This is a genomic window from Micromonospora chaiyaphumensis (assembly GCF_900091435.1).
GTDB lineage: Bacteria > Actinomycetota > Actinomycetes > Mycobacteriales > Micromonosporaceae > Micromonospora > Micromonospora chaiyaphumensis.
Window position 1 is genome coordinate 55,016 of sequence record NZ_FMCS01000011.1, and the last position, 108,932, is coordinate 163,947.

General features: G+C 74.2%; 115 protein-coding genes, 1 tRNA gene and 1 riboswitch (2 of these 117 running past the window's edge). Of the genes, 62 read left to right on the forward strand and 54 right to left on the reverse strand.

Going from position 1 to position 108,932, the window contains the following annotated elements; all coding sequences use genetic code 11:
- Positions 1–72, reverse strand: the start of a protein-coding gene (locus GA0070214_RS25855) for a DinB family protein (protein WP_091269110.1). The gene continues 450 nt to the left of window position 1, outside the view; the window shows 72 of its 522 coding nt (coding positions 1–72); its start codon is at positions 70–72; its stop codon lies off the left edge, out of view.
- Between the two features lie 85 nt (positions 73–157).
- On the opposite strand from GA0070214_RS25855, the gene GA0070214_RS25860 reads away from it, so the two are divergent.
- Positions 158–364, forward strand: a complete 207-nt coding sequence (locus GA0070214_RS25860) for a hypothetical protein (protein ID WP_091269111.1) — start codon at positions 158–160, stop codon at positions 362–364.
- A 7-nt stretch (positions 365–371) separates the two neighbouring features.
- Here the strand turns inward: GA0070214_RS25860 and GA0070214_RS25865 are convergent, their stop codons facing one another.
- Positions 372–1,520, reverse strand: a complete 1,149-nt coding sequence (locus GA0070214_RS25865; protein ID WP_091269112.1) for a polysaccharide pyruvyl transferase family protein — start codon at positions 1,518–1,520, stop codon at positions 372–374.
- Positions 1,521–1,674: 154 nt separating this feature from the next.
- Between GA0070214_RS25865 and GA0070214_RS25870 the strand changes: the two genes are divergently transcribed.
- Complete coding sequence (locus GA0070214_RS25870) at positions 1,675–2,997, forward strand: hypothetical protein (RefSeq protein ID WP_139141906.1); 1,323 nt, start codon at positions 1,675–1,677, stop codon at positions 2,995–2,997.
- On the opposite strand, the gene GA0070214_RS25875 is transcribed toward GA0070214_RS25870, so the two are convergent.
- Positions 2,946–3,524: a TetR/AcrR family transcriptional regulator gene (locus tag GA0070214_RS25875; protein ID WP_091269114.1), complete on the reverse strand. Its 579-nt coding sequence runs from the start codon at positions 3,522–3,524 to the stop codon at positions 2,946–2,948. The genes GA0070214_RS25870 and GA0070214_RS25875 overlap by 52 nt on opposite strands.
- Before the next feature lie 91 nt (positions 3,525–3,615).
- Here GA0070214_RS25875 and GA0070214_RS25880 point away from each other — a divergent pair, with 91 nt between their 5' ends.
- Together GA0070214_RS25880 and GA0070214_RS25885 are read left to right on the forward strand one after the other, a co-directional pair.
- Positions 3,616–4,194 carry a dihydrofolate reductase family protein gene (locus tag GA0070214_RS25880; RefSeq protein WP_091269115.1) on the forward strand — a complete coding sequence of 193 codons (579 nt, stop codon included), beginning with the start codon at positions 3,616–3,618 and terminating at the stop codon, positions 4,192–4,194.
- Between the two features lie 41 nt (positions 4,195–4,235).
- A complete protein-coding gene (locus GA0070214_RS25885) occupies positions 4,236–5,171 on the forward strand; it encodes a phosphotransferase family protein (protein WP_208602904.1) in 936 nt (311 codons plus the stop codon).
- Between the two features lie 11 nt (positions 5,172–5,182).
- On the opposite strand, the gene GA0070214_RS25890 is transcribed toward GA0070214_RS25885, so the two are convergent.
- Positions 5,183–5,365: a DUF397 domain-containing protein gene (locus GA0070214_RS25890; protein WP_091269116.1), complete on the reverse strand. Its 183-nt coding sequence runs from the start codon at positions 5,363–5,365 to the stop codon at positions 5,183–5,185.
- A complete protein-coding gene (locus GA0070214_RS25895) occupies positions 5,356–6,159 on the reverse strand; it encodes a helix-turn-helix domain-containing protein (RefSeq protein ID WP_091269117.1) in 804 nt (267 codons plus the stop codon). The genes GA0070214_RS25890 and GA0070214_RS25895 overlap by 10 nt, the downstream gene beginning before the upstream one ends.
- A 224-nt stretch (positions 6,160–6,383) precedes the next feature.
- On the opposite strand from GA0070214_RS25895, the gene GA0070214_RS25900 reads away from it, so the two are divergent.
- Genes GA0070214_RS25900 through GA0070214_RS25910 form a run of 3 tightly spaced genes read left to right on the forward strand, consistent with a single transcriptional unit; the run spans position 6,384 to position 8,644 of the window.
- Complete coding sequence (locus tag GA0070214_RS25900) at positions 6,384–6,713, forward strand: hypothetical protein (protein WP_091269118.1); 330 nt, start codon at positions 6,384–6,386, stop codon at positions 6,711–6,713.
- A 54-nt stretch (positions 6,714–6,767) separates the two neighbouring features.
- Positions 6,768–7,271: a SigE family RNA polymerase sigma factor gene (locus GA0070214_RS25905; protein ID WP_091269119.1), complete on the forward strand. Its 504-nt coding sequence runs from the start codon at positions 6,768–6,770 to the stop codon at positions 7,269–7,271.
- Positions 7,268–8,644 (forward strand): TolB-like translocation protein, encoded by a 1,377-nt coding sequence (locus GA0070214_RS25910; protein WP_091269120.1) that lies wholly within the window; start codon positions 7,268–7,270, stop codon positions 8,642–8,644. The genes GA0070214_RS25905 and GA0070214_RS25910 overlap by 4 nt, the downstream gene beginning before the upstream one ends.
- On the opposite strand, the gene GA0070214_RS25915 is transcribed toward GA0070214_RS25910, so the two are convergent.
- The 4 genes from GA0070214_RS25915 to GA0070214_RS25930 all read right to left on the reverse strand — a co-directional run bounded on the left by GA0070214_RS25915 (position 8,616) and on the right by GA0070214_RS25930 (position 12,590).
- A complete protein-coding gene (locus GA0070214_RS25915) occupies positions 8,616–9,413 on the reverse strand; it encodes an alpha/beta fold hydrolase (RefSeq protein ID WP_091269121.1) in 798 nt (265 codons plus the stop codon). The genes GA0070214_RS25910 and GA0070214_RS25915 overlap by 29 nt on opposite strands.
- 63 nt (positions 9,414–9,476) lie before the next feature.
- Positions 9,477–9,959 (reverse strand): GNAT family N-acetyltransferase, encoded by a 483-nt coding sequence (locus tag GA0070214_RS25920; protein WP_208602905.1) that lies wholly within the window; start codon positions 9,957–9,959, stop codon positions 9,477–9,479.
- Positions 9,960–10,187: 228 nt separating this feature from the next.
- Positions 10,188–11,669 (reverse strand): NCS2 family permease, encoded by a 1,482-nt coding sequence (locus GA0070214_RS25925; RefSeq protein ID WP_091269122.1) that lies wholly within the window; start codon positions 11,667–11,669, stop codon positions 10,188–10,190.
- Positions 11,670–12,002: 333 nt separating this feature from the next.
- Positions 12,003–12,590 carry a helix-turn-helix domain-containing protein gene (locus tag GA0070214_RS25930; protein ID WP_091269123.1) on the reverse strand — a complete coding sequence of 196 codons (588 nt, stop codon included), beginning with the start codon at positions 12,588–12,590 and terminating at the stop codon, positions 12,003–12,005.
- A gap of 81 nt (positions 12,591–12,671) precedes the next feature.
- Between GA0070214_RS25930 and GA0070214_RS25935 the strand changes: the two genes are divergently transcribed.
- The 9 genes from GA0070214_RS25935 to GA0070214_RS25975 all read left to right on the forward strand — a co-directional run bounded on the left by GA0070214_RS25935 (position 12,672) and on the right by GA0070214_RS25975 (position 21,226).
- A complete protein-coding gene (locus GA0070214_RS25935) occupies positions 12,672–13,682 on the forward strand; it encodes an NAD(P)/FAD-dependent oxidoreductase (protein ID WP_091269124.1) in 1,011 nt (336 codons plus the stop codon).
- Positions 13,683–13,696: 14 nt separating this feature from the next.
- Positions 13,697–14,314 (forward strand): class I SAM-dependent methyltransferase, encoded by a 618-nt coding sequence (locus GA0070214_RS25940; RefSeq protein WP_091269268.1) that lies wholly within the window; start codon positions 13,697–13,699, stop codon positions 14,312–14,314.
- A 95-nt stretch (positions 14,315–14,409) separates the two neighbouring features.
- Positions 14,410–16,257 carry a glycoside hydrolase family 15 protein gene (locus tag GA0070214_RS25945; protein WP_091269125.1) on the forward strand — a complete coding sequence of 616 codons (1,848 nt, stop codon included), beginning with the start codon at positions 14,410–14,412 and terminating at the stop codon, positions 16,255–16,257.
- Positions 16,258–16,364: 107 nt separating this feature from the next.
- Positions 16,365–16,835 (forward strand): peptide-methionine (R)-S-oxide reductase MsrB, encoded by a 471-nt coding sequence (gene msrB, locus GA0070214_RS25950; protein WP_091269126.1) that lies wholly within the window; start codon positions 16,365–16,367, stop codon positions 16,833–16,835.
- Positions 16,828–17,346, forward strand: a complete 519-nt coding sequence (msrA, locus tag GA0070214_RS25955) for a peptide-methionine (S)-S-oxide reductase MsrA (protein ID WP_091269127.1) — start codon at positions 16,828–16,830, stop codon at positions 17,344–17,346. The genes msrB and msrA overlap by 8 nt, the downstream gene beginning before the upstream one ends.
- A 38-nt stretch (positions 17,347–17,384) precedes the next feature.
- Positions 17,385–18,611 (forward strand): epoxide hydrolase family protein, encoded by a 1,227-nt coding sequence (locus GA0070214_RS25960; RefSeq protein ID WP_091269128.1) that lies wholly within the window; start codon positions 17,385–17,387, stop codon positions 18,609–18,611.
- Positions 18,612–19,565, forward strand: a complete 954-nt coding sequence (locus tag GA0070214_RS25965) for a redoxin domain-containing protein (protein ID WP_091269129.1) — start codon at positions 18,612–18,614, stop codon at positions 19,563–19,565.
- A 54-nt stretch (positions 19,566–19,619) separates the two neighbouring features.
- Positions 19,620–20,507, forward strand: coding sequence for a hypothetical protein (locus GA0070214_RS32630; RefSeq protein WP_244167855.1), 888 nt, complete (start codon positions 19,620–19,622; stop codon positions 20,505–20,507).
- Between the two features lie 50 nt (positions 20,508–20,557).
- Complete coding sequence (locus tag GA0070214_RS25975; RefSeq protein ID WP_091269130.1) at positions 20,558–21,226, forward strand: DNA alkylation repair protein; 669 nt, start codon at positions 20,558–20,560, stop codon at positions 21,224–21,226.
- Between the two features lie 35 nt (positions 21,227–21,261).
- Here the strand turns inward: GA0070214_RS25975 and GA0070214_RS25980 are convergent, their stop codons facing one another.
- Positions 21,262–22,131: an AraC family transcriptional regulator gene (locus tag GA0070214_RS25980; RefSeq protein WP_091269131.1), complete on the reverse strand. Its 870-nt coding sequence runs from the start codon at positions 22,129–22,131 to the stop codon at positions 21,262–21,264.
- Positions 22,132–22,216: 85 nt separating this feature from the next.
- On the reverse strand, positions 22,217–22,645 hold the full coding sequence (locus tag GA0070214_RS25985) for a hypothetical protein (protein ID WP_091269132.1): 429 nt from the start codon (positions 22,643–22,645) through the stop codon (positions 22,217–22,219).
- A 94-nt stretch (positions 22,646–22,739) separates the two neighbouring features.
- Here GA0070214_RS25985 and GA0070214_RS25990 point away from each other — a divergent pair, with 94 nt between their 5' ends.
- The 5 genes from GA0070214_RS25990 (at position 22,740) to GA0070214_RS26010 (ending at position 26,273) form a co-directional block, all read left to right on the forward strand.
- Complete coding sequence (locus GA0070214_RS25990) at positions 22,740–23,138, forward strand: hypothetical protein (RefSeq protein WP_091269133.1); 399 nt, start codon at positions 22,740–22,742, stop codon at positions 23,136–23,138.
- 73 nt (positions 23,139–23,211) lie between these two features.
- Entirely contained in the window at positions 23,212–23,595 is a 384-nt protein-coding gene (locus tag GA0070214_RS25995) for a hypothetical protein (RefSeq protein ID WP_091269134.1), read from the forward strand.
- Positions 23,596–23,718: 123 nt separating this feature from the next.
- On the forward strand, positions 23,719–24,207 hold the full coding sequence (locus tag GA0070214_RS26000; protein ID WP_244167856.1) for a hypothetical protein: 489 nt from the start codon (positions 23,719–23,721) through the stop codon (positions 24,205–24,207).
- 81 nt (positions 24,208–24,288) lie between these two features.
- The gene (locus GA0070214_RS26005; protein WP_091269135.1) at positions 24,289–24,963 is read left to right on the forward strand and encodes a nucleoside/nucleotide kinase family protein; all 675 of its coding nucleotides are present in this window, start codon (positions 24,289–24,291) and stop codon (positions 24,961–24,963) included.
- Between the two features lie 416 nt (positions 24,964–25,379).
- Positions 25,380–26,273 (forward strand): hypothetical protein, encoded by an 894-nt coding sequence (locus GA0070214_RS26010; protein WP_139141907.1) that lies wholly within the window; start codon positions 25,380–25,382, stop codon positions 26,271–26,273.
- A 47-nt stretch (positions 26,274–26,320) separates the two neighbouring features.
- Here GA0070214_RS26010 and GA0070214_RS26015 read toward each other — a convergent pair.
- The 6 genes from GA0070214_RS26015 to GA0070214_RS26040 all read right to left on the reverse strand — a co-directional run bounded on the left by GA0070214_RS26015 (position 26,321) and on the right by GA0070214_RS26040 (position 32,244).
- A tRNA-Val gene (locus GA0070214_RS26015) sits at positions 26,321–26,395 on the reverse strand.
- 79 nt (positions 26,396–26,474) lie between these two features.
- Positions 26,475–26,942, reverse strand: coding sequence for a peroxiredoxin (locus tag GA0070214_RS26020; RefSeq protein WP_091269137.1), 468 nt, complete (start codon positions 26,940–26,942; stop codon positions 26,475–26,477).
- Between the two features lie 79 nt (positions 26,943–27,021).
- Positions 27,022–27,459 (reverse strand): DUF3052 domain-containing protein, encoded by a 438-nt coding sequence (locus GA0070214_RS26025; protein WP_091269138.1) that lies wholly within the window; start codon positions 27,457–27,459, stop codon positions 27,022–27,024.
- Between the two features lie 111 nt (positions 27,460–27,570).
- Complete coding sequence (locus GA0070214_RS26030; RefSeq protein ID WP_091269139.1) at positions 27,571–30,297, reverse strand: thiamine pyrophosphate-dependent enzyme; 2,727 nt, start codon at positions 30,295–30,297, stop codon at positions 27,571–27,573.
- A 51-nt stretch (positions 30,298–30,348) separates the two neighbouring features.
- The gene (locus tag GA0070214_RS26035; protein ID WP_091269140.1) at positions 30,349–30,819 is read right to left on the reverse strand and encodes a MarR family winged helix-turn-helix transcriptional regulator; all 471 of its coding nucleotides are present in this window, start codon (positions 30,817–30,819) and stop codon (positions 30,349–30,351) included.
- A gap of 3 nt (positions 30,820–30,822) precedes the next feature.
- Positions 30,823–32,244, reverse strand: coding sequence for an MFS transporter (locus GA0070214_RS26040; RefSeq protein ID WP_167364336.1), 1,422 nt, complete (start codon positions 32,242–32,244; stop codon positions 30,823–30,825).
- Between the two features lie 88 nt (positions 32,245–32,332).
- On the opposite strand from GA0070214_RS26040, the gene GA0070214_RS26045 reads away from it, so the two are divergent.
- A complete protein-coding gene (locus GA0070214_RS26045) occupies positions 32,333–33,103 on the forward strand; it encodes an AraC family transcriptional regulator (protein WP_091269142.1) in 771 nt (256 codons plus the stop codon).
- A 63-nt stretch (positions 33,104–33,166) separates the two neighbouring features.
- Here the strand turns inward: GA0070214_RS26045 and GA0070214_RS26050 are convergent, their stop codons facing one another.
- Positions 33,167–33,571, reverse strand: a complete 405-nt coding sequence (locus tag GA0070214_RS26050) for a YjbQ family protein (RefSeq protein WP_091269143.1) — start codon at positions 33,569–33,571, stop codon at positions 33,167–33,169.
- A gap of 198 nt (positions 33,572–33,769) precedes the next feature.
- On the opposite strand from GA0070214_RS26050, the gene aceE reads away from it, so the two are divergent.
- Entirely contained in the window at positions 33,770–36,514 is a 2,745-nt protein-coding gene (gene aceE, locus GA0070214_RS26055; protein WP_091269144.1) for a pyruvate dehydrogenase (acetyl-transferring), homodimeric type, read from the forward strand.
- 67 nt (positions 36,515–36,581) lie between these two features.
- Here aceE and GA0070214_RS26060 read toward each other — a convergent pair whose 3' ends face one another.
- Positions 36,582–37,391 carry an alpha/beta fold hydrolase gene (locus tag GA0070214_RS26060; RefSeq protein WP_091269145.1) on the reverse strand — a complete coding sequence of 270 codons (810 nt, stop codon included), beginning with the start codon at positions 37,389–37,391 and terminating at the stop codon, positions 36,582–36,584.
- Positions 37,392–37,465: 74 nt separating this feature from the next.
- Here GA0070214_RS26060 and GA0070214_RS26065 point away from each other — a divergent pair, with 74 nt between their 5' ends.
- Positions 37,466–37,993 (forward strand): PadR family transcriptional regulator, encoded by a 528-nt coding sequence (locus GA0070214_RS26065; protein WP_091269146.1) that lies wholly within the window; start codon positions 37,466–37,468, stop codon positions 37,991–37,993.
- Between the two features lie 84 nt (positions 37,994–38,077).
- Here GA0070214_RS26065 and GA0070214_RS26070 read toward each other — a convergent pair whose 3' ends face one another.
- Positions 38,078–38,524, reverse strand: coding sequence for an SRPBCC family protein (locus tag GA0070214_RS26070; RefSeq protein WP_091269147.1), 447 nt, complete (start codon positions 38,522–38,524; stop codon positions 38,078–38,080).
- Positions 38,525–38,710: 186 nt separating this feature from the next.
- Here GA0070214_RS26070 and GA0070214_RS26075 point away from each other — a divergent pair, with 186 nt between their 5' ends.
- From GA0070214_RS26075 to gltX, 3 genes are read left to right on the forward strand one after another with little or no spacing between them, the layout of a single operon-like run.
- Positions 38,711–40,042, forward strand: a complete 1,332-nt coding sequence (locus GA0070214_RS26075; RefSeq protein WP_091269148.1) for a GH1 family beta-glucosidase — start codon at positions 38,711–38,713, stop codon at positions 40,040–40,042.
- Positions 40,039–41,316 carry an MFS transporter gene (locus GA0070214_RS26080; protein ID WP_091269149.1) on the forward strand — a complete coding sequence of 426 codons (1,278 nt, stop codon included), beginning with the start codon at positions 40,039–40,041 and terminating at the stop codon, positions 41,314–41,316. The genes GA0070214_RS26075 and GA0070214_RS26080 overlap by 4 nt, the downstream gene beginning before the upstream one ends.
- A gap of 49 nt (positions 41,317–41,365) precedes the next feature.
- The gene (gene gltX, locus GA0070214_RS26085) at positions 41,366–42,775 is read left to right on the forward strand and encodes a glutamate--tRNA ligase (RefSeq protein WP_091269150.1); all 1,410 of its coding nucleotides are present in this window, start codon (positions 41,366–41,368) and stop codon (positions 42,773–42,775) included.
- Between the two features lie 57 nt (positions 42,776–42,832).
- Here the strand turns inward: gltX and GA0070214_RS26090 are convergent, their stop codons facing one another.
- Positions 42,833–43,438, reverse strand: a complete 606-nt coding sequence (locus GA0070214_RS26090; RefSeq protein ID WP_091269271.1) for a copper resistance CopC family protein — start codon at positions 43,436–43,438, stop codon at positions 42,833–42,835.
- Positions 43,439–43,650: 212 nt separating this feature from the next.
- Here GA0070214_RS26090 and GA0070214_RS26095 point away from each other — a divergent pair, with 212 nt between their 5' ends.
- Complete coding sequence (locus tag GA0070214_RS26095) at positions 43,651–44,313, forward strand: hypothetical protein (protein ID WP_091269151.1); 663 nt, start codon at positions 43,651–43,653, stop codon at positions 44,311–44,313.
- 8 nt (positions 44,314–44,321) lie between these two features.
- Here the strand turns inward: GA0070214_RS26095 and GA0070214_RS26100 are convergent, their stop codons facing one another.
- The 3 genes from GA0070214_RS26100 to GA0070214_RS26110 form a co-directional block, all read right to left on the reverse strand.
- A complete protein-coding gene (locus GA0070214_RS26100) occupies positions 44,322–45,248 on the reverse strand; it encodes an NADP-dependent oxidoreductase (RefSeq protein ID WP_091269272.1) in 927 nt (308 codons plus the stop codon).
- Positions 45,249–45,284: 36 nt separating this feature from the next.
- Positions 45,285–45,617: a hypothetical protein gene (locus GA0070214_RS26105; protein ID WP_091269152.1), complete on the reverse strand. Its 333-nt coding sequence runs from the start codon at positions 45,615–45,617 to the stop codon at positions 45,285–45,287.
- A 129-nt stretch (positions 45,618–45,746) separates the two neighbouring features.
- The gene (locus GA0070214_RS26110; RefSeq protein WP_091269153.1) at positions 45,747–46,292 is read right to left on the reverse strand and encodes an orotate phosphoribosyltransferase; all 546 of its coding nucleotides are present in this window, start codon (positions 46,290–46,292) and stop codon (positions 45,747–45,749) included.
- 150 nt (positions 46,293–46,442) lie between these two features.
- Between GA0070214_RS26110 and GA0070214_RS26115 the strand changes: the two genes are divergently transcribed.
- The 5 genes from GA0070214_RS26115 (at position 46,443) to fabF (ending at position 51,264) form a co-directional block, all read left to right on the forward strand.
- Complete coding sequence (locus GA0070214_RS26115) at positions 46,443–47,708, forward strand: PucR family transcriptional regulator (RefSeq protein ID WP_091269154.1); 1,266 nt, start codon at positions 46,443–46,445, stop codon at positions 47,706–47,708.
- A gap of 78 nt (positions 47,709–47,786) precedes the next feature.
- A complete protein-coding gene (locus tag GA0070214_RS26120) occupies positions 47,787–48,707 on the forward strand; it encodes an ACP S-malonyltransferase (RefSeq protein WP_091269155.1) in 921 nt (306 codons plus the stop codon).
- A 58-nt stretch (positions 48,708–48,765) separates the two neighbouring features.
- Complete coding sequence (locus GA0070214_RS26125) at positions 48,766–49,710, forward strand: beta-ketoacyl-ACP synthase III (protein WP_091269156.1); 945 nt, start codon at positions 48,766–48,768, stop codon at positions 49,708–49,710.
- An 85-nt stretch (positions 49,711–49,795) separates the two neighbouring features.
- Positions 49,796–50,035: an acyl carrier protein gene (locus tag GA0070214_RS26130; RefSeq protein WP_007072348.1), complete on the forward strand. Its 240-nt coding sequence runs from the start codon at positions 49,796–49,798 to the stop codon at positions 50,033–50,035.
- 2 nt (positions 50,036–50,037) lie between these two features.
- Positions 50,038–51,264 carry a beta-ketoacyl-ACP synthase II gene (gene fabF / locus GA0070214_RS26135; RefSeq protein ID WP_091269157.1) on the forward strand — a complete coding sequence of 409 codons (1,227 nt, stop codon included), beginning with the start codon at positions 50,038–50,040 and terminating at the stop codon, positions 51,262–51,264.
- Positions 51,265–51,324: 60 nt separating this feature from the next.
- Here the strand turns inward: fabF and GA0070214_RS26140 are convergent, their stop codons facing one another.
- Entirely contained in the window at positions 51,325–51,546 is a 222-nt protein-coding gene (locus tag GA0070214_RS26140) for a hypothetical protein (RefSeq protein ID WP_091269158.1), read from the reverse strand.
- Positions 51,547–51,664: 118 nt separating this feature from the next.
- Between GA0070214_RS26140 and GA0070214_RS26145 the strand changes: the two genes are divergently transcribed.
- A complete protein-coding gene (locus GA0070214_RS26145) occupies positions 51,665–52,381 on the forward strand; it encodes a class I SAM-dependent methyltransferase (RefSeq protein ID WP_091269159.1) in 717 nt (238 codons plus the stop codon).
- Between the two features lie 178 nt (positions 52,382–52,559).
- Here GA0070214_RS26145 and GA0070214_RS26150 read toward each other — a convergent pair whose 3' ends face one another.
- The 4 genes from GA0070214_RS26150 to GA0070214_RS26165 all read right to left on the reverse strand — a co-directional run bounded on the left by GA0070214_RS26150 (position 52,560) and on the right by GA0070214_RS26165 (position 58,152).
- Complete coding sequence (locus tag GA0070214_RS26150) at positions 52,560–54,836, reverse strand: DUF2298 domain-containing protein (protein ID WP_091269160.1); 2,277 nt, start codon at positions 54,834–54,836, stop codon at positions 52,560–52,562.
- The gene (locus GA0070214_RS26155; protein WP_279615672.1) at positions 54,833–55,810 is read right to left on the reverse strand and encodes a glycosyltransferase family 2 protein; all 978 of its coding nucleotides are present in this window, start codon (positions 55,808–55,810) and stop codon (positions 54,833–54,835) included. The genes GA0070214_RS26150 and GA0070214_RS26155 overlap by 4 nt, the downstream gene beginning before the upstream one ends.
- Positions 55,811–55,904: 94 nt before the next feature.
- Complete coding sequence (locus GA0070214_RS26160) at positions 55,905–57,635, reverse strand: glycoside hydrolase family 3 protein (protein WP_091269161.1); 1,731 nt, start codon at positions 57,633–57,635, stop codon at positions 55,905–55,907.
- A gap of 25 nt (positions 57,636–57,660) precedes the next feature.
- Positions 57,661–58,152, reverse strand: a complete 492-nt coding sequence (locus GA0070214_RS26165; RefSeq protein WP_091269162.1) for a DUF3145 domain-containing protein — start codon at positions 58,150–58,152, stop codon at positions 57,661–57,663.
- A gap of 330 nt (positions 58,153–58,482) precedes the next feature.
- On the opposite strand from GA0070214_RS26165, the gene GA0070214_RS26170 reads away from it, so the two are divergent.
- Positions 58,483–58,812: a hypothetical protein gene (locus tag GA0070214_RS26170; RefSeq protein WP_091269163.1), complete on the forward strand. Its 330-nt coding sequence runs from the start codon at positions 58,483–58,485 to the stop codon at positions 58,810–58,812.
- Positions 58,813–58,876: 64 nt separating this feature from the next.
- Here GA0070214_RS26170 and GA0070214_RS26175 read toward each other — a convergent pair whose 3' ends face one another.
- Entirely contained in the window at positions 58,877–59,488 is a 612-nt protein-coding gene (locus GA0070214_RS26175; protein ID WP_091269164.1) for a carbonic anhydrase, read from the reverse strand.
- A 151-nt stretch (positions 59,489–59,639) separates the two neighbouring features.
- Here GA0070214_RS26175 and GA0070214_RS26180 point away from each other — a divergent pair, with 151 nt between their 5' ends.
- The 5 genes from GA0070214_RS26180 to GA0070214_RS26200 all read left to right on the forward strand — a co-directional run bounded on the left by GA0070214_RS26180 (position 59,640) and on the right by GA0070214_RS26200 (position 65,764).
- Entirely contained in the window at positions 59,640–60,581 is a 942-nt protein-coding gene (locus tag GA0070214_RS26180) for an alpha/beta fold hydrolase (protein ID WP_091269165.1), read from the forward strand.
- A gap of 109 nt (positions 60,582–60,690) precedes the next feature.
- Positions 60,691–62,805, forward strand: coding sequence for a HelD family protein (locus GA0070214_RS26185; RefSeq protein WP_091269166.1), 2,115 nt, complete (start codon positions 60,691–60,693; stop codon positions 62,803–62,805).
- A 91-nt stretch (positions 62,806–62,896) separates the two neighbouring features.
- Complete coding sequence (locus tag GA0070214_RS26190) at positions 62,897–63,811, forward strand: cation diffusion facilitator family transporter (protein ID WP_091269274.1); 915 nt, start codon at positions 62,897–62,899, stop codon at positions 63,809–63,811.
- A 143-nt stretch (positions 63,812–63,954) separates the two neighbouring features.
- A riboswitch (cyclic di-AMP (ydaO/yuaA leader) is annotated at positions 63,955–64,085 on the forward strand.
- Between the two features lie 5 nt (positions 64,086–64,090).
- On the forward strand, positions 64,091–65,158 hold the full coding sequence (locus GA0070214_RS26195) for a coiled-coil domain-containing protein (RefSeq protein ID WP_091269167.1): 1,068 nt from the start codon (positions 64,091–64,093) through the stop codon (positions 65,156–65,158).
- 96 nt (positions 65,159–65,254) lie between these two features.
- On the forward strand, positions 65,255–65,764 hold the full coding sequence (locus GA0070214_RS26200; RefSeq protein ID WP_091269168.1) for a hypothetical protein: 510 nt from the start codon (positions 65,255–65,257) through the stop codon (positions 65,762–65,764).
- A 1-nt stretch (position 65,765) separates the two neighbouring features.
- Here GA0070214_RS26200 and GA0070214_RS26205 read toward each other — a convergent pair whose 3' ends face one another.
- Together GA0070214_RS26205 and GA0070214_RS26210 are read right to left on the reverse strand one after the other, a co-directional pair.
- Positions 65,766–66,218 (reverse strand): SRPBCC family protein, encoded by a 453-nt coding sequence (locus GA0070214_RS26205; protein WP_091269169.1) that lies wholly within the window; start codon positions 66,216–66,218, stop codon positions 65,766–65,768.
- Positions 66,219–66,335: 117 nt separating this feature from the next.
- Positions 66,336–66,695 (reverse strand): STAS domain-containing protein, encoded by a 360-nt coding sequence (locus tag GA0070214_RS26210; RefSeq protein ID WP_091269170.1) that lies wholly within the window; start codon positions 66,693–66,695, stop codon positions 66,336–66,338.
- A gap of 424 nt (positions 66,696–67,119) precedes the next feature.
- Between GA0070214_RS26210 and GA0070214_RS26215 the strand changes: the two genes are divergently transcribed.
- Positions 67,120–67,524: a hypothetical protein gene (locus GA0070214_RS26215; protein ID WP_091269171.1), complete on the forward strand. Its 405-nt coding sequence runs from the start codon at positions 67,120–67,122 to the stop codon at positions 67,522–67,524.
- 54 nt (positions 67,525–67,578) lie between these two features.
- Here GA0070214_RS26215 and GA0070214_RS26220 read toward each other — a convergent pair whose 3' ends face one another.
- Complete coding sequence (locus GA0070214_RS26220) at positions 67,579–68,217, reverse strand: maleylpyruvate isomerase N-terminal domain-containing protein (protein WP_091269172.1); 639 nt, start codon at positions 68,215–68,217, stop codon at positions 67,579–67,581.
- Positions 68,218–68,400: 183 nt separating this feature from the next.
- Here GA0070214_RS26220 and GA0070214_RS26225 point away from each other — a divergent pair, with 183 nt between their 5' ends.
- Both GA0070214_RS26225 and GA0070214_RS26230 read left to right on the forward strand, forming a co-directional pair.
- Entirely contained in the window at positions 68,401–69,078 is a 678-nt protein-coding gene (locus tag GA0070214_RS26225; RefSeq protein ID WP_091269173.1) for a BON domain-containing protein, read from the forward strand.
- A gap of 103 nt (positions 69,079–69,181) precedes the next feature.
- Positions 69,182–69,733 carry a DsbA family protein gene (locus tag GA0070214_RS26230; protein ID WP_091269174.1) on the forward strand — a complete coding sequence of 184 codons (552 nt, stop codon included), beginning with the start codon at positions 69,182–69,184 and terminating at the stop codon, positions 69,731–69,733.
- A gap of 5 nt (positions 69,734–69,738) precedes the next feature.
- On the opposite strand, the gene GA0070214_RS26235 is transcribed toward GA0070214_RS26230, so the two are convergent.
- A complete protein-coding gene (locus GA0070214_RS26235; RefSeq protein ID WP_091269175.1) occupies positions 69,739–72,660 on the reverse strand; it encodes a winged helix-turn-helix domain-containing protein in 2,922 nt (973 codons plus the stop codon).
- A 172-nt stretch (positions 72,661–72,832) separates the two neighbouring features.
- Here GA0070214_RS26235 and GA0070214_RS26240 point away from each other — a divergent pair, with 172 nt between their 5' ends.
- The 4 genes from GA0070214_RS26240 to serS all read left to right on the forward strand — a co-directional run bounded on the left by GA0070214_RS26240 (position 72,833) and on the right by serS (position 77,338).
- On the forward strand, positions 72,833–73,237 hold the full coding sequence (locus GA0070214_RS26240; RefSeq protein WP_377463642.1) for a hypothetical protein: 405 nt from the start codon (positions 72,833–72,835) through the stop codon (positions 73,235–73,237).
- Between the two features lie 53 nt (positions 73,238–73,290).
- On the forward strand, positions 73,291–74,466 hold the full coding sequence (locus GA0070214_RS26245; RefSeq protein ID WP_091269177.1) for a saccharopine dehydrogenase family protein: 1,176 nt from the start codon (positions 73,291–73,293) through the stop codon (positions 74,464–74,466).
- A gap of 47 nt (positions 74,467–74,513) precedes the next feature.
- Positions 74,514–75,587 (forward strand): DNA polymerase III subunit beta family protein, encoded by a 1,074-nt coding sequence (locus GA0070214_RS26250; protein WP_091269275.1) that lies wholly within the window; start codon positions 74,514–74,516, stop codon positions 75,585–75,587.
- A 464-nt stretch (positions 75,588–76,051) separates the two neighbouring features.
- Positions 76,052–77,338 (forward strand): serine--tRNA ligase, encoded by a 1,287-nt coding sequence (gene serS / locus GA0070214_RS26255; protein ID WP_091269178.1) that lies wholly within the window; start codon positions 76,052–76,054, stop codon positions 77,336–77,338.
- On the opposite strand, the gene GA0070214_RS26260 is transcribed toward serS, so the two are convergent.
- From GA0070214_RS26260 to GA0070214_RS26275, 4 genes are read right to left on the reverse strand one after another with little or no spacing between them, the layout of a single operon-like run.
- Positions 77,322–78,200 (reverse strand): cytochrome c biogenesis CcdA family protein, encoded by an 879-nt coding sequence (locus GA0070214_RS26260; RefSeq protein WP_091269179.1) that lies wholly within the window; start codon positions 78,198–78,200, stop codon positions 77,322–77,324. The two genes, serS and GA0070214_RS26260, sit on opposite strands and share 17 nt — an antisense overlap.
- Positions 78,197–78,772 (reverse strand): redoxin domain-containing protein, encoded by a 576-nt coding sequence (locus tag GA0070214_RS26265; protein ID WP_091269180.1) that lies wholly within the window; start codon positions 78,770–78,772, stop codon positions 78,197–78,199. Before GA0070214_RS26265 ends, GA0070214_RS26260 begins: the two co-directional genes overlap by 4 nt.
- Positions 78,773–78,793: 21 nt before the next feature.
- A complete protein-coding gene (locus tag GA0070214_RS26270) occupies positions 78,794–80,260 on the reverse strand; it encodes an NADH-quinone oxidoreductase subunit NuoF family protein (protein ID WP_091269181.1) in 1,467 nt (488 codons plus the stop codon).
- Positions 80,257–81,861: a hypothetical protein gene (locus GA0070214_RS26275; protein WP_244167857.1), complete on the reverse strand. Its 1,605-nt coding sequence runs from the start codon at positions 81,859–81,861 to the stop codon at positions 80,257–80,259. The genes GA0070214_RS26270 and GA0070214_RS26275 overlap by 4 nt, the downstream gene beginning before the upstream one ends.
- Before the next feature lie 252 nt (positions 81,862–82,113).
- Here GA0070214_RS26275 and GA0070214_RS26280 point away from each other — a divergent pair, with 252 nt between their 5' ends.
- Entirely contained in the window at positions 82,114–83,559 is a 1,446-nt protein-coding gene (locus GA0070214_RS26280; RefSeq protein WP_091269182.1) for an alpha-amylase, read from the forward strand.
- Positions 83,560–83,632: 73 nt separating this feature from the next.
- Positions 83,633–84,547: a L,D-transpeptidase gene (locus GA0070214_RS26285; RefSeq protein ID WP_091269183.1), complete on the forward strand. Its 915-nt coding sequence runs from the start codon at positions 83,633–83,635 to the stop codon at positions 84,545–84,547.
- Between the two features lie 6 nt (positions 84,548–84,553).
- Here GA0070214_RS26285 and GA0070214_RS26290 read toward each other — a convergent pair whose 3' ends face one another.
- The 5 genes from GA0070214_RS26290 to GA0070214_RS26310 all read right to left on the reverse strand — a co-directional run bounded on the left by GA0070214_RS26290 (position 84,554) and on the right by GA0070214_RS26310 (position 89,613).
- On the reverse strand, positions 84,554–85,177 hold the full coding sequence (locus GA0070214_RS26290) for a response regulator transcription factor (protein WP_091269184.1): 624 nt from the start codon (positions 85,175–85,177) through the stop codon (positions 84,554–84,556).
- On the reverse strand, positions 85,174–86,328 hold the full coding sequence (locus tag GA0070214_RS26295) for a sensor histidine kinase (protein ID WP_091269185.1): 1,155 nt from the start codon (positions 86,326–86,328) through the stop codon (positions 85,174–85,176). The genes GA0070214_RS26290 and GA0070214_RS26295 overlap by 4 nt, the downstream gene beginning before the upstream one ends.
- Before the next feature lie 21 nt (positions 86,329–86,349).
- On the reverse strand, positions 86,350–87,156 hold the full coding sequence (locus GA0070214_RS26300) for an ABC transporter permease (RefSeq protein ID WP_091269186.1): 807 nt from the start codon (positions 87,154–87,156) through the stop codon (positions 86,350–86,352).
- Positions 87,157–87,186: 30 nt separating this feature from the next.
- Positions 87,187–88,080, reverse strand: a complete 894-nt coding sequence (locus tag GA0070214_RS26305) for an ABC transporter ATP-binding protein (protein WP_091269187.1) — start codon at positions 88,078–88,080, stop codon at positions 87,187–87,189.
- Between the two features lie 84 nt (positions 88,081–88,164).
- Positions 88,165–89,613 carry an MFS transporter gene (locus GA0070214_RS26310; protein WP_091269188.1) on the reverse strand — a complete coding sequence of 483 codons (1,449 nt, stop codon included), beginning with the start codon at positions 89,611–89,613 and terminating at the stop codon, positions 88,165–88,167.
- 113 nt (positions 89,614–89,726) lie between these two features.
- On the opposite strand from GA0070214_RS26310, the gene GA0070214_RS26315 reads away from it, so the two are divergent.
- The 3 genes from GA0070214_RS26315 to GA0070214_RS26325 are packed head-to-tail and all read left to right on the forward strand — an operon-like array spanning position 89,727 to position 92,557.
- Positions 89,727–90,467, forward strand: coding sequence for a TetR/AcrR family transcriptional regulator C-terminal domain-containing protein (locus GA0070214_RS26315; protein ID WP_244167858.1), 741 nt, complete (start codon positions 89,727–89,729; stop codon positions 90,465–90,467).
- A 41-nt stretch (positions 90,468–90,508) separates the two neighbouring features.
- Positions 90,509–91,360 carry an alpha/beta hydrolase gene (locus GA0070214_RS26320; RefSeq protein ID WP_091269190.1) on the forward strand — a complete coding sequence of 284 codons (852 nt, stop codon included), beginning with the start codon at positions 90,509–90,511 and terminating at the stop codon, positions 91,358–91,360.
- 54 nt (positions 91,361–91,414) lie between these two features.
- Positions 91,415–92,557 carry a site-2 protease family protein gene (locus tag GA0070214_RS26325; RefSeq protein WP_091269191.1) on the forward strand — a complete coding sequence of 381 codons (1,143 nt, stop codon included), beginning with the start codon at positions 91,415–91,417 and terminating at the stop codon, positions 92,555–92,557.
- 12 nt (positions 92,558–92,569) lie between these two features.
- Here GA0070214_RS26325 and GA0070214_RS26330 read toward each other — a convergent pair whose 3' ends face one another.
- Both GA0070214_RS26330 and GA0070214_RS26335 read right to left on the reverse strand, forming a co-directional pair.
- Entirely contained in the window at positions 92,570–93,796 is a 1,227-nt protein-coding gene (locus GA0070214_RS26330; RefSeq protein ID WP_091269192.1) for an FAD-binding protein, read from the reverse strand.
- Positions 93,793–94,296 (reverse strand): PH domain-containing protein, encoded by a 504-nt coding sequence (locus GA0070214_RS26335; RefSeq protein WP_091269193.1) that lies wholly within the window; start codon positions 94,294–94,296, stop codon positions 93,793–93,795. Before GA0070214_RS26335 ends, GA0070214_RS26330 begins: the two co-directional genes overlap by 4 nt.
- Positions 94,297–94,395: 99 nt before the next feature.
- On the opposite strand from GA0070214_RS26335, the gene GA0070214_RS26340 reads away from it, so the two are divergent.
- Complete coding sequence (locus tag GA0070214_RS26340) at positions 94,396–94,575, forward strand: hypothetical protein (protein ID WP_244167859.1); 180 nt, start codon at positions 94,396–94,398, stop codon at positions 94,573–94,575.
- 10 nt (positions 94,576–94,585) lie between these two features.
- On the opposite strand, the gene GA0070214_RS26345 is transcribed toward GA0070214_RS26340, so the two are convergent.
- Positions 94,586–95,515, reverse strand: a complete 930-nt coding sequence (locus tag GA0070214_RS26345; RefSeq protein ID WP_091269194.1) for an LLM class F420-dependent oxidoreductase — start codon at positions 95,513–95,515, stop codon at positions 94,586–94,588.
- 87 nt (positions 95,516–95,602) lie between these two features.
- Between GA0070214_RS26345 and GA0070214_RS26350 the strand changes: the two genes are divergently transcribed.
- A complete protein-coding gene (locus tag GA0070214_RS26350; protein WP_091269195.1) occupies positions 95,603–95,911 on the forward strand; it encodes an ArsR/SmtB family transcription factor in 309 nt (102 codons plus the stop codon).
- A 2-nt stretch (positions 95,912–95,913) separates the two neighbouring features.
- On the forward strand, positions 95,914–96,441 hold the full coding sequence (locus GA0070214_RS26355; protein WP_091269196.1) for an SRPBCC family protein: 528 nt from the start codon (positions 95,914–95,916) through the stop codon (positions 96,439–96,441).
- A 1-nt stretch (position 96,442) separates the two neighbouring features.
- On the opposite strand, the gene GA0070214_RS26360 is transcribed toward GA0070214_RS26355, so the two are convergent.
- Positions 96,443–97,648: an FAD-dependent monooxygenase gene (locus GA0070214_RS26360; protein WP_091269197.1), complete on the reverse strand. Its 1,206-nt coding sequence runs from the start codon at positions 97,646–97,648 to the stop codon at positions 96,443–96,445.
- A 70-nt stretch (positions 97,649–97,718) separates the two neighbouring features.
- On the opposite strand from GA0070214_RS26360, the gene GA0070214_RS26365 reads away from it, so the two are divergent.
- Positions 97,719–98,300, forward strand: coding sequence for a TetR/AcrR family transcriptional regulator (locus GA0070214_RS26365; protein ID WP_091269198.1), 582 nt, complete (start codon positions 97,719–97,721; stop codon positions 98,298–98,300).
- Here GA0070214_RS26365 and GA0070214_RS26370 read toward each other — a convergent pair.
- Genes GA0070214_RS26370 through GA0070214_RS26380 form a run of 3 tightly spaced genes read right to left on the reverse strand, consistent with a single transcriptional unit; the run spans position 98,291 to position 101,749 of the window.
- On the reverse strand, positions 98,291–98,944 hold the full coding sequence (locus tag GA0070214_RS26370; RefSeq protein ID WP_244167860.1) for a response regulator: 654 nt from the start codon (positions 98,942–98,944) through the stop codon (positions 98,291–98,293). The genes GA0070214_RS26365 and GA0070214_RS26370 overlap by 10 nt on opposite strands.
- Positions 98,941–101,037 carry a sensor histidine kinase gene (locus GA0070214_RS26375; protein WP_091269199.1) on the reverse strand — a complete coding sequence of 699 codons (2,097 nt, stop codon included), beginning with the start codon at positions 101,035–101,037 and terminating at the stop codon, positions 98,941–98,943. Before GA0070214_RS26375 ends, GA0070214_RS26370 begins: the two co-directional genes overlap by 4 nt.
- A gap of 25 nt (positions 101,038–101,062) precedes the next feature.
- A complete protein-coding gene (locus GA0070214_RS26380) occupies positions 101,063–101,749 on the reverse strand; it encodes a hypothetical protein (RefSeq protein WP_091269200.1) in 687 nt (228 codons plus the stop codon).
- A 225-nt stretch (positions 101,750–101,974) separates the two neighbouring features.
- On the opposite strand from GA0070214_RS26380, the gene GA0070214_RS26385 reads away from it, so the two are divergent.
- The gene (locus tag GA0070214_RS26385; protein WP_091269201.1) at positions 101,975–103,132 is read left to right on the forward strand and encodes an acyl-CoA dehydrogenase family protein; all 1,158 of its coding nucleotides are present in this window, start codon (positions 101,975–101,977) and stop codon (positions 103,130–103,132) included.
- A 135-nt stretch (positions 103,133–103,267) separates the two neighbouring features.
- Here GA0070214_RS26385 and GA0070214_RS26390 read toward each other — a convergent pair whose 3' ends face one another.
- The 3 genes from GA0070214_RS26390 to GA0070214_RS26400 all read right to left on the reverse strand — a co-directional run bounded on the left by GA0070214_RS26390 (position 103,268) and on the right by GA0070214_RS26400 (position 104,900).
- Positions 103,268–103,657 (reverse strand): hypothetical protein, encoded by a 390-nt coding sequence (locus tag GA0070214_RS26390; RefSeq protein ID WP_091269202.1) that lies wholly within the window; start codon positions 103,655–103,657, stop codon positions 103,268–103,270.
- Positions 103,658–103,718: 61 nt separating this feature from the next.
- Complete coding sequence (locus GA0070214_RS26395; protein ID WP_091269203.1) at positions 103,719–104,417, reverse strand: class I SAM-dependent methyltransferase; 699 nt, start codon at positions 104,415–104,417, stop codon at positions 103,719–103,721.
- A 39-nt stretch (positions 104,418–104,456) separates the two neighbouring features.
- A complete protein-coding gene (locus GA0070214_RS26400) occupies positions 104,457–104,900 on the reverse strand; it encodes a DUF5990 family protein (RefSeq protein ID WP_091269204.1) in 444 nt (147 codons plus the stop codon).
- 535 nt (positions 104,901–105,435) lie between these two features.
- Between GA0070214_RS26400 and GA0070214_RS26405 the strand changes: the two genes are divergently transcribed.
- Entirely contained in the window at positions 105,436–105,969 is a 534-nt protein-coding gene (locus GA0070214_RS26405; RefSeq protein ID WP_091269205.1) for a PadR family transcriptional regulator, read from the forward strand.
- On the forward strand, positions 105,953–106,639 hold the full coding sequence (locus GA0070214_RS26410; protein ID WP_091269206.1) for a GyrI-like domain-containing protein: 687 nt from the start codon (positions 105,953–105,955) through the stop codon (positions 106,637–106,639). Before GA0070214_RS26405 ends, GA0070214_RS26410 begins: the two co-directional genes overlap by 17 nt.
- Here the strand turns inward: GA0070214_RS26410 and GA0070214_RS26415 are convergent.
- A complete protein-coding gene (locus GA0070214_RS26415) occupies positions 106,563–107,345 on the reverse strand; it encodes a tetratricopeptide repeat protein (protein WP_091269207.1) in 783 nt (260 codons plus the stop codon). The two genes, GA0070214_RS26410 and GA0070214_RS26415, sit on opposite strands and share 77 nt — an antisense overlap.
- Positions 107,346–107,659: 314 nt before the next feature.
- On the opposite strand from GA0070214_RS26415, the gene GA0070214_RS26420 reads away from it, so the two are divergent.
- The 3 genes from GA0070214_RS26420 to GA0070214_RS26430 form a co-directional block, all read left to right on the forward strand.
- Positions 107,660–108,160, forward strand: coding sequence for a hypothetical protein (locus tag GA0070214_RS26420; RefSeq protein ID WP_091269208.1), 501 nt, complete (start codon positions 107,660–107,662; stop codon positions 108,158–108,160).
- Between the two features lie 88 nt (positions 108,161–108,248).
- Complete coding sequence (locus GA0070214_RS26425) at positions 108,249–108,704, forward strand: hypothetical protein (RefSeq protein WP_091269209.1); 456 nt, start codon at positions 108,249–108,251, stop codon at positions 108,702–108,704.
- A 32-nt stretch (positions 108,705–108,736) separates the two neighbouring features.
- Positions 108,737–108,932, forward strand: partial view of a hypothetical protein gene (locus GA0070214_RS26430; RefSeq protein WP_091269210.1) — the beginning only. Its footprint extends 383 nt past the window's final position; 196 of the gene's 579 nt are visible here — the first part of the coding sequence; its start codon is at positions 108,737–108,739; its stop codon lies off the right edge, out of view.

The window sequence follows — 108,932 nt, forward strand, 5'->3', positions numbered from 1 at the left end:
GAGGATGGCCCGTTCGTCGCCCGTGCGGGCGAGGATCGGACCGATGGTGGGGTCGATCGCCGGTTCCGCCATCCCCGGACCCTAGTCGCCGGGACCGCCGGCCCGCTGCCCCCGCATCCCGCTGCGCGGCGGCGATCCCCGGGGCAGGATGGGGCGCATGGCATCCACGGTGCAGATCCCTCTGGTGGGCGGCACGGCCGACGGCGAGACCGTCACCGTCGAGCTGGACAGCAACAACCGCCCTCCGCTGACCCACCACCACCTCGGGCCCGAGGGACTCGCGCACGCCCAGATCTACGAGCTGCAGACGGACGACCAGCGCGAGGGCACCTGGGTCTACACCTGGCGGGGTCCGGCGGCCTGACCGCCGGTCAGGCGGTGGCCCGGGTCAGCGTCCGCGTCCGCAGGCTCTCCAGCACACCGCGGGTGACCTGGGAGGTGCCGTGGGCCTGCTCGCACACGGCGGCCACCCGCCGGGCGGTCTCGTCGGCCCGCGCGTCGCGCTCGTCCCACAACCGGTCCACCTCGGCCAGCAGCGGGCCCTCCACCTCGCGCTCCACGCCGCGCAGCGCCGGCACCCCGAGCCGCTGAGCCAGGTCGAAGACCTTTCCCGCGTACGGCAGGGGCAGGAACGGGGTGCCCATCATGGCCGCGAAGATCAGGAAGTGCAGCCGCATGCCGACCGCGAGGTCGAAGTGCTTCATGAGGCCGAGCACCTGCCGGGGCGAGTAGTCGTTGTGCAGGATCCGGCCCCGCTCGGCGGCGACCATGTGCGACATCACGCCGTGCGAGTGCCGGATGTCGTCGCGCTCCATGGGCACGAAGAGCACGTACGCGTCGATCCGGTGCACCAGGAAGTCGCTGATCTGGGCGAGCAGCCGGTGGTAGCCGTCGACGTCGAGGCGTTCGGCGGCCCGGCCCGGCTCGCGGACGCTCAGCCCGACCAGCTGCTTGCCGGCCGGCACGCCCTCCTCGCGCAGCCAGCTCTCCGGGAAGTCCTCCGGCGTGAGCAGGAACGCCGGGTCGGCGGTGACGGTGATCGGGTTCAGCAGCCCGGCCTCCTCCAGCACCATCCGGGACTCCTGGTCCCGCACGGTCACCTCGGTGGCCTTGCCCAGGGTCTCCCGCACCATCCCGGTGTCCACCCCCTCGCTGAGCGGGCCGACCCCGACCGCGTACGTGAGCAGCGGCAGGCCGCGTTCCTGGGCGACCCGGACCACCCGCAGGTAGCGCCGGGCCTCCTTGTCGTAGAGGATCCCGCCGCCGCCGAGGACGAGCAGGTCGAGCTGGGCCAGGACCGCCGCCGAGTCGACCCGGCTGACGCCCTCCCAGGGCACGGCCTCCACGTCCGGGTGCTCCAGCGCGGTGTGCGCGGGGTTCCGGGAGAAGACGATGATCCGGGCGTTCGGCTCCTGCTCACGCAGGTCGGCCAGGAGGCCCGTGAGGATCGCCTCGTCACCGAGGTTGCGACCGCCGTACGAGCCGAGCACACCGATGGTCAGTCCGGCGCCATCCGTCATCGTCGCTCCTCCCCAGGTGCGTCCCGGTCGGCGTTCCCCGTGGCCGGGGGTACATGCCTGGGGCGGCTCCTGCCGAAACCGGACAGCCGGTGCGGAAGTTCTCCGCTAGCGTGTGCGCCCGCGGTGGGTTCGTGGTGGGGAACAGGAGTGCGAGATGGGGAGGCTGTCAGGCCCCGGGCTGCGCCAGGAGCGCCTCTGGTTGCTGCTGGTGGGGGTCCGCAGTCGGTGGCAGCTGCGGCTCGCGCTGGCCCGGCACCGGTGGACCTGGTACGCGGCCGTGGTCAGCTTCCTCCTCGGCCTGCTGGGCCTGGTGTCGACCCCGCTCGGATCGGTGCCGGCGTTGCTGGCCGGGCTGGCCGGTGTGCTGCTGTCCGTGATCCTGCTGGCACCGGAATGGGTGGCCCTCCGCCGGGGCGGCGTGGCACTCGTGCGGAGCCGGACGACGGCCACACCGCCGGTGGTCGCCCCCGCCGGCCTGGTCCGGCTTCCCACCGACCCGAGCGAGCTGGCGTGGTGCCGGCCCGATGTGGACGAGGCCCTGCGCGACGCGGACGCGGGCTATCTCTGGTCGGCCGACCGCCACGCGCTGCCGAAGCGGGTGGCCGCCCACACCGGAGCGATCCTGGCGGCCCGGGTCCGCCGCGGGACGACGTTCAACGGGCGACTGGTCCGCCAGGACGACGAGTTGACGCCGGAGCTGCTGCGGCGCGGCGAGGTCCGGTTGAGCGGCACCGACTACTACTCCCTGATGTGCTCCAACTACCTCTCCGGGTGGCGGGTGGTGGACCGCCGGACCGGGGCGGTCCACGTGGACGGCAACCGACTGCCCTACGCGGAGGACGGGCGGCTGTTGACGCTCTCCGAGAGCAGGCTGGCGAACGTCATCGGGGTTTCCACGCTCGCGCTGACCACCGACCGGAAGCTCGTGCTGGGCTGGCAACAGCCCGCAGCCACGGTGAGCGGCGGGGGGCTCGCCGCGCCGGCGGGTTCGGGCTCGGTGGACCTGACCGATGTGCACGACCGGCCTTCGGGGGAGACCTTCGTCGAGTTCCTGGCCGCCGCCATGCGCCGGGAGCTGATGGAGGAGAGCCATCTCGCCCCGCACCAGCTCGGGCGGACCTGGGTGCTGGGTTACTTCCGGTGGCTCAACCGGGGGGCCAAGCCGGAGTACGTGGGCCTGACGATGCTCGACGTCTCCTCGGACGATCTCCACGGCACCGACGTGCGGCTGGTGGAGACGCCGTACGTCCAGCGCCTGACCGTCGACTGCGCGTTCGACCTCGAACGGCTCCGCCGTGACCCGGACTCGCTGGACTGCCTTCCCGAGGACGTGGCGGCCGCCGCTTCCATGCCGCTCTACATGGGTCTGCGGGCCCTCGGCGCGGCGCTCCGCGGGGGCCTGGCCCTCGGGGAGGCGGGATCAGGTCAGGCGACCGGCTCGGCGACCAGACGGGAGACCAGGGCGGACACCACCTGATCGACGTCGAACCCGGCGTCGATCGAGGTGGCGAGCAGGTCGAGCAGGAGACCGTCGACCGCGTAGTGCAGCAGGGCGATCTCGAAGGCGCCGCCGGGCAGCCCGGCGGCGACGTGGAAGGCGACGTCGTCGGCGTACCCCCGGCGCAGCACGTCGCCGAGCGCGGCCCGCAGCTCGGGGCGGCGCGAGGCCTCCAGGCGCAGCTCGAACAGGGCCCGGGTGAGATCGGGTTCGCGGGTGGTGCGCTCGACGATGTAGCGCAGGTAGTCGGTGACCAGCGCGAGCGAGGGCTCGCGCCGGCCGAGGTCGGCCAGCACCGCGGGGTCGGGCGCCATCCGGTCGAAGATCCGTTCACCGAGCGCGGCGAGCAGCGCGGCCCGGGACGGGAAGTAGTTGGAGGCGGTGCCGGTGGGCACGCCCGCCTCGGCGTCGACCGCGCGGTGGGTCAGGCCGCGCGCGCCGGCGGCGGCGAGCACCCGCAGCCCGGCGTCGGCGAGCAGCGTGCGGCGTTCCGGGTTCCTGGCCATGAAGACACCCTAGCAATAACCACGACAGGTGTTGTACATTCTCCCTCGACCACGACAGCCGTCGTGGTTGATCCCGGACATCGGAGTCGGTTTGCGCAAGCTCGTGTACTACGTCGCCAGCACCCTCGACGGCTTCATCGCCGCCCCCGACGGGTCCTACGACTTCCTCCCGCTGGAGCCGGAGGTGGCGGCCTACCTGGCCGCTGAGTGGCCCCAGACCTTCCCCACGTTCACCCACGCCCAGTTCGGCATCGCCTCGCCGCCGGCCGGCCGCTTCGACGCCCTGCTCATGGGCCGGGCCACCTACGACCCGGCGCTGAAGATCGGCGTGACCAGCCCCTACGCGCACCTCAAGCAGTACGTCTTCAGCCGCTCGCTGCCCCCGTCGGACGACCCGCAGGTCGAGATCGTCGCCGGCGACCCGGTGGCCTTCGTCCGCGAGCTGAAGGCCCAGCCGGGCGGCGACATCTGGCTCTGCGGCGGCGGGCAGCTCGCCGGCCAGCTCCTCGACGAGGTCGACGAGCTGGTGGTCAAGCTCAACCCGGTCGTGGTCGGCCGCGGCATCCCGCTGGTCGACCGGGGCTTCGAGCCGGCCCGGTTCACGCTGGCCGGGACCCGGCCGTTCGACACCGGCGTGGTGGTGCTCCGCTACACCGCCGGGGCGCGGTAATCGGGTTGCCCGCGGCCGGACGGGTCGCGCACGGTGGATCGGTGACCAGCCTGACGAAGAGCCGGATCCGCTGGGCCGACCTGCCCGCGCCCGTCCGCGCCGCGGTCGAGGACATCCTCGGCGACCGGGTGGTGGCCGCCGAGTCACAGCACGGCGGCTTCTCCCCCGGCACCGCCGACCGGGTGCGCACCGCCGGTGGCGGGCGGGCCTTCGTCAAGGCGGTCAGCCCCGCGCAGAACGACCGCAGCCCCACGCTGCACCGGGCGGAGGCGCGGATCGCCGCCGCGCTGCCACCGGCCGCGCCGGCGCCCCGGCTGCTCGGCAGCCACGACGACGGCGACTGGATCGCGCTGGTCTTCAGCGACGTCGAGGGCCGTCACCCGGTCACGCCGTGGGACGCCGGGGAGCTGGCCGTCGTGCTGTCCACCCTGGAGGCGATGGCCGGGGTGCTCACCCCGGCACCCGCCGCGGTGGTCGCCACCGCGACCGAGCAACTGGGGTACGACTTCGGCGGCTGGCGGCGGCTCGCCGACGACCCACCGGCCGACCTGGACCCGTGGGCCGCGGCCCGGCTGCCCGAGCTGTGCGCGGCCGCCGACCGGGGGCTTGCCGCGCTGGCCGGCGACACCCTCTGCCACGTCGACATCCGGGCCGACAACCTCCTGATCGGCCCGGACGGCGACGTCACCGTGGTCGACTGGCCCTTGGCCTGCCGCGGGCCGGCCTGGCTGGACAGCCTGCTGACCCTGATCAACGTGCAGGTGCACGGCGGTCACGACCCGGAGGCGCTGCTGGCCGCCCGGTCGCTCACCGCCGGGGTGGACGCCGCCGACGTGACCGGGGTGCTGGCCGGGTTCACCGGCTTCTTCCTGGACGGCGCCCGCCAGCCGCCCCCGCCCGGCATCCCGACGGTCCGGGCGTTCCAGCGGTTGCAGGGCGACGCGCTGCTGCCCTGGCTCGCCCGCCGGATGGACTGAGAACGGCCGGATCAGCCCCGCTTCGCGAAGGCGACGAAGGCGCGCCAGGTCTGCGGGGTGAAGATGAGGGCCGGACCGGCGGGGTCCTTGCTGTCCCGGACGCCGACCACATCAGGCAGGTTGTCGGCCACCTCGATGCACTCCCCCTGGCCGCTACGGCTTGACTTCCGCCACTGCGCGCCGATCAGCTCCACGATGTCACCGCTTCCTTCATCAGCTCGATCGACTGGCGGCGGGACAGCGCCTCGTTGCGGACGCTCTCCCACCTCGACAGCAGAATAGCTAGATCCTCATCTCTGTCGACGACGACGCCGCCGAGCTGAGTCTCCAGGTGACCGACCCAGCCGCCGTTCGCGTCTCTACCCAGGACGAACGGCCCGATCAGTCCCACATGCACACTCACCTCCACGGGGATGACCTGCACGCTGATGTGCGGCTTAGCGGCGCAGGCGATCAGGTGCGCCGTCTGCTCGGCCATGATGCCCTTGAAACTTTCGTCGGCACGACGCAGGACGGCTTCCTCGATCACCGCGATGAACTGCGGCGGATTCGGCTGCGAGAGGATGGACTGCCGATCCAGCCTGACGTTGAGGCGCTGCTCGACCTCGTCGTCCGTCAGGGTGTCCGCCGAGCGAATGACTGCGCGGGCGTAGTTCTGCGTCTGCAGCAGCCCTGGGATCAGAGTCGGCTGGTAACAGCGGAGCTGCTGTGCCTGCCGCTCCGCTTCCAGCCAGGGCCGTAGCCAACTCGGCTGGCCGTCGCGATCGGCGAGCTTGAGCAGCGACGTCAGCAGGCCGCCGGTGGCCAGCACCTCGTCCGCACGTTGAAGGAAGAACCGGTCAAGCGGCCGTTGGCCCAGTTCGACCGCGGACACCTGGGAACCCGAGAAGTGAACCAGCTTCCCGAACTCCTCCTGGCTCAACTCGGCCTTCACTCGCAGGCGCCGTAGCTGGGCACGGATCAGGTCGACCGTCGGCTCGCTCTCCACGCTTCCTCCCCAATTTCTCGGCGACCTTCCCTGCGTCGCCGCGTTTCGGTGTCGGCCGACCCGACGTCTTCACGATCAGCCTCGGCGGCTTCCGAGCGTAGTGCTGTCCTCAACAGACTGTCACCGGTGGGCCGCATCCCGTCCGGCCCGCCGCGGGGCCGCCCCCGATTCCCCCGATGCCGTGGGCGGCCCCGACCTCAGCCTCCGTGACAAGGAAGGTCGTGATGAGCGGCGCCATGCTTCCCGTACCCCGGCTCGGGCCGCACCCCGACCGGCCGCGCGCCTACCCGCCGGACCGGCCGCCGCACCTGCCGATCCGGCCGCTGTGGCTGTGCCGGGCGTGCGGGGCACCCTGGCCCTGCGCCCAGGCCCGGCTGCTGCTCAAGGTCGAGTACGCCGATCACCCGGTCGATCTGGCCGTCTACCTGTCCGGGCTCTACCACGAGGCGACCCACGACCTGTTCCGGCTGAACCCGCACGACGGGCCCACGCCGCGCGAGCTGTTCGAGCGGTTCGTGGGGTGGGGGCCGTACCGGCGAAGCGTGGTCGAATGACGGCCTCAACCATCCGCCGGGTGACACGCGTTCCTAGGGGGCGAGGGGGTGGGCATGTCGGAGACGTTCCACGAGTTCGTGGTGCAGCGGTCGCCCGCGCTGTCGCGGACCGCGTACCTGCTGACCGGCGACCACCAGCACGCCGAGGACCTGTTGCAGAGCGCGCTGGCCCGGACGTACCGGCACTGGCGGCGGATCCACGACGGGGACCCGGAGGCGTACGTGCGCCGGGTCATGTACCACCAGCAGGTCTCGTGGTGGCGCCGGCGGCGGGTGGCGGAACGGCTGGACGCGACGCCGGTCGAGCGGGGCGGCGGCGACCACACCGAGGACACCGCGCTGCGGCTCAGCGTGGTGGCGGCGCTGGGCCGGCTCACCGCCCGGCAGCGGGCCGTGGTGGTGCTCCGCTACTACGAGGACCTGACCGAGGCGCAGGTGGCCGAGGTGCTCGGCTGCTCGGTGGGCACGGTGAAGCGGCACGGGCACGACGCCGTGCGCCGTCTCCGCGACCTCGTCCCCGACCTGTGGGAGCCGACGCCGGAGAGGAGCGGGCGATGAGCGTACGGCTGCGGGAGGCGCTGCGGGAGGCGGCGGCCGAGGTGCCCGCGTACCCGGTGCACGACCGTGCGGTGCGGACCGCGCGCCGCACCCGGCGGCGGATGGCGGCGGCGGTCGCTGCGGTGCTGGTGCTGGTGGCGCTCGTGCCGGTGGCGGCGCGCGGCGGCGACCGGCCCTCGATCGCTCCGGCCGGTGTGGACGGCCCCGCGCTGCCGGACCGGATCGGGCTGCCGCCGTTCGGCTCGCTGCACGCGACCGACCGGCCCCGGCTCGGCCCGGCGGCGCTGATCTTCAGCGGGCAGGCGCGAGGGCTCACGGGCCTGATCGACGAGGACGGCACCGTCGGCATCGTCGGGGCGGACGCCGACCGCTACCGGACCTGGACGGTCGGCTTCGAGGCGCCGGCCGGGGAGCAGGTGCTGCTCAGCCCCGACGGGCGGCGGATCGCCGTTCCGGCCGGTTCCCCCGGGCACCCGGGCATCGATCTCGTCGACCTGGTGGACGGCACGGTGCGGCATCTGGCGAGCCCGCGGCCGGGCAGCAGCCTGACCCGGCCGGCCGGTTGGGCGCCGGACGGGTCCGCCCTGGTCGTGCGGGACACCACGGCGGCCAACCCGGAGGGCAGCGCCTACGTCGACACGCTCAGCCTGGTCCGGCTGGACACCGGCCGGGCGGTGCGGCTGCTCGAGACCGACCAGCTGCCGATCTTCGGCGCCCCGGTCGCGTTCACCGCCGACGGGTCCCGCCTGGCCTTCCAGGTCGGCGACAAGGTGCTCGTGACCGGCACCGACGGGCGGCAGGTCACCTCGTTCCCGCTGCCGCCGGAGAGCGGGCTGGCCGGCAAGGGAGCCTGGCTGCCGGACGGGTCGTTGGCCCTGGTGAGCCGCGACCCGGACACCACCCGGTGGCGGCTGCGCCGGGTCGACCCGGCCAGCGGCCGGGACCTCGGCGTGCTGGCGCTGCCCGCGGTCGACGGTGTCACCACCATCCGACTGCTGGGCTGGTGGCCGGACGGATCCGCGCTGGTGGTCGGCTACCGGCCCGATCCGGACTCGCCGGAGCGCTTCGACGGGCCCGTCGACATGGACCAGCGGACCGTGTATCCCAACGTGCAGACGGTCCGCGTGCTGGGCCTGACCCCCGGGGCCGCCACGCCGACAACGCTGCTCACCGCCCCGGACCAGGTGCTCGCCATCGACGTGGCGGACGCCGTGGTGCGCGCCGGGCGCGTCCGCGCGGCGGATCCGCCGTCCGGACCGGGCGGCCGGTTCTGGTGGGCCGCCGGGGCGGCGGCGCTGGTGCTCGGCGGCCTGGTGGCCGCGCGGCTGCTCCGGCGGCGCCGGGTCACTCGGGGGCGCGCACCTCGTGGGTGAGGAAGGGCAGCACGGCCGCCGGCAGGGCGGGTGAGCCGACGATGTCGTGGTGGGTCAGCCCGGGCAGCACGGCCAGCCGGGACGCGGGCCGGCCCGTGCCGTCCCCGCCGGCGTCGCGGTGGCCGCCGCCGAGCAGCCCGAAGAACTCGGCCGCGTGGCGCACGGGGATCGAGTCGGCGTCGGCGAACACCAGCAGCACGGGCATGGGCAGGGCGGCCACCTCGGCGGACCAGTCGTACTCGCGGCGCAGCAGCTCGCCGGTCTTCGCCCAGAGGGTCGGCCAGTCCTGCGGGCGGGGCGCGACCCGTTCGTAGCGTTCGTGCGCCGGGGTGCCGCGCATCCGCTCGGCGATCCGCTCGTCCTGGGCGGCCATCGCGGTGAGCACCTCCGGAAACCAGCCCCGGCGCCGGCACGGCGTGGAGACCAGCACGAGGCGGCGGACCAGGGCCGGGTGCTGGATCGCGGCGCGCAGGGCCACCCCGCCGCCGAGCGAGTAGCCCAGCACGTCGGCGGCCGGCAGGTCGAGGTGCCGCAGCAGCGCGGCGATGTCGTCGGCCATCGACTCGTAACGCAGCGGCCGGTCCACGTCGGCCGTGCGGCCGTGGCCTTGGAGGTCGACCGCGACGACCTGCCGGCGCGCGGCCAGCTCGGGCAAGATCGGCGCGAACATCTCCGTCGACCCGTACCCGCCGTGCAGCAGGACGAGCGGGCGCCCGCCGCCGTGGATCTCGTACCAGAGCCGCACCCCGTCGACGTCCGCGTAGCTCACGCCCGTTCAACGACGGACGGCCCGGCGGCGGGTCGCCCCGCCGCCGGGCCGTTGCGCTCGGCGTTACCCGGCGACGTACCGGTGCAGCAGCCCCTCGTCGCTGTCGACGGTGCCGTCCCGGCGCAGGCCGGCCTTCTCCAGCACCCGCACCGACGCGATGTTGGCGGGGTCGACGGTGGCGAACACCCGGGTCACCCCGGGCAGGGTGCGGGTGTCGGCCACCAGGGCACGCACCGCCTCGGTGACGTAGCCCCGGCAGCGCCGGGACTCGACGATGCCGTAGCCGAACTCGACCGCCCCGTCGGTGGGCGGCAGGAACATCCCGATGCCGCCCACGGTGAGGCCGGTCTCCCGTTCGATGATGAGCCGGTGGCCGTGCGGCCGGTCCGGGTTGCCGGCGATGATGCCGGCGATCACTCGCTCGCCGTCGGCGGGGAAGTCCGCCGCCCAGTGCGGGCGACGCTCACCGGCGACGACGGCGGCGGCCTCCTCGGCCGGCCAGGGGCGCAGCACGAGTCGTTCGGTGGTCAGTTCAGAGATGAACAACGCGATTCTCCAAGGTCATGGAGTGACCCGGGTCGCGGTGAGCGTTCAGTCAGGAGTCGCGACCCGGAAAAGGGCATGGCAGGGGGAGCTCATGGCAATCCATGGCCTCATCCCCCTGCGCCCACGACGGTCGCGTGTCCGCGCCCGGGCACTCTAACCCATGATCCGGATACGCCGCGCCCCCGTTGCCTCGGGCCAACGGGCAACGGGGGCGCGGCGGAGAACCGGTCAGCTGACGCCGGTGACGGCCTTGACCAGGTTGATGGCGAAGTAGACCACGAAAGCGGCGGCCACCGCCCACATGAGCGGGTGGATCTGCCGGGCCTTGCCCTGCGCCACCCGGATCGCCACCCAGCTCACGAAGCCGGCGCCGATGCCGTTGGTGATCGAGTAGGTGAAGGGCATGAGCGTCATGGTCAGGAACGCCGGGACGGCGACGCCCACGTCCGTGAAGTCGATGTCCTTGACCTGGCGGATCATCAGCGCGCCGACGACCACCAGCGCCGGGCCGGCGGCCTCGCTCGGCACCAGCGACACCAGCGGGGTGAGCAGCAGCGCGCCCAGGAAGAGCACGCCGGTGACCACGCTGGTCAGGCCGGTCCGCCCGCCGTCCGCGATGCCCGAGGAGGACTCGACGTACGTGGTGGCCGACGAGGCGCTGCCCGCGCCACCGGCGACCGCGGCGACGCCGTCGACGAAGAGCACCTTGCCGAGGCGCGGCATGTCGGTGCCGTCCTCGGTGGCCAGGTTGGCCTGCTTGGCGAGGCCGACCGTGGTGCCCATGACGTCGAAGAAGTCGGCCAGCACCAGGGTGAAGACCAGCAGCAGCGCGGTCATGAGGCCGACGTGGGCGAACGCGCCGAACGACACGTTGCCGAGCAGGTGCAGGTCGGGCGTCTGGACCAGCGGGTCCGGCAGGGTCGGCACGTTGAGCCGCCACCCGTCCGGGTTGGGCTTGCCGTCGACGAGAGCCGCGCCGGGCTTGGCCAACGCGTTGACGATCACCGCGACGACCGTGGTGGCCACGATGCCGATGAGGACGCCGGCCTTCACCTTGCGGGCGACCAGGATGCCGGTGACCAGCAGGCCGACCACGAAGACGACGGTGGGCCAGCCGTGCAGGGTGCCGTTGCTGCCCGAGCCGAGCTGCAGCGGCACACCGGTGCCGGCCCGGACCAGGCCGCCGTCGACGAAGCCGATCAGCGCGATGAACAGGCCGATGCCGGCCGCGATGGCCGCCTTCAGCTCCGCCGGGATGGCCCGGAAGACGGCCTTCCGGAACCCGGTCAGCACCAGCACGGTGATGATCAGACCCTCGATGACGACCAGGCCCATGGCCTCGGCCCAGCTCATCTGGGACGCGACGGCGTACGCCACGAAGGCGTTCAGCCCGAGACCGGTGGCCACCGCGAACGGCACCCGGCCGACGATGCCCATCATGATCGTCATGACCGCGGCGACCAGGGCGGTGACCCCGGCGACCGCCGGGATGCCCAGCGTCTTGCCGTCGGCGTCCGGCGCGGTGCCGATGATCAGGGGGTTCAGCACGACGATGTAGGCCATCGTCGCGAAGGTGGTGAGCCCGGCGAGCACCTCGCGCCGGACCGTCGAGCCCCGTCGGGTGATCTCGAAGAAGCGGTCGAGGCGGCTCTGCGCGGCGGGTTCCGCCGGCTCCACCGGGGCAGCAGGATCCTGCGTAGACACGCTCATGGCGTGGCCTTACTCCGTTCCGGGTTGGCCCAGCCGGTCATGCCGGCCGGGCGGGTGGGGGTGCAGCCGTCCCGTTTCGGTTGGCCCGGAGAACGTCGGGACGGCTGGGCTCCACGGATCCCGTGAAGCACTACGAAGCCGCACCCCGGGGTCCGGGGAAGCGACTTCGCGAGCCCACCTTAACCGCCGGGTAACGGCAGATGACCTGCCCCTGAGCGGGGATCCGGCGCGAGGGTGGCCAAGGTCACGCGAGCCAGGGCGCACCGGCGAGATCTTGGTAGGGAACGGCCCCAATAGGGGCCACTCTGTACCAAGATCTTCAAAAAGCGATCTTCAGGAGGCCGTGCGGGGGCGGGCGCGGAGGTGGGCGCGTTCGCCCTGGGCGCCGAAGAGGCTGAGGAACTCGACCGCCTCGTCGTCGGCCCGGCCGAACCAGTGCGGCACCCGGGTGTCGAACTCGGCCGCCTCGCCGGGCGCGAGCACCAGGTCGTGCTCGCCGAGGACGAGCCGCAGCCGGCCGTTGAGCACGTAGACCCACTCGTACCCCTCGTGGGTCTGCGGGGTGGGCTCGGCGGGCCGCCCGCCGGCGGGGATGACCAGCTTGTACGCCTGGATGCCGCCGGCCCGGCGGGTGAGCGGCAGCATGGTCATGCCGTGCCGGGTGACCGGCCGCAGGTGGATGCGCGGGTCGCCGGTGGGCGGGGCGCCGACCAGCTCGTCGAGGGTCACGCCGTGCGCCCGGGCCAGGGGCAGCAGCAGTTCCAGGGTGGGGCGGCGGCTGCCGGACTCCAGCCGCGACAGCGTGCTCACCGAGATGCCGGTGGTGGCCGACAGGTCGGCCAGGGTGGTTGCTCGTTCGCGGCGCAGCGCGCGCAGCCGGGGGCCGACCGTGTCCAGCGCCCGGTCCAGGTCGTCGTCCATTCCACCAGTTTGCCAGAACAGCAACAAGGTTTGCGGGTGCGGCTACCACCGCCGCATCGTTGCCGGCAGGAGGTGGTCAGGATGACCGAGAGGTACGAGGTGGTCGTGATCGGCGGCGGCGCCGCCGGGTTGAGCGGTGCGCTGATGCTGGCCCGGGCGCGCCGGTCGGTCCTGGTGATCGACGGGGGCAGCCCGCGCAACGCGCCGGCCGACGGGGTGCACGGGCTGCTGGCCCGTGACGGCATGCCCCCGGCGGAGCTGCTGGCGCGCGGCCGGGACGAGGTACGCCGCTACGGCGGGCACCTGGCGGACGGTGAGGTCGACACGGTGACCCGCGACGGGGAGGACTTCACGGTGGTGCTGGCCGGCGGCCGGCGGGTGCGGGCCGGCCGGCTGCTGGTGGCCACCGGCCTGGTCGACGAGCTGCCCGAGGTGCCCGGACTGCGCGAGCGGTGGGGCCGGGACGTGGTGCACTGCCCGTACTGCCACGGGTGGGAGGTGCGCGACCGGCCGATCGGGGTGCTGGCCACCGGGCCGCTGTCGGTGCACCAGGCGCTGCTGTTCCGCCAGTGGAGTGACGACGTCGTGTTCCTCCGCCACACCGCGCCGCCGCTCGGCGACGAGCAGGCCGAACAGCTGGCCGCGCGGGGCGTTCCGGTGGTCGAGGGCGAGGTCGCATCGGTCGAGGTCGTGGCGGACCGGCTGGCCGGGGTACGCCTGCGCGACGGCCGGCTGGTCGCGCGTGAGGTGCTGGTGGCCGGACCCCGGATGGTGGCGCGGGCCGGGTTCCTGGCGGCGCTCGGGTTGCGGGCGGTGGCGCACCCGTCCGGGGCCGGCGAGCACGTGCCCGCCGACCCGATGGGGCGTACCGACGTGCCCGGGGTGTGGGTCGCGGGCAACGTCACCGACCCGGCCGCCCAGGTCGGCGCGGCAGCGGCGGCGGGCGCCCTGGCGGCCGCCGCGATCAACGGCGACCTGGTCGCCGAGGAGACCCGCCGGGCGGTCGAGGCGCGGCGGCGGGACGTGTTCTCGGCGGAGACCGAGGCGCGGGTGAGCGAACTGGTGGCGGGCGACCGCCGCCACGGACTGTGAACGGGGAGGCGGCGATGGCGGAGTTCGATCGGGCGTACTGGGAGGAGCGGTACCACCACCAGCACGCGGCGCACCAGCGGACGCCCACTCCCCACCTGGTGGCGGAGGTAGGCGACCTGGCGCCCGGCACGGCGCTGGACGCGGGTTGCGGCGAGGGTGCCGACGCGATCTGGCTGGCGGCGCGCGGCTGGCGGGTCACCGCGGTCGACATCGCGGACGGGGCCCTGCGTCGCGCTCGCGAGCACGCGGCGGCACAGGGCGACGAGGTCGCCGGCCGGATCGAGTGGGTCCGGGCCGACCTGGCCGGCTGGCGTCCCGCCGAGGGGCACTTCGACCTCGTGACCAGCTCCTACGTGCACGGGGCGGGCGAGGACCTGGTCGCCCGGCTGGCCGCCGCGGTCGCGCCCGGCGGCACGCTGCTCGTGGTGGGCCACGACCCGACCGATCCGCACACCGCGGCGGCCGGCGCTCCGGCGACGGCGCACGTCACCGCCGAGGGGATGGCTGCGGGCCTCGACCCGGCGCGGTGGGAGGCCGTGGTGGCGGAGACCCGGTCCCGGTCGGTCACCGCCCCGGACGGCCGGCGGAGCACCCTGCACGACGCGGTTCTGCGCGCCCGCCGGCGCGGCTGAGCACGCGGAGGGGTGGCATTCACGAATCCGACTTACATGGACAATATTGCCCTTTAGGTTACTGCGGGGAGGGTGCAGTCGAGACGGGGGGCGACGTGAGCGAGTATCCGCCGATCGAGGATCACGGACTCATCGGTGATCTTCAGACCGCCGCCCTGGTGACCTGCGACGGCACGATCGACTGGTTCTGCGCACCCCGCTTCGACTCCCCCAGCATCTTCGCCAGCGTGCTCGACCGGGAGCGCGGCGGCTTCTTCCGGATCGCGCCGCACGAGACCACCTACGTGACGAAACAGCTCTACCTGCCCGGCACCCCCATCCTGATCACGCGCTTCATCAGCGCCGACGGGGTCGCCGAGATCCAGGACTTCATGCCGGTCACCGGCGAGAAGGCCACCGACGTGCACCGCCTGGTGCGCATGGTCACCATGGTCCGGGGCAGCATGCGGTTCCGGCTGGAGTGCCGGCCCCGGTTCGACTACGCGCGCGAGCGACCGCAGCTGGAGCGGCACCGGAACGGGTACGTCTTCCGCGGCTCGTCCGCGTCGCTCACCTTCAACCCGGTCCAGCCGGTCCGCCGCCTCATCGCCAAGGAGGACATGCACCTGGAGGACGGCGACCTGATCGGGTTCGGCACCCTCAACCAGGGCGACACCGGCGGGGTCGTGCTGGAGACGAACTCCGAGATGGAACCCCGGGCCGTCCCGCTCGAAGAGGTGCAGGGGATGTTCGAGTGGACGCGCGACTACTGGCGGCGGTGGGTCGAGCGCTCCCGGTACACCGGCCGCTGGCGGGAGATGGTCGAGCGGTCCGCCATCACGCTGAAGCTGATGACGTACGCGCCCACCGGCGCGATGATCGCCGCGCCGACGGCCGCCCTGCCCGAACTCGTCGGCGGCACGCGCAACTGGGACTACCGCTACACCTGGGTCCGGGACACGTCCTTCTCCGTGCACGCGCTGCTCGGCCTCGGCTTCACCGAGGAGGTCGGCCGGTACATGGACTGGCTCGACGAGCGGATCCGGGAGGCCGGCGACCACCAGGCCCCGCTGAAGATCATGTACCGGGTCGACGGGTCGTCCGACCTGCACGAGGAGGTGCTCGACCACCTGGAGGGATACCGGGGCTCCCGGCCGGTCCGGATCGGCAACGGCGCCGCCGACCAGCTCCAGCTCGACATCCACGGCGAGGCCCTCTACGCCATGCACGTCGCCGACGAACAGGGCATCCGGGTCTCCCACCAGGTGTGGAAGAGCACGGTACGGCTCATCGACTGGCTGTGCCACAACTGGGACCAGCCGGACGCCGGCATCTGGGAGAGCCGGCACCATCCCCGGGACTACACCTTCGGCCGGGTGATGTCCTGGGTCGCCCTGGACCGGGCCATCCGGCTCGCCGCCCGCACCGGCCGCCCCGGGGACGTCGCCTGCTGGACCAGCCAGCGGAACCTCATCTACGACCAGGTCATGGCGCGCGGTTACCACCGGGGCCGCGGGTCCTTCGTCCAGGCGTACGGCGAGAACGTCCTGGACGCCGCGCTGCTCTCCATGCCGGCGGTCGGCTTCGTGACGCCGTCGGATCCGATGTGGTGCCGCACCCTCGACGCCATCGAGCGGGAGCTGGTCTCCGACAGCCTGGTCCACCGGTACGACCCGGTCCACTCCCCCGACGGGCTCCCCGGCCACGAGGGCACCTTCAACATGTGCACCTTCTGGTACGCCGAGGCGCTGGCGCGCTCCGGCCGGCTCGACGACGCCCGGCTCACCTTCGAGAAAATGTTCACCTTCAGCAATCACCTCGGCCTCTACGCCGAGGAGATCGCCTCGACCGGTGAGCAGATCGGCAACTACCCGCAGGCCTTCAGCCACCTCGCCCTGATCAACACGGCCCTGGCGCTGAACGACATGCTCGAGACCGAGGCCGAGGCCCGGCGCAGGCGGTGACATCTCGGGACGGGGTTAGCCGACGGCAGGCCGGGTAGCCACTCGCGCTGCGTGTGCAGCTCGTTGACCGGCCTTCCTTGCCGACGACCCAGCCGAGAGGAACGACGGTGTCGCACGAATACCGGAAGAACCCGGAGGCAGTTTCCCGGTTGTCGCCCGAGCAGTACCACGTGACCCAGGAGGGCGGGACCGAGCGGCCCTTCGCCAACCCCTACTGGGACACCAAGGAACCGGGCATCTACGTCGATGTCGTATCCGGCGAGCCACTGTTCGCGTCGGTCGACAAATACGACAGCGGCACCGGCTGGCCCTCCTTCACCAAGCCCATCGAGCCGCGCAACGTGGTCGAGGTCCGGGACGTCGCCCTCGGCATGGTGCGCACCGAGGTCAGGTCCGCACACGGCGACAGCCACCTCGGGCACGTCTTCGACGACGGCCCCGTCGCCACCGGCGGGCTGCGCTACTGCATGAACTCCGCGGCGCTCCGGTTCATCCGGCGCGACGACCTGGAACGGGAAGGGTACGGCGAGTACCGCGCACTGTTCGAGCACCCGGACGGGGGGCGAAGCGATGAGTGACAAGACGGAGAAGGCCGTCCTCGCCGGCGGCTGCTTCTGGGGAATGCAGGACCTCATCCGGAAACGGCCCGGCGTGGTGTCCACCCGGGTCGGCTACACCGGCGGCGACGTGCCGAACGCGACGTACTACAACCACGAGGGCCACGCCGAGGCCATCGAGATCGCCTACGACCCGGACAAGCTCTCGTACCGGGACCTTCTCGAGTTCTTCTTCCAGGTCCACGACCCGACGACCCTCAACCGCCAGGGCGGTGACGTCGGCACCAGTTACCGGTCCGCCATCTTCTACTGCGACGACGAGCAGCGGAAGGTCGCCGAGGACACGATCGCGGACGTCGACGCCTCCGGCCTGTGGCCGGGCAAGGTCGTCACCGAGGTCACCCCGGCCGGCCCCTTCTGGGAGGCGGAGCCGGAGCACCAGGACTACCTGGAGAAGCATCCCGGCGGCTACACCTGCCACTTCCCCCGGCCCGACTGGAAGCTGCCCCGCCGGGGCGAGAACCAGAGCTGACCGCGCGCTGCGAGAAGTCCGAGGAGAAGGAGACCCACGTGGCTGTCAAGACGCAGACCCTGGCCCGCGCCACCGACATCCGGCCGTTCACGGTGGAGATTCCCGAAGCGGATCTCCAGGACATGCGGCGGCGCATCGCCGCCACCCGATGGCCCGAGAGGCAGACCGTCGACGACCAGTCCCAGGGCGTGCCGCTGGAGACCAGCCAGGCGCTCGCCCGCTACTGGGAGAAGGAGTACGACTGGCGCAAGGTCGAGGCGCGGTTGAACTCCCTGCCCAACTTCATCACCGAGATCGACGGCCTGGACATCCACTTCATCCACGTCCGGTCCAAGCACGAGAACGCGCTGCCGATCATCGTCACGCACGGCTGGCCCGGCTCCGTCATCGAGCAGCTGAAGATCATCGAGCCGCTGACCGACCCGACGGCACACGGCGGGTCCGCGTCGGACGCCTTCCACGTGGTGATCCCGTCGATGCCGGGTTACGGCTTCTCCGGCAAGCCGACCGAGCCCGGCTGGGGGCCGGAACACATCGCGAGGGCCTGGACCGAGCTGATGAAGCGCCTCGGCTACGACCGGTTCGTCGCGCAGGGCGGCGACTGGGGCGCCCTCATCACCAACCTGATGGGCGTGCAGGCACCGCCGGAACTGGCCGCCATCCACACCAACATGCCGAGCACGGTTCCGTTCGAGATCGACGCGCTGGTCCAGTCCGACATCACCGGAATCAACGGCGCGCTCTCGAAGCTGCCGGCCAACCTCTCCGACGAGGAACGGCGGGCCACCGAGCAGCAGGACTTCTTCTGGAAGCACTCCGCCTACGCACTGATCATGGCCACCCGCCCCGAGACCCTGATCGGGCTCGCGGACTCGCCCGTCGCGCTGGCGACCTTCATGTGCGACCACGACGCGGCCAGCCTGGAGCTGATCTGCCGGGCGTTCGGCGGGAACCCGGGCGGCATCAGCCGCGACGACATCCTCGACAACATCACGCTCACCTGGTTGACGAACACGGGCGTCTCCTCCGCCCGCCTCTACTGGGAGAACAAGTACTCCTTCCTCGGCGCCAAGGACGTCAGGGTGCCGGCCGCCGTCAGCGTCTTCCCGGACGAGCTCTACCAGGCGCCGCGGAGCTGGGCCGAGCAGGCGTATCCGAACCTCATCCACTACAACCAGCTCGACCGGGGTGGGCACTTCGCCGCCTGGGAGCAGCCGCAGCTCCTGTGCGACGAGCTGCGCACCGCCTTCCGGTCGGTTCGCTAGATGGCCGTCTCCGAGCGGCTGCGCCTGCCCGCGCTCGACGGGGCGACCGGGTGGCTCAACTCCGAGCCACTCGGTCCCGCCGAGCTGCGGGGGCGCCCCGTCCTCGTGAACTTCTGGACGCTGACCTGCATCAACTGGCTGCGCCAGGAGCCGTACGTGCGGGCGTGGTCGCAGGCCTACCGGGACGACGGGCTCGTGGTCCTCGGCGTGCACACGCCGGAGTTCTCGTTCGAGCACGACATCGACGGGGTGCGCCAGGCGGTCGCGGCCCGCGGGATCGACTACCCGGTGGCGGTCGACAACGACTACGGGGTCTGGAGCGCCTTCGACAACCACTACTGGCCGGCGCTCTACTTCGTCGACGCGGACGGCGTCATCCGCGACCACCATTTCGGCGAGGGCCGCTACGAGAAGTCGGAACGGACGATCCAGCGGCTGCTCGGCGTCGACCGGGACCTCGTCCCCGTCGAGGGACGCGGCGTGGAGGCCGACGCCGACTGGGACCACCTGCGCACGCCCGAGACGTATCTCGGTTACGCGCGCTCGGAGCAGTTCGCGTCACCGGACGACGCCACGTACGACGCGAGCAGCGCCTACGAACTCCCCGCGAGCCTGCCCGCCGACCACTGGGCGCTCGGCGGCGAGTGGACGATCGCCTCCGAGCGGATCGTGCTCGACCGGCCCGGGGGCACCCTCGCCTTCCGGTTCCAGGCCCGCGACGCGCATCTCGTGCTGTCGCCCGGGGCGCACGGCCCGATCCCCTTCCGCCTGCTCCTCGACGGCGCGGCGCCGGGATCCGCGCACGGCGACGACGTCGACGAGAACGGCAACGGCCTGCTCCGGGAGGGCCGGCTCTACCAGCTCGTCCGCCAGCGGGACGCCGTCCGGGAGCGGACCCTGGAGCTCACGTTCCTCGAACCCGGCGCCGAGGCGTACGTGTTCACCTTCGGCTAGCGGCGCGGCTGAATTGACCTCGCGCGTCGCCACGCCCGTTGGCAGAATCGCCGGGTGCCCGAGCCGGTCGACGTGAGCCCACCGTTCCGCTGGGATCTGGTGACACCGGACCAGCTCGGCTCGATGCTGGCCGGCGGTCCCGAACCGGAGCTGTGGTTCATCGACGACCTGACGGAGTGCGCGGGCAAGGTGCTGGCCCGCAGCGGCAACGGCGACCTGCTGTTCGTGGGCCGGTCGCTGGACTCGATGTTCGACCTCCTCAGCGGCGCCCTGGCCGGCATCGCCACCGAGCAGCGCCTGGCGCGCCTCCCCTTCTCGTTCCACCGGCGGCCGGTGGTGGACGGACGCGGGAAGTGGCGCGTGCCCGCGCTGTCGGCCGAGCAGCGAACGGCCGCCCGCCGGGTGCTGACCGACCTCGACGTGACGCCACACGCCCTGGCCCGCCGGCGCCGGCCGGTGACCTTCGTCGACGTGGTTCACGAGGGCTCGACCTTCGCGGAGCTCTTCGAGTTGCTGGACGACTGGATCGCCGAGTCCCGCGAGCCGTGGGAGGTCGTACGCCGGAAGCTGCGGTTCCTGGGCGTCACCCGGCGCCGGAAGACGAGCCCCCACACCTGGCGCTGGCAGCAGCACGCCGAATGGACCCGGCGGCTCCCGGCCGCCTCGGTGCAGAACGTCTCCCTGCACGCCCTCGTGTGGTCCTACTTCGGCGACCACCAGACGAAACTCACCCGATCGTTCCGACCGGACCGGTGGCTCCGTCCGGACGACGGACCGGGCCGCGACGAGCGGGCCCGGCAGGCGCTCGCCGAGGCGGTCGCCCTGGTGGCGTACGGCCGGGGCGCCTCCGGCCGGCGCGCGCTCGCGTCCGGGATCGACCGCGAGCCGGCCCTGGCCCAACCCTGGCTCCGCTCCCTCGTCCGCCGGCTCAACGGGGTCTGACGGCAGGGCGTCGTAGGCTGCATGTCGCAGGTGACGGGCGGGAGGCTGAGATGGCCGAGACCACGGTGGCCGGGGTGCTGGCCGAGCTGGCCGCACTCGAGGACCCGAAGGCACGCGCCGTGAACGAGCGGCACGGTGACGATCACGGGGTCAACCTCGGCACGCTGCGCGCGCTCGCGAAGCGGCTGAAGACGCAGCAGGAACTCGCGACCCAGCTCTGGGCGACGGGCGACAGCGCGGCCAGACTGCTGGCACTCCTGATCTGCCGCCCGAAGGCGTTCGCACGCGACGACCTGGACGTCATGCTGCGCGAGGCCCGCACACCCAAGGTGCACGACTGGCTCGTGAACTACGTGGTGAAGAAGAACCCGCACGCCGAGGAGCTGCGGGTGGCCTGGTCCGCCGACCCGGATCCCGTGGTCGCGAGCGCCGGCTGGGCGCTGACCACGGAACGCGTGGCGAAGAATCCCGAGGGCCTCGACCTCGCCGGGCTCCTCGACGTCATCGAGGCGGAGATGAGGGACGCCCCGGACCGCCTGCAGTGGGTTATGAACCACTGCCTGGCGCAGATCGGGATCGAGGACGCCGCGCTGCGCGGCCGTGCCATCGACATCGGCGAGCGCCTGCAGGTGCTCAAGGACTACCCGACTCCCCCGGGCTGCACATCCCCGTTCGCGCCCATCTGGATCACCGAGATGGTGCGCCGGCAGCAGTCCTGAGCAGCCGGCGCACCGTCAGCGGCCGAGCCGGTCCGTCACGCCGGTTCGACGGGTAGCCACAGCTCGCAGGTCGCGGTGCTGAAGTCGTCCGCGCGGTCGAGGACGGCCACGATCGAGGGTCCGGGACGCAGCCGCCACGGGTTCGAGGGGAACCACTCGGTCGCGGTCGCGGCCCAGGTCTCCTGCAGCACCTGCGGGTGCGGTCCGGAGGTGCGGAAGACGGCCCACCGGCCGGCCGGCACCTCGATGGCGTCGAGGTCGTCCGGGGCCGGCGTGTCCGGGGAGAGAGCCACCCCGTGCAGGTACGTCAGCTCACTGCCCTCGGTGCCGTCCGGATCGAGGTCGTCGCAGACCTGCAGCAGGCCCCCGGGCTCGGCGTCGCCGAGGCCCTTCAGCCGGACATGCTCCTCCATGGGCAGCGCGGTGATGTGCCGCTGGATGTGCGGGTTGATGCCGTGGTGGATCAGCGGGACCCGGGCGGCGTGCCCGACGAGCCGGAACGCGGGGCGGTCGACGATGCGGGTGTGCATGGGGTTGCTCCCTTCAACGGTCAGGCGGAACCTGAGCTGCGGTTGTGTGCGAAGGGGGCCTCCGTCGCGGCGGACGTCACCGGGGCCGGCGCCGTGGACCGCCCGGAACGCGCGTCCGAACGCCTCGGTCGAGCCGTACCCGTGCCGGACGGCGATGCTCAGCAGATCGTCCCGGCCGCGGACGACGTCGGCGGCGGCGAGGGTCATGCGGCGCCGGCGCACGTACTCCGACAGCGGCATGCCGGCCAGCGACGAGAACATCCGCCGCAGGTGGTACTCGGTCGTGCCGAGCGTCCGGGCCAGCCCGTTGACGTCGAGTTCCTCGGTGAGGTGCTCCTCGACGAGGTCGACGAGCCGGTTGAGTGCCGAGATCACGTGGCCTCCTTTCGACGTCAAGCCTGGCCCGGCGGGCCGGGCCCGCGCCCGACCGCTGTGGCCCGATCCGATCAAGTTTGAAAGATCACTTCGACTCGCCCGGGCAGCAGGAGCAGCGGCCCGAGTCCTCCGGGTCATCCGGTTGCACGGTGCCGTTCAGCAGCCCGACCGGTTCCGGCATGCCCCCCGGCTGATGGCGGTACACCCCGCACGGCCCGCTGACGTCCCACAGGTGGGTCAACGGCCCCACCGCCTCCGGCACCGCCGCGCACATCACCGCGCAGTGCTCGTCGCTGACGTACGCGGCGAAGACCGGATGGCCGGTCGACGCGGCCACCGCCCGGGACGGCCCGAGCAGATCCGGCGGATCGTTCCACCCCTGGGTCTCCAGCGACTGCCACCCGTCGCCCAACTCGCGCAACCACCGATGGCGGTAACCGAACCCGCCGATGCCGTCCTGGTCGACCAGCAACCCCCGGGGCCGCGCCACCACCACCGTGCCCCAGTAACCCACCGGCGCAGGCTAGGCCGACCATCGCTCGCCTGCCTCCCCGTTGATCAGCTTTTTCGGCTGACGGCTGTGCGGCTGCGTCTGACACCCTGCAAGGATGCGCAACCTCGGGTCGTCCATCGAGTTCCGCGAACAGCCATGGCCCGCCATCGCGGCACGCCTACACGGGGTCCTCGACGACAGCGCCACCTACGAACCAGTGCTGGACATCGTCGACAGCGTCATCGCGTTCGAGGCCGAGGCCCTGCTGGCCGGCACGACCTCAATGTTCGATCTCGTCGTCACGCCGAAACCCATCACCCCACCACCCGTCGACGTCGTGGTGGTCCGATCGCTCTACGGCCGGATCACCATCGAGCACATCTCTCACACCGGGCGGAACGACCGGATTGAGCGACCAGCGCAGGAAGGCGTCGCCCTGTTCTGGCGGTTCATGATCGAAAAGTTCGTCCACCCCACGCCGACCGGCGCACCACCCGACCAGGAGATTCCGTGACCCACTCCGGTCCGGGCGCGTCTCTGCCCCCGGCCAGCAGGGCATTCGCTTCTACGGCCGGTAGCCTCCCGGTGTGCGATACCTCAGCCGGTCCTTTCTCCTTGGCACGCTCCAGCGCAGGAAGGAGGTCGAGCAGTTCCTTGGACCCATCACGCTGAAGGGCGTCGAAGGCATCCGCTGGGTCTCGATCTGGCCATGGCAAGACGGCTACAACGTGTCAGTCCATGACGTGCAGGACGTGAACGACGAGAACTGCCGGGACCTGTCGGTGTTTCCGTCGCTTGATCCAGAAGGCGAGGACGACCCCGGGCCCGGCCGCGTCATCGGGCACGTGCAGGACCCGGCCGAAGCGCTGGAACTGGCCGAGCGTACGACCGGGGCGTCGCCGCACCGTTGGGTCAACCACGGCGTTGCTGGAGAGGACTACGCGGACTTCATCCGGGTCAGGAACTCCTGACTCAGACGTGCCAGCCTTGCCTCGCGTTGCGGGGGCGGCACGCCCGTCACGGGCAGCCGCCGGACGCGACGAACAGTCCCCGCCATGGCTCAGGAAAGGGCGACGTCCCTAGCTACGGCGATCGTGAAGACCTTCCAGCTGCAAGCAATCGCCAGCCGAACGTCGCGTCGCGGCTCTGAGCTGACGTCCATCACCAAGGGAGACCCGTTGACCGAAGACGAAAGCCTTCGCCGCTACGGCCTACGACCGTCCTCCGCCGACCTGCCCCACATCCGCGCGATGCTCGACGCCCAAGCAGACCTTGAGCAGCATGAACAGGACACCGAGCTCATGAAGCTGTGCTGCCTGCAGCTGTTCAACGCCGGTCAACTGAGCGACGTGCTCGTCATCTGGCAGGCCAAGGAATCGAGCTGGGACGCCCACTGCTCGATCGACGTCCAACTGCTCTGCGGAGCAGGACTGGACGCCACCAAGGCGCACCTGGAGGCCGACGGCTCCGAGGACGCGGCAGAAGCACTCCGCTACCTGCTCGACTGCGAGGCCGCCGGTGACTTCGACAACTTCTCAGTAGCCGAGGAAGCCCGATGGAGAGCCAACTACCACCTGAACTGATCAAGAGACCCAGACCGAACGTCAAGCGCGACATGGCGACCTTCGCGAGACCGGGACGGGACGGGACGGGACGGGTAGGACATGACCCAAGGCACCCGCGACGAGTTGCTCGGCCGCCTGGCTCAGGCAGTCGGGTCCGTCGCAGTCGCACATCCGACGCGGGTAGCCATCGACGGTCCGCCGGCCGCAGGCAAGACGACGCTCGCCGACGAACTGGGCGCCGCCTTGCGCGAACAGGGCCGCGACGTCATCCGCGCGACGATCGACGATTTCCTCTTTCCTCGGGCACAGCGCTATCCGCGCGGCGAGTTCTCGGCCGAAGGCTGCTACTTCGACACCCACGACTACGAGGCGCTGAACCGGGTTCTGCTCGATCCGCTCGGCCCAGGCGGAGATCGACGCTTCCAACACGCGGTCTACGACCGCACTGCGGATACTGCGCTTTCCCCGCCGGTCACGACTGCCCGCGCCGACGCCGTGCTGGTCTTCGACGGCGTCTTCCTCATGCGCCCGGAACTGATCGATCGGTGGGACCTGCGCATCTTCGTGTCGACCGCGCTCGACGCCACCGTGAATCGTGCCGTGATCCGAGAGCGTCGGGTGTCATCTCGGTCCGAAGTCGAACGGCGCTGGCGGGAGCGTTACATCCCCTCTCAACAGCTCTACTTTGCTCTGGTCCGCCCGACCGAGCACGCCGACATCGTCGTGCACAACGACGAGCCCCAGCAGCCTGTCTGGGATACCCGAACACGATGACCGCGCTCGGTTCGGCAGGAGCGTAGGTCCCGCCAGCGCAGTCCACAGACAAGTGCCGGCGGTCAGGCCATCGCGATTAGGACAGCGGGACCGATCATGTGATCGGCTCCCCTGCTGGTCACGGGTGGTGGGCACGGCAGGTCTCGGACCTGCGACCCCTCGCTTGTAACTTCTGGGCGCTCCGTCCGGCCGGGTCCATCCTCGTCCGTGACCTCGGACGACCAACCGGGGTCGGCGGCCAACGGTCGCCCCTGTCCGGGTCAGTTGCTGTCAGCGTTGCTGTCGACAGGAACAGGGCTACTCGGGTGCGGCCTGGTGCCCGCCCGTTCCGCCGCCCCAGCGCCGTCGAGGCTCGTGTCCAACACGGAGTTGAAAGGCGGAACCTGCGCCTGCCGCAGGGCAAGTACGGTGTCGCCGTGCGGAATTCGAGGAAATTTCGATGGGCCTCGCAGACAGTCGCCGCTTGCGCGGTCGCGATCGCCTGGGTGATCCTCGGTTACGGTCTGCGCTCCCAGCCAGATCCAGAGGCGTGGAGCGAGTTTTTTGAGGCCGGCGGCAGGTTCGCTGCGTTCATCGGCATCTACCTGCCGTTCTACCTCCTGGCGCCCGTCCTGGCCGTCGTGGTCGTCCTTGCCCTGGTCTCGACCCGCGACTGGTTGTCGGGGCTCCTGACCACCGCTGCGATCGGCGTCGCGCTCTTCGAGGGCTGGGTGGCCATGATCGGCGGTCCTCTGTTCCAGGCTCAGCCCCACCTCATGGCGTCCCTCATCTGGTGCGTCGTCGCTGACGGCGTGGCTATCGTGGCGCTGGTCGGCGTATGGCTGACCCACACGGGCGAACCGACTCGGGCAGTGAACGGTGTCGCCGTGGGGAATTCGAGGAACCTTCGACGAGCCTCGCAGACAGTCGCCGCATGCGCGGTCGCGATCGCCTGGGTGATCCTCGGTTACGGTCTGCGCTCCCAGCCAGACCCAGAGGGGTGGGGCGAGTTGGAGGCCGGCGGCAGGGGCGCGGCGGGCCTCTTCATCTACCTGCCGTTCTACCTCCTGGCGCCCGTCCTGGCCGTCGTGGTCGTCCTTGCCCTGGTCTCGACCCGCGACTGGTTGTCGGGGCTCCTGACCACCACTACGGTCGGCGTCGGGCTCTTCGGGTGCTGGGTGGCCCTGATCGGCGGCCCCTTGGTCCAGGCCCAGCCCGACCTCCCGGCGTCCCTCATCTGGTGCGTCGTCGCTGACGGCGTGGCTTTCGTGGCGCTGGTCGGCGTATGGCTCACCCGCACGGACAAACCGACTCGGGCAGTGAACGGTTGATCCAATGGCGAGATCCGCTACCGGCGGAGTCCCGCCCGACCAGGTGGTGGTGGGCGCGGCAGGTTTCGAACCTGCGACCCCTCGCTTGTAAGGCGAGTGCTCTCCCACTGAGCTACGCGCCCGGAACGCCCGAACGGCGGGCCGGAGCGGCAAGCTTACCTGCCGGGCTCCGGCCCGGTCGAACGACGTGCTGGGGTGGGATCAGGCGGCGACGGCCTCGGCCAGGGCCTTGCGCCAGCCCTGCTGGTCCCGCGCCTCGCCGGGCATGTTCATCTCGGCGAACCGGACCACGCCGGCCTTGTCGATGACGAAGGTGCCCCGGTTGGCGATGCCCGCGACGTCGTTGAAGACGCCGTACGCCTGGGCGACCGCGCCGTGCGGCCAGAAGTCGGCCAGCAGCGGGAACTGGTAGCCCTCCCGGTCGGCCCAGATCTTGTGGGCGTAGACCGAGTCGACGCTGACCGTCAGCACCTGGACGTCGTCGTTGACGTACTCGTTGAGGTTGTCCCGCACCTCGCACAGCTCGCCCTGGCAGATGCCGGTGAAGGCGAGCGGGTAGAAGACCAGCAGCACGGTGCGCCGGCCGCGGAAGTCGGCGAGCCGGACCTCCTGGTTGTTCTGGTCCTTGAGCACGAAGTCCGGCGCCTCGGCGCCAACCTCGATGGGCATGGGAGCTCCTCGGATCGGGTCTGGAGATGATCAGCCTGCCACACCCGGCGACACCGGCCGCCGGGCGCGGAGCCCCGCCCTACTTCTTGCTCTTCGACCCGCGCCGGAGCACGAGGCGGGCGCCGCTCCAGTCGCGGCCCGCGTTGATGGTCGAGGTCTGCTGGAGGCCGGCGGTCTGCGCGCTCTCCGCGACCTCGCTCGGCTCGACGTGGCCGTCCCGGCCGGCCTTGGGCGTCAGGAGCCAGACCACGCCGTTGTCGGCCAGCGGTCCGAGGGCGTCGACGAGGAGCTCGAAGAGGTCGCCGTCGCCGTCGCGGTACCAGACGAGAACCGAGTCGACCACCTCGTCGGTGTCCTCGTCGACCAGCTCCCCACAGCGGTCGGTCAGGGCGTCCCGGAGATCCTGGTCGACGTCTTCGTCGTACCCCATCTCCATGACGACCATCCCCGGTTCGATCCCGAACCGGTCCGCCAGGCTGCGTACCCCGTCGGCGGCCTGACCAGCGGTCGCGCTCACTGTCGCGTGCCTCCTCATCTCATCCCTGCTCGTGGCGTCGTCCGACGCCGTCGGGCCCAGTCCACACAGTTGTGGCTCGCCGCGCAAGTGGCGCACCGGGTGGAACGGAATTTACCGTGCCAGCAGCGTGCGGGCACCCTCGGTAATGGCTTCCTCGGAGACCAGAACCTGACGGGCCGCCGGACCTAATGGTACAAACGAGTCAAGTCCGGCCACGCGGCGCGCCGTGCCCACGTATCCGCCGTCGACCAGCGCGGCGATCACACCCTCGCCCACCCCGCCCGAACGGCGGGTCTCGTCGACGACCAGCACCCGGCCGGTGGCCGAGGCCTCCCGGATGATGTCCGCCACCGGCAACGGGGCCAGCCACCGCAGGTCCACCACCCGGCTGCCGACCCCCTCGTCGGCCAGGGTCGCCGCCGCCCGCAGCGACATCCGGACGCCGTTACCGAAGGTGATGATGGTGAGGTCCTCGGCCGAGCCGACCCCGTACACCCGGGCGCGGCCGACCGGCACGTGGCGGGCCGCCCAGGCGCCCGGCTCGGCGTACTCCGCGAGCCACTCGCCATCGCCCTCCGTGTAGAGGTCGCGGGTGTGGTAGAGCGCGATCGGCTCCAGGAAGACGCTGACCGCGCCGTCCACCGCGGCGGCCGCCAGGCAGGTACGCAGCATCGGTGCGGCGTCGTCCGGGCGGGCCGGCACCGCGATGACCAGCCCCGGCACGTCCCGGAGCACGGCCACCGAGTTGTCGTTGTGGAAGTGCCCGCCGAACCCCTCCTGGTACGCCAGCCCGGCCACCCGCACCACCATGGGGTTGCGGAACGCCCCCCGGGAGAAGAACCGCATGGTCGCCGCCTCACCGCGGAGCTGGTCCTCGGCGTTGTGCAGGTACGCCAGGTACTGGATCTCCGGCACCGGCAGCATCCCGGCCACCCCCGCGCCCAGCGCCAGCCCGAGGATCGAGGTCTCGTCGAGCAGGGTGTCGAACACCCGGGCCGCCCCGAACCTGTCCCGCAGCCCCTTGGTCACCCCGTACACCCCGCCCTTGGCGGCCACGTCCTCGCCGAAGACGGCCATCCCGGCGTGGTCGAGCATCCCGTCGGCCAGGGCGGCGTTGATGCTCTGCGCCAGGGTGAGCGGGCCGGCCGACTCCGGCAGCTTGCCGCCGAACGCCTCCGCGCGGGCGCCGGCGCCCGGGCCGGCCGCGCGGGTCCCCGCGTCGGCGACCGTCCGGGAGATGCGGACCGGCCGGCGCGGGGCCAGTTCGGCCACCACCTCGACCGGAGAGGCCAGCTTCGGCTCGTCCAGCACCTCCTCGGCGAGCCGCCGGATCTGCCAGCCGCGCTCGTCGTACCGGGCCAGCAGTTCCTCGCCGGTGGCGTAGCCGGCCTCGACCAGCCGCCGGGCGGTGGCCAGCAGCGGGTCCCGCACCACGTCCGCGGCGATCTCGCCGGGGCTCCGGTACGCGGTCTCCGCGTCCGCCCCGGCGTGCCCCATGAGCCGCACGGTGCTCAGGTGCAGGACGGCGGGCCGCCGGTGCCGGCGCACCCAGGCCGCCGCCTCCGTCGCCACCCGGAACGCCTCCGCCACGTCGGTGCCGTCGGCGGCGAAGTAGCGGATCCCGGGCCGGGCCCGCAGCGTCGCCGCCACCCAGCCCCGCGGCGAGCGCACGCTGATGCCGAGCCCGTTGTCCTCGCAGACGAAGAGGACCGGGATGCGCAGCCCGGTGTGGTCGTACCAGCCGGCGGTGTTGAACGCCGCCGTCGCGGTGGCGTGGTTGACCGAGGCGTCGCCGAACGAGCAGACCACGATGGCGTCCGGCGGCCAGGTCGCGACCTCGGAGTCGCCGTCGGCCCGCCGGCCGCCGCGGCGCAGCCGCTCCAGGGCCAGGCCCAGGCCGACCGCCCGGGGCAGGTGCGAGGCGATGGTGGAGGTGGTCGGGACGACCGCCAGGTCGGCCCGGCCGAAGACCTTGTGCCGGCCCCCGGCGATCGGCTCCGCGGCCGAGGCCACCATGCCGCGCAGCACGTCGCGGGCCGCGGCCGCGTAGGCGTCGTCGGGGTCGGGCAGGGGCAGCCCGGGTACGCCGGCCGTCGCGGCCCCGGCGGTGTCCACGGCCACCCCGGCCCCGGTCGGCAGGCTCGCGGCCTCGGCCCCGGCCCCGTCACCGGCCGGCGTGGACCCGCCCGGTGTGGCCGGGCCGACCGACGTCGCGGGGCCGTCCGTCGCGGACTCGTCCGCCGTCCCCGGGGCACCCGGCGTCACCTGGGCGTCCGTCGCCGAGGAGTCGTCCGGCGCCGCGGATCCGGCCGGCGGCAGCGAGGCGTCGGCGCGCCGGCCGCCGGTCTCCGCAGACCCGTCCGGCCGTGCGGCGTCCGCGTCCACGGCCCGGTCGACGGGGGTACGCGGGTCCGGGATCCGGGCCGTCGAGACGTCCTCGGTCGCGTCCGGCCCGTCGGCGTCCGGCACCGCCGGGCCGGCCGGGAAGGCGCCCGCCGCCTGGGCGGCCCGGAGGCAGTAGAAGGCCCCGGAACGGTAGTGGAGCAGGGCGGGATCGGTCGGCCGCAGCGCGGCGGCCACGGCGGCGTTGCCCTCGTGGCCGGCGGAGCCGATCGTGTAGTACCCCTCGCCGAAGCTGCGCAGCCAGCGCCCGGCGAGGTCGAGCAGCCGGCTGGTGAGCTGGGCGTCGAACAGGGCCAGTGCCTGCGCCCCGGTCAGCGGCGCACCACCGGGCAGCGGTTCACCCAGGTCACGCCGCGAGGCGGGGGCGCCGAGCGCGGTCAGGGCCGCCCGGAACCGGTCGTCGAGATCTTGCGGGGTGGTCACGTCGGACAGCATTACCGACCGGAGGGCACCTCGCCCAGTCGGACACGTTCCGCGCGGTCGCCGTCAGGCCTCGCCACACTCCTGCGGGCAACCGCCGTCGGAGACCTTCCAGACCAGCTCACGCAGGGTGGCCAACTCTCCCGAGGTGAGCCCGCCGAGGAGCCGGGAGTCGGACATCACCAGTCGGACCCGGTCCCGGACCCGCCGGCCCTCCCCGGTCACCACGAGCGTCTTCTGCCGCCGGTCGGCCGGGTCGACCCGCCGCTCCACCAGCCCCGCCTGCTCCAGCTTGTCGACCAGCGCGGTGACGTTGGAGCGGTCGCACGCCAGCCGCTCGGCGAGGTCCCGGGCGGGCAGCGGCCGGTCGGGGTCCAGCTCGTGCAGGGCGCGGGCGGCGGCCGGGGTGAGGCCCAGCCCCGCGATCTCCTCGTCCTGGTAGTGCCGCATGGCCGCGGCGATGTGCATGATCCGGCGCACGGCGTCCCCGGCCAGGCCGGAGCGGTCGCCGGCCTCGGGGGCGGGGGGTAGCGCCATGTCTCACATCGTACGTGCGAAACCGATCATCTCCGGTGCCGGCCGCGTGGCCACCCGGGCGGCGACGGCGCCCGTCAGCAGCAGCGCGGCGGTCAGGAGCGCCGGGGGCAGGGTGAGCGCCGAACCGTGCCGGCCGGCCGCGGCCAGGGCGAGATGCAGGCCGCCGACCAGGGTCACCCCGAGCACGGCCGCGAGCAGCGTGCCGGTGGAGACGGCCGCCGACAGCGCCGCGGCCGCGCCCGCCGGCACCACGCGGGTGAGCCGGGTGACCAGCGGGCTGAACGCCGCCGCGTGCGCCGCGCCGCCGGCCACCAGCAGCGCGCTTCCCACCGGCCACGGCCAGCCCGCGGCGGCGAGCCCGGCCACCGCCACCACGACCGCCGCGAGCACCGCCGGGCCGGCGACCGGCAGCACCGCCCGGGCCCGCTCCGGCAGCCGCGCCACCGCCAGGCCGCACAGGGCGAAACCCGACGCGTACGGGAGGAAGGCCAGTCCCGCCGCCAGCGCGGTGAGGCCCAGCCCGTCCTGGAGCCGCAGGGTGAGCACGAGCAGGAAGCCCGCGTAGCAGCCCATCACCACGCAGCAGGCGAGCAGCCCGGCCGGCACCCCGGGGTGGCGCAGCACCGTCACGTCCAGCAGCGGGGCGGCGTCCCGATGGGCGCGCCGGACCTCGTACCCGAGGAAGAGCCGCAGCCCGGCGGCGCCGGCGGCGACCGCGGCGGCCCGGACCCACCCGGGCCAGCCGAGGTCCCCGCCGAGCACCAGCGGCACCACCAGGGTGAGCATGGCGGCGGCGAGGAGCAGCACGCCCGGCAGGTCCAGCGGCTCGCGGCGGGGCGGGTCGGCCGGCAGGCCGGCGAACACCCGCCGCCCGACGACCTGGAGGCCCACGCCGACCGGCACGTTCACGAGGAACGCGGCCCGCCAGGTGAGGCCGCCCAGGTCGAGGGTCACGAGCAGCCCGCCGAGGACCTGGCCGGCGGCCACGCCGAGGGCCAGCACCATCGAGTACGCCCCGACGGCCCGCGCCCGGGACGCGGCCGGGACCGCCGCCTGGATCAGCGACAGCACCTGCGGCACCATCAGCGCGCCGGCCGCGCCCTGGGCCACCCGGGCCAGCACCAGCGTGGCCGGCCCCGGGGCGAGGCCGCAGGCCAGCGAGGCGAGGGTGAACCCGGCCAGGCCGAGCAGGAAGGCCCGGGGGTAGCCGTGCCGGGCGCCGAGCCGCGCCCCGACCACCACCAGTACGGCGAAGGTGAGGGTGTAGCCGGCCAGCACGAGCTGCTGCACGGCCGGCGGTCCGGCCAGGTCGGCGCGGATCGCGGGCGCGGCCACAGCCGCGATCGAGGTGTCCATGGAGGCCATCGCCTGCCCGGTGAGCAGGACGGCGAGCAGGGCGGCGGTCCGGCGGGTCGACTCGGTCACGGCCGCCACCCTGCCCGCCCCGGTGGCCGGCGGTCTTGTCGATCCTTGCGGGGCGTTCGTGTCGGCCGGTCGGCCTACGCTGACCGGCATGCGTACCGCGACACCGCTGCTGGCGCACCCCGACTTCCGGATCAGCGTGGTGCGGTGCCGCGACGACCACACCGGCTGGTCCGCGCCCGAGCCGGCCACCGCGCACGGCCTCGTGCTGACCCGGCGGGGCGGCTTCCGCCGGGCCGGGCGGGCCGGCGCCGAGTTCGTCGAGCCGACCGTGGCCTACCTGACCGTGCCGGGTGAGGAGGAGCGCTTCGCCCACCCGGCGGGCGGGGACGACTGCACCTCGCTGCACCTGTCCGAGCGGCTGTGGCGGGAGCTGTTCGCCGACCGGCCGGTGCCGGCCGTGGTGCACGTCGACGCCCTGGTGGACCTGGCCCACCGGCTGCTGCTGCGCGCCACGGCCGACCCCGACCACGCCGCGGCCGAGCGGCTGGTCCGGCTGGTCGGGGCGGCCACCGGACCGGCGGCCGGCGGGAGCGGGCGGGACCGGCGGCTGGTCGAGCGGGCCCGTGCCGCCCTGCACGACGGCGCGCCCGAGGCGGCCGGGCTGCTGCCGCTGGCCCGCGCGCTCGATGTCTCGCCCTACCGGCTCAGCCGCGAGTTCCAGGCCCGGGTCGGGGTGCCGCTGACCCGCTACCGCAACCGGCTGCGGGTCGGCCGCCTGCTCGACCGGCTGGAGGAGGGCGTCGACAGCCTCGCCGCGCTCGCCGTCGAGCTGGGCTTCGCCGACCAGGCCCACCTGACCCGCACGGTCCGCGCCCAGCTGGGCCACACCCCCGGCGGGCTGCGGCGGCTGCTGGGCTGAGCGCCGGGATCCCGCCGGGTCCGCTGTTCGGCAGGAAGCGGCCACCCCCGTGCCGCGCCCGCCTCAGCCGGGCAGGAAGGAGAAGCGGACCTGCCGGTCGGGGTTGTCGCCGTTGGTGTCGACGAGGCAGATCGACTGCCAGGTGCCGAGCTGGAGCCGCCCGCCGAGCACCGGCAGGGTGGCGTACGGGGGGACGAAGGCGGGCAGCACGTGGTCCCGGCCGTGCCCCGGCGAGCCGTGCCGGTGCCGCCACCGGTCGTCGGTGGGGAGCAGGTCGTCGAGCGCGCGCAGCAGGTCGTCGTCGGAGCCGGCGCCGCTCTCGATGATCGCCAGGCCGGCGGTGGCGTGCGGCACGAAGACGTGCAGCAGGCCGTCCCCCTGGCCGGCGACGAACCGCTCGGCCTCGCTCGTGATGTCCCGGACGGCCGGCCGGGACCCGGTCTGGACGCTGATCACCTCACTGCGCATAGGGCGAATTCTGCCGGAGTGTGACGCCGGCCGCCGCCGGTGTGGCCCGGCGGCCCCGCACAGCCGCCGATCGCACAAAGTTACCGGCGAGTACCTGTGTTCAGCGTCGCGTCTGAGGGAGGGAGACGTGACGACGAGCGCCACCAGGGGGCAGGATGGCGCTAGAGACCTATCCCACACAGAACCGAGGGAACGCCTGTGGCTACGGAACGCAAGCGCCCGGTGATCACCGCTGGTCTGCCGAGCCAGCTTCCGGACATCGACCCTGAAGAGACCAGCGAATGGGTCGAGTCGCTTGACGGTGTCATCGACGAGCGCGGAACCAAGCGCGCCCGCTACGTCATGCTGCGCCTGCTCGAGCGGGCCCGCGAGCGCCAGGTCGGGGTGCCGTCGCTGACGACCACCGACTACATCAACACCATCCCGCCGGAGCGCGAGCCCTGGTTCCCGGGTGACGAGCACATCGAGCGCCGGCTCCGGGCCTACATCCGGTGGAACGCCGCCATGCTGGTGCACCGGGCGCAGCGGCCGGAGATCGGCGTGGGTGGCCACATCTCCACCTTCGCCAGCTCCGCGTCCCTCTACGAGGTGGGCTTCAACCACTTCTTCCGGGGCAAGGACCACCCGGGTGGCGGCGACCACATCTTCTACCAGGGCCACGCCTCCCCCGGCATGTACGCGCGGGCGTTCCTCGAGGGCCGGCTCAACGCCGACCAGCTCGACGGCTTCCGGCAGGAGCTGTCGCACCCGAACGGCGGCCTGCCGTCGTACCCGCACCCGCGGCTCATGCCGGACTTCTGGGAGTTCCCCACCGTCTCCATGGGCCTCGGGCCCATGAACGCGATCTACCAGGCCCGGTTCAACCGCTACCTGCACCACCGCGGCATCAAGGACACCTCCCAGCAGCACGTCTGGGCGTTCCTCGGCGACGGTGAGATGGACGAGGTCGAGTCGCTCGGCGCGATCGGCGTGGCCGCCCGCGAGGAGCTGGACAACCTCACCTTCGTGATCAACTGCAACCTGCAGCGGCTGGACGGCCCGGTGCGGGGCAACGGCAAGGTCATGCAGGAGCTGGAGGCGTTCTTCCGGGGCGCCGGTTGGAACGTCATCAAGGTGGTCTGGGGCCGCGAGTGGGACCCGCTGCTCGCCGCGGACACCGACGGCGCCCTGGTCAACCTCATGAACACGACGCCCGACGGTGACTACCAGACCTACAAGGCGGAGTCCGGCGCGTACGTCCGGGAGCACTTCTTCGGCCGCGACCCGCGGACCCGCAAGATGGTCGAGCACCTGAGCGACGACGAGATCTGGAACCTCAAGCGGGGTGGCCACGACTACCGGAAGCTCTACGCGGCCTACAAGGCGGCCATGGAGCACACCGGCCAGCCGACGGTGATCCTGGCCAAGACCATCAAGGGCTGGACGCTGGGCTCGCACTTCGAGGCCCGCAACGCCACCCACCAGATGAAGAAGCTGACGCTGGAGGACCTCAAGCTCTTCCGCGACCGGCTCTACCTGGACATCCCGGACAAGCAGCTGGAGGACAACCCGTACCTCCCGCCGTACTTCCACCCGGGTGAGAAGTCCGACGAGGTGGAGTACCTGCACGAGCGGCGCAAGCAGCTCGGCGGCTACCTGCCGACCCGCCGGACCACCGGCAAGACGCTGCAGATCCCGGGCGCCGAGCGCTTCTCCGACGTCAAGCGCGGCTCGGGCAAGCAGAAGGTGGCCACCACCATGGCCTTCGTCCGCCTGCTCAAGGACCTGATGAAGGACAAGGAGTTCGGCAAGCGCTGGGTGCCGATCATCCCGGACGAGGCCCGCACCTTCGGCATGGACTCGCTCTTCCCGACGGCGAAGATCTACTCGCCGCACGGCCAGCGGTACACCTCGGTGGACCGGGAGCTGTTCCTGTCGTACAAGGAGGCCACCACCGGCCAGATCCTGCACGAGGGGATCAACGAGGCCGGCTCGGTCGCCTCGTTCACCGCGGCCGGCACGTCGTACGCCACGCACGACGAGCCGATGATCCCGCTCTACATCTTCTACTCGATGTTCGGGTTCCAGCGGACCGGCGACGGGCTCTGGGCCGCGGCCGACCAGATGGCGCGGGGCTTCCTGCTGGGCGCGACCGCCGGCCGGACCACACTCAACGGTGAGGGCCTGCAGCACGAGGACGGCCACTCGCTGCTGCTCGCCGCCACCAACCCGGCGGTGGCCGCCTACGACCCGGCGTTCGCCTTCGAGATCTCGCACATCATGGAGAACGGCCTGCACCGGATGTACGGCGAGGCGCAGGAGAACATCTTCTACTACCTCACCGTCTACAACGAGCCGATCTTCCAGCCGGCCGAGCCGGAGGGTGTGGACGTCGAGGGCATCGTCAAGGGCATCTACCGCTACTCGCCGGCCCCGCAGGTCGACGGGGACGGGCCGAAGGCCAACATCCTGGCCTCCGGCACGGGCATGCAGTGGGCGCTCAAGGCGCAGAAGCTGCTCGCCGAGGACTGGGGCGTGGCCGCCGACGTCTGGTCGGTGACCTCCTGGACCGAGCTGCGCCGGGACGCGGTGGAGTGCGAGGAGCACAACCTGCTCAACCCGGGCGGCGAGCAGCGGGTGCCGTACATCCAGCGGAAGCTGGCCGACGCCGACGGGCCGAAGGTCGCGGTGAGCGACTGGATGCGCGCGGTGCCGGACCTGATCGCCCGCTGGGTACCCGGCGACTACACCTCGCTCGGCACCGACGGCTTCGGCATGTCGGACACCCGGCACGCGCTGCGCCGCCACTTCCACGTGGACGCCGAGTCGGTAGCCGTCGCGACGCTGCGCCAGCTCGCCCTGCGCGGCGCGGTGCCGGCCCACGTGCCGGCCGAGGCGGCCAAGAAGTACGCGCTGGACGACGTCAACGCGGCACCGGTCGGGGAGACCGGCGGCGACAGCTGATCCGTCAGACACGAGAAGGGGCCCGGCGCTCAGCGCCGGGCCCCTTCGCCGTCTTCTGCGGCGCGACTCAGGCCGGCGCGCGGGCCGGGGTCAGGGCGGCGACGAAGGGCTCGACGGCGGCGCGCCACCCGGCCGGGTTGTCGTAGTGCAGGACGTGCCCGGCGTCGGGGACCAGCGCGAAGCGGCCGTCGGGCAGCAGCGCGGCCATCTCCCGCTGCCGGTCCACCGGCTGGTCGCTCTGCTCACCGGCGACCACCAGCGCCGGGCACCGCACGGCGGCGAGCTCGGGCCGGTGGTCGCGGCCCGCCCAGTGCGTCAGGGAGGCGAGCAGGTGCTCGGGGCGGGCCAGCGGGCGCCACCCGTCCGGGGCACCGGCCATCACCTCCACGAAGGACTCCCCCTCGGTCCGCCGCTCGGCCCCGAAGAAGTCCCGCACGTCCGCCACGGTCGGGAAGGGCACCGGCCACCCGGCCAGCCAGTGTCGCCACCGGTCGACCAGGTCGGGCGGGGTCACCGGGTTGATGTCGGCGATCACCACGCCCCGGACCAGATCCGGCCGGGCGCCGGCGAGCTGCCAGGCGGTGAGCCCGCCCATCGAGTGACCGACCACCAGCACCGGCGCCAGGCCGAGCGCGTCGATCACGGCGACCGCGTCACCGACGTACGCCGGGCGGTCGTACGGGCCGTCGGGTTTGTCGCTGTGGCCGTGGCCGCGCGCGTCGTAGCCGACGACCCGGCCGTAGCGGGTGAGCCAGCGGGCGGTCGCCGTCCAGTTCGCCGCGCGTCCGGTGAGACCGTGCAGCAGCAGGATCCCCGGCCCGTCGCCCCCGAAGTCGACCACGTTGAGCCCGGTCCCGGCCCGTCCCTCGACACGCATGTGCCCTCCTGTACCTCGAATCGAGGTACACCGTATCGAGGCATGGCGGCGCCGGGCAAGGCAGAATGTGACGGGTGCTGGAGTTGTCGATCCTGGGATTCCTCGGCGAGGGACCGCTGCACGGCTACGAGCTGAAGGCCCGGATCGCGCGGCTCGCCGGCTACGCCCGGCCGGTCAGCGACGGCAGCCTCTACCCGGCGATCAACCGGCTGGAGCGGGCCGGGCTGGTCAGCCGGCAACGGGAGCCGGGCGCCGCCGCGGCGCCCCGGCACACCCTCTCGCTCACCGACGCCGGGCGGGCGGAGCTGCTGCGGCGGCTGCGCGAGCCGGCCGAGCTGGATGTGACGGACCAGAACCGGTTCTTCACGCTGCTGGCCTTCCTCGGCCAGCTCGGCGACCGGGCGGCGCAGGCCACCGTGCTCGAACGCCGGTTGTCCTTCCTCGACCAGCCGGCCAGCTTCTTCGCCAGCGGCGACCGGCCGCAGCGGGCCGCCGAGCAGACCGACCCCTTCCGGCGCGGGATGCTGGTGATGGCCCGGGAGATCAGCCGGGCCGAGCGGACCTGGCTCCGGGCCACGATCGCGGAGCTGCGGGCGGGCTGAGCGCCGGGGAGGTGACAATGGTCCGGCGTCCCTGGCGGGGACGCCGGACCATCACCATCGCGGGCGACGCCGGGACGGGCTCGGTCAGCCGACGGCGGCCAGGTCGGTGAGCCGGGCCAGCGAGTCCTCCAGATCGGCGCCGACCCGGCGCAGGCCGAGCCGGAGCAGGGCGGCCTTGACGGGGCCGGCGGGCCACCGCACGACGATGAGCCGCACGACCGTCCCGCCCTCCTCCTCGTCCGGGGTCAGCTGCACATAGATCTCGGTGCGCGCCTCGGCCCGCGCGCCGGCCCCCTTGGCCCGTTCACGCCAGCCGATCAGGGTCGGCTCCTGGTAGGCGATAACCTCGGCCTCGTGCGCCGCGCCGCGCCCGGCCTGCACCAGTTGTCGCCGGCCGAACCCCTCCCCGGAGAGGACCTCGGCCGCGCGGACGCCCGCCAGCCAGGCCGGCAACTGCTCGGCCCGCTGCACGACGTCCCAGACGGTTTCCACCGGCGCCATCACGTGCGCACTGCGCTCCACGAGGATCATGTCTATCTTTCCCCCACTTAAAACACATCCGCGATATTCGGCACTCTATGTGTAAATCGGACTTAAGCGGACGGCTTCGGAAAAGACACGCCGAAAACCCTTGCCTACCTGCGGTTTCGGGCCTATGGCGCGACGGCCACTCGGGCCCTAGAGTCGCGAGCACGCTTCGCGTTTCTGGGAGGGCGAATGACGAGCGCGCCGATGCCCGAGTTCCCCGCCGGCTTCCGGTGGGGGGTGTCCACGTCCGCGTACCAGATCGAGGGGGCGGTCACGGCCGACGGCCGCGGGCCGTCCATCTGGGACACCTTCGCCCACGCGCCCGGCCGGATCGTCGACGGCAGCACCGGCGACGAGGCGTGCGACCACTACCACCGGTACGCCGAGGACGTCGGGCTGCTGGCCGGGCTCGGGGTGTCGGCGTACCGGTTCTCCGTCGCGTGGCCGCGGGTGCAGCCCACCGGCGCGGGCCCGGCGAACGCGGCCGGGCTGGACTTCTACGACCGGCTGGTGGACGCCCTGCTCGCCGTCGGCGTTGACCCGGTGGCCACCCTCTTCCACTGGGACCTGCCGCAGGCCCTGGAGGACGCCGGCGGCTGGCTGAACCGGGACACGGCCCACCGTTTCGCCGAGTACGCCGACCTGGTCGCCGCCCGGCTCGGCGACCGGGTGAAGCTCTGGATCACCCTCAACGAGCCGTTCGTCCACATGAGCCTCGGGCACGGCATGGGCGTGCACGCCCCCGGCCGGATGCTGCTCTTCGACGCCTTCCCGGTGGCCCACCACCAGCTCCTCGGGCATGGCCTGGCGGTCGCCGCGCTGCGTGCCCGCAGCAGCAGCCCGGTGGCGATCGCCAACAACTACTCCCCGGTGCGGCTGGCCGGGGACACCGACGCCGACCGGGCCGCCGGGGCGGCGTACGACGCGCTGCAGAACCGCCTCTTCACCGATCCGCTTGTCGGCCGCGGCTACCCCGAGGAGCCCGGCTTCGACCCGGGCGTGGTCCGCGCCGGTGACCTCGACGTGATCGCCGCCCCGATCGACGTGCTCGGGGTGAACTACTACAACCCGACCGGCATCCGCGCACCCGCCGACGAGGACTCGCCGCTGCCGTTCGAGATCGTGCCGCTGACCGGTTACCCGCGCACCGCCTTCGACTGGCCGGTGGTCCCGGACGGGCTGCGCGAGCTGCTCGTCCAGCTCCACCACCGGTACGGGGACGCGCTGCCGCCGATCCAGATCACCGAGAGCGGCTGCGCGTACGACGACGTGCCGGACGCCGACGGGCGGGTGGCCGACCCGGACCGGATCGCGTACCTGGACGGGCACCTGCGGGCGGTGCGCGAGGCGATGGCCGCCGGCGTGCCGGTGACCGGGTACTTCGTCTGGTCCCTGCTGGACAACTGGGAGTGGGCCGAGGGCTTCACGAAGCGGTTCGGCCTGGTGCACGTCGACTACGCCACCCAGCGGCGCACCCCGAAGTCGTCGTACGCCTGGTTCCGGGACCTGGTCCGGCGATGACCACCGTCAACCCGACGCCGGCCTCGCTGCCGGCGGCGCTCGCCGAGCCGACAGTGCCGGTGCGGCGGAGCTGGATCGCGCTGATCTTCGCGGCCAACCTGGGCGTCTGGATGGCCTTCTTCACCCCGATCCAGGTGCTGCTGCCGCAGCAGGTGGAACGGATCGCGCCGGCCGACAAGGAGGCGATGCTGGCGGTCGTCACCGGCCTGGGCGCGCTCGCCGCGGTGCTGGCGAACCCCCTCGCGGGTGCGCTGTCCGACCGGACCTCGCTGCGCCTGGCCGACCGGCACCTCGGCCGCCGGCATGTCTGGACCGCCACGGGCGCGGTGGTCGGCGCGTTCGCCCTGGTGGTGCTGGCCCGCCAGGACAGCATCGCCGGGGTGGCGGTCGCCTGGGTCGCGGCCCAGGTCTGCTTCAACGCCATGCTGGCCAGCCTCACCGCCGCCATCCCCGACCGGGTGCCGGTGGCGCAGCGCGGCGGCGTCTCCGGCTGGGTGGGCATCCCGCAGGCACTCGGCCTGGTGGTCGGCGCGGTGCTGGTCACCGCCGTGGTCGCCGGCAACGCCGCCGGCTACGCCGCGATCGCGCTCGCGGTGCTGCTGCTGTCCCTGCCGTTCGCGCTGCTCACCCAGGACGACCCGCTGCCCCGGGAGCACCGGTCGCCGCTGCGGGCCCGGGCGCTGGTCGCCTCGATGTGGATCAGCCCGCGCCGGCACCCCGACTTCGCCTGGGCCTGGTTCACCCGGTTCCTGGTGCAGACCGGCAACGCGCTGGGCACGCTCTACCTGCTCTACTTCCTCACCGACGGGGTGCGGGTGGCCGACCCCGAGGCCGCCCTGCTCGTGCTGATCCTGCTCTACACGCTGGGCATGATGCTCACCGCCGTGGTGGCCGGGCGGCTCTCCGACCGTTCGGGCCGGCGCAAGGTCTTCGTGATCGTCTCCGGGCTGATCATGGCGGTGGCGGCGGTGCTGCTCGCGGTGGCGCCGACCTGGCCCATGGCGATCGTCGCCGCGCTGCTGCTCGGCGCGGGCTACGGCGTCTACCTGGCCGTGGACGCCGCGCTCATCACCCAGGTGCTGCCGGCCGCCACCGACCGGGCCAAGGACCTCGGCGTGATCAACATCGCCAACTCCGCGCCGCAGGTGCTCGGCCCCGCGCTCTCCGCCCCGATCGTGGTCCACCTGGGCGGATATCCGACCCTGTACGCGGTGACGGCGGTGGTCACCCTGGTCGGCAGCGTCCTGGTGCTGAAGATCAAGGCGGTGCCCTGAACCGGCCCCCTGCCCGAATGCGGTCGTGGCCCGCCGTAGGCTGGGGGACGTGACGGTACGTGTACGCTTCGCCCCCTCCCCGACCGGAATGTTCCACGTCGGCGGTGCCCGCTCGGCCCTGCAGAACTGGATCTACGCCAAGCAGCAGGGCGGGGTGTTCGTGCTCCGCATCGAGGACACCGACGCGGCCCGCAACAAGCCCGAGTGGACCGAGGGCATCCTCTCGGCGCTCGACTGGATCGGCATCGCGCGGGGCACCTACGAGGGCCCGTACTTCCAGTCCTCGTACGCGGATGAGCACCGGGCCGCCGCGCAGCGGCTCTACGAGGGCGGCCGGGCGTACTACTGCGACTGCACCCGGGAGGACGTGCAGGCGCGCACCGGCTCGCAGTACCAGGGCTACGACGGTTACCACCGCGACAAGGGCCTCGGCCCCGGCGAGGGCCGGGCGCTGCGGTTCCGCACCCCGGACGAGGGCGAGACCGTCGTGGTCGACCTGATCCGCGGCGAACCGACTTTCGAGAACAAGCTGATCGAGGACTTCGTCATCGCCCGCGGCGACGGCTCGCCGGTCTTCCTGCTGGCCAACGTCGTCGACGACATGACGATGGGGATCACCCACGTGATCCGGGCCGAGGAGCACCTGCCCAACACGCCGAAGCAGCAGCTGCTCTGGGACGCGCTCGGGGTCAAGCCGCCGATCTGGGCGCACGTGCCCGTGGTGGTCAACGAGAAGCGGCAGAAGCTGTCCAAGCGGCGCGACAAGGTCGCCCTGGAGGCGTACCGGGACGAGGGCTACCTCGCCGAGGCGATGCGCAACTACCTCATGCTGCTCGGCTGGGCACCCTCCGGCGACCGGGAGATCGTGCCCTGGTCGGTCATCGAGGAGGAGTTCCGGCTGGACGAGGTCAACCCCTCCCCCGCGTTCTTCGACGAGAAGAAGCTGCGCGCGTTCAACGGCGACTACATCCGGGCGCTGCCGGTGGAGGACTTCGTGGCCGCGTGCCAGCCGTGGCTCACCGGCACCGGCACCATCGCCCCGCCGCCGTGGCAGCCGGCCGAGTTCGACCCGGCCGCGTTCGCGGCGGTGGCGCCGCTGGCGCAGACCCGGATCGCGGTGCTCAGCGAGATCGTGCCGAACGTCGACTTCCTCTTCCTGGCCGACCCGCTCATCGACGAGGGGGCCTGGGCGAAGGCCATGAAGGAGGGCGCGGCCGAACTGCTGGACGCGGCGATCGCCGCGTTCGAGACGCTGGAGAGCTGGGACGCCGAGTCGCTGAAGGCCACGCTGGAGGCGGTCGGCGCGGAGCGCGGCCTCAAGCTGGGCAAGGCGCAGGCCCCGGTCCGCGTCGCGGTGACCGGCCGGACCGTCGGGCTGCCGCTGTTCGAGTCGCTGGAGGTGCTCGGCCGCGACCGCACCCTGACCCGGCTGCGGGCCGCCCGGGTGCGCCTGTTCTGACCCCGGATCGACAGGGGCCCGCCGGTCGTCCGGCGGGCCCCTGTCGCGTGCCCGGGGTCAGCCGCGGGCGGACCGGCGGCGCAGGAGCAGGCCGCCGCCCAGCGCGACCAGCACCACGGCGACCACGACCGCCCACAGCCAGCCCGTACCCCCGTCGGAGTCGACCTCGTCGGCGGCGGGCGTGGGACTCACCGCGGAGGTCGTCGGCGACGCCGCCGGGGTGCTCGGAGTGGCGGAGGTCGGGGTGGCGGTCGCCGACGGCGGTGCGGCGGCCGTGCCGGTGGTGAGGGTGAAGCGGATCTCCCCGCTGACCGGGTGGCCGTCCGCCGACCCGACCCGGTAGGCCACGATGTAGAGGCCGGCCGCGCCCGGGCGGAACGGCACGCTCACCCGGTTGCCGGCGAAGGTCGGCGCGCCACCGGCGGCGGGCACGTTGTCCGGCCCGGTGATGGTGATCTTCGTCGACCCGGGCGCCGGCGAGGCGAGGAACCGGAGCTCGACCCGCTTCGGCGCGGTGGCCACCCGCGCCCCGTTCTTCGGATCGCTGCCGGTCAGCGAGTTGTGCGCGGCCGCCGGCGCGGCCGGCAGCAGCACCGACACCCCCGCCGCCACCCCGAGCACCACCAACGAGCCCCGCACCGCACGAGCGACCCTGCCCCCCATGAACTCCTCCATCCGGGTACGATCCGGCCGCTGATCATCGGCCGCTCTGTTGGTCGGTCACAGATCGCACATAGTTCCAAATACTCTTCCAGCGAGTGCAACCCAGCGCCGTTCTGCGGAGTCTTTGAGAATGGACGCCGGTCCGCGCCCGGCGCCCACCCCTCGGCCGGCCCAGCGCGGAGCCACCCATCGAACGGGGCGAGGAGGCGGCGATGGTCCGGAAGGTGAGGCGGCTGCTGGCAGCCGTGGCCGGGGTGGTGGTGGCGACCGCGTGCTCGCTGGCCCTCATCGGCACGACCCCGGCGCAGGCGGCGCCGAAGCCCAAGCTCGCACCGGCCGGAGTGGACATCACCGGCCACCTGCTCGACCAGCCGCTGCAGCTGCGCGCCGACACCCGGCCCGCCGAGGTCAACATGGTGGTCGACCAGGTCAAGTGGCTGGGTGCCACCGGCCAGCAGCGCGGGCCCGCGGCCAAGGACCTCGGTCCCAAGTACACGGTCGTGCTGCTCACCGCCGGCACGCCCATGAAGACCTACGACCTCTACCCGCTCGCCAAGGGCGGCCCCCGGGTCTACCGCCCGGCCAAGCAGCCCGACCTGAGCAAGACCCGGGCCGGCTGGTTCTTCGGCCGGCTCAACATGTCCGAGACGCTGCGCGCCGCGGGGGTGCCGCTGGAGCGGCAGTTCGACACGCTCAGCGGCGGCATCGGCGGCGGCGAGCGGGTCATCCCGGAAGAGGCGCTCGACCCGGTGGAGGACATCGACGCCGCGCTCGGCGAACTCCAGCGGCTGCTGCTGCTCAACGTCGGGGTGATGGTGGTCATCACCGCCGGGCTCGCCGGCATCGCGCTGCTGGTGCGCCGCCGCACCCGCTGAGCCGGGGGTCACACCTCCAGCACGACCTTGCCCCGGACGTGTCCCGCCGCCACCAGGCGCTGCGCCTCGGCCGCCTCGGCCAGCGGGAACGTCCGGGCCACGTGCACGGCGAGCCGGCCGGCGTCGACCAGCCCGGCCAGCACGCTCAGGTCGGCCGTGGACGGCTTCACGAAGACGTAGCTGCCGCCGAGCCGGGTGACGTGCTCCGGGTCGGCCGTGGAGATCAGCCGTGCCGGCCGGGCGACGAGCTCGGCGGAGACGTCCAGGGCGTCGCCGCCGAACAGGTCCAGCGCCACGTCCACCCCGTCGGGCGCGACCGCGCGGACCCGGTCCAGCAGGCCGTCGCCGTAGCTGACCGGCTCCGCACCCAGGGACCGGACGAAGTCGTGGTTGGCCTCGCTCGCCGTGCCGATGACCCGGCCGGCGCCGAGCGCCCGGGCCAGCTGCACCGCCAGGTGCCCCACCCCGCCGGACGCGCCGTGCACCAGCACGGTGTCACCCGCGCCCGTGCGGGCCAGCTGCAACGCCTGGTAGGCGGTGAGCCCGGCCAGCGGCAGCCCGCCCGCCTCGGCCCAGGACGCCTGCACCGGCTTGTCGGCCAGGCACCGCTCCGGGGCCGGCACCAGCTCCGCGTACGTGCCGTGCTGGACGTCGTCGCGCCGGACGTAGCCGATCACCTCGTCACCGACGGCGAACCCGGTCACCGCCGGCCCGACCGCCTCGACCACCCCGGCCGCGTCCCAGCCGGGCACCAGCGGGAAGTGGCTCGGCAGCATGGTGTCGAGGCGCCCCTCGCGGATCTTGCCGTCGACCGGGTTGACCCCGGCGGTCCGTACCCGCACCAGGACCGTGTCCGGCCCCACCGGCGGGGTGGGCAGCTCGCGGAGGGTGAGCTGCTCGACCGGCCCGTACGCGTCGATCGCGATCGCCTTCACCCCGCCCACGCTAGCCGCCGGACGGCGGGCGCGGGGTCAGCACCAGCGGCGCGGGGGCCGCTCCCGGCGCACCGTGCGGCTGCGCGGCCGGACCGCGCCGTGCCGGTGGGCGCCCGCCCAGCCGGGCAGGTCGCTGCGGCAGCCCTGCGGCGGCTCCGCCTCTTCCCCGGCCGGCGGCACCGGCTCGGCGGCCCGCTGGCGGGGCACGGGCGGCTCGTCGTCCGCGCGCTCGGGCGCCCAGCCGGCGGCCGGCTCCGAATGGCTCAGGCCCGCCCGGCGCGGGTGCTTGGCGGGCGCCGGCTGGTCGTGGTGGCCCGGACGGCAGGGCTCACCCTGGGCGCAGCCGTGCTCGGCCTCCCCGTGCGCCATCCCGGCCTCCTCACGTTCGCCTTCGCCCGTCGGGCGGTCGTCACCCCGACGTGCCCTGACACCGTACTGGCCGGGGCCGACGGGGTTTTCGGCGCGTACCCGTGGAGATCGTCCGGAGACCGGAACCGGTCAGCCCCGGCGGGCGGCGTCGAGGTCGGCGCGGGTGAGCAGGGCGTGCAGCGCGAGGCCGTGCCCGGCGAGCGCCTCCGTGCCGCCCTCGCCCCGGTCGATCACGCAGAGCGCGTGCTCGACGGTGGCCCCCAGCTCGCGGAGCTGGCCCGTGGAGATCGCCACCTGACCGCCCGAGGTCACCACGTCCTCGACGATCAGCACCCGCCGCCCGGCCACGTCCGCGCCCTCGGCCAACCGGGCGGTCCCGTACGCCTTGGCGGTCTTGCGGACGAACGCGCAGGGCAGCCCGACGTGGCGGGCCAGCGCCGTGACCACCGGGATGCCGCCCAGCTCCAGGCCGGCCAGCACCTCGGTGCCGGGCGGGACCAGCCCGGCCAGGCCGGCGGCGACCCGGTCCAGCAGCACCGGATCGGCCTCGAACCGGTACTTGTCGAAGTACTCGTCGGCCACCCGGCCGGAGCGGAGCACGAAGCGTCCGGTGAGTCGGCAGGTGGCGTCGATGTCGCGGGCGAGGTCGGCGAGGGCGCGCGGGGTGTCGGTCACGGGAGATCATTGTCACCGACCGCCGCCGTCGCCCGGCCCGCGGGCGGGCCTCGGGGTGGAGCCGCTGGTCAGGGCGTGTCAGGCTGGTGCCGTGAGCGCGAGGAGTGAGCCGGGGTTGCGAGCCCCGCAGTCGCGAGCCAAGGGCACGCCGTGAGCGAACCGGGCGGGACCGAGCTGTCGGCGACGCTGCGCCGGATCGAGCGGGCGGCGGGCGCCCTGTCGACCGCCAGCGTGGCGCGGATGGACGAGACGCTGCCCTGGTTCCGGGAGCTGCCGGCCGACCAGCGCTCCTGGGTCATGCTGGTCGCCCAGGCCGGCGTCCGGTCGCTGGTGCAGTGGCTGCACCAGGGCGGTGGCGCGACCGACAGCACGCAGGAGGTGTCGGACGAGGTCTTCGCCGCCGCGCCGCAGGCCCTGGCCCGCTCGATCACCCTCCAGCAGACCGTGGCGCTCATCAAGGTCACCATCGAGGTGGTCGAGGAGCAGGTGTCGCACCTGGCCGTGAAGGGCGAGGAGCAGCTCCTGCGGGAGGCCGTGCTGCGCTTCTCCCGGGAGATCGCCTTCGCCGCCGCCCGGGTCTACGCCCGCGCCGCCGAGACCCGGGGCTCCTGGGACGCGCGGTTGCAGGCGTTGCTCGTGGACGCGCTGCTGCGCGGCGACTCGCCCGACGTGCTGGCCAGCCGGGCGGCGGCGCTGGGCTGGTCGGACGCGCCGCCGGTCGCGGTGGCGGTGGGCCGCTCCCCGGGTGGTGAGGTGGCCGCCGTGCTGCACACCGTCTACCGGCAGGCCCGCCGGATCGGGGTCGAGGTGATCGGCGGCGTGCACGGTGACCGGCTGGTCATCGTGCTGGGCGGGGCGGCCGACCCGGTGGCGGCCACCGAGAAGCTGCTCACCGCCTTCGGTGCGGGCCCCGTGGTGGTCGGACCGGCCGTGCCCAGCCTGGACGAGGCGACCGACTCGGCGCGCGCCGCGCTGGCCGGCTTCCGGGCCGCGCCGGCCTGGCCGACCGCGCCCCGCCCGGTCTCCGCCGCCGACCTGCTGCCCGAGCGGGCCCTCGCCGGCGACGCCGAGGCCCGCCGCCGGCTGCGCCACGACGTGTACGCCCCCCTGGCCCGCGCCGGCGGCGAGCTCCTGGAGACGCTGGACGCCTTCTTCGCCGCCGGCGGCACGCTGGAGAGCGCGGCCCGAGCGCTCTTCGTCCACCCGAACACGGTGCGGTACCGGCTCAAGCGCGTCGCCGAGGTGGCCGGCTTCTCGCCGCTCACGCCGCGCGACGCGTTCACCCTGCAGGTGGCCCTGACGGTCGGCCGGCTCGACCCGGTGGTCCCGGGTGTCGCACCGGTCCCGAGTCAGACATTGGGCTCAGCAGCCGGCAAATCACCACAGACAGGTGATGATCGGCGCCGATCTTTGTAGGTATCCTCCAAACCTTCTAGTGCGGTTTCGTGCCGTGCGTTACAGCGCGACCCGCGAGTATCCGTCACAGTCGTAGACGTGCTCGCCGTACTCTCACCCGGACAGGGTTCGCAGAAGCCCGGTTTCCTGACGCCCTGGCTCGACCTGCCCGACGCGACGGCGCGCCTGCGCTCGTGGTCGGAGCTGGCCGGGGTCGACCTGCTCCACCTGGGCACCGAGGCGGACGCGGACGAGATCAAGGACACCGCCCGCACCCAGCCCCTGCTCGTCGCCGCCGCGCTGCTCGCCGCCGAGCACCTGCCGATGCAGGATATCGGGCTGGTCGCCGGCCACAGCGTCGGCGAGCTGGGCGCCGCGGCCCTGGCCGGGGTCCTGACCGCCGAGGCGGCCGTCACCCTCGCCGGCGCCCGTGGCCGGGAGATGGCCGCCGCGTGCGCGTTGGAGCCGACCGGGATGGCCGCCGTGCTCGGCGGTGACCCGGACGAGGTGCTCGCCGCCCTGGAGTCGCACGGGCTGCACCCGGCCAACCGCAACGGCGCCGGCCAGATCGTCGCCGCCGGCGCGGTGGCCGGGCTGGAGAAGCTCGCCGCCGAGCCGCCGGCCCGGACCCGGGTCATCATGCTCAAGGTGGCCGGCGCCTTCCACACGCCGTACATGGCCCCGGCCGAGGCCGCGCTGGCCGGGGCGGCCGCCGGCATCACCCCCGCCGATCCGGCCCGGACCCTGCTCTCCAACCTCGACGGCACCCCTGTCGAGGACGGCCCGGAGCTGGTGCGGCGGCTGGTCCGCCAGGTCACCGCCCCGGTCCGGTGGGACCTCTGCATGCGCACGATGGCCGACCTCGGCGTCACCGGCGTCATCGAGCTGCCGCCGGCCGGCACCCTGGCGGGTCTGGTCAAGCGGGAGCTCAAGGGCCCGGGCGCGCCCGAGATCGTCACCCTGAACACCCCCGACGACCTGCCCGCCGCGCGGGACCTGATCGCCCGGCACAGCGCGTGAGCACGAAGAACGAGCCGATCCTGCGGGTCCCGCAGTCGCGAACGGAAGGTAATCACTGATGCCCGGCAGCCGGATCGTCGCGATGGGGCACTACCAGCCCTCCCGCGTGGTCACCAACGACGACCTCGCCCAGATGGTCGACACCAACGACGAGTGGATCCGGGACCGGGTCGGCATCGTCACCCGGCGGATCGCCGGCGACGAGACGGTGGCCGACATGGCCACCGCCGCCGCCGGCAAGGCGCTGGCCAACTCGGGCCTCACCGCCGCCGACATCGACCTCGTCGTGGTGGCCACCTGCACCTCGGTGGACCGCAGCCCGAACGTGGCCTGCCGGGTCGCGGCCAAGCTGGGCATCAGCGCGCCGGGCGCGTACGACATCAACACCGCCTGCTCCGGCTTCGCGTACGCGCTGGGCACGGTCGACCACGCCATCCGGGCCGGCGCCGCGCGCAACGCCATCGTCATCGGCGCCGAGAAGCTCTCCGACTTCACCGACTGGACCGACCGCTCGACCTGCATCATCTTCGGCGACGGCGCCGGTGCGGCCGTGGTCACCGCGACCGCCGAGGGCGAGCCGGCCGGGGTGGGCCCCGTGGTGTGGGGCTCGGTGCCGGAGAAGAGCGACGCGGTCCGGATCGAGGGCTGGCGGCCGTACATCGCGCAGGAGGGGCAGGCGGTCTTCCGCTGGGCCACCACGGCGCTGGCCCCGCTCGCGCTCGAGGCGTGCGAGAAGGCCGGGGTGGCCCCGTCGGAGCTGGCCGCGTTCGTGCCGCACCAGGCCAACGCCCGGATCATCGACGGGATCGCCAAGCGGCTCGACATCCCGAACGCGATCATCGCCAAGGACATCGTCGAGTCCGGCAACACGTCGGCGGCGAGCGTGCCGCTGGCCCTGTCGAAGATGGTCGAGCGGCGCGAGGTGCCCTCCGGCGCCCCGGTGCTGCTGTTCGGCTTCGGCGGCGGCCTGACCTACGCCGGTCAGGTCGTCCGCTGCCCCTGAAGACCCCCTCGGGCGTGAGCGCCGAGGTGCGACGACCGGCGTCGCCGGCCGTCGAGTGAACCCCCGATGAGAGGAACCAACCGCAATGACCCGTGACGAGATCACCGCCGGCCTCGCCGAGATCCTCGAAGAGGTTGCCGGGGTGAACCCGGACGACGTGGCCGAGGGGAAGTCCTTCACCGACGACCTCGACGTCGACTCGCTCTCCATGGTGGAGGTCGTGGTGGCGGCCGAGGAGAAGTTCGGCGTCAAGATCCCGGACAACGAGGTGCAGAACCTCAAGACCGTCGGTGACGCCGTCAGCTACATCGAGGCGCAGTCCTGATCATGACTCGCCCCGACGTCGTCGTCACCGGGCTCGGCGCGACGACCCCGCTCGGCGGGGACGTCGCGTCGACCTGGGACGCCATGCTCGCCGGCCGCTCCGGGGTGAGTGCGCTCACCCAGGAGTGGGCCGAGCAACTGCCCGTGCGGATCGCCGCGCAGCTCGCCGTCGACCCGTCGACGGTGCTGGACCGGGTCAAGCTGCGTCGGCTGGACCGGTCCGAGGCGATCGCCATCGTGGCGGCGCAGCAGGCCTGGGCGGACGCCGGCCTCGCCGATTCCGGGCTCGACCCGGAGCGGCTGGCGGTCAGCGTCGGCTCCGGCATCGGCGGCGCCACCACCCTGCTCGCCCAGGACGACATCCTGGAGGCGTCCGGCCCGCGGCGGGTCTCCCCGCACACGGTGCCGATGCTGATGCCGAACGGCCCGGCCGCCTGGGTCGGTCTGGAACTCGGCGCCAAGGCCGGGGTGCACTCGGTGGCCAGCGCCTGCGCGACCGGCGCGGAGGCGATCGCGCTGGGGCTGGACATCATCCGCTCCGGCCGGGCCGACGTGGTGGTGGCCGGTGGCACCGAGGCGGTCATCCACCCGCTGCCGATCGCCGGCTTCGCCTCGATGCGGGCCATGTCGACCCGCAACGACGAGCCGGAGAAGGCGTCCCGCCCGTGGGACAAGGGCCGCGACGGCTTCGTCCTCGGTGAGGGCGCGGGCGTGGTGGTCCTGGAGCGCGCCGACCACGCCGCCGCCCGCGGCGCCCGGGTCTACGCGCGCCTCGCCGGTGCCGGCATCACCTCGGACGCGTACGACATCGTGCAGCCGCACGCCGAGGGCGAAGGCGCCATCCGGGCCATCGCCAAGGCGGTCGCGGACGCGGACATCGCGAAGACGGACATCCGGCACGTCAACGCGCACGCCACCTCGACCCCGGTCGGCGACATGCTGGAGATCGGCGCGCTGCGCACGGCGGTGGGCGACCACCCGCTGCTGACGGCCACCAAGTCGATGACCGGGCACCTGCTCGGCGCGGCCGGCGCGCTGGAGTCGATCGCCACCATCCTGGCCATCCGGGACGGCGTCGTGCCGCCGACGATCAACCTGGACGACCCGGACGACGGGCTCACCCTGGAGGTGGCCGCGCACAAGGCGCGTCACCTGGAGATCCCCGCGGCGCTGAACAACGCGTTCGGCTTCGGCGGGCACAACGTGGCCCTGGTCTTCACCCGGGCCTGAGCACCACGTACCCCGAATCCGGGCCCGCGTCCCCAGCAGGACGCGGGCCCGGACCGCGTCTCAGCCCCGGTTGCGGGGATGCTGCCGGGCGGTCCGTTCGTTGCCCCGCCGGTAGTTGCCGGTCCACCGGGCCATCACCAGTTGCGGGTCGTCGCCGACCTCGGCGAGGAACTGCGCGGCGCGCCCGCCGCGCAGCGTGCCGGCGACCCGGCCGTGGTGGGTGATCACCACGGTGCCGTCCGCCCGCTCGTCGTAGCGGAAACCCTGCGCGCGCTCGCCCATGGGCGCCCACCCTGCCAGCGCCCGCGCCGGGCCGCACCCGGATTTCCCGGCGCGCCCGGCTCGAGGCCGCCGGGGTCGTTAGGGTGAGGGCCGCCGAGCCGTCGAGGAGCACCCACCCGTGGAAGCGACCGAGATCCGCAAGCTCGCCGCGCTGGAGGACACCCACTGGTGGTACCGGGAGCGGCGCGCCCTGCTGGGCCGGGCGCTGCGCCGGCTGGCCGCGGCCGGCACCCGCCCGGGACGGGCGCTGGACATCGGCGCGGCCGGCGGCGGGAACACCCGGATGCTGCGGGCGCACGGCTGGCGGCCCCTCGCCCTCGAATACAGCGCCGAGGGCGCCGGGGTGGCCCGCGAGCGGGGCCTTCACGTGGTCCGGGCCGACGCGCGGCACCTGCCGGTTCCCTCGGCCGGCCTGGACCTGGTGGTCGCGTTCGACATCCTGGAGCACTTCGACGAGGACCACCTCGCGGCCGCCGAGATCCGGCGGGCGCTGCGCCCCGGCGGGACGGCCCTCATCGCGGTGCCGGCCGACATGCGGCTCTGGTCGGCACACGACGTGGCGGTCGGGCACGTCCGCCGCTACGACCGCGCCGGACTGCGGGCGGTGGTGGAGAAGGCCGGCCTGGTGGTCGACGAGCTCTGGAGCTGGAACGTGCTGCTCCGCCCCGTCGCGGCCTGGCGGCGGCGCCGCTCGACCGGCTCGGATCTGGACGCGCCGCACCCGCTGGTCAACCTGGGGCTGCGCACGGTCGTCACGGCCGAGCGCCACCTGCCGGTCCGGGCGCTGCCCGGGGTATCGCTGATGCTGCGCGCCCACCGCCCCTCCAGCGGCTGAGCCGCAACGGACGGCCAACCACTCTGCGTGACCGAGCTTCCCCAGCCTCAGGATCACGCTGTGCGAGCGTCGTCGGTTGCCGATCTTCGTCCCATTTGTCCTGCCAAGATTCCCGACCAGGCACTCTTCTACGTCGCCGGCTGCGGCGACGAGCAGCCCCGGGCCACCGGGAGCGCCCTCAGCGCAGCCGGTAGACGGCCGTCCGCGAGTTCTCGAAGCGCAGGTCGGCCAGCGTCCGCAGGGCCGGTGCCTCGGCACCGACCTGCCGGTCCACCACCAGCCAGCGCACCCCGTACCGATCGCGCAGGGCGGCCAGGCCGGTGGCCGTGGGGGCCGTGAAGGCCTCGTCGTTGGCGCGCTGCCGGTCGGCGTCCCAGAACGGCGCGTAGGGGCCGTCCGGCCGGCCGACCATCCGCGGCGCGAACGCCCACCCCTCGACCAGCACGGACCGCTCGGCGTAGCCGCTGAGCCAGAACGAGCGGGCGTCGCACCACCCGTCCACCACCTCCCGGCAGTGCGCGTTGGTGGCGAGCACGTCGCCGGGGGCGCTGTGCGCATGGACCCAGCGGGCCGCCTCGACGCGGGAGGCGGGCATGGCCACCACCGGGTACGCGCCGCCGTTGCGGTAGACCCGGGTCGCAGCGGCGTCCAGCACCAGCCCCGGCGCCCCGGCGGCCAGCACGGCGGTGAGCAGCACGAGCCCGCCCCGGCCGGCCAGCCCCGGCCACCGCCCCACCAGCGCCGGCCAGCAGAGGAACACCAGCACCGCCGGCACGGCCAGCACGGCGGCCCAGCGCAGCAGCGGCAGCACCGGGGCGTACGCGGGGACGGCCGGCGAGCTGGTCGCCGAGTCGAGCTGCACCGCGGTGAGCAGCACGGCGAACCCCGCGGTGCCGGCGCCCAGCAGCCACCGGCCCCGGCTGGTGAGGGCGGCCCGCTCGGCCACCTCCACCCAGCCCCAGGCGGACAGCAGCACCCCGAACGCAAAGCCGGTGCGGGTGAAGTACTGGTTGCTGCTGCCGGGATGGCCGACCAGCAGGTAGATCGCCGGGCCGGCGAGCGCGCCGCCGAGCAGAAAGACCTGCACCGGCTCCAGCCGCCCGCGGTGCAGCCGGAGCAGGGCCGCCGCACCGGCCACCCGGAGCTGGAGGTTGAGCAGGAACGCCAGGCCGACCAGCACCCACCACAGCGCGGTCACCCCGGCCGGCCGGCCGGTCGGCACGTAGGGGCGCAGCCCGGAAAGGGGGTCCAGGACCACGCCGTGGCTCTCGAAGGCGAACAGCACCGCGGTGGCGAACCCCTGCGCGGCCAGTGCCAGGCCGGCCGCGACCAGCACCCTCCGGGGCAGCCGGCGGCGGGACACCAGGGTCACCGCGGCGGTGACGGCGAGCGCGGCCAGCACCACCGGCAGCGAACTGGCCTTCGCGCCGGTCGACGCGGCCAGGAGGACGGCCGCCAGCACCCAGGCGCCGCGGCCCAGCGCGGGCACGGAGACCCCGCGGGCCCGGCCGACGAGCTCACCGAGCGCGGCGACCAGCGGCAGCAGCAGCACCCAGCTGTACGTCATCGACGGGCTGCCCCAGACGATGAAGGTGGCCTGGCTGCCGAACAGTTGACGCCAGCCGCTCTCGAAGCCGAACTCGCCCACGGTGAACAGCAGCGCGGCGGCCACCACCCCGGCGTACGGGCGGCCGCTGATCCGCCAGCCGACCACGGCCACCAGCACGGCGGCGAGCGCGCAGAGCGCGGGCACGGCGAGCCGGAACAGCACCGTGGGCAGGTCCACCCCGCTGACCAGGCTGGTGGCGGCCAGGTGGGCGAAGCCGAACCAGTGGTAGTGCAGCGGCTCCCCGGCGACCTGCGGCACCTCGGGCGGCACCTGGTGGGTGGCCGCACCGGCGATCGAGAGCTGGAAGGCCAGGTCGATGTACTGGGCCTGCCCCTCGTCGGTGGGCAGCACCGGGTTGACGGCGAGGAACGAGCCGTACAGGTAGAGGGTGAAGCCGGCCACGACCCCGGCCAGCGACCAGGCCCACCCCGCCGGCGCCACGGTCGGGTACCGGACCCGCCAGTGCCGGCGCAGCCCGGGCACGGCGGCGAACGGCGCCACCACGGCGAGCGGCCAGAGCCGCAGCCAGCCGGGCAGCCCCGCCGCCGTGAACCCGGCCCATGCCACGAGCTCCAGCACCAGGCCGACGGCCGCGCCCATGGCCAGGTCCTCGACCAGCGTGTGCGGGCGGCGGCGCAGCGCGCGGAACACCAGCGTGCCGGGAAGCAGCACGGCCAGCGCGGCGTACGCCGTCCAGCGGGCGATCGCGCCGGCCGGGGTGCCGGCGGCGAGCAGCACGGCGGCCACGGCGGCGTACCCGGCGACGGCCGGGGCGAAGCGCAGGGCGGCCGGACGGCGGCGCGGGTCGACGGCCGCCGGGGCGGCGCCGGTGGCGACGGCGGTCACCGCAGGCTGTCGGCCAGCTCGGCGGGATCCGGGCGGGCGGCGGCGCTGTCTGCGGCCACCAGGTACGCGGGCCGGCCCTGCACGGCCGTGTAGATCCGGGCCACGTACTCGCCGAGCAGGCCGAGGCAGAGCAGCTGCACCGCGCCGAGGAAGAGGATCGCCACGTAGAGCGAGGGCCAGCCGCTGACCGTGCCGCCGGCGAACCACGCCAGCACGGCCACCACCACGAGCACCCCGCAGACGGCCACCCCGACCAGGCCCAGCCAGGTGGCCACCCGCAGCGGGGCGGCGGAGAAGCTGGTGACGCTCTCGGCGGCCAGCCCGGCCATCCGGGACAGCGGGTACTTCGTCCGGCCGGCGGCGCGTTCCTGCCGCTCGTAGGTCACCTCGGCGCTGGGGAAGCCGAGCCAGGGCACCACCAGCCGGAGCACCGGGCTGCGTTCGGGCAGCTCCCGCAGCGCCTCCACGGCGGCCCGGCTGAGCAGCCGGAAGTCGCCGGCCTGGGCGGGGACCTGCTCACCGACCACCCGCCGGACCAGGCGGTAGTAGCCCGCCGCGCTCCACCGCTTGAACCGGGTGTCCCGGCTGCGGTCGGCGCGGACGGCGTAGACCACGTCGAGGTGGTCGGCGCGGGCGCGGCGGAGCAGCTCGACGATCACCTCGGGCGGGTCCTGGAGGTCGGCGTCGATACTGACCACGTACGCGCCCCGTGCGCGGAGCAGGCCGGCGTGCAGGGCGGCCTGGTGCCCGCTGTTGCGGCGCAGCCGGAGCACCCGCAGCTCGGGCCAGCCGACCCGCAGCGCGGCCAACGCCGCCGGGGTGGCGTCGGTGCTGCCGTCGTCGACGGCCACCACCTCGTACGCCTCACCGAGCCCGTCCAGCACGCCGCGCAGCCGGACGGCGAGCAGCGGGAGGACGGCCTCCTCGTTGAACATCGGCACCACCACGGACAGGGCCGGCTGCGGCGCGGTCACGGCACTCGACCCCCCGGACTCCCTGGCGGCGGACGGGGCCGACGCTACCAGTCGGGCAGGTCGGGGCCGGGTCGGTCGCCCGGCATCGCCCCGGTCAGGTGCCGCAGGTGGTGGCGGGCAGGCCGGACACCTTCACCGGGGAGCGGCCGGTCGGGCGGGCCTTGCCGGCGAGCACCGCGGCCAGCGCGGTCATCGACGCCCGGGTGGACGAGTAGGTGGCCAGCAGGGTCGGCGACTTCGCCCCGGCCAGCACGTACGGGGTGTCCATGGCCACCGTCACGGTCGCGTCGGCGCGCAGGTCCTTGCTGCCGTCGCCGTACCCGACGAGGTGCACCACGGTGCCGCCGCTCGGCACCACCTTCACCCCGGCGGCGGTGAGCGCGTCGGCCAGCGCCGCACGGGTGCGGTCCCGGCCCGCGGAGGCGGTGACGGTGACCGGGCCGGCCACCGCGCTGCCGCACCGGCCACGGAGGATGGTCACCGCGGCGGCGGCCAGGTCGGCGGCGGCCTTGCGGTGCGCGGTGCTGTCCAGCGTCGACAGGGCCGGCGCCGGCCGGTCGGCGAGCTTGAACTTCATGGTCAGCACCCGGGTGACCGCCTCGACCAGCCGGGTCCGGGGCAGCGAGCCGTCCTTGAGCGCGGCGCGCAGCCCGTCGTACGCCTGGCCCACGTTCGGGGTCATGAGGATGAGGTCGTTGCCGGCGTTCAACGCGCGGACCGCGGCCTCCCCCGGCGACCACCGCTTCGCCGGCGCCATGTTCATCCCGTCGGTGATCACCACGCCCTGGAAGCCGAGCTGGCCGCGGAGCACGTCGGTGAGGAGCTTGCGGGAGAAGGTGGCCGGGGTGCCCGGGTCGACCGCCTTGACGTCCAGGTGGGCGGACATCACGGCCATGGCGCCGGCGTCGATCCCGGCGTGGAACGGCGGGAACGCGGTGCGGTCCAGCACGGCGCGGGACTGCCCCACCACCGGCAGGTCGGTGTGCGAGTCGGCGGCGGTGAGGCCGTGCCCGGGGAAGTGCTTGACGGCGGCACCGACCCCCTCGGCCTGGAGGCCGCGGACCGCGCCGGCCACCTGGGCCGAGGCGGTCGCCGGGTCGGCGCCGAAGGAGCGGGAGCCGATCACCGTGCTGCGGGTGGCCAGCACGTCGGCGACCGGCGCGAAGTCCAGGTTGACGCCCATGGCGGCCAGCTCGGCGCCGGCGGCCCGCCAGGCGGCCTCGGTGAGCGCCGGGTTGCCGGCGGCACCAGCGGCGAGCGGGCTGGGCAGCAGGGTCACCCCGTCGGTGATCCGGGTGACCACCCCGTACTCCTGGTCGGTGCCGACCAGGAAGGGGGCGGGGCCGGCGGGCAGCCGGCCGGCGGCCGCGCGCAGGCCGTCGGTCAGGGCGCGGACCTGCTTCGGGTTGTCGACGTTGGTGGTGGCCTGGTTGCCCGAGGTGGGGTCGTCGGCGCTGAAGCCGACCAGGATGAGGCCGCCGAGGCGGTACTTCGCCACCATCTCCGCGGGGGTGTCGACCCCGGCCAGGGCCCGGTTGCCGGCCGCCGAGCCGGGCGAGACCTTCGTGGCCGAGCTGCCGTACGCGTAGGGCATCAGCACCTGGCCGACGAGATCCTCGTCGGAGAGCGTCGCCACCAGGGCGGCCGCCCGGGCGGCCGGGTCGGCGCCGGTCGGGGTGGGGGCGGCCGACGACGGGGCCGGCGCCGGGCTCGACGGGGCGGGTCGGGGCCGTTCGGGCTCACCCGAGCACCCGGAGACGAGCAGCGCGGTCAGTGCGGCGAGCGCGACGCAGGTGCGACGCGGGGAAATCGACACGCGCCCCACCGTATCGGGGCAACTTGACCTTCCGTCAGCCCACCCGGGTGAGCAGCGTCACCGGCGCGCCGTCCCCGGCGTAGCGGTAGGGCTCCAGTTCGGCGTCCCAGGCGGTGCCAAGGGCCTTATCGAGGGCGTGCGCGAGCGCCTCCGGGGCCCGGGCGGAGGCCATGATGCTGCGCAGCCGGTCCTCGCCGAGCTGAATGTCACCGGCCGCGCCCACGGTGGCCCGGAACAGGCCGCGCCCCGGGACGTACATGAACCGCTCGCCGTCGACCCCGGGGCTGGGCTCCTCGGTCACCTCGAAACGGATCATGGGCCACTGCCGGAGGGCAGCAGCCAGTTCGGCGCCCGTCCCCGGGCTGCCGGTCCACCCGCACTCGGCGCGCCGCGCCGACGGATCGACGGGCTGGGCCGTCCAGTGCAGGTTGACCGGCGCGGCGAGGACGCGCGCGATCGCCCACTCGACGTGCGAGCACACGGCGAGCGGGGTCGAGTGGACGTATACGACGCCACGCGTTGGCACGGTGACCTCCCGGTGAGCCGAGGTGCGTCTTCCCCTACGACCTCGTCCACGCGAGTGGCCTCTGGAACACATGATGACCTGTGTGACGGATGGTGCGCCACCGAATCGGAAAATTCGCCGGTGCCGAGGGCCGGGAAATACCCGAGCGGCTGACCTGGTTGTGCTCCCTGACGGCGCGACGACCAGCCAGGCGTCGGGGTCGTGTACAGTTCTCTGGGCGGTTCTGTGCCGCCGCACGTCTTCGCGGGCTGACGCTCACCCCGGGCGTCAAACCGCACATCAGCCCCCGGACGGTTTCCGTCCTCCCGTACGTCTGCAAGGAGTACCTCCGTGGCGAGCAACACCTCTAAGACCGCGCGCGCGTCAGTCCGGGCCGGCCAGGCTGGCCAGGGTGGCGCCCTCAGCGTGCTGGGCGAGTTCAAGTACCTGATTCCGCTCAACGGCGGCAAGCACGCCTACGTGCGCAACCTGACCAACGGCAAGACCGCGCACCTGCGCACCGACTCCGAGGCCTTCGTCGAGGAGATCCGCGTGCTGGCCGCCGCCGGCCACGCCGCCAAGGTCCGCGCCGAGATCAACACTCTCGCCGCCACCCACCCGGACCACGGCTGGGACAAGACCGAGAAGCGTCTCGTCGAGGCCGGCGTCTTCGAGGGCTGAGCGCCCTCACCCGCGACACCACGAACCGCCCGCCGGGGTCACCCCGGCGGGCGGTTCTGTCTTCTCACTCCTCGGGGAGCAGCGCCACCTCGCCGGTGGCCAGGTCGTAGAGGGCGCCGACGACGGCCACCTGCCCGGCCGCCACCGGGCCGGCCAGCAGGTCGTCGGCGCGCAGGGCGGCCACCGTGCGCCGCACGTGCCGCCGGACGGCCAGGGGGTGGGCGGCCGGGTCGTCCACGCCGACCTCGTGGACCGCCGGCGCGATCCGGTCCACCACGTAACCCAGCGCGCCGCCGGGTCGCCGCCCGGTACGCAGCGCGTCGACCGCCGAGCCCACCGCGCCGCAGCGCTCGTGCCCGAGCACCATCACGAGCCGCACGCCGAGCTGCCCCACCACGTACTCGATCGAGCCGCAGACCGCCCGGTCGAGCACGTGCGCGCCGGTGCGGATCACGCAGATCGAGCCGAACGTCTGGTCGAAGATCGCCTCCAGCGGCACCCGCGAGTCGATGCACCCCAGCACCACGGCGTACGGCTGCTGGTCGCCGGAGGCCACCGCGGCGGCGGCGGTGACGTCGTGGCCGTGCACCGGCTGCCCGCTGACGAAGCGCCGGTTGCCGGCGAGCAGCTCGGCCAGGGCGGCCCGGGGCGTCCGGGCGGCGGGGGTGGGCGGCATGCCCTCCAGCCTGGTCACCGATCCGACGCCGCGAGGCGGGGTTGGGAATCTTCTCACCACCCCGGTTGCCGTGCTGTCATGACGGGTACGCCGGTGTTACCGCCGGGTCACTCCGGTGTGACGAACACCGGCCGGCCCGGGGAGGTGGCACATGCCGGAGCACCTGGAGGTGCGGCTTCCCGACGGCGTACGCCTGCACGTGACCGCGACCGGGCCGGTCGACGCCGAGGTCACCGCCGTCCTGCTGCACGGCTGGACGCTGGACGGGCGCAGCTGGCACCACCAGCTCGCGGCCCTGCACGACCGCTTCGGCGACCGGGTCCGGGTGCTCACCTACGACGCCCGGGGGCACGGCCGGTCGAGCTGCATGGCGCTGCGCACCGCCACCCTGGCCCAGCTCGGCGACGACCTGGCCGCCGTGGTCGACCAGCTCGTCCCGTCCGGTCCGATCGTCCTCGTCGGGCACTCGATGGGCGGAATGACCGTGATGGAGTACGCCCACCGCCACCCCGACCGGTTCGCCGGCCGGGTCGCCGGCCTGGTCTTCGTCTCGACCACCGCCGAGGGGCACACGCACACCGTCTATGGGCTCTCCCCGCGGATCGCGCGGCTGATCCGGCTCGCCGAGACCACCGGCGCCGGGGTGCTGGCCCGCTGCGGCGCCTGGCGCCCGCCGCACGCGCTGCTGCGGGCGCTCCGCCCGAGCATCCGCTGGATGCTCTTCGGCGACCGCTGCGACCCCGCCGACATCCGGCTGGTCACCTCGGCGGTGGCGCGCGCCTCGCTGCGCTCGATCGGCGGGTTCCGCGCCTCGATCGGGGCCCAGCACCGGCTGGACACCCTCGCGGCGCTCGGCCGGCTGCCGGCCGCCGCCCTGGTCGGCGACCGGGACAGGCTCACCCCGCCGCCGTGCGCCGAGTCGATCGCCGCGGCGCTGCCCACCACCGAGCTGACCGTCTGCCCGGGCGCCGGCCACATGCTGATGATGGAACGCCCCGACGAGGTGAGCACCGCCGTGGCCGGGGTGCTGCACCAGGTGCTCGCCGGGACGGACGCGGACGCGTCCGGGCCGCGGGTGGGAACGCCCGGATAACGGGCAACCGGCACGGGCGGGCGACGGGCAGCGGCATGGCCCCGACAGGGGCCGGGTGGGCGGCCCGTACCCTCATTCAGCCCGCCGTCTGACCACAGGAGCCCCCGCGTTGAGCGACCAGACCACCCTGGAACGGGAGATCGCCGTCGAACAACGGCATCTCGACCGGGTGTACGCCCGCCTGGCCGAACTGCGCCGGTCGGCCGCCGATGCCGAACGGGAGGGCTACCGGCTGGCCCGGGTCGGCAACTTCGGCGCGCTGGTCGAGCGGGACGCCATGGTCTTCCACGCCGCGCAGCGCCGGCACGTGCTGGACGCCGAGCACGAGGGGCTGGTCTTCGGCCGGCTGGACCTGCGGACCGGGCAGGTGCTGCACGTGGGGCGGCTCGGGGTGCGCGGCGAGAACGCCGAGACCCTGGTGGTGGACTGGCGGGCGCCGGCCGCGGCGGCGTTCTACCAGGCGACCCCGGCCGAGCCGCAGGGCGTGGTGCGGCGGCGCACGATCCAGTCGTCGGCGGAGAAGGTCACCCGGATCGAGGACGACCTGCTGGACCCGGAGTCCGCGCCGCCCGAGATGGCGGTGGTCGGCGACGGGGCGCTGCTGGCCACCCTGTCCCGGGCCACCGGCCACGGCATGCGGGACATCGTCGCCACCATCCAGCGGGAGCAGGACGAGGCGATCCGCTCCCCCGGCAACGGGGTCACGATCGTCTCCGGCGGCCCGGGCACCGGCAAGACGGCGGTGGCCCTGCACCGGGCCGCGTACCTGCTCTATTCCGACCGCGCCCGGTACGCCGGGGGCGGCATCCTGGTGGTCGGCCCGTCGAGCGTGTTCGTCCAGTACATCGCCTCGGTGCTCCCCTCGCTCGGCGAGGAGACGGCCACCCTGCACTCGCTCGGCTCGCTCTTTCCGGGCGTGTCGGCCACCCGGACCGACCCGCCCGAGGTGGCGGCCGTGAAGGGGTCGCTGCGGATGCGCCGGGTGCTGGAGCGGGCGGTCCGCGACGCGGTGCCCGACTCGCCCACCGAGCTGCGCCTGCTCTACCGGGGTGAGCTGCTGCGGCTGGAGCGGGCCGAGCTGGACGCGATCCGGGACCGGACGCTGTCCCGGGGAGCCCGCCGCAACGAGGTGCGCCGTGCCGCCTTCGACGCGGTCCTCGCCGCGCTCTGGGCGCAGGCCCGGACGCTGCGGATCGGGCGGCTGCCGGAGCAGCCCGCGTTCGAGGACGAGATCATCGAGCGGCCGGAGTTCCGGGAGTTCCTCAAGGCGTGGTGGCCGCGGCTGCACCCGCGCCACGTGCTGGGCTGGCTGGCCCGCCCGGAACGGCTGCGCCGGTACGCCGGAGGCATCCTCTCCGGAGCCGAGATCCGGCTGCTGACCGGCGCCTGGCGGAGCCTGGACGGCGAGGGGCTGACCATCGCCGACGTGGCGCTGCTGGACGAACTGGACGCGCTGCTGGGCCAGCCGGTGCGGCGGGCGAAGCCGAAGCGGGACCCGTTCCAGCTGGCCGGCGGTGTCCGCGAGCTGAGCACGGCCGCCGACCGGCAGCGGGCCGCCCGGGCCGCCGCCCGGGAGCGCCCGGAGGACTACCGCGACTACGCCCACGTGGTGGTCGACGAGTCGCAGGACGTCTCGCCGATGCAGTGGCGGATGATCGGCCGGCGTGGCCGGCTGGCCTCCTGGACCGTGGTGGGCGACCCGGCGCAGACCGCCTGGACCGGCGACCCGCAGGAGCTGGCGCGGGCCCGGGACCAGGCGCTGGGCCGGCGCCGACGCTACCGGTACGAGCTGACCACCAACTACCGCAACTCGGCGGAGATCTTCGCGGTGGCGGCCGCGGAGATCCACCGCGTGCACCCGGATCTCGCGCTGCCCACCGCGGTCCGGTCCACCGGGGTGGCACCGGTCGAGCGCACCGTGCCCGTCACCGACCTGCCCGCCGCCACGGCGGCGGCGGCCCGCGCGCTGCTGGCGGAGGTCGAGGGCACGGTGGGCGTGATCACGCCGGTGCCGCGCCGGGACGAGGTGGCCGGGTGGCTGGGCGACCTGGGCGCCCGGCTCCAGGTGGTGACCAGCCTCCAGGCCAAGGGCATGGAGTACGACGGGGTCGTGCTGGTCGCACCGAGCGAGATCCGGGCCGATCCGGGGTCGGGCGTGCGCACCCTCTACGTGGCGCTGTCCCGGGCCACCCAGCGGCTCACCACGCTCGACCCGGTCGGCTGACGGCGGCTCCCCGTCCCGGGCTTTCACTTGCACACATAGCGATGTGAGCATAGATTGAGCCGGCCGGGGTGGTGGACGGGAGGGTGTGGGCGTGGGCGCAGGTCATGACCACAGCGGCGCCGTGACCAACGCGGCGCAGCGGCACCGGGGCCGGCTCTGGGGCGCGTTCGCACTGCTCACCGCCCTCATGGTGGTCGAGGCGGTGGCCGCGTTCGCGACCGGCTCGCTGGCCCTGCTCTCCGACGCCGGGCACATGTTCACCGACGTCCTCGGCATCGGCATGGCGCTCGCCGCGATCACCGCCACCCGGCACGCCGACACCGACCCCCAGCGCACCTTCGGGCTCTACCGGCTCGAGGTGCTGGCCGCACTGGCCAACGCGGTGCTGCTCGGCGCCGTGGCGATCTACGTCCTGGTCGAGGCGGTACGCCGGTTCGGCGAGCCGCCGGAGGTCCTCGCCGGTCCGATGCTCGCCGTGGCGGTGCTCGGCCTGCTCGCCAACATCGCCGCGTTCGCGCTGCTGCGCGCCGGCGCCGAGGAGAGCATCAACCTGCGCGGGGCGTACCTGGAAGTACTGGGCGACCTGCTCGGCTCGCTCGGCGTCATCGGGGCCGCCGTGGTCATCGCGCTCACCGACTGGTGGTGGGCCGACCCGCTGGTCGCCGTGGCCATCGGGCTGTTCATCCTGCCGCGCACCTGGCGGCTCGGCCGCGCCGCGGTCCGGATCCTCGTGCAGGCCGCCCCCGAGCACCTCCAGGTGACCGCGGTGCACGACCGGCTGGCCGCGGTGCCCGGCGTCGCCGAGGTGCACGACCTGCACGTCTGGACGCTCACCTCGGGCATGGAGGTGGCCTCGGCCCACCTGACCATGGCCCCGGGCGCCGAGGTCGGCGAGGTGCTGACCGCCGCCCGGACCGCCCTGCACGAGGACTTCTCGATCGATCACGCCACGTTGCAGATCGAACCCGGAGCGTCTCCGGGAGCCTGCGGCGCGGTCGAGTGGTAATTAGGGCAATCTTAAATCCAAGTGGCTATTGTGCCCTTATGCCGGTTTTGACCGGAGCACCGGCTCCCACCTGCGGAGCCGGCCCGGCACAGCGCCGGTAGGCTCGACCGCGGCCTCCGCCGGGCGGCGCTCACCGGCGCCCGCGGTGGCCAGCGCCTAATCGCCCGCACGGGCGAGCCGGGGAACCACGTTCGTGGGGTGCATCCGCGTCAGCGGTAGGGATCTTCCGTCCCGAACCCGTCAGCTAACCCGGTCGGCGGTTGACGGAAGGACACGTGAATGCCCCCAGTGGCACCTGTACGACGGACGGCCGCCCGGTTGGCGGCCCTGCTCGTCGCGACGCTCGCCCTCGGCGTCGTGACCGCGCCGGCCGCCCCCGCCTCGGCGGCTTCCCGGACCGGCCTGCTCGCCGCCGCCCCCGGCGACGACGAGGGCGGCACCCCGGCGCTGCGCGCCCAGCTCGACGCGGCCAGCAAGGGCTGGCTGGAGGCCCGCGCCGCGTTGAACCGCTCGGTGACCCGGCAGCAGCAGCTCACCGCCCAGCTCAAGACGATCAACGCCGAGTTGACCGTCCGCGACGCGAAGGTCGGCGAGATCGCCGGGGTGGCCTACCGGGCCGGACGGCTGGGCACCGCCGCGGCGCTGCTCGGCAGCAGCAGCCCGGAGGGCTTCATGGACCGCGCGGCGGCGCTGGAACAGGTGGCCGCGCACGAGGACCGGGTGCTGCGCGACCTCATCGAGACCCGGGACGACGCCACCCGCACGCAGACGGCGCTCACCGGCGAGATCCAGGAGCAGCGCAAGCAGGTCGCGGCGATGGCCAAGCGCAAGCAGCAGGCCGAACGCGCCCTGGAGGTGGCGAACAACCGGGCGTCCAGCAGCGGCGGCGGCAGCGTGCAGGGCACCTCGTCGGCGAACGCCAAGCCGGCGCCCCGCAACGCCGACGGCTCCTGGCCGCCCGAGTCGTGCAGCGTCAACGACCCGACGCCGGCCGACGGCTGCATCACCCCGCGGACCCTGCACGCGCTCCAGCAGGCCAAGGCGGCCGGCTTCACCCGCTACGTCTCCTGTCACCGGCCCAGCGGCTCGGGCGAGCACCCGAAGGGACGGGCCTGCGACTTCGCGGCGCAGAAGGACGGCTTCGGCGGCGTGGCCAGCGGTGGCGACAAGACGTACGGCAACAACCTGGCGGCCTACTTCATCCGCAACGCCGACGCGCTCGCCGTGCTCTACGTGATCTGGTTCAAGCAGATCTGGCTGCCCAGCAGCGGCTGGAAGGCGTACAGCGGGGGCAACGGCGACCCGTCCAGCGACCACACCAACCACGTGCACCTGTCGGTGTACTGATCGCGCCGGCGGCACCCGGCCTACGCCCCACGACGTACGCCGGGTGTCGCCGCGCGGCCCACGACGCGGCGCACCCGGCGGCCGACCATCGAGGGCATGACTCGTCTCTCCCCGGCCGGGCGCAAGGCCCTGCTCACCCTGCACCTGGTCACCTCGCTGGGGTGGCTCGGCGTCGATCTGGTGCTGCTGGCCCTCGGCGTAGCCGGGTTGCGCGGGGCCGACCCCGAGGTGGTCTATCCGGCGGCCGCGCTGCTGGTCACCTGGCTGTTCGCCCCGCTGAGCGTGCTCGTCTGGCTGGTCGGGCTGGCCAGCGCGCTGCTCACCCCGTGGGGGCTGCTGCGCTGGCGCTGGGTGCTGGTGAAGTTCGCCGTCACCACCGTGGTGGTCACGCTGGTGCTGCTCCTGCTCACCCCCACGGTCCGGCACCTCGGTGAGCTGGCCGGGGCGGCCGACACCCACCTGCGCGTCGACCTGGTGGTCGCGCCGACCGTCTCCAGCACGCTGCTGCTCGTCGTCACGGTGCTGTCCACCTACAAGCCGTGGGGCCGGCTCCGGCCGGCGCGCCCGGCGGCCCGGCGACCGGTGGCCGCGGGGCGGCGCGGCTGAGTCAGGCCGCCCGGCCCTCCAGGGTGGCGCCGAGCCGGCTGGCCAGGCCGAGGTGGGCCGCCCGGGCCTGCCGGAAGGCGTAGCCGAACAGCGGCGCCGGCGCCGAGAGGGTGATCTCCACGTCGATGCGCACCACCCCGTCGGGCTCGTCGCGCAGCCGGGTGTGGTTACGCACCGTGGTGGCCGGCTGCTGCCGGGCCACGGTCACGACCTCGTCCTCGTTGGCGATCAGCACGTCCGCCTGGTAGGTGACCGGGAAGTGCAGCGGGCCGAGCTCCAGCCGGTCGGTGATCGCGTAGCTCGCCAGCGCGCCCGGGCGGGGCGGCAGTTGGCGGACCCGGACGATCAGCGGATGCAGCTCGCCCTGCCGGCTCAGGTCGCCGAGCAGGGCCACCGCGTGCGCCCGCGTGCACCGGGCCTGCACGGTGTAGCTGAAGCTGTCGCTGCTGAGCAAGCGGCACCCCTTCGCCGTCGTGGGTCGGCACGATCGTCCCGTACCGGAGCCAGGCTCGCAACGGGTCGAAAGTCCCAGGCCGCACGGCAGGTCGGCGAGCGGTGAGGGGTGGGCGCGTCAGGCGCCGGGGAGCACCTCGGGGGCGGCGTCGGCGAACCAGGGCTCGGGCGCGCCGAACAGGCCCAGCAGGCCGGTCACCCAGAGCTGGCGGTGCACGAACCGGCTCGGCTCGGTGACGACCAGCTTGACGCCGCTGACCTCGCAGGTCTGGAAGCCGGCGACCATGGCGCTGATGCCGACGGAGTCGATGAAGGTGACGAGCCGCATGTTCAGCTCGATCCGGGAGGGGCGGCCCTTCGCGAGCACCTCGGCGATCGCTTCCCGCACCTCGTACGCGGTGTCGACGTCGATCTCCCCTCGCGGGGCGATCTGGACCACACCACCCGGCAGCACCGACTTCACGATCGACAGGCTCACGCGAGCACCTCCACTCGCCCGTACGGGCGCCTCATCAGTACGCGGGCCGCGACCGAGAGTATTCCTCCGACGGCCTCGGTCGCCACCCCTCGGGATGAGCAATTCGCGCACTGGGCACACCTGGGCATCCCAATCCGGACCTTCGGGCTCCTATTTTTCCCCGCGGCGCGGGTCCCCACCGGTCGACCGGCCGGGGCGGCCCGGCCGATCCGCCGACCCAGGGTAGCGGGCCGGCGCACCCCCGGGTGGCACCCGGCCCCCGGCGCGTTCGGGTGGTTCGTCCGGCCCTGCGCCGGCTGCGCGGACACGATGGTTTGCGTCAGGTCCGGGTGGGGCACTGCCCAGGTGAGCGAACCGTCACGCGCCGGATGACACCGGAGTCCGGACCGGCCGCCGGACTTCGGCACCCCGAGGAGGTAACACGATGTTCGGATCCACCCTGCTGGACCGCCGCAGCAAGCCCGAGCGGGTCACCGACCAGGCATGGCAGCACCTGCTCTCCGCCGTCGGCTCGGCCGGCGACAGCGTCCGGGACGCCGCCCGGTCGGCCCGCCGCAACTCCTCCGGTCTCGCCGACGACGCCACCGACCTGGTCGGCTCCGCCGCCGAGGAGGCCCGCCGCCGGGCCAGCCTCGCCTTCGACGCGCTCGCCGGCCGCCGGCCGGCGCTGCCCTGGACGCTGCTGATCGCCGCGGCGCTGGCCGGGGCCGCGATCGGCTGGGCCGCGGGCACCGCCGCCCGGGCCGCCGGCAGCCGCGAGCGGGACGTCGACGAGATCGAGTTCGTCGACGTCGACCGCCCCAACTCCCCCGCGGGCCTGGACGGCTGAGCCCCACCCGCCGGACGGCGGCGCTCCCGGCCCCGGGAGCGCCGCCGTCCGGCGTCAGAACGCCGTGACGCTGGCCGGGGCCCGCTCCGCCCGGCTGAGCGCGCGCAGCACGGCGGGCTGCCCGTGCCGGCGTACGGCCAGCCGGGTGAGCAGGGCGAACACCGGGTCCAGCACCTCGGCCGGCAGCTCCGGGGTGGGCACGCCGACGCTGACCGCAAGGTCGTCGGAGTGCACGGCCAGCTCCATCAGCCGCGTGGTGAGGTAGTCGTCCAGGGCCAGCGACCACGGCCCCCGGGCCAGGTGCACCACCCGCCCCGCCGGCTCGGCCGGCAGCGCGGCGGCCAACCGGTCCACCGTGGGGTCGACCGCGGCGCGCAGCGCGTCGGGGCCGTCGGCGGCGACCCTCTCGCCGGAGCTGCGGATGCCCACGTTCACCTCGTCGTCCACCGCGGCGCCGATCCAGGTGCCCCGGGCGTAGTGGTCGAGCAGGCCGATCGGCTCGCCCGGCGGGACCGGCTCGGCGAGCACCGCGGGTACGGCGAGGACCTGGAAGGCCAGGTGGCCGGCGAGCCCACCGACCCGGAACTCGGCGAGCGCGCTCGGGGCGTCCCACCGCGCGGCCACGGCGGGGTCGGCGAGCAGCGCCGCGGCCGAGCGGGCGGCGGTCAGGTAGGCGGTCCGGATCGGGTGCATCGGCGTACCCCTCTCGTCGCGTTCTCGGGAGGCCGAGCGTACTGACCAAGATCGAGGACGGCGGTGGCCACCCGGATCGGGTGAGGGCGGGTCACCCGGTGCGGGCGCAGGATCGGGGTTGCGGGACTCCGTGCCGGTGGCGGAGCCCGGTGAACAGCGCGATCCGACCCGGAGGGAGCCACCATGGCCACCGCGACGACCACCCGCACCGACCAGGAGATCCAGACCGCCGTCCTCGACGAGCTGACCTGGGAGCCCCGGGTACGCCCCAACGAGATCGGGGTGACCGTCACCGAGGGGGTGGTGACGCTGGCCGGCTCGGTGGACAGCTACGCCAAGAAGTGGGCCGCCGAGCGGGCCGCGCACCGGGTGCCCCGGGTGCGGGCGGTCGCCAACGACCTGGCCGTCCGGATCGCGACCTCGGCCGAGAAGAGTGACCCGGAGATCGCCACCGCGGCCAGCCGCGCCCTGGAGTGGGACGCGTTCGTGCCCATCGAGGCGCTCAACGTGACCGTCGCCGACGGCTGGGTCACCCTGCACGGCGAGGTCGAGTGGGAGTACCAGCGCCGGGCCGCCGAACGCTCGATCGCCCGGCTCACCGGCGTACGCGGGGTGAGCAACGGCATCACGGTGCGGCCGAGCGCACGGCCGGACGGGCGCGACCTGGCCGAGCGCATCGTGGACGCGCTGGCCCGCAACGCCGCCACCGAGGCGGAGGGGATCAGCGTCCGCGTGCACGGCGACACGGTGCTGCTGGAGGGGTTGGTCCACTCGGCCGGCGAGCGCGCGGAGATCGAGCGGGTGGTGTGGAGCGCGCCCGGCATCCGGGAGGTGCAGAACCACGTGACCGTGGGCCGCTGAGGCGGACCACCCGGGCCGGGTGATCCCGGCTCACCCCGGCGCCGGCGAGGCTGGGAACCATGACTGATCCGAACGCCACGCCGGATCGGCGGGTGATGGCCCGATGACCACGCCACTGCAGGTCACCACCGCCCGGCTGCGGCTCCCCGTGACCGGGACGGACCACGCCCGCGGGCCGGCCGACGCGCCGGTCACCCTCGTCGAGTACGGGGACTTCCAGTGCCGGTTCTGCGGGGCCGCGTACACCAACCTGGCCGAGGTGCTGCGCCAGCGCGCCGACACGGTCCGGCTGGTCTACCGGCACTTCCCCATCGCCAACGTGCACCCGTACGCCGAGAGCGCCGCGGAGACCGCCGAGGCGGCCGGCCGGCGGGGCCGGTTCTGGGAGATGCACGACTGGCTCTACGAGCACCAGGACCAGCTTGACCCGGTGCACCTGTCACTCGGGGTGGAGCAGCTCGGGCTGCCGCCCGACGAGGTCGGCGCGGAGGTCGGGCGGCAGGCCCACGCCGACCGGGTCCGGCAGGACTTCGTCGGCGGCATCCGCAGCGGCGTCGACGCGACCCCGACGCTCTTCGTCAACGACATCCGGCACGACGGCGGTTACGACGTGGCCGAGCTGCTGGCCGCCGTGGACGGCGCCGCTGACGCCTGACACCGTCAGATGAGCCGCAGCTCGCGCGCCCGCCGGACGGCCTCCCGCCGGCGGGTCGCGTCGAGCTTCCGGTAGATGTTGCGCACGTGCGTCTTCACCGTGTTGACCGACAGTGACAGCTCACCGGCGATCTCCACGTTGGACAGGATGCTCTGCAGGTAGCGCAGGATGGTCAGCTCCCGCTCGGTGAGCGGCTCGTCCAGGGTCCGCTCGGTGCCGGCCGGCCGCTCCGGCGACTCGTCGGCCCGCCGTTCGTCCGCCCCGCGGACCAGGTCGCTCACCGTCGCCCAGTGCGCGGTGCCGGCGTCGAGGTGCCCGGCGAGCAGGTCGCGGACGGCCGGCTCGGCGCGGGTGAAGACCCGCCGGTAGCCCTCCGGCTCGGCCAGGTCGAGCACCTGCTCCAGGATCCGCCCGGCCCGGCGGTCGTCGCCGGCCGCGCCGGTGAGCACCGCGTCGAGCAGCCCGGCGGCGAGCCGCACGGGCAGCGGCCAGGCATCGGCGGCCGGGCCGGTCCAGTCGGGCAGCCCCCGGCCGGCGGCGCGGGCGTCGCCGGCCGCCAGCCGCACCCGCGCCAGGGCCACGTCGAGGGCGGCCTGCCCACCGTCACGTGCCCCGTCCGGCTCCCGGGCGGCCGGCCCGGCGTCGGTCGCCGGCCGGGTCACCGGCCCCGCGCCGACGACCGTCGCAGCCTCGGTCGTGCCGGCTCCCGCCTCGGTGAGCAGGGCACGCGCGCCGTCCAGGTCTCCGACGGCGGCGCGCAGCTGGGCCTCGTCGGCGACCAGCCAGGCGCGCAGCTCGGGGCCGGGCGCGGTCTCCCGGGCCGCCGTGAGGGCACGCAGGGCCGCGGCCGGTTCGCCGCCGGCCGCCAGCAGGCCGGCCCGGCAGAGCGCGGCCAGCGCCTCCCCGCCCGGCTCCGTGGTCGCCGGACCGGCCAGGGTGAGGTTGGCGGCGGCCTCCGCCGGCTCGTCGCGGTCCCAGGCCACCAGGGCCAGCGCGAGGTACGCGTACCCGCAGTCCAGCCGCGAGGACCAGCCCTCGCAGGGCGGCAGGGCCAGCGCCTCCCGGGCGGTGCGTTCGGCCGACCGCAGCGCGCCGTGCGCCGCGTCCAGCAGCGCCGACCGGCTGGCGCAGACCAGCTCGGTACGCGGTCGGCCCGCCCTCCGGGCCGCCGCCAGCGCGCCGGCAAAGTGCCCGGCTGCCTCGGGCAGCTTCCCCTCGGCCAGCGCCACCAGCCCCAGCGCGGTGCCGGCGACCGCCCGCACGTCGGCCTCCTCCGCCACCCCGGCCCGCGGGTCGTCCCCGGGACCGGCCGGGGTGGCGGTCGCCAGCAACCGCCCGGCGGTCCGGCGTACCTCGTCGTGGTCCCCGGCGAGCCGGGCCAGGGTCAGCTCCAGCGCGGTGGCCAGCCGCCGGAACCGGTCCCGACGGGGGGCCGGCAGGTCGCGGGCGTGCTCGACAGCCGTCCGCAACCGTTCCCCGGCCGCCTCGACGTCCCCGGCGTACGCCCGCTCGGCCGCACCGGCCAGCGCCAGCTCGGGATCGCGGCGCACCGCCTCGACCGGCGGCTCGGGCGGGGCCGGGGCGGCGGGCCGGTCCCGCCCGTACGGCGCCAGGTCGGGCCAGCGGGCGATCAGCAGCTCGGTGGCCGCGTCCCACTCGCCCGCGGACAGGGCGTGCCGCAGCGCCTCGGCCGGCCGGTCGTGACCCGCGTACCAGCCGGCGGCGCGCCGGTGCAGGTCCCGCAGCTCGTCGGCGGGGAGCCGGTCCAGCTCGTCGCGCAGCAGGTCGGCCAGGAGCGGGTGGCACCGGTACCAGGGTGGGCTACCGCCGTCCTGCTGCACGAAGCCGCCCTTCCGGGCCAGGTCGGCCAGCACCTGGCCGGCGTCGGGCCGACCGGTCACCGCGTCGGCCAGGTCGGCGCAGACGGCGGCGGCCACCGCGCTGCGGCGCAGCACGTCCCGGGCGGCCGGGTCCAGCGGCGCGAGCACCTCGTCGCGCAGGTAGCCGGCGACGTCCGGCCGGTCGCCGGCGAACCCGTCGACCGCACGGGCCGGGTCGGCCTGGGCGCGCAGAGCCAGCGCGGCGAAGCGCAGGCCGGCCGGCCAACCCCCGGTCCGGTCGGCCAGCCGGGGCACCGCCGCGGCCGGCAGCGGTACGCCGTGCGCGACCAGCAGGTCGGCCACCTCGTCGGGGGTGAACGCCAGCTCGCCGGGACCCACCTCGGTCAGCTCGCCGGCCAGCCGCCACCGGTGCAGGGCCAGCGGCGGATCGGTCCGCGCGGCCGCCACCAGCCGCAGCCGCCCCTCGGAGTGCCGGAGCAGGAACTCCAGCCCGGTCAGCGCGGCCGGGTCGGTCACCCGGTGCAGGTCGTCCAGGACCAGCAGCACCGGGCGCTCCCGGGCGGCCAGCGCCGCGGCGAGCAGCTCCAGCTGGTCCGGCCGGGGCGGGCCGTCCGGCACCGGCGGCCGGGGTCCCTCGTCCGGCACTCCCTCGGCGGCCGCCCGCAGCGCCGCCGCCAGGTAGGCCCAGAGCCGCTCGCCGGTGTCGCCCTCCTCGACGGTCACCCAGGCCGGCGGGGGCTCGGCCGGTACGGCCCGGGCCCAACCGGCGAGCAGCGTGGTCTTGCCCCAGCCGGCCGGCGCGAGGACCAGGGTGACCGGCCCGGCGGCGCCCTCGTCGAGCCGGTCCAGCAACCGGGGCCGGACCAGCACCGGCTCGGGCAGCGCGGCCGGCGCCAGCCGGGACGCCAGCAGCGGCGCGCCGACCACACCGAGGCCGCCCGCCGAACCGCCCCCGCCGGGCACCCCGCCGGCCCCCACCGCACCGGCGCCACCCGGGACGAGCGGCGGCGGGTCGGCGACGTCCGTCGCCCCGGTGAATTCGGTCGGTGTCGCGGCGACCTTGACGCGGTCAGCCTCCTCCGGCATGCGGCCCCTCCCCCGGTCGGTGCGGGCTGCGGTTACCCCGCCCGGGCCGGTTCACCCCTTCGGGGCGAAGCCCGCTCACCCGACCCGGCCGCACCGTGGAGGCACGCGGGCGGCCGGCCGCACGGCGCCGGCCGCCCGGGACCCGGGACGACGGGAGGGGCCGGTGGGACGGCTGCGACGGCTGACCGGCGGCGGACTCGCCGTCGCGGTGGCGGGCGCCCTCGTACACCGGCACCGGCGCCGGCCGGCCACGGCCGCGACCGACCCCCGGCGCTGGCAGGTCGTGACGGTGGCCGGCCGGCCCGAGGAGGTGCTTCCGCGCGGGCGCCGGCCGGAACCACTGCGCCGGCTCGGCGGCGGGGTCGAGCTGTCCGCCCGCCCCGCACCCGGTGGGCGGGGCACCGAGCTGGCGGCCCGCCTGCCGGCCGGCGGGGCGGCGCTGCCGGGGCTGGCCGCCCACCTGGTCGGCGACGATCCCGGCCGGTTCCTGCGGCAGGTGCTGCGGGAGACGAAACAGCTCGTCGAGACCGGCGAGGTGCTGCGGGCGGACCGCTCCCGGCTGGACCGGCCCGGCTGAGTCGGCCCTCCTCGCCGCGTGATCCGGCCGGCCCCGGGTGGCACACTCGGCGGATGCGCGACGACCGCCCGTACGATCTCGTCCTCTTCGGCGCCACCGGGTTCACCGGCGGCCTGACCGCCGAGTACCTGGCCCGGCACGCCCCCGACGGGCTGCGCTGGGCGCTGGCCGGTCGCAACCCCGGCAAGCTGGCCGGGGTGCGCGAGCGGCTGGCCGCCATCGAGCCGGGCCTGGCCGAGCTGCCGCTGCTCACCGCCGACGTGACCGACCCGGCGTCGCTGCGGGCCGTGGCGGAGAGCGCCCGGGTGGTCGCCAGCACCGTCGGCCCGTACGTCCACCACGGCGAGCCGCTGGTCGCGGCCTGTGCCGCCGCCGGCACCGACTACCTCGACATCACCGGCGAGCCGGAGTTCGTCGACCTCATGTACGTGCGGCACCACGCCGAGGCGGTGCGCACCGGGGCGCGGCTGGTGCACGCCTGCGGCTTCGACTCGATCCCGCACGACCTGGGCGCCTGGTACACCGTCAAGCACCTGCCCACCGACGGGCCGGTCACCGTGGACGGTTACGTCCGGGCCGGCGGGCGGTTCTCCGCCGGGACGTACCACTCGGCGCTGACCGCGTTCTCCCGCACAGGGGAGATGAGCCGGGCGGCGAAGGCGCGGAAGGCGGTCGAGCCGCGGCCGGAGGGCCGCCGGGTCCGGGCGGTGCCCGGCCGGGTCGGCCGGGTCCGGGAGTTCGGGCAGTGGGCGGTGCCGCTGCCCACCATCGACCCGCAGGTGGTCCGCCGGTCGGCGGCGGCCCGCCCGGAGTACGGCCCGGACTTCCGCTACCGCCACTTCGCGGCGGTGAAGCGGCTGCCCACCGTGCTGGCCGCCGGGGTGGGCCTGGCCGGGGTGGTCGGCCTCGTGAAGCTGCCGCCGACGCGGCGCTGGCTGCTCGGCCGGCTCTCCTCCGGGCAGGGGCCGAGCGCCGAGCAGCGGGCGAAGTCGTGGTTCCGGGTCCGGTTCGTCGGCACCGCCGGTGGCCGGACGGTCCGCGCCGAGGTGGCCGGCGGCGACCCCGGTTACGACGAGACCGCCAAGATGCTCGCCGAGTCGGCGCTCTGCCTGGCCCTCGACGACCTGCCTCCGACCGCCGGGCAGGTGACCCCGGTGACCGCCATGGGCGACGCCCTGCTCGACCGGCTGGTCCGGGCCGGGATCACGTTCCGGGTGCTGGGCGCTTGACCCTCGACCGGGTCGAGGGCCCAGGATCCGGCGTCGTGGAGAGCGAACTGCGCAGCATCGGCGAGCTGGCCCGGGCCAGCGGGCTGACGGTGAGCGCGCTGCGGTTCTACGACCGGTCCGGCGTGCTGGTGCCGGCGCTGGTGGACCCGGCCACCGGCTACCGCTGGTACACCGACGACCAGGTGGCCCCGGCCCGCCTCGTCGCCGGGCTGCGCCGGGTCGGCATGCCGCTGGCCGGGATCGCCGAGGCGCTGCGGCACCGGCACCGGCCGGCCGTGGTGCACCGGCTGCTGGACGCGCACCTGCGCCGCCTGGAGGACGGCCTCGCCGACGCCCGCCGCGAGCTCTCCCGGATCCGTACCCTGATCGATCCGGAGGAGACCCCCGTGAGCACCACCCGACTCGTGCTGTCCCGCACCGACCTGGCCGCCGCCGTGGACTCCGTCCGGTTCGCCGTCGGCAGCGATCCGGAGCTTCCGGTGCTCTCCGCCGTGCTGCTGGAGGTCGAGCCGGACGGCGTCCGGCTGGTCGCCACCGACCGGCACCGGCTGGCCGTGGCCCGGGTCGCCGGGAAGGTCGACGGCCCGCCCGTCCGCGCGCTGCTGCCGGTGGACGCGGTCGACGAGCTGCGCGTCCTGCTCGACACCGGCGCCGGGATCACCCCGGAGGCGCACCTCACGGTGGGCCCGGACCGGGTGGCGGTCGCGGTCGCCGGCCGGCCGGTGACCGCCGCGGCGCTCCCGTACGACTTCCCGGACTACCGGCGGCTGCTGCACGGGCAGGTCGGCGGGGTGCCCACCCACCGGATCCCGGTGGACGTGCCGGCGCTGCGGCGGGCGCTCACCGCCGAGGCCGCTCCGGTGCTGCTCCGCGAGTACGCGGGGGTCGACCGCGAGGTGGTCGTGCTCGGCGTGGACGACCGGGGCGGGCTGTGCGTGCTCGGGCCGGACGCGCCGGACGGCCTGCGGGTGGGGGTGAACCGGGAGTACCTGCTCGACGCCCTGGACGCCGGCGGCCGGGGCCAGCTCGTGCTGGAGCTGGACGGGCCGATCGCCCCGCTGGCCGTGCGCCGCCCCGACGACGAGGACGTCTTCTCCATCCTCATGCCGGTGCGCCTCTGACCGGACCGACCGTGGCGGGCGCAGGACGGCCCGCCCCGCGAGCCCACGCCCGCTGTCACCCTGCGTCATCCCGGTGCCCACCCCCACCCCACCCTCACCGCGCCTTTGCTCTGCAGCCATCCGCGCAGCAGGCACGGACCGCAACCGATGCGCCCATGGCTGCAGAGCAAAGGCGGTCGTGGGTGGGGGCGGGGTTGGCGGGGTGTTCGAGCGAACAGGCAGCTCAGCGGCCTGTGGCCGGGCGGGACAGCGGCGTCGACCGGCACCGGAGGCCGGCGTCCGTCACCGACCGTCACATCTGATCGCCGGCGGCGATGCCGTCACCCACGGTGACTGTCGAGGGCGAGCCGGCGTCGACGCCCGATCGGACGGCGGCCTGCGCGGGCCGGGGCGGGCGGAACGGGCCGCGACGGTAGCATCTGTGGGTCCCACCTGACTGCCTGGACGGAGGCGTACGGAGCAGCATGCTCGACATGGAGTTGATCCGGAAGGATCGCGAGGCGGTGGCGACCGCGCTGGCGAAGCGTCTGGATCCCGCCGAGGTCAACCGGGCGCTGGACGAGATCCAGCGGCTCGACCAGGAACGCCGCGCCCTCATCACGGAGATCGACGCCGAGCGGCAGCGCCGCAAGGCCGAGGCGCGCGCGTACGCGGAGGCGAAGCGGTCCGGCGCCACGCCGGAGCCGGTCGCGCCGGAGGCCGAGCGCAAGCAGCTCGCTGAGCTGGAGTCCCAGCTGGACGAGGTGCAGTCCCGGCTGCGCACCACCATGAGCGAGCTGCCCAACCTGCCCGCCGACGACGTGGTCGCCGGTGGCAAGGAGGCCAACCGGGTCGTGCGCACCTTCGGCGAGCCGCCGGCCGTCGAGAAGGTCCGGGACCACGTGGAGCTGAGCCGGGCGCTCGGCCTGGTCGACCACGAGCGCGGGGTGAAGCTCGGCGGCTCCGGCTTCTGGATGTACACGGGCCTCGGCGCCCGGCTGGAGTGGGCGCTGGTCAACTGGCTCATCGAGCAGAACATCCAGGCCGGCTACGAGTTCCTGCTCCCGCCGCACCTGCTGCTGGACAGCGCCGGCTTCGCGGCCGGCCAGTTCCCGAAGTTCTACGACGACGTCTACCACCTGGACAAGCAGTCCGCCCCGCGCGGCCAGTTCCTGCTGCCCACCGCGGAGACGGCGATCCTCGGCGCGTTCCAGGACGAGATCCTGGAGACCGCGAAGCTGCCGCTGAAGGCGTTCGCCTACACCCCGTGCTACCGGCGCGAGGCGGCCGGCTCGCACTCGGACGAGCGTGGCACCGTGCGCGGCCACCAGTTCAACAAGGTGGAGATCTTCCAGTTCACCCTGCCGGAGCAGGCGGGCGCCGCGCTGGAGGCCATGGTCGGCCACGTCGAGGGCCTGGTCGAGAAGCTGGGCCTGCACTTCCAGACCAGCCTGCTCGCCGCGGGCGACTCCAGCGCCGCCATGAAGAAGACCCTCGACGTCGAGGTCTGGATGCCGAGCACCGGCAAGTACAAGGAGGTGTCGTCGGTCTCCTGGGGCGGCGACTACCAGGCCCGCCGGGCGGCCATCCGCTACCGCGAGCCGGGCGGCAAGCAGACCCGGTTCGTGCACACCCTCAACGGGTCGGCGCTGGCCACCAGCCGCCTCTTCCCGGCCATCCTGGAGCAGTTCCAGCAGCCCGACGGCTCGGTCGTCGTGCCCGAGGTGCTCCGCGACAAGCTCGGCACCGACCGGCTCACCCCGGTCCGCTGACCGCCTGACGCGCGGCGGGGGTCGGCTCGTCCGGCCCCCGCCGTCGCCGTCGGCGCACGCCGGCCGCCAGCAGCAGCACCAGGACGGCCGCCAGCAGCGCCGGACCGGCCGTGTCGACCGCGTGGACGAGCGCCTGCTGCACGCGGGCGGCGGCGCGCACGACCGGGTCGCCGAAGGCGTCGTGACGGCCCCGGGCGAGGCGCACCTCGTACCAGCCGTACCAGGCGACGTAGCCGCCCGCGACCAGCAGCACCAGGCCGCTGAGGCGGGGCACCCACGCGCCGGCGCCGCGCAGCCGGGCCACCAGCCGGCCGCGCACCAACGCCACGCCGAGCGCGGCCACCCCGACCACCAGACCCATTCCGAGCGCGTACGCGCCGAAGAGCGCCAGCCCGCGTAGCGTCGAGCCGGCCCGCAGGCTGGTCACCACGATCGCCAGGAACGGCGCGATGGAGCAGGTCAGCGAGGTGAGCGCGTACGCCGCCCCGAACAGGACCATGCCCGGCCAGGTGCCGGTGAGCCGGGGCGCCCGGGCGAACGGGCGCGGGGCGGGCAGCCGCCGGCCGGCGAGCAGCCAGCAGCCGGCCAGCGCCAGCAGCACGCCGAGGGTCACGGTGAGCCAGGGCAGCCGGGGGCGCAGCCAGTCGGCCAGCGGCGCGACGGCCAGCCCGAAGGCGCCGAAGACCAGCGCGTACCCGAGCGTCAGCCCGGCCGTGGCGGTGAGCGCGCGGCCGACCGCGCCGCGGCCCTCGGCGGGGCCGGCGACCAGCAGCGACAGGTACGCGGGCAGCATGGCGAAGCCGCACGGGTTGACCGCGGCGAGCATGCCCGCGGTCAGCGCGAGCAGCAGCCCGCCGGTCATCCCCGGGCCAGCGCGTCGACCTGCCGGGTCAGCGACTCCCCGTCCAGGAAGCCCTGGTGGACCACCCGGCCGTCGCGGTCGACGACCACGAAGGTGCTCTGCTCGACCACCTCGAACCGCCGCCACAGCACGCCGGAGCGGTCGTCGAGCTGCGGGGTGCCGGCCAGCTCGAACTCGCTGACGAACTCCTTCATGGCCTTCTGCTCGCCCAGCCCGGCCACGCCGACGATCGGCACGGTGTCCCGGTATTTCGGGGCGATCTCGGCGACCGTCCACGCCTGGCTGGCGCAGGTGGCGCACCAGGGCGCCCAGAACCAGAGCACCACCGGCTTCCCGGCCAGGGCGGCGGCGCTGAACGCCGTACCGTCCAGGGTCTTCGCCGTGAACGACAGCGTCTCCGGCACCCGGGCCGGGACCACCGGGGCGGCCGGCGACGCGGAGGCGGACGGGGCGGGGGCCACCGCGCCGACCGGGGTGGCCCGCTCCGGCCCGACCGCGCAGGACACCGCGCCGGGCAGCGTGGCGGCCAGCACGGCGGCGGCGAGCAGGCGGCGGGCGGTACGTGGGCGCATCCGCGTCTCCTCCGGGTTGGGCTACTCGGCCTTGACCAGCCGGAGCGCGAGTTCGGGACAGACCTTGACCGCCTTGAGCGCGCCCTCCCGCAGCCAGGTCGGCACCGGGGTGGCGGGGAAGGCGGGGTAACCGTTGCCATCGAGCCGGATGAAGTCCGGGACCACGTGGGCGCAGAGGCCGTGCCCGTCGCAGCGGGACCAGTCGAGGGTGAGCTTGCGCGGGTTGGCGTCGGGCGCGCCCGGCAGGCCCATGACGCCCTTGACCCGCTTGCCGCAGCCCTCGCCGGTGGCGTGCAGCCGCAGATCCTCGGCGAACACCTCCATGGCGGACAGCGCGAACCGGGCGGTGCCGTCGGGGTGGCTGCACGCGCCGCGCCCCTTCACGTCGCCGGCCGCCGCGCGAACCACCTCGATGGGGGCGCTGCCGGAGACCGCCAGGTCGACGGCGCGGGCCAGGTCGGGCAGGCCCATCTTGCACGGGCCGCACTGCCCGGCGGACTCGCCGGCCAGGTAGCGGACCACCTGGGCGGCCTCGCCGAGCGGGCAGGTGTCCCGGGCCAGCGGGACGATGATGCCGGCGCCGAGCGTCCCGCCCACCGCGACCAGCCCCTTGCGGGAGACCTCGGCCCGGTCGGCCGCCTCCGGAGTTATCCACTTGCCGTGGTAGCCGCCCATCAGGATGCCCGGCCCCTCGGGCACCTCGCAGAGCTCCAGGATCTCCCGCAGCGGGGTGCCGGCCGCGCACTCGACCACGGCGGGCCGCTTGGCCGCACCGGTGACGGTGAGCAGCACGGTGCCCGGCTCGTCATCGGTGCCGAGCGCCGCGTACTCGTACGGGCCGATCCGGGCGGCGACCGCGAGCTGGGCGTACGTCTCGGCGTTGGAGAGCAGGGTGGGCAGCCCGCCCACCCCCGAGTCGCTGGAGCGCTTCTTCGTGCCGGGCGGGATGTGCGGCAGCCCGTTGATCCCGTTGACCAGGGCGCCGCCCTCGCCGGAGATGAACCGGTGCGGCACGGTGACGATGGTGGTCGGCACCGGCATCCGGCGCTCCTGCAACGCCTCGGTGAGCGACGGCCGGCCGACTTCGTCGTCGGCCACCCCGATCACGATCTCCTCGGCGTCCAGCGCGTACGCGGCCAGCGCGGCACCGTCCAGGATGAGGTGCGGGGCCCGGGTGAGCAGCACCTTGTCCTTCCAGCTCGCCGGCTCCCCCTCGCTGGCGTTGACCACCACCACGGCGGCGAGGTCCTGCCGTTCGCAGGACTCCAGCACGGCGCGCAGCTTGCGGGCGAACGGGAAGCCGGCCCCGCCCTTGCCCTTGAGGTCGATCGCCTCGGCGAGCCGAAGCAGGGCGGCCGGCTCCATCGGCCCGATCGGGCCGTGCACCTCCTCGTGTGCCAGCAGGTCGAGCCGGCCGAACTCGGCGAAGCCGGCGGTGAGCCGGGGCTCGCCGACGCAGGCCACCGGCGGCACGGTCGTCCGCATCACTTGGCCTCACCCCGCAGCCCGGCCCAGTACGCGCCGTCCACGGCGTCGGCGTTGGCCCGCTTGCGCCGGCTCGACCGGCTCTCGCCGGAGGCCCGCATGGCCCGCCGGGAGGCAAGGTCGACAAGGGTCGGGGTGTCGTCGATGAAGGCGTCGTCGGGGGCGTAGCGGGCCGGCGGGCGCCAGTAGTCCGGCTCCTCCGGCAGGTCCTCCTCGGCGCTGTGCCGGCCGCTGCCGCTGCGCGGCGCCGAGGAGATCGGGCTGCCCGAGATCGGACCGGCCGAGATCGGCTCGCCGGAGACCGGCCGGCTCTCCCAGCGGCTGGGGCTGTCCCACGGCTCCTCCGGCTCGTCGCTCCGGCGGGGCGGGGCCGAGTAGCGGGCGACCTCCGCCGGAGTGGAGTAGCGGGTGCCGGTGTCCGGCGGGGCCGAGTGCCGGCCCTCGCTCTCCGGCGGGGCCGAGTAGCCGGCGTCGGCGTCCACGCGGGAGCGGCGCGTGGGCCGCTCCTCCTCGTCCCGGTAACGGCGGCCGGTCCGCTCGTCGTCGCGGCGCCGGGCGGCCGGCGCGGGCTCCGCGCCCCGCCGCCGGGCCGGGGAGACCGGCGCCTCGGCGCGCCGCCGGCTGGCCGTCGCGCGGACCGGCTCGCGCAGCGTTCCGGGCTCCGGCACCACGGGTACGGCGAAGCGCTCGGGATCGCGCCGCCGGGCGGTGCCGGCCGGTGCCGTCCAGGTGGCGGTGGCCTCGGCCCAGCGACCCTCGCGGCCCCGGCTGTCCTCCTTGCCGGCGGCCCGGCGCCGGGTCAGGCCGGCGAGCAGGCCGGTGCGCTCCTCCCCCTTGCCGGCCATCGCCTGGTTCAGCGCGGCGGCCTGGTGCTGCTCCCGGCTGCGCTTGCCGAGGTGGACGGAGAGGCGGACCAGCAGCGCCACCACGACGAGCAGCACGCAGGCCAGGTAGCTCAGCACCACCCAGGTCTTCGCGGCGCGGCCCGCGTTCAGCCCGTGGACCAGCGCGAACGGCCAGGAGACGTACGCCATGGAGTGCAGCGCCCGCCACATCCACCGCGGACCGACGCCGGCGAACCGGACCCGGACGATGCCGGTCCAGAGCACGCCGACCATCAGCAGCGCGGCCACGGTGCCCAGCCCGACGTAGAGGCCCCGGCCGGCGACGAACGGCACCAGCGCGTCGGTGGGCCCGGCCCGGCCGATGGCGACCTTGGTGAGCACGTGGCAGACCAGCCCGGCCACGCCGAGGATGCCGGTGGCCCGGTGCGCCGACTGGAGCAGCACCCGGTGCCGGATGAGCAGCACCAGCCGGTCGGTGGCGAGCAGGCCCAGCATGACGGTGAGGCTGAGCGAGACCAGGGCGACCACCCCGGCGAAGAACTCGGTGAAGAAGAATCCGTACGTGTACATGACGGTGCCGGCGCCGGCCAGTTCGAGGCCGGCCCACGCGACGGCGAGCGCGGACGCGGTGAGCGCCACCATCGCGGATCTCGACATCGTCCGGGCACCACGGCTGCTGGTGGTGGTCCGGACGGTCGTCGCCTTCTCGTTCTGCTGTGCCCGGGCCATCTGCTCCTCGATCGTCTCGCGGCGGCGCACCCACCGGCCGACCCTGCTCCCCCCTCCAGTACGGACGGACGGCACGGGCGGATCACCTCCGGTGGCGAATTTCTCGGCCGATCCGTCGAACCGTCCGGACCCGGGGCGCGTGTAGCGCCTGTCGAAACGACGTATGTCCATGCGTTGACATTTCTTGCAACACGCTTGTAACCTTGCCGAAAATTTCAGGCCTACTTGCAAGAACTCGGCACCTACGCCTCCCCCGCACCGCACACCCCCTCAGGAGTCCCGATGCATCGACGCCGATGCCGTGCGGCGGCCCTCGCCCTGGGCCTGGCCGCCGGCCTGCTCGTCCCGACCACCGTGGCGGCACCCCCGGTCGCCGCGGCCACCCCCGGCAGCAAGAAGGTCATCGTCCAACTCTTCGAGTGGAACTGGGCCTCGGTGGCCAGCGAGTGCACCGGCACGCTCGGCCCGAAGGGCTACGGCTACGTCCAGGTGTCCCCGCCGCAGGAGCACGTCCGGGGCAACCAGTGGTGGGTGGCCTACCAGCCGGTGAGCTACCGGATCGAGTCCCGCAAGGGCACCCGCGTCCAGTTCCAGTCGATGGTGAACACCTGCCACAACGCCGGCGTGAAGGTGATCGTCGACGCCGTGGTCAACCACATGTCCGGCCAGGACAACGGCGGCACCGGGTGGGCCGGCAGCACCTTCGGCCACTACGACTACCCGGGCACCTACTCCAGCCAGGACTTCCACTACTGCGGCCGCAACGGCAACAACGACATCGCCAACTACGGCGACCGGTACGAGGTGCAGAACTGCGAACTGGTCAACCTCGCCGACCTGAAGACCGAGTCGGACTATGTGCGCGGCCGGCTCGCCGCGTACCTCAACGACCTGCTCTCGCTGGGCGTCGACGGCTTCCGGCTGGACGCCAGCAAGCACATGCCGGCCGCCGACATCGCCAACATCCGGAGCCGCCTGTCCCGCTCGGCGTACCTGGTGCAGGAGGTCATCTACGGCGCCGGCGAGCCGATCCAGCCGACCGAGTACACCGGCAACGGCGACGTCCACGAGTTCCGCTACGGCAAGGACCTGGCCCGGATGTTCAACAGCGAGCGGCTGGCGTACCTGCGGAACTTCGGCGAGTCCTGGGGTTACCTGCCCGGCGGCTCGGCGGTGGTCTTCACCGACAACCACGACACCCAGCGCGACGGTGGCGTCCTGACCTACCGCGACCGCGGCGAGTACGCCCTCGCGAACGCCTTCATGCTCGCCTGGCCGTACGGCACGCCGGCGGTGATGTCGAGCTACACCTTCAGCAACAAGGACCAGGGCCCACCCTCGGACGCCAGCAACCGGACGTCGAACACCACCTGCTACTCCGGCTGGGAGTGCGAGCACCGCTGGCCGGTGATCGCCAACATGGTCGGCTTCGCCAACGCCACCCAGGGCGCCGGCGTCGCCAACTGGTACGACAACGGGTGGCAGCACATCGCGTTCAGCCGGGCCGGCAAGGGCTACCTCACCATCAACGACGAGGACTTCGCGATCAGCGGCCGCTCCTACTACACGGGCCTGCCGGCCGGCCGCTACTGCGACGTCATCCACGGCACCGTCAGCAACGGCTCGTGCAGCGGCCCGGTGATCACCGTGGACGCCAACGGATGGTTCCCCGCCACCGTCAACGCGCACGACGCGATCGCCATCCACATCGGCGCGAAGCTGCCCTGACCAGGGACGACACCGGCCCCCGGCGCCACCGTTTCGCGGCCCGGGGGCCGTTCGCCCGATTACAGTATCGATCGTGCTGTTTGACCGATTGTTCTCGCGGTGGACGTTCGGCTGGCTGCTCGCCGCGGTCGGCGTACCGGTGCTGCTGGCGGCTGCGCTGCTGGTCGGGCGGACCCTCACCGCCGGCCCGGCCCCGGCGCCGGTCGCCGCCGCACCCACGGCGGCGCTTCCGCCCGCCCCGGAGGAGCCGGTCCCGTCCCCCGAGGAGTCCGTGCCGCCCGCCGCACCCGCCCCGGACGACCTGCCGGTGGTCACCTACGACCCGGCGCCCGGTGGCTTCCCCGCCGACCCCGGCACGGCCGACACCCGGCCACTGGCCGAGGGGCTCACGCCCATCCGGGAGGTGGCCGCGTACGACGCGCCCGGGGGCCGGCCGCTGGCCTTCCTCGCCCCCACCATCAGCGGCGTCGAGCTGACCGTGCCGATCGTCGAGCGGCGGATGGGCTGGACCGCCGTCCTGCTGCCCTCGGCCAACCGGCGCATCGCCTGGCTGCCGGCCGGCGGCTGGAACACCGTCGCCCTGCGCGACCAGGTCGTGGTGGAGCGCCGCCCGCACCGGCTCACCTGGTACCGGGACGGCCGCGCGGTGCGCTCCTGGGAGGTCAGCCTCGGCGCGCCCGGCCAGTCGACGCCGCTCGGCCGCACCTTCGTGCTGGGCCGCACCCCGCCCCCGCAGGACGTCTACGGCGGCGTGGACATCTTCGCCCTCGGCGCGATCCCCGACGACCCGGACGCGGTGCCGACCGGGCTGCGCGGCGCCCACATCGGACTGCACAGCTGGTACACCGACGACACGCTCGGGAAGAACGTCACCAACGGCTGCATCCGGCTCACCCGCAGCGGGCAGCGGCAGCTCCTCGCCGAGCTGCGGCCCGGCACGGCGGTCGTGGTCGTGGACCAGCTCCCGGCCCCGCCGGCCACCGCCTGAGCCGGCTCAGTCGCCGAGCAGCCAGCCGTTCTCCTCGGCCACCCGCACGGCGTCGGCCCGGTTGCGGGCGCCGGTCTTGCCGATCGCCGCCGACAGGTGGTTGCGCACCGTCCCCTCGGACAGGTGCAGTGTGGCAGCCAGCTCCGCCACCGTGCCGCCGCCCCGGGCCGTACGCAGCACCTCGGTCTCCCGGTCGGTGAGCGGGCTCGGCCCGGTGGCCAGCGTCTCCGCGGCGAGCGTCGGGTCGACCACCCGCAGCCCGGCGTGCACCCGGCGGACCGCGTCGGCGAGCTGCCGGGCCGGGGTGTCCTTGACCACGAAGCCGTTCGCGCCCGCCTCCATGGCCCGCCGCAGGTAACCGGGCCGGCCGAAGGTGGTCACCACCAGCACCCGGCAGCCGGGCAGCGCGGCCCGCAGCGCCGCGGCCGCCGCAACCCCGTCGAGGCCGGGCATCTCCACGTCGAGCAGGGCCACGTCCGGCCGGCTACGCAGCGCCTCCGGCACCACCTCGTCGCCCCGGCCCACCTCGGCCACCACGGTCAGGTCCGGCTCCAGCGAGAGCAGCGCGGCGAGCGCGCCCCGGACCAGCGCCTGGTCGTCCGCGAGCAGCAGCCGGATCGGCTCGGTCATCCGGCCGTCCCCCGTTCCGTGTCGGGCACGGCCACCCGCAGCAGGAAGCCGCGCCCGCCGCGCGGGCGGCCGACGGTGACCGTGGCGTCCAGCCGCTGGGCCCGCTCGCGGAGCCCGACCAGGCCGTGGCCGGCCTCGTCCGGCTCGCCGGCCGGCCCCCGGCCGTCGTCGCGGATCTCCACGGCCGTCGGGTCGATCCGGATCTCGCAGCGCCGGGCGCCGCTGTGCCGGACCACGTTGGTCACTCCCTCGCGGACCGTCCAGCCGAACAGCTCGTCCCGCTCCGCCGGCAGCGACGGCACCGTCTCCGGCAGGTCCGCCGCGACGCCCGCGGCGGCCAGCGCCGAGCGGGCGCCGGCCAGCTCCGTCGCCAGGTTCACGCCGCGGTACGCCCCGACGGTGCCCCGCACGTCGGCCAGCGCCTGCCGGGCCAGCCGCTCGATGTCGGCGACCTCGGTGGCCGCCCGGGCCGGGTCCAGCTCCAGCAACCGCCCGGCCAGCTCCGCCTTGACCGCCACCACGGTCAGCGAGTGCCCGAGGATGTCGTGCAGGTCCCGCGCGGTGCGGGCCCGCTCCTCGGCCACCGCCAGCCGGCCGATCTCCTGCTGCGCCGCCTGGAGGTCGGCGTTGCGCTGCGCCAGCCGGCTCACCCCGAACATGGCGAACGAGGCGAGCACGACGGCGAAGACCACGGTCCCCTCGGCCTCCCAGCCGGGTACCAGCGCCGCCGTGACCGGCGGGGTCAGCGCGGCCAGCACGACCACCAGCAGGGACTCCCAGATCGGCAGCAGGAACACCGCCGCGGCCGCCACGAAGACCAGCGTGGTCAGCCAGTCCCCCTCGGTGCCCGGGATGCCGGCGAGGCCGAGCCCGAGCAGCGCCGCCAGGACCGTCCACGCTCGACCACGCGGAATGTTCCGGTGCGCCTGCCGCCGGCCGCGCGCCCACTCGAACACCCAGACGTAGAGCACGCCGAAGGCGACAAGGGTGACCGCGCCCAGCACCCGGCGCCACACCTCGGGCTGGTGCAGGGCGGTGAGCAGCGGGATGTTGAGGAAGAACAGCCAGACCGCGGCCAGGAGCCAGCCGGTGATCCGCCAACGGCGGCTCACCGGCTGGCTCGGCTGGTGCGGCAGGCCCACGGTGAACACGCTAGCCTCCGCCGCCGCGCGTCAGACGCGGGTGGTGTCGCGGCGGAACAGCCGGGCCGCGCCGAGGCCGAAGAAGGCGGTCCAGGCGGCCACGTTGCCGACCGCTGCCCAGTCCACCCCGCCCCCGGCCAGCGGCGCCCGGGCGAGCTGGCCGACGCCGTACACCGGGGTGAACTTGGCGATCTGCTGCATCGCGTGGGGCAGGATGTCGAGCGGGACGAACAGCCCGCCGAGCATGGCCAGGATGGCCAGCGCCGGGCCCATGAACTGCATGACGTTCTCGGCCGGGGCCAGGTAGCCGACGAAGAGGCCCAGGGCGGCGAAGACGAGCGAGCCGATCCAGGCGGTCAGGCCGGACTCCACCCAGACGTGTGCCGGCATCCGCACCCCGGAGGCGGCGCCCACGGTGAACTCGACCAGCACGCCGAGCAGGCCGAGCACCATGGCGGTGGCCACCTTCGTGGCCACGTACGCGGCCGGGCGCAGCGGGGTGAGGCGCAACTGCCGGCTCCAGCCCAGCGCCCGCTCGGTGGCGACCGCCGCGCCGGCGCTGGTGGTGGCCACCATGGCGGCGTAGACGGCCAGGCTGATCATGATCCAGCCGGTGACCGGCAGCCCGTTGTCCAGGTTCTGACCGCGCTGGGGCAGACCGAACAGCAGGAAGAACACCGCAGGCATGACCAGGATGAACATCAGCGTGCGGCGGTTGCGCAGCACCCGGCGGATCTCGATGCCGAGCACGGGGGCGGAGAAGCCGCCCAGGGCGGGCGGCCGGCGGTTCCCGGCCTCCCGGGTCGAGGTGGTGGCGGACGAGGCGGTGACGGTCATCTCAGGCTCCGGAGTCGTTCGCGGTCGGCGTCAGGCGGCGGCGGTGGTCAGGGCGAGGAAGGCGTCCTCGAGGTTGCGCGAGGTGATCTCCAGATCCCGCGCGTCGGTCCGGGTCAGCAGGTGCCGGGCGACGACGTCCGAGTCCTCGGTGTGCACGAGCACCGCGTCGCCGCGCACCTCGACCGACTGCACGCCGGGCAGCGCCGCGAGCACGGCCTGGTCGGCGCCCGGGAGGGTGGCCCGCACCACCCGGCCGGCGGCCAGGTTCTTGATCTCGGCGGTGGTGCCGTCGGCGACCACCCGGCCCTGGCGGACCAGCACGATCCGGTCCGCGTACGCGTCGGCCTCGTCCAGGTAGTGGGTGGCGAACAGGACGGTCCGGCCGGAGCGGGCGTCGGCCCGGATGGCCTGCCAGAAGTCCCGCCGCCCCTCGACGTCCATCCCGGTGGTCGGCTCGTCGAGCACCATCAGGTCGGGGTCGGGCAGCAACGCCAGGGCGAAGCGCAGCCGCTGCTGCTGGCCGCCGGAGCACTTGCCCACCGGGCGGTCGGCGATGTCGGCGATGCCGGCCCGTTCCAGCACCTCGGTCACCGGGCGGGAGTGGCCGTAGAAGTGCGCGGTCATCCGTACCGTCTCGGCGACGGTGAGGTCCTTGAGCAGGCCGCCGGTCTGCATCACGGCGGCGATCCGGCCGAGCCGGACGGCGTCGCCGGGCGTGCCGCCGAAGACCCGGACGGTGCCGGCGTCCGGGCGGGCCAGGCCGAGCAGCATGTCCACGGTGGTGGTCTTGCCGGCGCCGTTGGGGCCGAGGAAGGCCACCACCTCGCCCGGCTCGATCCGCAGGCTGAGCCCGTCGACGGCGGTCACCGTGCCGAAGGTCTTGGTGAGTCCGGCCAGCTCGACGGCCGGTGCAGTGTCGGTCATGACAACGATGCTCCGGGGACCGGCGGTCCGGTCCCCGGAGCGGTCGTCATCTTCCGACCGTGACATTTGTCAGGAGGCCGGCGGTCAGTGCCCGCCGGCCCCCTCCCGCGCCCGGCGCGGCAGCAGGAACGCGCCCGCCACGGTGACCAGCAGCAGGCCCAGCTCGGCGAGCAGGGTGACCCGCACGGCGTGCGACACCGAGTCGGTCAGCCCGTCGAAGAAGACCGTGCCGAGCAGCGCCACGCCGAGCGCGCCGCCGAGCTGCTGCACGGCCGTCAGCGTGCCGGACGCCGATCCGGTCTCCGCCTCCTCCACTCCGGAGAGCACGATGTCGAAGAACGGTGCCATCACGAGGCCCATGCCGAAGCCGACCGCCAGCAGCGCGGGCGTCATCCGCCACGGGGTGACGTCGGCGCCGGCCACGGTGAGGGTGAGCAGCATCCCGGCGACGCCGGCCAGCACCACCCAGAGTCCGAGGTGGATGAGCCGCCGGCCGAGCCGCTGGGCCAGGCCGGCGCCGGCGAGCACGAAGGCGGCGACCATGCCGAGCGCCTGGGGCACGCCGGCCAGCCCGGCGCGCAGCGGCGACCAGCCGAGCCCGAGCTGGAGGTAGAGGCTGAACACCAGTGAGAAGCCGGCCAGCGCGGTGAAGAAGGCCAGGCCGGCGACCAGCCCGCCGGTGAAGGCGCGGCGGCGGAACAGGGCGGGGACCACCAGCGGGTCCCGGCCGGCCCGCTGCCGGCGCTGCTCGTAGCGGGCGAAGACGGCCAGCACCACGACCGCGCCGGCCAGCATCGCGAAGCTCCACGCCGGCCAGCCCAGCTCGCGGCCCTGCACCAGCGGGTGGACCAGCAGGAACACCGCGACCGAGAGCAGCACGACGCCGGGCAGATCGAGCCGGGTGGCGTGGTTGCGGCGGGAGGCCGGCAGGAAGCGGACCGCGCCGAGGGCGGCGAGCAGGCCGAGCGGGACGTTGATCAGGAAGATGGCGCGCCAGCCGGTGCCGCCGAGGTCGGCGTCGACGAGCCAGCCGGCCAGGATGGGGCCGCCGACGGCGGAGATCCCCATGACCGGGCCGAACGCGCCGAAGGCGGCGGCGAGCTGCTCGGGCGGGAACATCTCCTTGATGAGGCCGAGCCCCTGCGGGAGGAGCAGCGCGCCGAGCAGGCCCTGGGCCACCCGGGCGGCGATCAGCGTGCCGGGACCGGCGGCGAGCGCGCAGGCGGCCGAGGCGGCGGTGAAGCCGAGCACCCCGACCAGGAACATCCGGCGCCGGCCGTAGAGGTCGCCGAGGCGGCCGCCGGTGACCAGGCCGACGGCCATGGCGAGGGTGTAGCCGGCGCCGATCCACTGGATGACGGTGGGCGAGCCGCCGAGGTCGGCCCGGATCGCCGGGCCGGCGAGGTTGGTGACGAGCACGTCGAGCAGGTCCATCACCTCGGCGGCGAGGATCACCGCGAGGGCGATCCAGCGCCAGCGGTGGCCCGCGGCGGGTGGCGCCGCGGGGTGCGGCGCGGTGAGTTCGGTGGTCATGGGTCCCCCGATCGGAAGCGAACACTGTTCGTTAACGAACACCGTTCTATCAACGAACGGCGTTCGCGGCAAGTACGATGTTCGAGTCCGCCCCCCCGATCCGGAGGTCGTCCGTGAGCGAAACCCCCGCGCCCCCGTGGCGTACCCGGCCCCGAAGCCGCTCGCCCCGCCGGCCCCTGAGCCAGCAGGCCGTGGTCGACGCCGCCCTCGCCCTCATCAACCGGGAGGGCCTCGGCGCGCTGAGCATGCGGCGGGTGGCCCAGGAGCTGAACACGGGCGCGGCCTCCCTCTACGCCCACGTCTCCGGCAAGGAGGAGCTGCTCGAACTGCTCGTCGACCGGGCCAGCGCCGAGATCGTCGTGCCGGACCCGGAGCCCGCGCGGTGGACCGAGCAGATCCGCGAGGTGGCCCTGCAGGCGTACCGGGTCTACGCCACCCACACCAACCTGGCGCTCGCCTCCCTCGCCACCATCCCGACCGGCGCCAACGCGCTGCGGGTGACCGAGGGCATGCTCGCCATCCTCCTGGCCGGCGGGGTACCGCCCCGACCGGCGGCCTGGTTCCTCGACCGGCTCTTCCTCTACATCGCCGGCGACGCCTACGAGGGCGCCCTCTACGCGGAGAAGGTCCGCGCCTCCGGGCAGGACCGGGAGACCTGGTGGGCCGGGCTGTACCAGCAGTTGCGCACCTACTACGGGAACCTGCCGCCCCGGACGTACCCGAACATCACGGCGCACCTGGACGACCTCATGGAGGGCGGCGGCGACGAGCGCTTCCTGTTCGGCGTCGACCTGCTGATCCGGGGCGTCGCCACCCACGTTCCCGCCGGGAGTGAGGGCGGCCGGGCCGGGTAACCAGCGCCGACGTCAGTCTCGCGGCACCGGGAGGTCAGGGCATGAGCACACCGACGGCACGGGTCGACACGGTCGTGCTGATCCACGGGCTCTGGATGACTTCACGCAGCTGGGAGCACTGGGTCGACCGCTACACGGCCCGCGGCTTCCGGGTGCTCGCCCCCGCCTGGCCCGGCATGGACCAGGACGTCGAGCGGCTCCGGGAGGACCCGACGCCCATCGCCGCGCAGCGGATCACCGGCATCGTCGACCACTACGCGGGGATCATCCGGGGCCTGCCCCGGCCGCCGATCATCATGGGGCACTCGTTCGGCGGCCTCATCGCCCAACTGCTCATGGACCGCGGCCTCGGGGCCGCCGTCGTCGGCCTGCACCCGGTGGCCGTCAAGGGCGTGCTGAAGCTGCCGCTCAGCACCCTGCGTTCCGGGTTCCCCATCCTGCGCAACCCGGCGAACCGGCACCGCGCGGTGCCGTTCACCCGCGAGGACTTCCGCTACACCTTCGGCAACACGATCAGCCCGGAGGCCTCCGACGCCGCCTGGGAGCGGTACGCGGTGCCCGCCGCCGGTCACGTCTTCTTCGAGGGGGCGTTCGCCAACCTGGACCCGAACTCGGCGATCGCCACGGACACCACGCGGGCCGACCGGGCGCCGCTGCTCGTGACGACCGGCGGCGAGGACCACGTGGTGCCGCCCTCGCTGGCGTCCGCCGCGGCCAACCTCTACCGGGGCTCGACGGCCATCACCAGCTACCGGGAGTTCCCCGGGCGGTCGCACTTCGTGGGCGGCGAGCCGGGCTGGGAGGAGGAGGCCGACTTCGCGCTGGAGTGGGCCGTGGAGGCGGCCAACGAGTACTCGCCGACCGTGGTCAGCACCGCCCCCCGCCGCCCGTGACCCGGCCCCACGCCGCCCTGGTGTGGCTCCGCCGTCGACGGGTATGACGGGGCCATGAGGGCGAGCTTCCGGCTTGGCCGGATCGCGGGCGTACCCGTCGGGGTCAACTGGAGCGTCCTGGTCATCTTCCTGCTCATCGCGTGGGCGCTGTCCGCCAGCCAGTTCCCCCGCGCGTACCCGGGCCACTCGGCCGTGGCGTACGTGGCCGCCGGGCTGGCCGCCGCCGTGGTCTTCTTCCTCGGCCTGCTCGCCCACGAGGTGGCCCACGCGGTGGTCGCCAAGCGCAACGGCATCGAGGTCGAGGGGATCACGCTCTGGCTCTTCGGCGGCGTGTCCGAGCTGAAGGGCGAGGCCCGCGACCCGGGCGCGGAGCTGCGCATCGCCGGGGTGGGGCCGCTGGTGAGCCTGATCATCGGGCTCTTCTTCGGCGCGATCGCGGTGCTGCTGGCCCTGGCCGGCGTGCACGGCCTGCTGCTCGGCTCGCTGTCGTGGCTGGCCGGCATCAACGTGCTGCTGGCGATCTTCAACGTCCTGCCGGCCGCCCCGCTGGACGGCGGCCGGCTGCTGCGGGCCGCGGTGTGGAAGGCCACCGGCGACCGGACGAAGGCGTCCGTGGTGGCGGCCCGGGCCGGCTGGATCCTCGGCGCGCTGCTGATCGGGCTGGGGCTCTGGCAGTTCCTGGCCGGCAGCGGGGCGGGCGGGCTGTGGCTGGCGCTCATCGGCTGGTTCCTGATCGGTGCGGCCGGCCAGGAGGAGCGCCAGGCCCGGATGGGCAGCGCGCTGCGCGGCATCCGGGTCGCCGAGGTGATGACCCCGCAGCCGCAGACCGCCTCCGGGGAGATGACCGTCGCCGACTTCGTCGACCACTACCTGTTCGCGTACCGGCACTCGGCGCTGCCGCTCACCGATCAGGGGCGGCCGGTCGGGCTGGTCACCCTCGACCGGGTGCGCGGCATCCCGCCCGAGCGGCGTGCGGCGACCACCCTGGCCGAGGTCTCCTGCCAGGCCGACGAGCTGGTGCTCGCCGACCCGGACGAGCAGCTCACCGACCTGCTCCCCCGGCTCAGCGAGTGCGCCGACGGCCGGGCGCTCGTGGTGACCGACCAGCAGCTGGTCGGGATCGTCTCGCCCAGCGACATCAGCCGTGCCGTGCAACGCGGCCACCTGCGCGAGCAGATGACCGGCAGCCGCTCCTGACCGACCCGTCGGTCAGTCCCTCGGGAAGTAGCGGTCCAGCAGCGCGGTGCGGAACTTGCCGGCCGGGTCGAACTCGCGCAGCAGGGCGCGGAAGTCGTCGTGGCGCGGGTAGGCGGCGGCCGGGTCGCGGTCGAAGAGCTTGCCCCAGTGCGGGCGCGGGGCGAACGGGGCGAGCCGCTCCTCCACCTCGGCGAGCACGGGCGCCACCGCCGCCGGGTCCCCGACCCAGGTGAAGTGGACGGCCAGGGTGTCCCGCTCGTAGTTAGGACTGAGCCACAGCCCGTCCGCGGCCACCGTGCGCAGCTCGCAGACCTGGAGCACGGCGGCGATCCGCCCGGCCACCGGATCGAGCGCGGCCAGCGCCGCGGCGGCGTCGGAGCGGGCCAGGTGCCACTCGGACTGGAGTTCGTCGCCGCTGCTCGGGGTGAAGCCGAGCCGGAAGTGCGGCAGCCGCTCGTGCCACGGCCCCGGCGCGCCGAGCTGGACCGTGCAGTTGTGCGCCGGCATCCCGGGCACCGGGTGGTGCGGCGTGTCGGCCGCGCGGGTGTCCAGCCAGTCCGCCGGGGGTGGCGGCTGGTCGGCGTGCTGCTTGAGCCACACCTGGTCGAACCGGGGCGACCGCCAGCCGGTGAAGGCGCTCACGCTGTAGGCCGCGTCGAGGGCGGTGTCCAGTGCCGCGCGGGGCAGGCCGAGCCGGACGTACTGCCGCACCTCGAAGGCGGGCACCACGTCGAGGGTGAGCCGGGTGACCACGCCCAGCGCGCCGAGGTGGACGACCAGCCCGGCGAACCGGGGGTCGGCGCGGTCCACCGTGAGCAGGTCGCCGTCGGCGGTGACCAGTTCCAGCGCGTTCACCGCGGTGGCCAGGTTGCCGTGGGCCGGTCCGGAGCCGTGGGTGGCGGTGGCGACCGCCCCGGCCACCGAGATGTGCGGGAGGGAGGCGAGGTTCGCCAGGGCGTACCCCTCGGCGTACAGGGCGGTGGCCAGGTCGCCGTAGCGCAGCCCGCCGGCGACGGTGACGGTGCCCCGGTCGCGGTCGAGCGCGACGGTCGGCGGGAGCCCGGCCACCGACACCTGCGCACCGGTGGTGTCGCCGAGCCGGTTGAACGAGTGCCCGGTGCCCACCGCCCGGACCCGTTCGGCGCCGGCCACCAGCCGGCGCAGCTCGTCGAGGGTCGCGGGCTCGTGCCGGGCACGGGCCGACCAGGTGACGTTGCCCGCCCAGTTGGTGCCGGTCATGCGGTGGCCTCCCGGTCCGTGTTGGCGTCCTCGTCCGGGCCGGCCGACGGGGTGCGGGCGTCGGTGAACCGGTCGCCCGCGAAGCGGGCCAGCGCCGCTGTCACCTCGTCGGGGCTCTCCCGCACCTGGCCGAGGTCGAGCAGTTCGACGGCGGGACGGCCGTCGCGCGGATGCCGCGCGGTGAGGCGCGGGCCGGGCGGCAGCCCCGGCCCGGGCACGCCGACCAGGCGGCCCGCGTCGTCGAGGGCGAGCGCCGCGAACTGCTCCCAGCGGTACGTCCCGCGCAGGCCCGGCCGGCGCACCTCCAGCCCCTCCGGGCCCAGCACGCAGCGGAACGGCCGGAGCGCGCCGACCAGCACCGTCGCGCCGACCACCACGATGCCCAGGGCGACCAGCATCCGCAGCACCGGCCCGTCACCGGCGACGGCGAGCACCATCACCCCGCCCGCCACGCAGACGAGGGCCAGTGGCAGCACTCCCCGGTTGCGATGCAGCTCCATGTCCGTTCCCCCCGGTTCCCGTCGCCGGTGTCCGGGTGCATCATCCGCCAACCGCGCAAGGCGTGGTTGCCCCGCCACCGGGTAGGGAACCCTGTGACCATGAGCAGCTACCGCGACCCGAGCCTCCGGGGAGACGTGTATCCGTCGGAGGAGGAGATCGACCCGACCGGCGTGGGTCCCGAACCGGCCGGTGCGGCGTACGGCACGGCCCCGGCGCCGCCGCCGGCCCCGGAGCCCGAGCCGGACCCGATCCCCCATCCGGGGCCGCCACCCCGCTGAGCGGACCGGCTCAGACCTGCCGCAGCACCTCGGCGGCGACCAGCTCCAGGTGGTCCAGGTCGGCTAGATCGAGCACCTGGAGGTAGACCCGCTCGCTGCCGATCTCCGCGTACCGGCCGAGCTTGTCGACGACCTCGGCGGGCGTGCCGGCGGCGCCGTTCTCACGCAGCTCCGCGGGCTCCCGGCCGATGGCGGCGGCACGGCGGGCCACCTCGGCGTCGTCCCGGCCGCAGCAGAGCACCAGGGCGTTGGACCAGGTCATGCCGGACGGGTCCCGCCCGACCTCGGCGCAGGCGTCCCGGACCCGCCGGAACTGCGCGGCCGAGTCCTCGACCGAGGCGAACGGCAGGTTGAACTCGTCGGCATAGCGGGCGGCGAGGCGGGGCGTCCGCTTCGGGCCCATGCCGCCCAGCAGGATCGGCGGGCGCGGCTGCTGGACCGGCTTGGGCAGCGCCGGGGAGTCGCTGACCGGGTAGTACTTGCCGGGGAAGTCGAAGGTTGCGCCGGCCGGCGTCTCCCAGAGCCCGGTGATGACCGCGAGCTGCTCCTCCAGCCGGTCGAACCGCTCGCCCAGCGGCGGGAAGGGGATGCCGTACGCGGTGTGCTCCTCGGCGAACCAGCCGGTGCCGATGCCCAGCTCGACCCGGCCGCCGCTCATCTGGTCGACCTGGGCGACGGTGATGGCCAGCGGGCCGGGGAGCCGGAAGGTGGCCGCGGTCATCAGGGTGCCGAGCCGGATCCGCGTGGTGTCCCGGGCCAGGCCGGCGAGGGTCGTCCAGGCGTCGGTCGGACCGGGGTCGCCGCTCACCGAGCCCATCTTCAGGTAGTGGTCGGAGCGGAAGAAGGCGCCGAAGCCGGTCTCCTCCGCGCGGCGCGCCACGGCGAGCAACTGGTCGTAGCTGGCACCCTGCTGGGGTTCGGTGAAGATCCGCAGTTCCATGCCCCGAGCATAGGAACCGGCGGGGGCCGCCGCGTCCGCCCCTAGTATTCCTTGACAGGCATATGAGCGTAGCGGCATATTGGGGAGGTGTCCGGGGATGCCTTCGCCGTGCTGGCCGAGCCCACCCGACGCCGCATCCTCGACCGGCTGCGCCGGGCGGAGAGCAGCGTCGGCGACCTCGTGGATGCGCTCGGCATGAGTCAACCGGCCGTCTCCAAGCACCTGAAGGTGCTGCGGGAGGCCGGCCTGGTCAGCTGCCGCACCGCCGCCCAGCAACGGATCTACCGGCTCGACACCGGCCCGCTGCGTGCCGTGGACGACTGGCTCGACCCGTACCGGCGGATGTGGACCGATCACCTCGACGCCCTGGAACGCCATCTCGACCGTGAGGAGTGACCATGGACCGCGACAGCTTCCGCCCCGGCCCGCTCGCCGACGTCGCCTGGTCGCCGGCCGGCGACCGGTGGGACCTGGTCTTCGTCCGCGACCTGCGCCATCCGCCGGAGAAGGTGTGGGCGGCACTCACCGAGCCCGACCGCCTCGCCGAGTGGGCGCCGTTCCTCGCCGACCGCGACCTGGGCACGCCCGGCGCGGTCACGCTGAGCACCGTCGACGGCGACCGGCGCTGGCCGGACGCGGCCACCGTGCGCCGGGCCGAGCCACCCACCCTGCTCGAATACACCTGGGGCGACGGGCTGCTGCGCTGGGAGCTGGCCGGCACCGGGAGCGGCACCCGGCTGACCCTGCGGCACCGCTTCGACGACCGCGCGCTGGGCGCCAGCATGGCCGCCGGCTGGCACCTCTGCCTCGACGTCGCGGGTCACCTGCTCGACGGCGACCCGGTGGGCCCGATCCGGGGCGCCGAGGCCAAGGAGTTCGGCTGGGACGAGCTGCGCGCCGCGTACGACGAGCGCCTGACGGATTGACTCAGCGGGCGGCGGCCGGCGCGTCCGGCAGCGTGATCGCGCCGGCTGCCCGGCGGATCGGCTCGGTGACCCGGCGGATCATCCGCTCCCGGCCGGGCAGGCGCGGCATGAGCCGCAGCATCGACGTCTGGAACCGGATCCGGGCCGCCGACGACTGCACCATCCCCGCCAGGTTGCGCTCGGCCAGCCGCTGGTTCGCCTCGACGAACGGGCGCATCCGTCGCTCGTACGCGGCGAACCCGGCCACCGGGTCCCCACCGGCCTCGGCCAGCGCGGTGGCCAGCACGTACGCCCCGACCAGCCCGAGGCTGGTGCCCTGCCCCGAGGCCGGGGAGGGGCCGTAACCCGCGTCGCCGACGAGGCCGATCCGGCCGGTCGACCAGCGGTCCATCCGCACCTGGCTCATGGGCGCGAAATAGAAGTCCGGCGCGTCGGCGGCCGCGGCGAGCAGCTCGGGCACCCGCCACCCGGCTCCCTCGAACGCCCGGGCCAGCGCGGCCCGCTGGGCGGGCAGGTCCCGGTGGTCGGGCTCCTCGACGGGCGAGGGGAAGAGGAACAGGGCCCGCGCGTCGGGCGCCCCGGCGGTGCGGTAGACCCCGACGCTCCGGCCCGGCGCCGGGTGCATGAGCTCGACCCGCTCCTCGCCGAACTCGGCCGGGACGGCGCAGATGGCGATGTGGTGCCCGAGCGGGCGCAGGTGCGCGGCGGCGGGGCCGAACGCGAGCCGGCGTACCGTCGAGTGCAGCCCGTCCGCGCCGACCACCAGGTCGAAGCGGCGGCGCCCGCCCCCGGCGAACGTCACGTCCACCCCGTCGGCGGCCGGCTCCAGCGCGGCGATCGAGTCGCCGAAGAGGTATTCCACGTCGCGGGTCGCGTCGACGAGCAGCCGGGCGAGGTCCCCGCGCAGCACCTCGACGTCGTCGCCCTCCCGGCCGCCGAAGAGCGCGGCGTCCATGGTGGCCAGTTGCGTGCCGGACGCGTCCACGAAGCGGGCCAGCCGCATCCCGGTGTCGCGCCGGCGCACCTGGTCGAGCAGGCCCATCCGGTCCAGCACGGTCAGCGCCGCGCCCCGGACGTCCACCTTGTAGCCCCCGTCGCGCAGCGCCGGGGCGCGCTCGACGACGGTGGGCCGGAAGCCCTGGCGGCGCAACCACCAGGCGAGCGTGGGGCCGGCGACACCGGCGCCGGAGATCAGCACATCAGTCATGCCGATGACGGTACAAGCGTGTTAGACGTTTGTGCAAGACGCTTGTTCAAGGATCCGCTAGGCTGCCGGCATGGGAAATCGGGAGGACCTGCTCGCCGGGGCCCGGCGCTGCCTCATGGAGAAGGGCTACGCGGCCACCACGGCCCGGGACGTGGCCGGCGCGGCCGGCACCAGCCTGGCCGCCATCGGCTACCACTTCCGCACCACGAAGGCGCTGCTCAACGAGGCGCTCGTGGAGGCCCTGGCCGAGTGGGGCGACGAGCTGCAACGCGCCCTCGCCGAGGACGCCGGCCCGGACGCCACGCCCGAGCAGCGCTTCGAGGCGGCGTGGGAGCGGATCATCGAGTCGTTCGCCCGGCTACGGCCGCTCTGGGCCGTGCAGTTCGAGCTGATCGCGCAGCTCGACCGGACACCCGAGCTGCGGGAGGCGTTCGCCGGGGCCACCCGCGAGGCCCGGCTCGGGCTGGCCCAGGTCTTCCACCGGCTCGACCCGGCCCTCGACGAGCCGGACGCGCTCGCGCTCGGCGCCTTCCACCAGGCGCTCATCGGCGGCGTCGCGGCCCAGTGGCTGGTCGACCCGCCGGCGGCGCCCTCGGCGCCGGAGCTGACCCGCGCGCTGCGGGTCCTCGCCGCCGAGTTCCGTCAGGGCTGACCGAGGCCCGCCTCCCGGGCCCGGACGATGGCCTGTGCGCGGTCGGCCACCTGGAGCTTGGTCAGCACGTTCGACAGGTGGTTGCGGACGGTCTTCGGGCTCAGCGTCAGCCGCCGGGCGATGACCACGTTGCTCAGCCCCTGGGCAACGAGGTCGAGCACCTCGCGCTCCCGCTCGGTCAGCTCGGGGAAGGGGGCCGACCCGGCGCCGCGTGCCCCGGACAGGTAGCTCACCGCCCGGCTGGCGATGACCGGGCCCAGCAGCACCTCGCCGTTGGCCACCGCCCGGACCGCCCGCTCCACCTCGGCCGGGGCGGCGCCCTTGAGCAGGTAGCCCCGGGCCCCGGCGCGCAGGGCCGCGAAGACCCAGTCGTCGTCGTCCAGCATGGTCACCACCAGCACACCGACCGCCGGGTGCCGGGCCACGATCTCCCGGGTCGCCGCGACCCCGGACCGGCCGCCCAGGTGGAGGTCCATGATGATCACGTCGGGCCGGTGCTGGTCGGCGACCCGCAGCGCGGCGTCCGCGTCAGCGGCCTCGCCGACCACCTCCAGCCCGGCCGTCGAGGCCAGCAGCGCGCTCATGCCGAGCCGGAACACCGGGTGGTCGTCCACCACCGCGACCCGGATCGTCTCCCCGGTCACGGGACCACCGCGAACGGCTGCCCGGCCTCGTCCGCGGCGGCGTCCCCGGACAGCCGCCCGACCGGCACCCGCACGGTGACCGTCGTGCCGCCGTCCGGCCCCGGCGCGACCACGCAGACCCCGCCGATCCCCTCGGCCCGCTCCCGCATCGAGCGCATCCCGATCCCGGCCGGCGTGCCCGGCACGATGCCGCTGCCGCCGTCCTCGACCCGGAGGGTCAGTCCCTCGTCGTCGCGGTGCACGCTCACCCGGCAGTCCGTCGCGCCCGCGTGCCGGTGTGCGTTGCGGACCGCCTCGGACACGATGCCGTAGATCGCGGTGGCCACCGGCTCCGGCAGCGGCAACGGCTCGGCCGCCACCTGCACGGCCAGCCCGGAGCCCGCGTACCGCTGGGCCAGCTCGTGCAGCGCCGGGACGAGGCCGCGCTCGCCCAGCACCGGCGGCAGCAGCCCGCGGGCCAGGTCCCGGACGTGCTCCACCCGCTGGTCGGTCTCGTCGCGCAACCGGTCCAGCAACCGGCCGGCCGCCTCGGGATCCACGGTGAGCAGGTTACGGGCCGCCTGCAGGCCCAGCGCCACCCCGGCCAGCGCCGGGCCCAGCCCGTCATGCAGGTCCCGGCGCAGCTTGCGCCGCTCCTCCTCACGCGCCTCCGCCAGCCGGGCCCGGGAGGCGGCCAGCGCCCGGCCGGTGGCGGCCAGGCTCGCGGCCGAGGCGACCACCGGCACCAGGTCGAGCAGGGCGGCCCGGGTCCGCCCGTCCAGCCGCTCCCCCGCCCGGGCCCAGGCGACCAGCCGGCCGATCTCGGTGCCGCCCCGGCGCAGCGGCAGCACGAGCGGCGCGCCGACCGGACCGCCCGAGGAACCGTGCGCCGCGTACGGCTCCGGGCCGTCCACCTCGATGGCGCAGGCGCCCAGCCGGAGCAGGTCGGTCACACTGCTCGCCACCCCGTCGAGCACGTCCGCCGGGTCGGCCGAGGCGCTGAGCCGGCGGCCGACGCCCCGGACCACGCCGAGCGGCTCCACCGCCTCGCCGTGGATGAGCCGGTCCACGCCGCGCTGCACCCGGGACCGGGCCGGTTGCGTGCCGGCCGCCACCAGCGCGGTGACCAGCACCCCCGGCACGGCCGGCGACGACGGCAGCAGCCCGTCGAGCGTGCTCACCCCGATCACGTACGCGGCGACCAACAGGAAGGTGAGCAGGAACCAGACCAGGGTGCGGCGGACCGCGATCTCGATCCCCCACAGCCGCTGCCGGAGCACCACGGCCAGCACGGCGGCCGGGAAGAACGCCTGCGAGGCGAGCATCGCGGTCGGGGCCAGCCAGTCCGGGACCTGGCGGGCCCACTCGGCGGGGAAGCCGAGCGGCGCGAAGCTCACGGCGAGCAGCAGCGTGCCGACCGCCAGCCAGCCCAGCCCGACCCGCTCCCCCGCCGGCCCGGTACGCCACCGCCGCAGCACCCCGGCGGCGGCCACCAGCCCGAGCAGCGGCACCACCCGGAACAGCCACGGCTCCCCGGCCACCACGAACTCCGCCCAGCCGGGCGCGGTGACCGGGAACGGCGCGCCGGAGGGGTGCCCCGGCCGCCCCGGCCAGGTCAGGTGGAACACCGCGATCCCGGCGGTGGCCAGGGCGCCGGCCGCCACGGCGGCCCGGGCCGGCACGGGCGGCCGCACCTCCCGCACCAGCCAGGGCACCACCGTGATGAGCGACAGCATCCCGGGCACCCACGCCCAGTCCCGGGCCGAGGTGAGCAGCACCGGCGCGGGCAGGTCGGGCCGGACCGCCAGCAGGTCCACGTACTGCGCGCTCAGCGCCGACAGCCCGCCGCCCAGCCCGGTCGCGGCGAGCAGCCAGGCGACCGGGTGGCCGCGCCGCAGCAGCACCAGCCAGGCGACCGTGCCGTAGACCGCGCAGTCGGTGAAGTCGACCAGGAAGTAGAGCTGGGACAGGCCCCACGGCCGGCGGGCGGCCACCCAGCACCCGGCCGTACCCACGAGCAGCAGCGCGCAGCCGACGGCGACCAGCCGGGCGGCGACCGGGCGGCGGCGGTCGCCGCCGGCGCGGGACGGCACGGGCGTCGGCTCGGCGGGCATGGCCCTGATCCTGGCAGGCACCGGGTCAGTTGCCGAGACCCCGCCGCTCCAGCGCGAATGTCAAGCCGGCGACAGTCGCCCAGAGCGCCGCCGGGGCCAGCGCCAGGTACTGCAGCGGCACCGCCTGCGTGACCACCACCAGCAGCGTCATCACCAGGCTGAACACCGCCAGCCACCGGCTCACCGACCGGCGGCGCAGCCCGGCCACGGCCACCGCGCCGGCGCTCAGCCCGGCACCGGCCCACACCCACGGGAGGGTGCTGTAGAGGGCGGCGAGCGCGGCGACGGTGTCGGCGTCGGTCTCGGCCAGGTGCCGCAGGTCCCAGTACAGCTCGGTGGACACCCCGCCGCCGACGAGCAGCAGCGCCGCGGTGAGCAGCAGGCCCGCCGCGGCCACGTCGGGCAGCAGGCCGCCGGCCGGCTCCCGGGCGGCCAGGCGCCGCCGCAGCCCGGCCGCGAAGACCGCCAGGCAACCGGCGGCCAGCACGGCCAGGACCTGGAAGACCCAGAGGTACGCCTCACGGCCGTCCATGGCGGCCACGTAGCGGGCGTTGTCCGCGAGGAGCGCGGGGTCCACGTCGGTCAGCGCCGGGCTGAACTGGAAGAGGGCGATGCCGGTGAGGCCGGCGACGGCTCCGGCGACCGCCCAGCCACGGCGGGGGCGGTCGGTGGCGGCCGGCACCGCGGTGCCGTCGAGCAGGGCGCTGGTCATGGTTCCTCCTTCGGGTACGCGAACGCGGCGGAGCGCCGCTCGGTGCAGCGTCACCGTCCCGGCGTCCCGGGCGCATGGGTCGGGGTGTCCCGACCGCCCGGGCGGTTCCACCGGCGCACCCGGGCCACGCCGGTGTCCCGACCGGTCGGTGCCGGTGTCCCTGGCGGCCGGGACGCCGGGCCGCCCACCGTGGATCCGCCACACCGATGCCGAGGGAGGCCACCGATGGCGCACGACCTGCTGACCGCCGTACGCGAGCTGACGCCCGAGCTGACCGCGCGGGCCGCCGAGATCGAGCGGGCCCGGGAGCTGCCCGCCGACCTGCTCGACCGGCTCCGCGCCGCGGGCTGCTTCCGGATGTTCGTGCCGCGCAGCCACGGCGGGTACGAGTTGGACCTGCGCACCGGCATGGCGGTGCTGGAGACCCTGGCCCGGGCCGACGGCTCGACCGGCTGGACGGTGATGATCGGCGCGGAGACCCCGCACCTGCTGGCCCTGCTGTCCCGGGAGCGGTTCGACAAGCTCTACGCCGCCGGCCCGGACGTCGTGGTGGCCGGCGGCTTCGCCCCGCAGGGCCGGGCCGAGCTGGCCGACGGCGGCTTCCAGGTCAGCGGGCGCTGGGCGTTCGCCAGCGGCTCCCGGCACGCCGACTGGATCTTCGGCAACTGCCTCCTCACCGCCGACGGCCAGCCGCTGCCCGGCGCCGACGGCGGCCCGCCGGAGACCCGCTCGATGCTGTTCCCGGCCGAGCGGGTGACCGTCGTGGACACCTGGCACGTGCTGGGCCTGCGCGGCACCGGCAGCCACGACGTGGTGGTCGACTCGGCCTTCTGCCCGGCGGAGGCGAGCTTCGACCTGTTCACCGGCAGGCCGTGCCTGCCCGGCCCCGGGTTCGTGGCGCCGCTGGCGCAGTTCGTCCTGCACCTCGGCGCGGTGGCGGTCGGCATCGCGCAGGGCGCGCTGGACGACATGACCGACCTGCTCACCGGCGACCGGCAGCGGCTCTACGCGCGGCAGCCCCTCGCGGACTCCCCCTCCTTCCGGATCCACCTGGGCCGGGCCGACCTGAACGTGCGCGCCGCCCGGACCCTCCTCGCCGACCTCGCCGACGAGCTCTGGGCGGCCTGCGCCCGGGACCCGGAGCGCATTCCGGCCCTGCAACCGACCATCTCCGCGGCGCTGCCCTGGGTCACCGAGCAGGCGATCGACGCGGTGGCCACCTGCTACCGGGCGGCCGGCGGCGGCGCGGCCCGCGACTCGTCCCCGCTCCAGCGCCGCTTCCGGGACATCCACACGTTCGCCCAGCACGCGGCGGCCGCGGAGGGCTGGCTGGGCAACAACGGCGCGCACCTGCTGGGCCGGCCGGTGACGCTGGCGTACTGACTTCTGTCACGGGACCGGTGCCGGAGCCTCCGACCGGCTCTTGTCAGGTGAGGTCCGGGTCGGCGCGAGGGGCGCCGGCCCGTTCGGCGGGCCGGTCGTCGTGGGGGGTTCGGCGGCCGGCCCTGCCGCTTCCGGTCACGGCGCCGCCCGGCGGCGCAGCCAGCGGGTGCCGCCGCTGACCAGCGTCGCGCCGATGGCGGTGCCGACGGCGACCATCGCCGCCCCCACCGCCCAGAGCCCGGTGTCGTCCGTGGACGCCGCCCGCGCCGCCCAGGTCGCCGTGAAGGCGACCGTCAGCACCGGCGCCACCAGCCACGGGCTCGCGAACCAGCCACCCACGGCGGCGATCACGATGAGGGTGAGCACGGCGGCGGCCACCTGCCAGGCGGCGTACGGGCCGCTGGTCGCGCCGGTCTCCGGATCGACCGTGTAGCCCGACTCCCAGCCGAGCCAGGCCCACCAGGCACCGACCGTCGCCGCCGCCAGGAGGAGACCGGTGAGCAGGGTACGCGCCGTCTTCGTCACGGCCCGATCCTGCCGGGTCGCGTCGCCGAGCGGATGAGCATCCGTACTCGGGTGGTGGTCGCTACGAAGGTACGACCCGCACCCCGGGCCAGGGTCTGCGCCAGATCGCTTCCCACTGGGTCCACTGCCCCGGTGCGGGTGGTGTGCGTTCGGTGCGGTCGGCTCTGATCGGTAGCAGCGCCTGCCAACCGTCGAACAGTTGCTGGAGTTCGTCCTCGCTGAAGAAGTGGATGTCCAGCCCGTTCTTCGCTCCCGCGGTGTAGCGGACGCTGAACCCCTGGTCGGCACCGCGCTCGATGACCTCGTGAGCCGGCCACACGTCGGTGCCGGTGGCGTTGACCCGGACGCACAGCAGGCCCCCGGGTTCGACGCGCCGCTGCGCGGCACGGATGTGCCGGTGCGCCTGGTCGCGGTTGCCGTGCTGGAACACCTGGATCCCGATCACGAGCGGCCAGGTCCGGCCGACCGGTAGCGACTCCAGGTCGCCGTGCCGCAGCCGATCCGCCCGGTCGGGCCGGCGTCGGGCGAGCTGACGGACCGCCTCGGCGGAGACGTCCAGGCCGACGACGTCCAGGCCACCGTCGACCAGTGGCAGCAAATTACGGCCGTTGCCGCAGCCGACGTACAGGCCCGAGCTGATGCCCTCCCTGGCGGCGGCTGCGAGGATGTCGTCGACGAACGCCACGGGCGGCTCGCCGGCGTAGCGGCCCCGCCGGTACTCCTCATTCCAGGCCTCAGAGGCCGTCGGCAGCGCACCCATCGCGCCAGGGTGGCAGACGACTGGAATCGGCGCGACCCCTCACTCCAGTGCCCACATGATCTGTGGCGGCCGGACCCGGGCGCAGAGCGGTCCGCCGTCGGCGTCGGTCAACCCGAGCCGGCCGACCAGCACGCCGGCACCATCGTGTCCGGCGCGGAGCAGCCCGGTCGGTATGTCGCCGAACATCAGCTTGGCCCGCCGGAACATCTCGAAACGGCCATCCGTCACCGCACCCCAGCTCAGATAGAGGAACCGCGCGCCGGGTCGCCCGTGCACCCACGGCCCGCCGACGTCGAGCAGCCCGTCCACCTCGCGGGTGGTGACCTCGACCTGCCAGGAGGCTTCCCGCGCGTCGGCCGGGATCCGGTCGACCACCTCGGCCTTGCGCTGGATCCCGACGTGCACGTTGCGGAGCCGGAGCAGGTCCGCCTCAGCGCCCGCGCGCCGCCCCGGCAGGTCGCTGCCCTCGATCCGGATCAGCATCCCTCAACTCTAGGGCTGCCCGCCGACGCATCCGCCCTCCGTGTGGTGGCCGTCCTCTAGCCAGCCCGATCCTCGCGCGGGACGGACACGAAGCCGTTCTGATCAGCACGGCCAGGGCAGCGTCCGTAGCAGCGGGGGGGGGTCGGCTGTACCGTCCCTGCGTGGAGCGCGCGGAACTGATGTCTCTGCTCGCCTGGGACGACGGGGTGACCGAGGCGTGCCGGACCGCCCTTGAGCAGGGCGCGTCCTTCCACATCTGGGACGGATCGGTCCCGCGGTGCCGCTCAGTCGTCGCCACGGCGGCTGACCAACAAGGTGCGTGATGCGCCGGGCGGGGGGCGGGTCGCGGTGTCCGATATTCAGTCCCGGGATCGCTCCGGGGACCTACCCGTGCCCACCCCCCGTAGCCGCGCTGCCCCGCATGGGAAGCCCTGACCGGCCAACTGCGGCGCACCGTAACAGCCGGCTGCGACACCGCGCCCCCGTCCCTCACCGACGGGCAGCAACGGTTCTATTCTAACGCTAGAATGTTCCAGTGGAGTTGACCGCCAACGAGCTGACCGTGCTGGGCCTGGTCATCGAGCGCCCGCAGCACGGCTACGACCTGGAGCAGGTGATCGAGCAGCGCGGCATTCGCCAGTGGACCGACATCGGGTTCTCCTCGATCTACTACCTGCTCGCCAAGCTGGAGACGCGCGGCCTGCTCCACGTTCCGCACGCTCCCGCCGCCGCGAAGTCCCGCCGCGTCTTCCACGCCACCGCCAGAGGCCGCGAGATTGCGGCGCGCACCGCGCTGACCCTCATCGCCGAGGCACGGCCGGTTCCGCACCCACTGCTGGTCGGCCTCGCCAACCTGCCACTGCTCTCGCAGCGGGAGTACGCGCAGGCGCTGCGTAGCCGGTTGGCGCAGGTCGAAGCCCGCATCGCCGCGGTCGAGGCAGCGCAGCAGGCACCGACTCCCCTCCCGCTCGCGGCGCGTGAGGTGTTCTCGTACTCGCTGAGCCTGCTGGACGCGGAGCGGCAGTGGCTCACCACCCGAGCCGAGGTACTCGATGACGAACAAGATTGACTTCAAGAAGACTCTCGACACCTACCGGGCGCCGCGGGGCCGATTCCGGATCGTCGACGTGCCCGACCTGCGATACCTCATGATCGACGGCCATGGCGACCCCAACACGTCGCCCGCCTTCACCACGGCCGTCGAAGCGCTCTATCCGGTGGCGTACAAGCTGAAGTTCGCCAGCAAGGCGGACCTCGGGCGCGATTACGTCGTTCCGCCCCTGGAGGGCCTGTGGTGGGCCGAGGACATGGATTCCTTCACGGCGGCGCGGGACAAGTCGCGGTGGAACTGGACGCTGCTGCTCATGGTCCCGGACTGGATCGACGAGGCCATGTTCTCCACCGCCGTCGAGCAGGCCGGGGCGAAGAACCGGTCAGCGCGTCTCGATGACGTCCGCCTGGAGACGCTGTCCGAGGGGCGGTGCGTGCAGACACTGCACGTCGGCGCCTTCGACGATGAGGCTGACGTACTCGCGCAGATGCACCACGAATTCATCCCCGGCCAGGGGCTTCGGATGGCCGGCCTCCACCACGAGATCTATCTCAGCGACTTCCGTCGAGTCGCCCCCGACAAGCAGCGCACCATCCTCCGGCAGCCCGTTACTACCGCGGCCGGTGGGCTCGCTCGATCAGCGTCTGCGCATCGTGAGGGCGGCCCGCGAGGCGGGCTGCCTCGGTGATCTCGTCGGCGGACATGAGCGGTGCGATCTGGACCGCCTCGACCGCGCCCCGGTTGTCGCCCCAGTCGAGCATGCGCAGGAACCACCGGACCGCCTGCACTCGGTCCACGGGCCCGCCCACACCGTCCCGCCACGCTTGCGCCAACGCGTACATCGCCACCACCGAGCCGCTCTCGGCGCCGCGGACATTCCACTCCCGGGCTCGCTCCTGCTCGCCGTCGGCGGCGAGGCACTCCGCGAGTGCAGCAGCACCGGCACCCAACCCGAGTTCGGCCGACCGCTGGAACATCAGCCTCGCGCGGCCCTGGTCGGGTGCGACCAGTTCGCCTCGCCGGAACAGCACGCCCAGATTGAAGGCGGCGTAGCTGTCCCCGGCCTCAGCCGCCGCAGTGAGCAGCGAGATGGCACGAGGCACGTCCCGCTCGCCGTCCACGCCGTTGAGAAGCATGACGGCGAGACCTCTGCTCCCCGCGGGGTGACCTTGACCGGCGGCGGACTCGAAGTATCGGCGAGCCTCGGCCGGCCGGGAAAGGTGCTCCAGGAAAAGGCCGCCCGCCAGCGCCTGCGCGTCGGCGTCACCGCCGTCGGCCAGCGCCAGGAGTTCGGGCAGACGCCGTTGCACCTCGGCCCGCGCAGCGAGATCGCCCCGCGTCATGCGCCCGAACAACTCCTCGAAGTCACCGGGGCGAAGACCTTCCTTACCCATACCTGTTCGCTCCCCGCTCCAGACTCCGATGAGCAACCTCGGCGTCACGCTCACACCCGCCGCGTGGGCCACAGCGTAGGGCAGTCGGCTGGTCGGTGGTGTCCGGAGAGTTGATCGCGTGGCCGGCCCAGTCGTGATGCCCGGGACACCGGGCCGGCCTGCGCCTCGCGTTCCCGTGACCGTCGCGTACCCGGTTGCTGGCCCGTTGTCGACCGCTGCCTGCTCTTTCGTGCTTGCGTGCGGGGCCCCGTTCGGGAGAGTCCGCGAGAGGACGCCCTCTCGCTCTGGCGTCGTCTGACCTGGGGGCTGGACGCATGTGCGTGGTGGATGTCGCGGCCAAGGAACTCGCTGTTGCCCGGTTCCTCAAGGAGCATCCGCCACCACGCCAGGTTGACAGCGACCATCCCGCGCTGCGGGGCTGCGCCGAGGTCGCCTGGTCCGACATCCCTCGCTGTCTCGCGGCAATTCCGTCTCTGTTCCGTGGCCTTCTCGACGAGGCTGCCGCCCCCGAGGCCGCGCCCGTGCTCACCAACGTCCTGATGGACGGCGTTTTCCACCTGAGCCCGGCGATGCCGGCGGCGTTGCCGTTCCTGCTGCGCCTCGTGGCCGACCCGGATGTCTCCGTACGGTCCAGCCTGCTCGACGTTGTGGTGATCGCCGCCGAACTGTCCCAGCCGGTCGACGCGGACAACGACCGCGCGGTCCTGCTACTCGGTCACGACAGCGACCATCCGGAACGTGAACAGTGCCGAGCCGTCTTCTCGGAACATGCCTCGCTGCTGCGCGTTCAGAGCTTGCCTTCAGCAGATGGCTGAGTCCGCCGACCCGCAGTAGCCTGCCCGGCGGGCTGACTGAGACCTGTCCTCGACAGCGAGCGGCAGGGTCCGTACGAAGGAGGGTGCGTTGTCCGCTGTCGCGTCACTGACCCTGATCCCCAGAAGCAGCATCCCCGAGCTGGCCCGTTCGGCCCGCACCTCGTCATCGTCACTCCACTCGTTCCTGGCCGAGCACGGACGCGAGTCCCCGGAGGAGTACGACTGGTCCGGGTACTGCATGCTGCACGTCCTGAGCTATCTGGAGGAGCACGGCGTAGACCTGGAGCAGTCGGAGTTCGATGCCGTGTCCGCGGCCGTCAACAAGGTCCACGACCTCACCGTGTTCATCACGCCGGCCCACAAGCGGTTCCTGGGTCAGCTCGACCCCGCACGCCACCGCCCGGAGGAGTTGGCCGCCCACTTCGAGGAGATGGGGCTGGACTTCGAGGAGAGCGGCATGGCCGGCTTGGACGGGCTGACGCTGTTGCGGGACAGCATCTCCGACCTCCGCGACGACCAGGTTCTGCTGCTGCACGTGGGCTGAAGCCAGATGCGCCGTCGTGGCAAGGTCGGCACATGAGCATCGATGACGAGATTGCTCGCTTCGAGTGGTCTCGTATTCCGACGTATCTGGGCCACGCCGAGATGGTGCCCGGTGCCGTGCGGAGCCTGGTCGCGGCTGCGAACGAGGAGGAAGCTGCCCGGCTCGGCGGGTGGATGGAGCGCATCCTCCTGTCCGTGGCCGGCCCGTGCGAGGGTTGCGCGCCGGTCG

What these genes read in the sequence shown, in the direction of transcription:
- GA0070214_RS25860 (WP_091269111.1), top strand. Translation starts at nt 158, where the DNA reads ATGGCATCCACGGTGCAGATCCCTCTGGTGGGCGGCACGGCCGACGGC.
- GA0070214_RS25865 (WP_091269112.1), bottom strand. Translation starts at nt 1,520, where the DNA reads ATGACGGATGGCGCCGGACTGACCATCGGTGTGCTCGGCTCGTACGGC.
- GA0070214_RS25870 (WP_139141906.1), top strand. Translation starts at nt 1,675, where the DNA reads ATGGGGAGGCTGTCAGGCCCCGGGCTGCGCCAGGAGCGCCTCTGGTTG.
- GA0070214_RS25875 (WP_091269114.1), bottom strand. Translation starts at nt 3,524, where the DNA reads ATGGCCAGGAACCCGGAACGCCGCACGCTGCTCGCCGACGCCGGGCTG.
- GA0070214_RS25900 (WP_091269118.1), top strand. Translation starts at nt 6,384, where the DNA reads ATGAGCGGCGCCATGCTTCCCGTACCCCGGCTCGGGCCGCACCCCGAC.
- GA0070214_RS25905 (WP_091269119.1), top strand. Translation starts at nt 6,768, where the DNA reads ATGTCGGAGACGTTCCACGAGTTCGTGGTGCAGCGGTCGCCCGCGCTG.
- GA0070214_RS25910 (WP_091269120.1), top strand. Translation starts at nt 7,268, where the DNA reads ATGAGCGTACGGCTGCGGGAGGCGCTGCGGGAGGCGGCGGCCGAGGTG.
- GA0070214_RS25925 (WP_091269122.1), bottom strand. Translation starts at nt 11,669, where the DNA reads ATGAGCGTGTCTACGCAGGATCCTGCTGCCCCGGTGGAGCCGGCGGAA.
- GA0070214_RS25930 (WP_091269123.1), bottom strand. Translation starts at nt 12,590, where the DNA reads ATGGACGACGACCTGGACCGGGCGCTGGACACGGTCGGCCCCCGGCTG.
- GA0070214_RS25935 (WP_091269124.1), top strand. Translation starts at nt 12,672, where the DNA reads ATGACCGAGAGGTACGAGGTGGTCGTGATCGGCGGCGGCGCCGCCGGG.
- GA0070214_RS25940 (WP_091269268.1), top strand. Translation starts at nt 13,697, where the DNA reads ATGGCGGAGTTCGATCGGGCGTACTGGGAGGAGCGGTACCACCACCAG.
- msrA (WP_091269127.1), top strand. Translation starts at nt 16,828, where the DNA reads ATGAGTGACAAGACGGAGAAGGCCGTCCTCGCCGGCGGCTGCTTCTGG.
- GA0070214_RS25965 (WP_091269129.1), top strand. Translation starts at nt 18,612, where the DNA reads ATGGCCGTCTCCGAGCGGCTGCGCCTGCCCGCGCTCGACGGGGCGACC.
- GA0070214_RS25975 (WP_091269130.1), top strand. Translation starts at nt 20,558, where the DNA reads ATGGCCGAGACCACGGTGGCCGGGGTGCTGGCCGAGCTGGCCGCACTC.
- GA0070214_RS25990 (WP_091269133.1), top strand. Translation starts at nt 22,740, where the DNA reads ATGCGCAACCTCGGGTCGTCCATCGAGTTCCGCGAACAGCCATGGCCC.
- GA0070214_RS26005 (WP_091269135.1), top strand. Translation starts at nt 24,289, where the DNA reads ATGACCCAAGGCACCCGCGACGAGTTGCTCGGCCGCCTGGCTCAGGCA.
- GA0070214_RS26020 (WP_091269137.1), bottom strand. Translation starts at nt 26,942, where the DNA reads ATGCCCATCGAGGTTGGCGCCGAGGCGCCGGACTTCGTGCTCAAGGAC.
- GA0070214_RS26030 (WP_091269139.1), bottom strand. Translation starts at nt 30,297, where the DNA reads ATGCTGTCCGACGTGACCACCCCGCAAGATCTCGACGACCGGTTCCGG.
- GA0070214_RS26035 (WP_091269140.1), bottom strand. Translation starts at nt 30,819, where the DNA reads ATGGCGCTACCCCCCGCCCCCGAGGCCGGCGACCGCTCCGGCCTGGCC.
- GA0070214_RS26045 (WP_091269142.1), top strand. Translation starts at nt 32,333, where the DNA reads ATGCGTACCGCGACACCGCTGCTGGCGCACCCCGACTTCCGGATCAGC.
- GA0070214_RS26050 (WP_091269143.1), bottom strand. Translation starts at nt 33,571, where the DNA reads ATGCGCAGTGAGGTGATCAGCGTCCAGACCGGGTCCCGGCCGGCCGTC.
- GA0070214_RS26060 (WP_091269145.1), bottom strand. Translation starts at nt 37,391, where the DNA reads ATGCGTGTCGAGGGACGGGCCGGGACCGGGCTCAACGTGGTCGACTTC.
- GA0070214_RS26070 (WP_091269147.1), bottom strand. Translation starts at nt 38,524, where the DNA reads ATGATCCTCGTGGAGCGCAGTGCGCACGTGATGGCGCCGGTGGAAACC.
- GA0070214_RS26075 (WP_091269148.1), top strand. Translation starts at nt 38,711, where the DNA reads ATGACGAGCGCGCCGATGCCCGAGTTCCCCGCCGGCTTCCGGTGGGGG.
- GA0070214_RS26080 (WP_091269149.1), top strand. Translation starts at nt 40,039, where the DNA reads ATGACCACCGTCAACCCGACGCCGGCCTCGCTGCCGGCGGCGCTCGCC.
- GA0070214_RS26090 (WP_091269271.1), bottom strand. Translation starts at nt 43,438, where the DNA reads ATGGGGGGCAGGGTCGCTCGTGCGGTGCGGGGCTCGTTGGTGGTGCTC.
- GA0070214_RS26095 (WP_091269151.1), top strand. Translation starts at nt 43,651, where the DNA reads ATGGTCCGGAAGGTGAGGCGGCTGCTGGCAGCCGTGGCCGGGGTGGTG.
- GA0070214_RS26105 (WP_091269152.1), bottom strand. Translation starts at nt 45,617, where the DNA reads ATGGCGCACGGGGAGGCCGAGCACGGCTGCGCCCAGGGTGAGCCCTGC.
- GA0070214_RS26125 (WP_091269156.1), top strand. Translation starts at nt 48,766, where the DNA reads ATGCCCGGCAGCCGGATCGTCGCGATGGGGCACTACCAGCCCTCCCGC.
- GA0070214_RS26130 (WP_007072348.1), top strand. Translation starts at nt 49,796, where the DNA reads ATGACCCGTGACGAGATCACCGCCGGCCTCGCCGAGATCCTCGAAGAG.
- fabF (WP_091269157.1), top strand. Translation starts at nt 50,038, where the DNA reads ATGACTCGCCCCGACGTCGTCGTCACCGGGCTCGGCGCGACGACCCCG.
- GA0070214_RS26140 (WP_091269158.1), bottom strand. Translation starts at nt 51,546, where the DNA reads ATGGGCGAGCGCGCGCAGGGTTTCCGCTACGACGAGCGGGCGGACGGC.
- GA0070214_RS26175 (WP_091269164.1), bottom strand. Translation starts at nt 59,488, where the DNA reads ATGCCGCCCACCCCCGCCGCCCGGACGCCCCGGGCCGCCCTGGCCGAG.
- GA0070214_RS26180 (WP_091269165.1), top strand. Translation starts at nt 59,640, where the DNA reads ATGCCGGAGCACCTGGAGGTGCGGCTTCCCGACGGCGTACGCCTGCAC.
- GA0070214_RS26195 (WP_091269167.1), top strand. Translation starts at nt 64,091, where the DNA reads ATGCCCCCAGTGGCACCTGTACGACGGACGGCCGCCCGGTTGGCGGCC.
- GA0070214_RS26200 (WP_091269168.1), top strand. Translation starts at nt 65,255, where the DNA reads ATGACTCGTCTCTCCCCGGCCGGGCGCAAGGCCCTGCTCACCCTGCAC.
- GA0070214_RS26215 (WP_091269171.1), top strand. Translation starts at nt 67,120, where the DNA reads ATGTTCGGATCCACCCTGCTGGACCGCCGCAGCAAGCCCGAGCGGGTC.
- GA0070214_RS26220 (WP_091269172.1), bottom strand. Translation starts at nt 68,217, where the DNA reads ATGCACCCGATCCGGACCGCCTACCTGACCGCCGCCCGCTCGGCCGCG.
- GA0070214_RS26225 (WP_091269173.1), top strand. Translation starts at nt 68,401, where the DNA reads ATGGCCACCGCGACGACCACCCGCACCGACCAGGAGATCCAGACCGCC.
- GA0070214_RS26230 (WP_091269174.1), top strand. Translation starts at nt 69,182, where the DNA reads ATGACCACGCCACTGCAGGTCACCACCGCCCGGCTGCGGCTCCCCGTG.
- GA0070214_RS26235 (WP_091269175.1), bottom strand. Translation starts at nt 72,660, where the DNA reads ATGCCGGAGGAGGCTGACCGCGTCAAGGTCGCCGCGACACCGACCGAA.
- GA0070214_RS26245 (WP_091269177.1), top strand. Translation starts at nt 73,291, where the DNA reads ATGCGCGACGACCGCCCGTACGATCTCGTCCTCTTCGGCGCCACCGGG.
- serS (WP_091269178.1), top strand. Translation starts at nt 76,052, where the DNA reads ATGCTCGACATGGAGTTGATCCGGAAGGATCGCGAGGCGGTGGCGACC.
- GA0070214_RS26260 (WP_091269179.1), bottom strand. Translation starts at nt 78,200, where the DNA reads ATGACCGGCGGGCTGCTGCTCGCGCTGACCGCGGGCATGCTCGCCGCG.
- GA0070214_RS26265 (WP_091269180.1), bottom strand. Translation starts at nt 78,772, where the DNA reads ATGCGCCCACGTACCGCCCGCCGCCTGCTCGCCGCCGCCGTGCTGGCC.
- GA0070214_RS26280 (WP_091269182.1), top strand. Translation starts at nt 82,114, where the DNA reads ATGCATCGACGCCGATGCCGTGCGGCGGCCCTCGCCCTGGGCCTGGCC.
- GA0070214_RS26290 (WP_091269184.1), bottom strand. Translation starts at nt 85,177, where the DNA reads ATGACCGAGCCGATCCGGCTGCTGCTCGCGGACGACCAGGCGCTGGTC.
- GA0070214_RS26300 (WP_091269186.1), bottom strand. Translation starts at nt 87,156, where the DNA reads ATGACCGTCACCGCCTCGTCCGCCACCACCTCGACCCGGGAGGCCGGG.
- GA0070214_RS26305 (WP_091269187.1), bottom strand. Translation starts at nt 88,080, where the DNA reads ATGACCGACACTGCACCGGCCGTCGAGCTGGCCGGACTCACCAAGACC.
- GA0070214_RS26310 (WP_091269188.1), bottom strand. Translation starts at nt 89,613, where the DNA reads ATGACCACCGAACTCACCGCGCCGCACCCCGCGGCGCCACCCGCCGCG.
- GA0070214_RS26320 (WP_091269190.1), top strand. Translation starts at nt 90,509, where the DNA reads ATGAGCACACCGACGGCACGGGTCGACACGGTCGTGCTGATCCACGGG.
- GA0070214_RS26325 (WP_091269191.1), top strand. Translation starts at nt 91,415, where the DNA reads ATGAGGGCGAGCTTCCGGCTTGGCCGGATCGCGGGCGTACCCGTCGGG.
- GA0070214_RS26330 (WP_091269192.1), bottom strand. Translation starts at nt 93,796, where the DNA reads ATGACCGGCACCAACTGGGCGGGCAACGTCACCTGGTCGGCCCGTGCC.
- GA0070214_RS26335 (WP_091269193.1), bottom strand. Translation starts at nt 94,296, where the DNA reads ATGGAGCTGCATCGCAACCGGGGAGTGCTGCCACTGGCCCTCGTCTGC.
- GA0070214_RS26340 (WP_244167859.1), top strand. Translation starts at nt 94,396, where the DNA reads ATGAGCAGCTACCGCGACCCGAGCCTCCGGGGAGACGTGTATCCGTCG.
- GA0070214_RS26345 (WP_091269194.1), bottom strand. Translation starts at nt 95,515, where the DNA reads ATGGAACTGCGGATCTTCACCGAACCCCAGCAGGGTGCCAGCTACGAC.
- GA0070214_RS26355 (WP_091269196.1), top strand. Translation starts at nt 95,914, where the DNA reads ATGGACCGCGACAGCTTCCGCCCCGGCCCGCTCGCCGACGTCGCCTGG.
- GA0070214_RS26360 (WP_091269197.1), bottom strand. Translation starts at nt 97,648, where the DNA reads ATGACTGATGTGCTGATCTCCGGCGCCGGTGTCGCCGGCCCCACGCTC.
- GA0070214_RS26365 (WP_091269198.1), top strand. Translation starts at nt 97,719, where the DNA reads ATGGGAAATCGGGAGGACCTGCTCGCCGGGGCCCGGCGCTGCCTCATG.
- GA0070214_RS26375 (WP_091269199.1), bottom strand. Translation starts at nt 101,037, where the DNA reads ATGCCCGCCGAGCCGACGCCCGTGCCGTCCCGCGCCGGCGGCGACCGC.
- GA0070214_RS26380 (WP_091269200.1), bottom strand. Translation starts at nt 101,749, where the DNA reads ATGACCAGCGCCCTGCTCGACGGCACCGCGGTGCCGGCCGCCACCGAC.
- GA0070214_RS26385 (WP_091269201.1), top strand. Translation starts at nt 101,975, where the DNA reads ATGGCGCACGACCTGCTGACCGCCGTACGCGAGCTGACGCCCGAGCTG.
- GA0070214_RS26395 (WP_091269203.1), bottom strand. Translation starts at nt 104,417, where the DNA reads ATGGGTGCGCTGCCGACGGCCTCTGAGGCCTGGAATGAGGAGTACCGG.
- GA0070214_RS26400 (WP_091269204.1), bottom strand. Translation starts at nt 104,900, where the DNA reads ATGCTGATCCGGATCGAGGGCAGCGACCTGCCGGGGCGGCGCGCGGGC.
- GA0070214_RS26410 (WP_091269206.1), top strand. Translation starts at nt 105,953, where the DNA reads ATGACGAACAAGATTGACTTCAAGAAGACTCTCGACACCTACCGGGCG.
- GA0070214_RS26415 (WP_091269207.1), bottom strand. Translation starts at nt 107,345, where the DNA reads ATGGGTAAGGAAGGTCTTCGCCCCGGTGACTTCGAGGAGTTGTTCGGG.
- GA0070214_RS26420 (WP_091269208.1), top strand. Translation starts at nt 107,660, where the DNA reads ATGTGCGTGGTGGATGTCGCGGCCAAGGAACTCGCTGTTGCCCGGTTC.